The sequence below is a fragment of the Microcoleus sp. EPA2 genome, assembly GCA_020882975.1.
GTDB lineage: Bacteria > Cyanobacteriota > Cyanobacteriia > Cyanobacteriales > Microcoleaceae > Microcoleus.
In genome coordinates, this window is sequence record JAHRFD010000010.1 from 1 (window position 1) to 115,343 (window position 115,343).

The 115,343-nt window shown below is 44.3% G+C and carries 109 protein-coding genes and 1 riboswitch (1 of these 110 running past the window's edge); of the genes, 52 read left to right on the forward strand and 57 right to left on the reverse strand.

Features of this window, described 5'->3' with window-relative positions; all coding sequences use genetic code 11:
- Positions 1-171: 171 nt before the first annotated feature.
- The 7 genes from AAFP14_RS11300 to AAFP14_RS11330 form a co-directional block, all read right to left on the reverse strand.
- Complete coding sequence (locus AAFP14_RS11300; RefSeq protein ID WP_341732361.1) at positions 172-681, reverse strand: GNAT family N-acetyltransferase; 510 nt, start codon at positions 679-681, stop codon at positions 172-174.
- 39 nt (positions 682-720) lie between these two features.
- A complete protein-coding gene (locus AAFP14_RS11305) occupies positions 721-1,785 on the reverse strand; it encodes a tetratricopeptide repeat protein (RefSeq protein ID WP_341732362.1) in 1,065 nt (354 codons plus the stop codon).
- Positions 1,786-1,902: 117 nt separating this feature from the next.
- On the reverse strand, positions 1,903-2,142 hold the full coding sequence (locus AAFP14_RS11310) for a hypothetical protein (protein ID WP_341732363.1): 240 nt from the start codon (positions 2,140-2,142) through the stop codon (positions 1,903-1,905).
- Between the two features lie 73 nt (positions 2,143-2,215).
- Complete coding sequence (locus AAFP14_RS11315) at positions 2,216-2,509, reverse strand: hypothetical protein (RefSeq protein WP_341732364.1); 294 nt, start codon at positions 2,507-2,509, stop codon at positions 2,216-2,218.
- A gap of 458 nt (positions 2,510-2,967) precedes the next feature.
- Positions 2,968-3,834, reverse strand: coding sequence for a class I SAM-dependent methyltransferase (locus AAFP14_RS11320; RefSeq protein WP_341732365.1), 867 nt, complete (start codon positions 3,832-3,834; stop codon positions 2,968-2,970).
- Between the two features lie 357 nt (positions 3,835-4,191).
- Positions 4,192-4,743, reverse strand: coding sequence for a hypothetical protein (locus tag AAFP14_RS11325; RefSeq protein ID WP_341732366.1), 552 nt, complete (start codon positions 4,741-4,743; stop codon positions 4,192-4,194).
- Positions 4,740-5,294 carry a hypothetical protein gene (locus AAFP14_RS11330; RefSeq protein ID WP_341732367.1) on the reverse strand — a complete coding sequence of 185 codons (555 nt, stop codon included), beginning with the start codon at positions 5,292-5,294 and terminating at the stop codon, positions 4,740-4,742. The genes AAFP14_RS11325 and AAFP14_RS11330 overlap by 4 nt, the downstream gene beginning before the upstream one ends.
- 167 nt (positions 5,295-5,461) lie before the next feature.
- Between AAFP14_RS11330 and AAFP14_RS11335 the strand changes: the two genes are divergently transcribed.
- The 3 genes from AAFP14_RS11335 to AAFP14_RS11345 are packed head-to-tail and all read left to right on the forward strand — an operon-like array spanning position 5,462 to position 8,112.
- Entirely contained in the window at positions 5,462-6,442 is a 981-nt protein-coding gene (locus tag AAFP14_RS11335) for a metal ABC transporter substrate-binding protein (RefSeq protein ID WP_341732368.1), read from the forward strand.
- Between the two features lie 36 nt (positions 6,443-6,478).
- Complete coding sequence (locus AAFP14_RS11340) at positions 6,479-7,255, forward strand: metal ABC transporter ATP-binding protein (protein WP_341732369.1); 777 nt, start codon at positions 6,479-6,481, stop codon at positions 7,253-7,255.
- The gene (locus tag AAFP14_RS11345; protein WP_341732370.1) at positions 7,255-8,112 is read left to right on the forward strand and encodes a metal ABC transporter permease; all 858 of its coding nucleotides are present in this window, start codon (positions 7,255-7,257) and stop codon (positions 8,110-8,112) included. The genes AAFP14_RS11340 and AAFP14_RS11345 overlap by 1 nt, the downstream gene beginning before the upstream one ends.
- A 91-nt stretch (positions 8,113-8,203) precedes the next feature.
- On the opposite strand, the gene AAFP14_RS11350 is transcribed toward AAFP14_RS11345, so the two are convergent.
- The 5 genes from AAFP14_RS11350 to AAFP14_RS11370 form a co-directional block, all read right to left on the reverse strand.
- On the reverse strand, positions 8,204-8,782 hold the full coding sequence (locus AAFP14_RS11350; protein WP_341732371.1) for a Uma2 family endonuclease: 579 nt from the start codon (positions 8,780-8,782) through the stop codon (positions 8,204-8,206).
- Between the two features lie 150 nt (positions 8,783-8,932).
- Positions 8,933-10,336 carry an ABC transporter substrate-binding protein gene (locus AAFP14_RS11355; RefSeq protein ID WP_341732372.1) on the reverse strand — a complete coding sequence of 468 codons (1,404 nt, stop codon included), beginning with the start codon at positions 10,334-10,336 and terminating at the stop codon, positions 8,933-8,935.
- Between the two features lie 351 nt (positions 10,337-10,687).
- Entirely contained in the window at positions 10,688-11,488 is an 801-nt protein-coding gene (gene cbiQ, locus AAFP14_RS11360) for a cobalt ECF transporter T component CbiQ (protein ID WP_341732373.1), read from the reverse strand.
- Positions 11,489-11,573: 85 nt separating this feature from the next.
- A complete protein-coding gene (locus AAFP14_RS11365) occupies positions 11,574-11,906 on the reverse strand; it encodes an energy-coupling factor ABC transporter substrate-binding protein (protein ID WP_341732374.1) in 333 nt (110 codons plus the stop codon).
- A gap of 3 nt (positions 11,907-11,909) precedes the next feature.
- Positions 11,910-12,668 (reverse strand): energy-coupling factor ABC transporter permease, encoded by a 759-nt coding sequence (locus AAFP14_RS11370; RefSeq protein ID WP_341732375.1) that lies wholly within the window; start codon positions 12,666-12,668, stop codon positions 11,910-11,912.
- A 22-nt stretch (positions 12,669-12,690) separates the two neighbouring features.
- A riboswitch (cobalamin riboswitch) is annotated at positions 12,691-12,837 on the reverse strand.
- 235 nt (positions 12,838-13,072) lie between these two features.
- Here AAFP14_RS11370 and AAFP14_RS11375 point away from each other — a divergent pair.
- Complete coding sequence (locus AAFP14_RS11375; protein ID WP_341732376.1) at positions 13,073-13,876, forward strand: Uma2 family endonuclease; 804 nt, start codon at positions 13,073-13,075, stop codon at positions 13,874-13,876.
- A gap of 157 nt (positions 13,877-14,033) precedes the next feature.
- Here the strand turns inward: AAFP14_RS11375 and AAFP14_RS11380 are convergent, their stop codons facing one another.
- Together AAFP14_RS11380 and AAFP14_RS11385 are read right to left on the reverse strand one after the other, a co-directional pair.
- Positions 14,034-16,163: a pentapeptide repeat-containing protein gene (locus tag AAFP14_RS11380; RefSeq protein WP_341732377.1), complete on the reverse strand. Its 2,130-nt coding sequence runs from the start codon at positions 16,161-16,163 to the stop codon at positions 14,034-14,036.
- A gap of 15 nt (positions 16,164-16,178) precedes the next feature.
- Entirely contained in the window at positions 16,179-16,505 is a 327-nt protein-coding gene (locus AAFP14_RS11385; RefSeq protein WP_341732378.1) for a hypothetical protein, read from the reverse strand.
- A gap of 156 nt (positions 16,506-16,661) precedes the next feature.
- On the opposite strand from AAFP14_RS11385, the gene AAFP14_RS11390 reads away from it, so the two are divergent.
- Positions 16,662-17,114, forward strand: coding sequence for a hypothetical protein (locus AAFP14_RS11390; protein ID WP_341732379.1), 453 nt, complete (start codon positions 16,662-16,664; stop codon positions 17,112-17,114).
- Positions 17,115-17,200: 86 nt separating this feature from the next.
- Here AAFP14_RS11390 and AAFP14_RS11395 read toward each other — a convergent pair whose 3' ends face one another.
- From AAFP14_RS11395 to folK, 4 genes are all read right to left on the reverse strand, one after another.
- Positions 17,201-17,848, reverse strand: coding sequence for a Uma2 family endonuclease (locus AAFP14_RS11395; RefSeq protein WP_341732380.1), 648 nt, complete (start codon positions 17,846-17,848; stop codon positions 17,201-17,203).
- Positions 17,849-17,946: 98 nt separating this feature from the next.
- On the reverse strand, positions 17,947-19,398 hold the full coding sequence (locus AAFP14_RS11400) for an FAD-binding domain-containing protein (protein ID WP_341732381.1): 1,452 nt from the start codon (positions 19,396-19,398) through the stop codon (positions 17,947-17,949).
- A gap of 82 nt (positions 19,399-19,480) precedes the next feature.
- The gene (locus tag AAFP14_RS11405; protein ID WP_341732501.1) at positions 19,481-20,029 is read right to left on the reverse strand and encodes an NUDIX hydrolase; all 549 of its coding nucleotides are present in this window, start codon (positions 20,027-20,029) and stop codon (positions 19,481-19,483) included.
- 113 nt (positions 20,030-20,142) lie between these two features.
- The gene (gene folK, locus AAFP14_RS11410) at positions 20,143-20,631 is read right to left on the reverse strand and encodes a 2-amino-4-hydroxy-6-hydroxymethyldihydropteridine diphosphokinase (protein WP_341732382.1); all 489 of its coding nucleotides are present in this window, start codon (positions 20,629-20,631) and stop codon (positions 20,143-20,145) included.
- A 173-nt stretch (positions 20,632-20,804) separates the two neighbouring features.
- On the opposite strand from folK, the gene AAFP14_RS11415 reads away from it, so the two are divergent.
- On the forward strand, positions 20,805-21,272 hold the full coding sequence (locus AAFP14_RS11415) for a hypothetical protein (protein ID WP_341732383.1): 468 nt from the start codon (positions 20,805-20,807) through the stop codon (positions 21,270-21,272).
- 158 nt (positions 21,273-21,430) lie between these two features.
- On the forward strand, positions 21,431-23,782 hold the full coding sequence (locus AAFP14_RS11420; protein WP_341732384.1) for a PhoX family protein: 2,352 nt from the start codon (positions 21,431-21,433) through the stop codon (positions 23,780-23,782).
- Positions 23,783-23,999: 217 nt separating this feature from the next.
- Here AAFP14_RS11420 and AAFP14_RS11425 read toward each other — a convergent pair whose 3' ends face one another.
- The 4 genes from AAFP14_RS11425 to AAFP14_RS11440 form a co-directional block, all read right to left on the reverse strand.
- On the reverse strand, positions 24,000-24,560 hold the full coding sequence (locus tag AAFP14_RS11425; protein WP_341732385.1) for a Uma2 family endonuclease: 561 nt from the start codon (positions 24,558-24,560) through the stop codon (positions 24,000-24,002).
- 112 nt (positions 24,561-24,672) lie between these two features.
- Positions 24,673-24,954 (reverse strand): CopG family antitoxin, encoded by a 282-nt coding sequence (locus AAFP14_RS11430; protein ID WP_340524553.1) that lies wholly within the window; start codon positions 24,952-24,954, stop codon positions 24,673-24,675.
- Positions 24,923-25,207 carry a BrnT family toxin gene (locus tag AAFP14_RS11435; protein ID WP_341732386.1) on the reverse strand — a complete coding sequence of 95 codons (285 nt, stop codon included), beginning with the start codon at positions 25,205-25,207 and terminating at the stop codon, positions 24,923-24,925. The genes AAFP14_RS11430 and AAFP14_RS11435 overlap by 32 nt, the downstream gene beginning before the upstream one ends.
- Positions 25,208-25,275: 68 nt before the next feature.
- Positions 25,276-25,521: a hypothetical protein gene (locus tag AAFP14_RS11440; RefSeq protein ID WP_341732387.1), complete on the reverse strand. Its 246-nt coding sequence runs from the start codon at positions 25,519-25,521 to the stop codon at positions 25,276-25,278.
- A 364-nt stretch (positions 25,522-25,885) separates the two neighbouring features.
- On the opposite strand from AAFP14_RS11440, the gene AAFP14_RS11445 reads away from it, so the two are divergent.
- Together AAFP14_RS11445 and AAFP14_RS11450 are read left to right on the forward strand one after the other, a co-directional pair.
- Positions 25,886-26,233 (forward strand): hypothetical protein, encoded by a 348-nt coding sequence (locus AAFP14_RS11445; protein WP_341732388.1) that lies wholly within the window; start codon positions 25,886-25,888, stop codon positions 26,231-26,233.
- Positions 26,230-26,556, forward strand: coding sequence for a hypothetical protein (locus AAFP14_RS11450; protein ID WP_341732389.1), 327 nt, complete (start codon positions 26,230-26,232; stop codon positions 26,554-26,556). Before AAFP14_RS11445 ends, AAFP14_RS11450 begins: the two co-directional genes overlap by 4 nt.
- A 5-nt stretch (positions 26,557-26,561) precedes the next feature.
- Here the strand turns inward: AAFP14_RS11450 and AAFP14_RS11455 are convergent, their stop codons facing one another.
- On the reverse strand, positions 26,562-27,932 hold the full coding sequence (locus AAFP14_RS11455; protein WP_341732390.1) for a helix-turn-helix domain-containing protein: 1,371 nt from the start codon (positions 27,930-27,932) through the stop codon (positions 26,562-26,564).
- Between the two features lie 230 nt (positions 27,933-28,162).
- Between AAFP14_RS11455 and AAFP14_RS11460 the strand changes: the two genes are divergently transcribed.
- From AAFP14_RS11460 to AAFP14_RS11480, 5 genes are all read left to right on the forward strand, one after another.
- On the forward strand, positions 28,163-28,714 hold the full coding sequence (locus tag AAFP14_RS11460; RefSeq protein ID WP_341732391.1) for a COP23 domain-containing protein: 552 nt from the start codon (positions 28,163-28,165) through the stop codon (positions 28,712-28,714).
- Positions 28,715-28,835: 121 nt separating this feature from the next.
- Positions 28,836-30,434: a S1 family peptidase gene (locus AAFP14_RS11465; RefSeq protein WP_341732392.1), complete on the forward strand. Its 1,599-nt coding sequence runs from the start codon at positions 28,836-28,838 to the stop codon at positions 30,432-30,434.
- 77 nt (positions 30,435-30,511) lie between these two features.
- Entirely contained in the window at positions 30,512-31,540 is a 1,029-nt protein-coding gene (locus tag AAFP14_RS11470; RefSeq protein ID WP_341732393.1) for a trypsin-like peptidase domain-containing protein, read from the forward strand.
- A gap of 32 nt (positions 31,541-31,572) precedes the next feature.
- Positions 31,573-32,691, forward strand: coding sequence for a protease inhibitor I42 family protein (locus AAFP14_RS11475; protein ID WP_341732394.1), 1,119 nt, complete (start codon positions 31,573-31,575; stop codon positions 32,689-32,691).
- 123 nt (positions 32,692-32,814) lie between these two features.
- Positions 32,815-33,849 carry a C1 family peptidase gene (locus tag AAFP14_RS11480; RefSeq protein WP_341732395.1) on the forward strand — a complete coding sequence of 345 codons (1,035 nt, stop codon included), beginning with the start codon at positions 32,815-32,817 and terminating at the stop codon, positions 33,847-33,849.
- A 121-nt stretch (positions 33,850-33,970) separates the two neighbouring features.
- On the opposite strand, the gene AAFP14_RS11485 is transcribed toward AAFP14_RS11480, so the two are convergent.
- The 5 genes from AAFP14_RS11485 to AAFP14_RS11505 all read right to left on the reverse strand — a co-directional run bounded on the left by AAFP14_RS11485 (position 33,971) and on the right by AAFP14_RS11505 (position 39,664).
- A complete protein-coding gene (locus tag AAFP14_RS11485; RefSeq protein WP_341732396.1) occupies positions 33,971-34,105 on the reverse strand; it encodes a hypothetical protein in 135 nt (44 codons plus the stop codon).
- A 367-nt stretch (positions 34,106-34,472) separates the two neighbouring features.
- Entirely contained in the window at positions 34,473-36,713 is a 2,241-nt protein-coding gene (locus tag AAFP14_RS11490) for a phosphoketolase family protein (protein ID WP_341732397.1), read from the reverse strand.
- A 472-nt stretch (positions 36,714-37,185) separates the two neighbouring features.
- Positions 37,186-38,406, reverse strand: a complete 1,221-nt coding sequence (locus tag AAFP14_RS11495; protein WP_341732398.1) for a COP23 domain-containing protein — start codon at positions 38,404-38,406, stop codon at positions 37,186-37,188.
- Positions 38,406-39,044 carry a S1 family peptidase gene (locus AAFP14_RS11500; protein ID WP_341732399.1) on the reverse strand — a complete coding sequence of 213 codons (639 nt, stop codon included), beginning with the start codon at positions 39,042-39,044 and terminating at the stop codon, positions 38,406-38,408. The genes AAFP14_RS11495 and AAFP14_RS11500 overlap by 1 nt, the downstream gene beginning before the upstream one ends.
- A gap of 44 nt (positions 39,045-39,088) precedes the next feature.
- The gene (locus tag AAFP14_RS11505) at positions 39,089-39,664 is read right to left on the reverse strand and encodes a COP23 domain-containing protein (protein ID WP_341732400.1); all 576 of its coding nucleotides are present in this window, start codon (positions 39,662-39,664) and stop codon (positions 39,089-39,091) included.
- Between the two features lie 400 nt (positions 39,665-40,064).
- Between AAFP14_RS11505 and AAFP14_RS11510 the strand changes: the two genes are divergently transcribed.
- Both AAFP14_RS11510 and AAFP14_RS11515 read left to right on the forward strand, forming a co-directional pair.
- Positions 40,065-40,673 (forward strand): hypothetical protein, encoded by a 609-nt coding sequence (locus AAFP14_RS11510; RefSeq protein WP_341732401.1) that lies wholly within the window; start codon positions 40,065-40,067, stop codon positions 40,671-40,673.
- A 171-nt stretch (positions 40,674-40,844) separates the two neighbouring features.
- The gene (locus AAFP14_RS11515) at positions 40,845-42,221 is read left to right on the forward strand and encodes a cytochrome P450 (protein ID WP_341732402.1); all 1,377 of its coding nucleotides are present in this window, start codon (positions 40,845-40,847) and stop codon (positions 42,219-42,221) included.
- 690 nt (positions 42,222-42,911) lie between these two features.
- On the opposite strand, the gene AAFP14_RS11520 is transcribed toward AAFP14_RS11515, so the two are convergent.
- The gene (locus AAFP14_RS11520; RefSeq protein WP_341732403.1) at positions 42,912-43,199 is read right to left on the reverse strand and encodes a hypothetical protein; all 288 of its coding nucleotides are present in this window, start codon (positions 43,197-43,199) and stop codon (positions 42,912-42,914) included.
- A gap of 178 nt (positions 43,200-43,377) precedes the next feature.
- Here AAFP14_RS11520 and AAFP14_RS11525 point away from each other — a divergent pair, with 178 nt between their 5' ends.
- The 3 genes from AAFP14_RS11525 (at position 43,378) to AAFP14_RS11535 (ending at position 45,709) form a co-directional block, all read left to right on the forward strand.
- A complete protein-coding gene (locus AAFP14_RS11525; RefSeq protein ID WP_340519089.1) occupies positions 43,378-43,638 on the forward strand; it encodes a MoaD/ThiS family protein in 261 nt (86 codons plus the stop codon).
- A 365-nt stretch (positions 43,639-44,003) separates the two neighbouring features.
- Entirely contained in the window at positions 44,004-45,302 is a 1,299-nt protein-coding gene (gene thrC / locus AAFP14_RS11530; RefSeq protein ID WP_340519090.1) for a threonine synthase, read from the forward strand.
- 131 nt (positions 45,303-45,433) lie between these two features.
- Positions 45,434-45,709, forward strand: a complete 276-nt coding sequence (locus tag AAFP14_RS11535) for a MoaD/ThiS family protein (protein ID WP_341732404.1) — start codon at positions 45,434-45,436, stop codon at positions 45,707-45,709.
- A 193-nt stretch (positions 45,710-45,902) separates the two neighbouring features.
- Here AAFP14_RS11535 and AAFP14_RS11540 read toward each other — a convergent pair whose 3' ends face one another.
- The 3 genes from AAFP14_RS11540 to AAFP14_RS11550 all read right to left on the reverse strand — a co-directional run bounded on the left by AAFP14_RS11540 (position 45,903) and on the right by AAFP14_RS11550 (position 50,082).
- On the reverse strand, positions 45,903-47,768 hold the full coding sequence (locus AAFP14_RS11540; RefSeq protein WP_341732405.1) for a ribonuclease J: 1,866 nt from the start codon (positions 47,766-47,768) through the stop codon (positions 45,903-45,905).
- 261 nt (positions 47,769-48,029) lie between these two features.
- Positions 48,030-48,923: a 4-hydroxy-tetrahydrodipicolinate synthase gene (gene dapA, locus AAFP14_RS11545; protein WP_341732406.1), complete on the reverse strand. Its 894-nt coding sequence runs from the start codon at positions 48,921-48,923 to the stop codon at positions 48,030-48,032.
- A gap of 115 nt (positions 48,924-49,038) precedes the next feature.
- A complete protein-coding gene (locus AAFP14_RS11550; protein WP_341732407.1) occupies positions 49,039-50,082 on the reverse strand; it encodes an aspartate-semialdehyde dehydrogenase in 1,044 nt (347 codons plus the stop codon).
- A gap of 493 nt (positions 50,083-50,575) precedes the next feature.
- Here AAFP14_RS11550 and tig point away from each other — a divergent pair, with 493 nt between their 5' ends.
- From tig to clpX, 3 genes are all read left to right on the forward strand, one after another.
- Positions 50,576-51,991, forward strand: a complete 1,416-nt coding sequence (gene tig / locus AAFP14_RS11555; protein WP_341732408.1) for a trigger factor — start codon at positions 50,576-50,578, stop codon at positions 51,989-51,991.
- A gap of 260 nt (positions 51,992-52,251) precedes the next feature.
- Positions 52,252-52,941, forward strand: coding sequence for an ATP-dependent Clp endopeptidase proteolytic subunit ClpP (gene clpP / locus AAFP14_RS11560; RefSeq protein WP_341732409.1), 690 nt, complete (start codon positions 52,252-52,254; stop codon positions 52,939-52,941).
- Positions 52,942-52,950: 9 nt separating this feature from the next.
- A complete protein-coding gene (gene clpX / locus AAFP14_RS11565; RefSeq protein WP_340519097.1) occupies positions 52,951-54,297 on the forward strand; it encodes an ATP-dependent protease ATP-binding subunit ClpX in 1,347 nt (448 codons plus the stop codon).
- A gap of 118 nt (positions 54,298-54,415) precedes the next feature.
- On the opposite strand, the gene AAFP14_RS11570 is transcribed toward clpX, so the two are convergent.
- A complete protein-coding gene (locus AAFP14_RS11570; RefSeq protein WP_341732410.1) occupies positions 54,416-56,455 on the reverse strand; it encodes a DNA polymerase III subunit gamma/tau in 2,040 nt (679 codons plus the stop codon).
- Between the two features lie 527 nt (positions 56,456-56,982).
- On the opposite strand from AAFP14_RS11570, the gene AAFP14_RS11575 reads away from it, so the two are divergent.
- Entirely contained in the window at positions 56,983-57,879 is an 897-nt protein-coding gene (locus AAFP14_RS11575) for a hypothetical protein (protein ID WP_341732411.1), read from the forward strand.
- A gap of 17 nt (positions 57,880-57,896) precedes the next feature.
- Here the strand turns inward: AAFP14_RS11575 and AAFP14_RS11580 are convergent, their stop codons facing one another.
- A complete protein-coding gene (locus AAFP14_RS11580) occupies positions 57,897-58,634 on the reverse strand; it encodes a phycocyanobilin:ferredoxin oxidoreductase (protein WP_340519100.1) in 738 nt (245 codons plus the stop codon).
- 132 nt (positions 58,635-58,766) lie between these two features.
- Here AAFP14_RS11580 and AAFP14_RS11585 point away from each other — a divergent pair, with 132 nt between their 5' ends.
- The 4 genes from AAFP14_RS11585 to AAFP14_RS11600 all read left to right on the forward strand — a co-directional run bounded on the left by AAFP14_RS11585 (position 58,767) and on the right by AAFP14_RS11600 (position 61,633).
- Complete coding sequence (locus tag AAFP14_RS11585) at positions 58,767-58,970, forward strand: TatA/E family twin arginine-targeting protein translocase (RefSeq protein WP_341732412.1); 204 nt, start codon at positions 58,767-58,769, stop codon at positions 58,968-58,970.
- Positions 58,971-59,274: 304 nt separating this feature from the next.
- Positions 59,275-59,649 carry a hypothetical protein gene (locus AAFP14_RS11590; RefSeq protein ID WP_341732413.1) on the forward strand — a complete coding sequence of 125 codons (375 nt, stop codon included), beginning with the start codon at positions 59,275-59,277 and terminating at the stop codon, positions 59,647-59,649.
- Between the two features lie 424 nt (positions 59,650-60,073).
- Complete coding sequence (locus AAFP14_RS11595) at positions 60,074-61,294, forward strand: hypothetical protein (RefSeq protein WP_341732414.1); 1,221 nt, start codon at positions 60,074-60,076, stop codon at positions 61,292-61,294.
- 105 nt (positions 61,295-61,399) lie between these two features.
- A complete protein-coding gene (locus tag AAFP14_RS11600; protein ID WP_341732415.1) occupies positions 61,400-61,633 on the forward strand; it encodes a hypothetical protein in 234 nt (77 codons plus the stop codon).
- 517 nt (positions 61,634-62,150) lie between these two features.
- On the opposite strand, the gene AAFP14_RS11605 is transcribed toward AAFP14_RS11600, so the two are convergent.
- The 3 genes from AAFP14_RS11605 to AAFP14_RS11615 form a co-directional block, all read right to left on the reverse strand.
- Complete coding sequence (locus AAFP14_RS11605) at positions 62,151-62,486, reverse strand: ribulose bisphosphate carboxylase small subunit (protein ID WP_341732416.1); 336 nt, start codon at positions 62,484-62,486, stop codon at positions 62,151-62,153.
- A 46-nt stretch (positions 62,487-62,532) separates the two neighbouring features.
- Positions 62,533-62,946, reverse strand: a complete 414-nt coding sequence (gene rcbX, locus AAFP14_RS11610; RefSeq protein WP_333271361.1) for a RuBisCO chaperone RbcX — start codon at positions 62,944-62,946, stop codon at positions 62,533-62,535.
- Between the two features lie 137 nt (positions 62,947-63,083).
- Complete coding sequence (locus AAFP14_RS11615; protein ID WP_333271358.1) at positions 63,084-64,514, reverse strand: form I ribulose bisphosphate carboxylase large subunit; 1,431 nt, start codon at positions 64,512-64,514, stop codon at positions 63,084-63,086.
- A gap of 573 nt (positions 64,515-65,087) precedes the next feature.
- Here AAFP14_RS11615 and AAFP14_RS11620 point away from each other — a divergent pair.
- Both AAFP14_RS11620 and AAFP14_RS11625 read left to right on the forward strand, forming a co-directional pair.
- Entirely contained in the window at positions 65,088-66,842 is a 1,755-nt protein-coding gene (locus tag AAFP14_RS11620) for a serine/threonine protein kinase (RefSeq protein WP_341732417.1), read from the forward strand.
- Between the two features lie 309 nt (positions 66,843-67,151).
- On the forward strand, positions 67,152-67,346 hold the full coding sequence (locus AAFP14_RS11625; RefSeq protein ID WP_341732502.1) for a HepT-like ribonuclease domain-containing protein: 195 nt from the start codon (positions 67,152-67,154) through the stop codon (positions 67,344-67,346).
- 76 nt (positions 67,347-67,422) lie between these two features.
- Here the strand turns inward: AAFP14_RS11625 and petN are convergent, their stop codons facing one another.
- Positions 67,423-67,512: a cytochrome b6-f complex subunit PetN gene (gene petN / locus AAFP14_RS11630; protein WP_071883976.1), complete on the reverse strand. Its 90-nt coding sequence runs from the start codon at positions 67,510-67,512 to the stop codon at positions 67,423-67,425.
- Positions 67,513-67,590: 78 nt separating this feature from the next.
- Here petN and AAFP14_RS11635 point away from each other — a divergent pair, with 78 nt between their 5' ends.
- Positions 67,591-68,070 carry a hypothetical protein gene (locus tag AAFP14_RS11635; RefSeq protein WP_341732418.1) on the forward strand — a complete coding sequence of 160 codons (480 nt, stop codon included), beginning with the start codon at positions 67,591-67,593 and terminating at the stop codon, positions 68,068-68,070.
- A 264-nt stretch (positions 68,071-68,334) separates the two neighbouring features.
- Here AAFP14_RS11635 and AAFP14_RS11640 read toward each other — a convergent pair whose 3' ends face one another.
- The gene (locus AAFP14_RS11640) at positions 68,335-69,009 is read right to left on the reverse strand and encodes an SDR family oxidoreductase (RefSeq protein ID WP_341732419.1); all 675 of its coding nucleotides are present in this window, start codon (positions 69,007-69,009) and stop codon (positions 68,335-68,337) included.
- Positions 69,010-69,273: 264 nt separating this feature from the next.
- Between AAFP14_RS11640 and AAFP14_RS11645 the strand changes: the two genes are divergently transcribed.
- Complete coding sequence (locus AAFP14_RS11645; protein ID WP_341732420.1) at positions 69,274-69,567, forward strand: hypothetical protein; 294 nt, start codon at positions 69,274-69,276, stop codon at positions 69,565-69,567.
- Positions 69,568-69,626: 59 nt separating this feature from the next.
- On the opposite strand, the gene AAFP14_RS11650 is transcribed toward AAFP14_RS11645, so the two are convergent.
- Positions 69,627-69,836, reverse strand: a complete 210-nt coding sequence (locus AAFP14_RS11650; RefSeq protein WP_236505802.1) for a hypothetical protein — start codon at positions 69,834-69,836, stop codon at positions 69,627-69,629.
- Between the two features lie 4 nt (positions 69,837-69,840).
- Positions 69,841-70,209 (reverse strand): GIY-YIG nuclease family protein, encoded by a 369-nt coding sequence (locus AAFP14_RS11655; protein ID WP_341732421.1) that lies wholly within the window; start codon positions 70,207-70,209, stop codon positions 69,841-69,843.
- A 20-nt stretch (positions 70,210-70,229) separates the two neighbouring features.
- Here AAFP14_RS11655 and AAFP14_RS11660 point away from each other — a divergent pair, with 20 nt between their 5' ends.
- From AAFP14_RS11660 to AAFP14_RS11710, 12 genes are all read left to right on the forward strand, one after another.
- Positions 70,230-70,373 carry a hypothetical protein gene (locus AAFP14_RS11660; protein WP_341732422.1) on the forward strand — a complete coding sequence of 48 codons (144 nt, stop codon included), beginning with the start codon at positions 70,230-70,232 and terminating at the stop codon, positions 70,371-70,373.
- A gap of 140 nt (positions 70,374-70,513) precedes the next feature.
- Positions 70,514-70,867, forward strand: a complete 354-nt coding sequence (locus AAFP14_RS11665) for an element excision factor XisH family protein (protein WP_341732503.1) — start codon at positions 70,514-70,516, stop codon at positions 70,865-70,867.
- Positions 70,855-71,190, forward strand: a complete 336-nt coding sequence (locus AAFP14_RS11670) for a XisI protein (protein WP_341732423.1) — start codon at positions 70,855-70,857, stop codon at positions 71,188-71,190. The genes AAFP14_RS11665 and AAFP14_RS11670 overlap by 13 nt, the downstream gene beginning before the upstream one ends.
- A 108-nt stretch (positions 71,191-71,298) precedes the next feature.
- Entirely contained in the window at positions 71,299-71,547 is a 249-nt protein-coding gene (locus AAFP14_RS11675) for a DUF4160 domain-containing protein (RefSeq protein ID WP_106332426.1), read from the forward strand.
- 13 nt (positions 71,548-71,560) lie between these two features.
- A complete protein-coding gene (locus AAFP14_RS11680) occupies positions 71,561-71,857 on the forward strand; it encodes a DUF2442 domain-containing protein (RefSeq protein ID WP_341732424.1) in 297 nt (98 codons plus the stop codon).
- 309 nt (positions 71,858-72,166) lie between these two features.
- Positions 72,167-72,388 carry a type II toxin-antitoxin system HicA family toxin gene (locus AAFP14_RS11685; protein WP_341732425.1) on the forward strand — a complete coding sequence of 74 codons (222 nt, stop codon included), beginning with the start codon at positions 72,167-72,169 and terminating at the stop codon, positions 72,386-72,388.
- Positions 72,385-72,603, forward strand: a complete 219-nt coding sequence (locus tag AAFP14_RS11690; RefSeq protein WP_341732426.1) for a type II toxin-antitoxin system HicB family antitoxin — start codon at positions 72,385-72,387, stop codon at positions 72,601-72,603. Before AAFP14_RS11685 ends, AAFP14_RS11690 begins: the two co-directional genes overlap by 4 nt.
- Positions 72,604-72,866: 263 nt before the next feature.
- On the forward strand, positions 72,867-73,247 hold the full coding sequence (locus AAFP14_RS11695) for an endonuclease domain-containing protein (protein WP_341732427.1): 381 nt from the start codon (positions 72,867-72,869) through the stop codon (positions 73,245-73,247).
- 152 nt (positions 73,248-73,399) lie between these two features.
- Positions 73,400-73,687, forward strand: coding sequence for a hypothetical protein (locus AAFP14_RS11700; RefSeq protein WP_341732428.1), 288 nt, complete (start codon positions 73,400-73,402; stop codon positions 73,685-73,687).
- A complete protein-coding gene (locus tag AAFP14_RS26680; protein ID WP_472851044.1) occupies positions 73,687-73,920 on the forward strand; it encodes a type II toxin-antitoxin system PemK/MazF family toxin in 234 nt (77 codons plus the stop codon). Before AAFP14_RS11700 ends, AAFP14_RS26680 begins: the two co-directional genes overlap by 1 nt.
- Before the next feature lie 52 nt (positions 73,921-73,972).
- The gene (locus AAFP14_RS11705; protein WP_341732429.1) at positions 73,973-74,167 is read left to right on the forward strand and encodes a hypothetical protein; all 195 of its coding nucleotides are present in this window, start codon (positions 73,973-73,975) and stop codon (positions 74,165-74,167) included.
- Positions 74,152-74,484, forward strand: coding sequence for a type II toxin-antitoxin system PemK/MazF family toxin (locus tag AAFP14_RS11710; protein WP_341732430.1), 333 nt, complete (start codon positions 74,152-74,154; stop codon positions 74,482-74,484). Before AAFP14_RS11705 ends, AAFP14_RS11710 begins: the two co-directional genes overlap by 16 nt.
- 43 nt (positions 74,485-74,527) lie before the next feature.
- Here AAFP14_RS11710 and AAFP14_RS11715 read toward each other — a convergent pair whose 3' ends face one another.
- Entirely contained in the window at positions 74,528-74,875 is a 348-nt protein-coding gene (locus tag AAFP14_RS11715) for a hypothetical protein (protein WP_341732431.1), read from the reverse strand.
- Between the two features lie 362 nt (positions 74,876-75,237).
- The gene (locus tag AAFP14_RS11720) at positions 75,238-78,708 is read right to left on the reverse strand and encodes an SH3 domain-containing protein (protein ID WP_341732432.1); all 3,471 of its coding nucleotides are present in this window, start codon (positions 78,706-78,708) and stop codon (positions 75,238-75,240) included.
- Positions 78,709-79,581: 873 nt separating this feature from the next.
- Here AAFP14_RS11720 and AAFP14_RS11725 point away from each other — a divergent pair.
- The 4 genes from AAFP14_RS11725 (at position 79,582) to ruvC (ending at position 83,832) form a co-directional block, all read left to right on the forward strand.
- Positions 79,582-80,655, forward strand: coding sequence for a site-2 protease family protein (locus tag AAFP14_RS11725; protein WP_341732433.1), 1,074 nt, complete (start codon positions 79,582-79,584; stop codon positions 80,653-80,655).
- A gap of 70 nt (positions 80,656-80,725) precedes the next feature.
- A complete protein-coding gene (locus AAFP14_RS11730; protein WP_341732434.1) occupies positions 80,726-81,418 on the forward strand; it encodes a PEP-CTERM sorting domain-containing protein in 693 nt (230 codons plus the stop codon).
- 480 nt (positions 81,419-81,898) lie between these two features.
- Positions 81,899-83,029, forward strand: coding sequence for a magnesium chelatase ATPase subunit I (gene bchI / locus AAFP14_RS11735; RefSeq protein ID WP_472851045.1), 1,131 nt, complete (start codon positions 81,899-81,901; stop codon positions 83,027-83,029).
- A 269-nt stretch (positions 83,030-83,298) separates the two neighbouring features.
- Entirely contained in the window at positions 83,299-83,832 is a 534-nt protein-coding gene (gene ruvC, locus AAFP14_RS11740) for a crossover junction endodeoxyribonuclease RuvC (protein WP_341732435.1), read from the forward strand.
- A 70-nt stretch (positions 83,833-83,902) separates the two neighbouring features.
- On the opposite strand, the gene panB is transcribed toward ruvC, so the two are convergent.
- The 7 genes from panB to AAFP14_RS11775 all read right to left on the reverse strand — a co-directional run bounded on the left by panB (position 83,903) and on the right by AAFP14_RS11775 (position 91,783).
- Positions 83,903-84,679, reverse strand: a complete 777-nt coding sequence (gene panB / locus AAFP14_RS11745; protein WP_341732436.1) for a 3-methyl-2-oxobutanoate hydroxymethyltransferase — start codon at positions 84,677-84,679, stop codon at positions 83,903-83,905.
- A 187-nt stretch (positions 84,680-84,866) separates the two neighbouring features.
- Positions 84,867-85,331 carry a hypothetical protein gene (locus AAFP14_RS11750; protein ID WP_341732437.1) on the reverse strand — a complete coding sequence of 155 codons (465 nt, stop codon included), beginning with the start codon at positions 85,329-85,331 and terminating at the stop codon, positions 84,867-84,869.
- A gap of 55 nt (positions 85,332-85,386) precedes the next feature.
- Positions 85,387-86,073: a hypothetical protein gene (locus tag AAFP14_RS11755; protein ID WP_341732438.1), complete on the reverse strand. Its 687-nt coding sequence runs from the start codon at positions 86,071-86,073 to the stop codon at positions 85,387-85,389.
- A gap of 268 nt (positions 86,074-86,341) precedes the next feature.
- A complete protein-coding gene (locus AAFP14_RS11760; protein WP_341732439.1) occupies positions 86,342-86,821 on the reverse strand; it encodes a hypothetical protein in 480 nt (159 codons plus the stop codon).
- Positions 86,822-87,028: 207 nt separating this feature from the next.
- Positions 87,029-87,571 carry a transposase gene (locus tag AAFP14_RS11765; RefSeq protein ID WP_341732440.1) on the reverse strand — a complete coding sequence of 181 codons (543 nt, stop codon included), beginning with the start codon at positions 87,569-87,571 and terminating at the stop codon, positions 87,029-87,031.
- 210 nt (positions 87,572-87,781) lie between these two features.
- Positions 87,782-89,761: a calcium-binding protein gene (locus AAFP14_RS11770; RefSeq protein ID WP_341732441.1), complete on the reverse strand. Its 1,980-nt coding sequence runs from the start codon at positions 89,759-89,761 to the stop codon at positions 87,782-87,784.
- An 888-nt stretch (positions 89,762-90,649) separates the two neighbouring features.
- Entirely contained in the window at positions 90,650-91,783 is a 1,134-nt protein-coding gene (locus AAFP14_RS11775; RefSeq protein ID WP_340523015.1) for a cob(I)yrinic acid a,c-diamide adenosyltransferase, read from the reverse strand.
- A 252-nt stretch (positions 91,784-92,035) separates the two neighbouring features.
- Between AAFP14_RS11775 and fraC the strand changes: the two genes are divergently transcribed.
- From fraC to larE, 5 genes are all read left to right on the forward strand, one after another.
- Positions 92,036-92,554, forward strand: a complete 519-nt coding sequence (gene fraC / locus AAFP14_RS11780) for a filament integrity protein FraC (RefSeq protein WP_341732442.1) — start codon at positions 92,036-92,038, stop codon at positions 92,552-92,554.
- A 242-nt stretch (positions 92,555-92,796) separates the two neighbouring features.
- Complete coding sequence (locus tag AAFP14_RS11785; RefSeq protein WP_341732443.1) at positions 92,797-93,795, forward strand: DUF5357 family protein; 999 nt, start codon at positions 92,797-92,799, stop codon at positions 93,793-93,795.
- Positions 93,796-93,873: 78 nt separating this feature from the next.
- On the forward strand, positions 93,874-94,647 hold the full coding sequence (locus tag AAFP14_RS11790; protein WP_341732444.1) for an ABC transporter permease: 774 nt from the start codon (positions 93,874-93,876) through the stop codon (positions 94,645-94,647).
- 227 nt (positions 94,648-94,874) lie between these two features.
- Entirely contained in the window at positions 94,875-95,717 is an 843-nt protein-coding gene (locus AAFP14_RS11795) for a Uma2 family endonuclease (protein WP_341732505.1), read from the forward strand.
- 99 nt (positions 95,718-95,816) lie between these two features.
- Positions 95,817-96,644: an ATP-dependent sacrificial sulfur transferase LarE gene (gene larE, locus AAFP14_RS11800; protein ID WP_341732445.1), complete on the forward strand. Its 828-nt coding sequence runs from the start codon at positions 95,817-95,819 to the stop codon at positions 96,642-96,644.
- Positions 96,645-97,077: 433 nt separating this feature from the next.
- Here the strand turns inward: larE and AAFP14_RS11805 are convergent, their stop codons facing one another.
- The 7 genes from AAFP14_RS11805 to AAFP14_RS11835 form a co-directional block, all read right to left on the reverse strand.
- Positions 97,078-98,130 (reverse strand): ATP-binding response regulator, encoded by a 1,053-nt coding sequence (locus tag AAFP14_RS11805; protein WP_341732446.1) that lies wholly within the window; start codon positions 98,128-98,130, stop codon positions 97,078-97,080.
- Positions 98,120-104,626, reverse strand: coding sequence for an AAA family ATPase (locus tag AAFP14_RS11810; protein WP_341732447.1), 6,507 nt, complete (start codon positions 104,624-104,626; stop codon positions 98,120-98,122). The genes AAFP14_RS11805 and AAFP14_RS11810 overlap by 11 nt, the downstream gene beginning before the upstream one ends.
- Before the next feature lie 450 nt (positions 104,627-105,076).
- The gene (locus AAFP14_RS11815) at positions 105,077-105,721 is read right to left on the reverse strand and encodes a carbohydrate-binding protein (protein ID WP_341732448.1); all 645 of its coding nucleotides are present in this window, start codon (positions 105,719-105,721) and stop codon (positions 105,077-105,079) included.
- A gap of 62 nt (positions 105,722-105,783) precedes the next feature.
- Positions 105,784-106,146 (reverse strand): hypothetical protein, encoded by a 363-nt coding sequence (locus AAFP14_RS11820; protein WP_341732449.1) that lies wholly within the window; start codon positions 106,144-106,146, stop codon positions 105,784-105,786.
- Between the two features lie 231 nt (positions 106,147-106,377).
- Entirely contained in the window at positions 106,378-110,775 is a 4,398-nt protein-coding gene (locus AAFP14_RS11825; RefSeq protein WP_341732450.1) for an nSTAND1 domain-containing NTPase, read from the reverse strand.
- 140 nt (positions 110,776-110,915) lie between these two features.
- The gene (locus tag AAFP14_RS11830) at positions 110,916-114,506 is read right to left on the reverse strand and encodes a caspase family protein (protein WP_341732451.1); all 3,591 of its coding nucleotides are present in this window, start codon (positions 114,504-114,506) and stop codon (positions 110,916-110,918) included.
- Between the two features lie 73 nt (positions 114,507-114,579).
- Positions 114,580-115,343: the 3' portion of a M15 family metallopeptidase gene (locus AAFP14_RS11835; protein ID WP_341732452.1), read on the reverse strand. Its footprint extends 358 nt past the window's final position; only the last 764 of its 1,122 coding nucleotides appear in the window; its start codon lies beyond the right edge, outside the window; its stop codon occupies positions 114,580-114,582.

The following is a 115,343-nucleotide window of genomic DNA, read 5'->3' on the forward strand; positions in this document are numbered from 1 at the left end:
CTTCAAGTCGGGATAGGGCATTGCCACGACTCTAAATGTACGCAGAGAGAAGGTAAGACCACTTGTGGCACATCTCGATGAAGCGTAAAGAATCCCCGCGCGTTTACGCCGGGGAGTATGTCAAACGGTTCCCATCTCGAAAACGGAAAAGGGTAGATCTAAATGGCTGGGTCAATCGCAAATACTAAATTCCGATCGATACTTCACAGTTGAGCTGCAATTGTCCAAAGCTCCACTTTCTAACTCCAACACCATAAAAGCCTCATCGGGAACGTCATATTCACATCGCAAGTTCTTTCTACTAGCAGGAATGAACCCAAAACGCGAATAGAAATTTGGATTGCCGAGCACAAACACTGCGTGAAATCCCGATCGCACACACTCTTTTAAACCATGCTGGATCAGCAAGGTTCCTATACCTTGGCGCTGATATTTGGGAAGAACTGCCACAGGTCCCAAGCCCAGAATCGACAACTCCCTGGAACATTTCTCTACCAATGTAACCGGACTGAAAAAAACCTGTCCGACAATGCGATCGGATTGCACTGCAACAAAGGAAAAGGTAGATCTAATTCCGCGCAATCGATCTACTAAATTTGCCTCATTTGCTCGCCCGAATGCCATCATGTTAACTTCGCGAACTGCTGTTAAATCTTCTGGTTTTTCAGTCCGAATATCCATAATATCGAGTTTAACTTAAATACGATCGCATCACTCTCCTTATTGTGGCACAAGCTGACCAGAAGACAATCGTTTAATCCCCTCCATTGCTGTAGTTTCTCCTGCTTTATCTCCACCCTCGCGGGCATTTTTCAAAGCTCGCTCATAAGATTCCAAAGCTTTAGCATACTGACCTTGACCTTCATAAATCGCACCCATATTATTCAACAAACGTCCCACACTTGTCTTGTCACCGATGGCTTCTAGCATAATCATTGCTTGCTGAAAATAGATCAGAGCTTGACTATCTTTACCAAGTTTCCGAGAAGTAAGTGCCATGTTATTGAGCAAGCGACCGACACCAGCCCTATCTGCTATTTCCCGGCGAATTGCCAAAGCTTGCTGGTAAAATTCCATCGCTCTGTTGAAGTCGCCGATGTTGTAATAGACTCCACCCATGTTATTGAGGGTACGCCCTAAATCTCGTCGATCGCCCTTAGCGGTGCGAATGGTTCGGGCTTGCTGATAAAATTCGATCGCCTTGGCATAATTTCCCTGTTCTCCATACACAGCCCCAATATTGTGAAAAGATTCTCCAATTTCAATTTCATCCTCAGCAGTTTTCGCTAATTCCAAAGCTTCTTGATGCAGTTTCATCGCTTCGGAAAAATTGTCCGCAGCCCGGTTGACAAAACCCAAGAGATTGAGGGTTCGCGCCGTGCTACTCCTAGCGCCGATGTCTCTGTTGATGAGTAAAGCTTGCTGCAAAACTGCTAAAGCTTTGGGAAGCAAACCGATTTCGCCGTAAACTTCCCCCAAATTGTTGAGGGTTTCTCCGATCCCCGGTTTGTCACCTAATTGCTGGCGAATTGCCAAAGCTTGTTCAAAAGCTTGGATTGCTTCCCGAAACAAACCTTGGCGGTGATCCTTTATGCCTTTTTCCAGGAGTGTGTCTGCTTGTGTTTTGGGGTTTGTTGCTTGGGCGCGATCGGTCCCTGGGAAGCGCCTAGGATTTATCATTGGAGCAGATGCCAAAGCCTCTGAAAGGCCTAAGACTGTCAGCGCAGGCGATAGGACAAGAGTTATAGCTGCGACATAGCTGAAGTGGTAAGAGCGGCTGTACACCGAACAAGTCCTCCAAAAGCCAAATTATCTAACTTTCAAGATAGAGCTATTTTGGCTTACTGGCACATTTGTTCTCAGCTAATATCTTCTGAGCTTGCTTAGGGAAAATTCCTTCTCTCACCAAACAGCCATAATCAGTGGCATATTGTTGAGTGCGGAAATCAGAACAGGGTTTTTACTGAATGGAAGTGATGCTTGTTCTGAACTATGCAAGATGATATCTTTTGTGTCAAGTGTGATCCAGGCAATTCCTGACAATACTTGAACTTCTCGATGAGTTTGAGGCACTCTGTATACCTCGTTTTTCATCAGGATAATGCGATTTGGTGCTACTAACTCGGAAGCTGTTTGAAGCATACTATCTCCTGTGAAATTAAATTGTCACCAACCAAAACATCCGAAAATCAAAAGCAATAATTATGGGAGATGTTTATTGGTAATAATGCCGATCGATCCAAGCGCGCATTTCATCATCCGTCGCGGCCCACGTAGAGCTACCAGTCAAGGGATCGAAACAGTGCCACCAACTATTACCATCGCGATCGGCAGTCTGCCAAATTCTCAGTTTATCCCCGCCCACAGCGGCGACTAGCAAAAACTGTCCAATTTGATTCATAGCTGAAAAGAGCCATTGCCCTTGCGGTTTTTTAGCGGATAAAGCTCGAAGGTCAATCCCAAAAAATCTCGATATTTGGGATTTTTGCACTTTTTTATAAGTAGACATAGCCAACACCTAAGTAGTGTTAAATTTCACAAAATTTACAGGCTATATTGGCAAATATTACTATTTTTTACTGCCAAATATAGACAACACAATTTTATGAAAATCAATCTGTTACCTCATGAATTAACCTTAACTCTTTGGTAATTGACAATCAAATCATTGTTTGCATAGATTGTATGAATAAAATCGATACTTCGATTTAGTTAGCTCAAGTTAAGGGAAAAAACTCCCGCTAATGCTGGCTTTGGGGGAGGGGAGACGTTAGCGATCGAGGCGATGGGGGGGAGTTTTCCCTAGTATCAGGATAGATAAGGGGTAGGCACGGGGGCACTACCCCTACAAATTTTGCGAATCATTGAGGATTGCTATGTGTTTAGGAATAAATACCCACAGGCTCTCCCTCCCATGGCTGATTACGAGTTCTCAATTCCCAATTGCTACTTTCCCTAATGTTTGTGTCAGCGTTCATCGGATTTTGATAACTGCCAAAGTTGGATTTCATAACACAAATGCTGGTCAAAAAGTTGGCCTGCTGCCAATCCTTCAACTACCAATTTTTTGAACCAGCGACGAAATATCCAGCGCAAGAGTTTGTGTATGGGCGGAACGGCGATCGCAATTAAGTCTGCAACATAAATCATCGTGTTCAGTCCATACCTGCGGAAAGTATCGACATACAAATCGATGGTGGGCAAAATATGGGCGGAAATATCCTCGGTTTTTACTAAACTAAATCCAGCCTGTTTTAAGGCTCCATGAAGTTCTGTAACAACATGACAATTAGAGAACATTCCCTCTTTATAATTAGCATCAGAGCGCAGCATATCGGCAAGCAACACGTAGCCACCAGGATTGAGGATTTTGGCCGCGCCGTTAGCAATATCAACGGCGGACATATATTGGCTACTTTCGCTAAAGAGGATTAGATCGTAGGATGTGGTTGCTTGAAAGTTTTCAAAGGTTGTGAGGTGGAAGATGGTGCGATCGCCTGTACACTTGAGAAAGCGCTGTTGTTGAAATGGATCGGGTGCGAGCCCTTCGACGGCAAAACCGCGATCGAGCAAATAAGCCGCATTTCCCCCAATCCCACAGCCCACATCCAGGATGCTATGAGTGCCTTGGGGAATGAAATCCAACAGTTTTACAGTATAAGCTTGCTGAGCGATACGTAATCGCGGGAGTGTTAGTTCATCCGCCGGCACAGGTAGAGTTTCCCAATAGCCATAGTGAAGATAGGGGGATTCTGTCAAGCCCAAATAGTAATTAAGCGCTGCATTTTGGTAGCGAGTTACGTTAGAAATTTCGATGGATTTTGGCTGGGACATTGGAAAAATTCCGTAATTTTTATGGTTTCGGGCAGGGTTGAAATTCTTCCCAGCGGTTGCATACTTGTTCATAGCACTCAACCGGCTAAATTGCCAAATTTTGCAACAAATTGATATCTATGTGATTATTGGCAAGCAGTATAAAAATAATTGCTGTTTCAGGTTGGTAGCTAGCAATGATTTGACTCAGAGATGTAATAATTTGATTACAGTTGGGGGAGGGTATCGGAGTCGTACCGAACTTTCCCCCTTACGTCTGATGTGTGTTTGTCATTTCTAGGCGATCGATATACGGGGATATTACCACTATTTTGAATATTTGACAAAAATAGCTCTTAAAAATTCAGCAGGCGGGCTTCATACAGCATTTGCTGTTTCACGTACAGATCGAAGAAAATGAACGATCTCTTGCATAACTGAAGACAATTGTAGAATCTCAATATCTTTATTAGTCAATCGATCGATAATTTCTGAGGGATTGTGAATTATTTCCGATTGAGAAATCAATTCTTCTAAAGTTTCTTTAGGTTTGAGCGCGGCGCGAGCGAGTATATCTTGATGCGGTATGTATCCTAGCAACCGCGAAAGCAAAGACACATCTTTAAAAAAAATAATTTCCATTTCAGGAACTGCCATAACTACTTTGAATGGCGTATTGATAGAGACGCTTTCAACTGTTTCTTCAATATCTTTGCGGCGTTGTTCAACTAACTCCGATACCACTGAATCTGCATCCACTACAATAACAACTGGTACTCGCCGACGCACTACTAAAGAACGAGCTAGTGACTCGACAGCAGATACTCCACCAGCAGCAACAACTCCCACATCAGTGAGTAAATTTGCTGGTAGCACAGTTTGAAGTATTTGTGCATCTAAATGACCTTCACAAACAATGTAAGTAATCATGGGATATCTCGCTCTATAACGTTGTAATCAGGCAGTCCATCTTCAATATATGCACGATATTTTAGAATTAATAATTGACAGATATTTTCATTGTCTAACGCATATTTTATTTCTTCTCCATTCCACAGTAAGATTGCTTGTGGTGACGAAAAACAAGAGAGATTGCGGGCTGGAAGTGTAAAGCCAGTCCGACTAAAAACCAATCCAACTACACCAGAAGGACGGCGTAAAAGCTGATTACGGAGCTTAGCAATAGGAGCAATATTAACTTTTGTTTCGTCGGCAAAGTCTTTGCTTTCAACTAAACAAGAAAGTCCTAAACAATGGACAGCGCCATCAATTTGTTCAACTTCCTCATCAAAAAGTTTCACGCTGTAAGGCCACCTTACCTGTGCGCCATCAAGTTGAAATGCTCGTAAAACTAGGTACTCAAAGGCTTGGCCCGCGTCCCATCCTGGGGTGCTACGATTCTCGATATTGTCCCATAGATTTCGTAACTCATCCCATTGGAGCGATTGAATCATCCTTTCATAGTCTTTTGACGCAACCAAGTCTAATACTCCAAACAACTACACGCTTCTAATATTGTATGTCACTACACTATCACATCTTGCTGTAGGCATAGCCCGATCGCCAATATCTCCTCATTTTCATAATCTTTTCATTTTTACTGGTTTTATGCTAAATTAAAACAATGAAAGAATTATGAAAAATCAGAATGAATCATCAAGCGTTCTGCCGTAAAACCTATCAAATTGGTATAGTCGGGCTATTACTAGGAGTTTGGCTCAGCGGGTGCAGCAGTCCGACAACAGGGCCTCAAACCAAGCAAAATGGCGATTCTAGCGCCACTGCTAGCGATTCGACCAAAAAAGATAAAAAAGTAATTCTTACCACCTTTACCGTCCTGGCAGACATGGCTCAGAACGTTGCGGGGGATAAGGCGATTGTTCAATCCATCACCAAGCCTGGGGCGGAAATTCACGGCTATGAAGTTACACCTAGCGACTTAAAACGCGGGCAAAATGCTAATTTGATTTTGGAAAACGGACTCAACTTAGAGCGCTGGGCAACCCGATTTTACAACAGTCTCCCTAAAGTTTCTCACATTACTCTAAGTGAGGGAGTCTCACCAGTAAATATTGCAGAAGATGCCTATCGTGGCAAACCTAATCCCCACGCTTGGATGTCTCCTAAAAATGCTTTAATTTATGTCGAAAATATTCGCAAGACATTAGGAAATCTCGATCCGGCTAACGCTGCAATCTACGACGCAAATGCAGCAAAATACAGCCAGCAAATAAAGGCGATCGATGCCAAACTCAAACAAGCTATTTCAGCCATTCCCCCTGACAAACGTTACATAGTAACCTGCGAAGGAGCTTTTTCCTACATCGCCCGCGATTACGGCTTAAAAGAAGTTTATCTGTGGCCGGTTAACGCCGAACAACAAGCCACACCAAAACAAGTGGAACGGGTGATTAATACAGTCAAAGCTAACCAAATACCGGCTGTATTTTGCGAGAGTACCGTCAACAATGAAGCACAGCTTCAGGTAGCAAAGGAAACAGGCGCAAAATTTGCCGGGGTGTTTTATGTCGATTCCCTGTCTCCCCCCGATGGGCCCGCATCAACCTATCTTAAGTTACTTGAATACAACATCAATACTCTGATAAAAGGGTTACAGGGGAATAGGTAATGGGGAATGGGGAATTGATAATAAGGAGAAAATCAGATGAATGAAATCGGCATTGATATTGAGAATGTGACAGTTGCCTATCATGGCAAAGTAGCCTTGCACAGCGCCTCGCTGCAACTTAAAGCAGGGACGATTTGCGGTTTGGTGGGGATGAATGGCGCGGGAAAATCGACGCTGTTTAAGGCGATTATGGGGTTTGTGAAGCCAAACACGGGACGAATTTTAATTAATGGGTTGCCGATTAGTCAAGTGCAAAAACGCAATCTGGTTGCCTATGTCCCTCAGTCGGAAGAGGTAGATTGGCATTTTCCGGTGAATGTTTATGATGTGGTAATGATGGGACGCTATGGGTATATGAATCTGCTGCGGATTCCTGGGGCGATCGACAAACAAGCTGTGCGAGAAAGTTTGGAAAGGGTGGAAATGTGGCCGCTGCGCGATCGGCAAATCGGAGAGTTATCGGGTGGACAAAAAAAACGCACCTTTTTTGCGCGGGCTTTGGCGCAACAGGGTACGGTTTTACTGTTAGATGAACCCTTTGCCGGAGTCGATATCAAAACTGAGAAGATGATGATTAACCTGTTGATGGAACTGCGTCAAACAGGACATACAATTCTGGTTTCAACTCATGATTTAGAATCTATTACCACATTTTGCGACCAAGTAGTATTAATTAATCGCAGCATTCTCGCCTATGGTAACACCTCTGAAGTGTTTACAGAGGAAAATATTTCCCGCACTTTTGGGGGTGCTGTGGGGAGTTTTTCGTTTGCCAAAAATCGGTTAATTAAAGTCAATCGGGAGGAAAAATAATGGATTTAATTCAGTGGTTTGCAGCACCTTTGCAGTATGAATTCATGGTGAAGGCGATTTTAGTCAGCGCTTTAGTAGGGCTGGTTTGTTCTGCGCTTTCTTGTTACATGACTTTGAAAGGATGGGCTTTGATGGGCGATGCGGTTTCTCATGCGGTGATGCCGGGAGTTGTGATTGCTTATGTGTTGAATATTCCTTTGGCGGTGGGGGCTTTTTTGTTTGGGGTGGGTTCGGTAATGGCGATCGGCTTTATCAAAGCCCAAACTCGCGTTAAAGAAGATACGGTAATCGGTTTAGTGTTTACGGGATTTTTTGCCTTTGGTTTGGTTTTAATTTCTAAAGTCAGAAGTTCGATAGATTTAACCCATATTTTGTTTGGCAATGTTTTGGGTATTTCGGATGCTGATATTACTCAGACTGTAATTATTAGTGTCATCACTTTAGTAACTTTGGTAATTTTACGCAAAGATTTAGTGTTGTTTTGTTTTGACTCTACTCACGCGCGATCGATCGGTTTAAATATCACTTTTTTGTATTACGTGTTGCTGTCTTTGCTATCCCTGACTGCGGTGGCGGGACTTCAGACTGTAGGGATTATTTTAGTGGTAGCAATGTTGGTGACTCCGGGGGCGACGGCGTATTTATTGAGTGATAATTTTGACCATATGACGTTAATTGCGATCGCCACTGGTGTCTTTTCTAGCGTCATGGGAACTTACATCAGCTACTATATTGATGGTTCCACAGGCGGATGTATTGTGGTGCTGCAAACGCTACTGTTTGTGTTGGCGATGATTTTTGCTCCCAAACACGGTTTGTTAGTTAAAGCTCGGAATTCCCAAACCATGAGCGAATAAAGCAGGAATTAATTATGTTTATTTCTTAGTCCGCGGAGGCGGACATTGTTTGTGTAGCAGCGGTTTCAACCGCCGATCGATGGAGAGGAAACTATTCACTAAACTCAATATTTTCATACAAATCTGCCAGTGAAACCTCCACAGAAATAGAGTTTAACATCAGCCGATCGCCAATAACACCATATTCCGAAAAAATCCACTTATTCGCATCAGTTTTCGAGTATTGTTCAACCTTTAGCCGATATTGGTCGATTAATAAATACTCCTGAAAACTGGGAATACTGCGATAGGCGGCAAACTTTTCATCTCGATCGTAAGCTCTAGTACCCTTAGATAGTACCTCAGCAATGAACACAGGATTGGTAATTGTATCTGTCCGTCCCGATTGCAACTCGACTGGTTTCGCCACCACCATCACATCTGGATAAGTGTAATTATTAAGGTGGGGAATCCAAAGTCGCTGATCCGATGCAAAAATACTATAAGGTTTACCCTTAAGGCTCACCCTCAAAATAGCGTTTAAGATGCTCGTAATTTCATTGTGATTGGGTGTGCCACCAGCCATCAAAACAATCTCCCCATTGATAAATTCATGCCTATCTAGAGAATTGACTTCAGCTTGTAGATATTCTTCTGCCGTGTAGGTTTTGGTTTCAACTTGCGCGATCATATACAAGGTTATCCTTTAATCTACTCATTTCAGTTTATCTTAAAAATCAGGTTAATTCAATCTAAAACTCGATTTATTCATATCATTACTTTGTGGAACAAGCCGGAAAGCCTGTTCCACAAACAATGAGTCCGATCGCACTTCACAAACTTAGCGCAACGGCACAAAGTTATAGCCAGAGCTTCCTCCGAGTTTAACTTGTACTAAAATGGGCTTACCCGCCCGATCGCCTGTTGACAAAAACTTCACTTCTTCGCTTGCTCCCATTGCCGAGAAATTCGGATTTTTGAGTGCTTGTTGCAACCCTTCCCGCGTATTACTTTGCTTCAATCCCGCGATAACAGCTTGAGTCGCGTCAAAACTGGTTGCGGTTCGCCAATTTACTACTCCTCCCCACATCTGGCTGGCATTTTTGGGGAAAGTGCTACCTGGATTAGTGTCAGGATGCCAGGGAACAGGCAAAACCAGCCCGTCAACGCTCTTTTGCCCATCTTTTAAAGTTTGAAAGGTATACATTGTCGTGCTGCCGTAGAGTGGCAATTTGCCTTGATTGGTGCGAGCCAAAGAAATCGCGCGATCGATGCGATCGATGTGGGGTGCTAACATCAATCCTTGTGCGCCTTTGCTGACAGCATCGGCGATCGCACTTTCGGGATTAAAAGAAGGGACTGAAAAGTCGCAAACAGTAGGAACTAATTTACCTCCAGCCGCAGTCAGAGCAGCCACAAATTCATCTTTAAATGATATGTTATCCGGTGCTTGGGAGTCATAACAAATAGCAATATTAGTTTTGCCTGTTTTGACTGCATATTCTGCTAAGGGAGCCGCCATGATGCTAATATTGGGGACTGTCCGAAAGATGTAACTGCCAAATCCTGATAGGTTATTAGCAAAGCTAGTCGGTGTCACCATTACCAATTTTTCTTGCTGATATATCGGAGCAGCTTCGAGAGATGCATTGCTAGCATTGTGTCCAATTACTGCTAGTATACTCGCATCTTGTGTCAAGGTCTTGGCAACATCTCTGACAACTTCTTGACTATTGTCATCGTTGACAATTTTTACTTGCAGTTGTGCGCCATTTATGCCACCGCTAGTATTGATTTGCTCCTGAGCTTGGGCTACACCTCGGAGGATTTCTTGGGCGACGTTAGGGTTGCTACCAATGGGGACGCTGACAGCAATTTTTAAGGCAGAACCATTGCTGGCTTTGGCATTATTTAAATAGATTACCGTTTCTGGATCGTTGCGATTTTGTTGCAGCGAAGCCTGAAATTTTTGCACAGCTTCTTTGTACTCTCCTTTGGCAAAAGCTGTAACGCCTGCTTGTTTGTCTGGTGTGGTTTGGGATGTCACCAATATCTGATTTCCTAAACTAATGCGAGTGGCGATCGCACCCGATGGACTCGCACCCGATTTAGATGTAGGTGTATCTGAACTTTTGGAAGCGAATAAACTTGGAAGGAATTTGGATGCGCCAAATCCAATTAAGCCTAAAATAATGATAAAAACAATGGGCGGCGGACTTTTTCTTTGGTTAGTATCTTGATACATAATTTATTCTCCTTATTGTTTAATTAATTTCCCATATATTCGGATATTGGGAGAAGCAAGGGAAGCGAGAGGAGTAGCGAATATTGTTAACATAATCAAACCAGCGGTATAAGTCAATTCATATAATTCATTACTTGATTTCATAAAAGTCATAATAAATGCTAGGCTGATGATGGCACTACAAGTAAGTGCGATCGACTTTGGTAAATTCATGTAGTTTCCTTGAGCTATTCGTGTCATTAATCATCCGAGGACTTTAGCTATGAGCCAGGGAATTCATTCCCTGGCGGACTGGCGGACTAATAGGCAGAACCTAGAAACCATTATATTCAGGTATCTAGCAGCATAAATTTACCGTATAAATAACACACTTAACAAAGTTAAAATCGTGCATCCAAACACCGCTTCAAATGTATATCTTCGCGAAGGTTTGTAAGGGGAAGAATGCCAGACGCGCAGTTCTCCATTAAAGCCGCGCGAGGCTAAACTCAAGGAAACTTGACGGTAGTTTACCAAAGTTCGCTGAAGTAATTGGCCGATTAAAATGCCTAAACTGCGCATTCCTAGTTTCCAAGTGCGGTAGCCACAGCGAGAGTTTTGGGCTACCCAAAGTTCCTCGGCGATCGCCCATAAGCTAAAAATAAACCGATACATCAACAACAGCAATTCTGTCAGCAAGGGCGGAAACCGCAATTGTCGGAGAATTTGCAAGGTTTCTGTGAATGGCACCGTCAGCAGGATGAAATACATACAGCTTGTCGATGCCAAAGTGCGCGGCAATAACAGGCTCACTTGGTATAATCCAGTGTTGCTCACATACAGATAAAAATTGCCGATGCTAATCCCCCAACCTTGCCAAATATCCGCGTGTATTGCCTGGATTTGATTTAACTGAATTGCACCAATAACAAACGCAGGCAAACTTGTGAGTAAAAACATCAACGGTAGCGACAGCAACCGCAGGTAAAGTTTCCCTGGAATGCCCGCATAGATGACGATCCAGACTGCTAACCAAAGGGCGATCGACAATTGGACGATCGCCCCAGAAACCAGAGACAGAATCAAAAGGGCGATCGCAAAGGATAATTTGTGAGTTGGCGGCAACCCGCGCAAACGATTAGTGTAAGCCAGACTATCAATCTGATGATTCATGCCAAAGTCTTCCAGTCCGCGCAGGCGGACTTTGTTTGTGTAGAAGCGAATTCTATTCGCCGTTTATTCACCGTTTATTCGCGATTCATTCCAACGGCGATTTATCATCAGATTTCTGAGATTCCGTGCGCCCTTTATAAAGCCCGATCGCATATCCGATCGCACCAGCCCCCAGTGCAGCTTGAGTTGCAAATAATAGACTAGCAATTTCGCCACTAGCAGGCTCAAACAAATGATTGAACCAAGGTTTATAATCCGGTTGAATTTCCGTAATTGCTTTCTGAGCCTCCCCATCAGCGCCGCCATATTCACCCCGTACAAAAACTAGAGGAATAACAGTAAGGCCAATAACACCAATTACTAACAGCCAATTTTGTTGTGAAGTAGCTGGCTGATTTTTCGTCGGTTTTTGATTCATCACTTAAGACTCCTGTTTCAATAATTTCAGAATTTCCAACTCCGGTTGCCCGTAAGAATGCAGCCAATTCCACACCAATAAAGTCAGCAATCCCTCACTAATAGCCAGGGGTACTTGAGTAATCGCAAAGATGCCAGCAAACTTGATAAACGAAGCCAAGAAACCACCATTCGCCGCCGGAAAAGCTAACGCCAACTGCATCGAAGTCACCACATAAGTCAGCAAATCAGCCAAAGCTGCGCCACAAAAAATTGCCACCCGTTGCCTACCAGTTCTCATCAGCAACTGATAGATAAAATACGCAGCAAACGGGCCAACAATCGCCATCGAAAACATATTAGCTCCCAGCGTTGTCAGCCCGCCGTGGGCCAACAAAACCGCCTGAAAAAGTAACACTAAAGCACCCAGTACCGCCATTACAGAAGGGCCAAACAAAATCGCACCCAAACCCGTACCCGTTGGGTGAGAACAACTCCCCGTTACCGAAGGAATCTTCAAAGCAGAAAGCACAAAAGTAAACGCGCCCGATAAAGCTAATAATAGTTTAAGTTCCGGGTGTTTTGTGGTAATTCGGGCGATCGCCCGCAAACCTACCACAAAAAAAGGCAACGCCACAATCCACCAAAACGCAGCCCATTGCACAGGCAAAAAACCTTCTGAAATGTGCATAGCAGCGGCCGGTGTCGCCGAACCCAAAACCAGATAACAACTCAAGCCAGCCATCAATCCCAGACTGACAACTTTGCGACTTTGCGCCTTCATCAAGTACCTCGCAGATGAGACTAATTAAACCAACGCATCGGCGGGCATCCTGACTCAAAAAGCTAGAGGGCTTTCATTACAGTTGCGGGACAGCGTTGGACTTCCACCAAACTTTCCCCATTACCTCCAATGGCTGCTCCCCATTAGAACCGACTTGTTAGATTGAGTATAGTCGATCGCGCAAATCTGGACTGATATTTTACAAAAATTATTCAACTTCAGTAGATCAAAATTACCTATCATCGCTCTATTCTCTTTTCTTCTCTGCTTCTCCTTCGCGTCCTTAGCGTCTTCGCGGTTCGTTTAATAAATAATAATTACCAATTACCAATTACCCATTACCAGGTAAATATCACCAAACAGAGAAAGGCTATAATCTTAAGTAAGTTTGGAGGAAAGCCCCAATGTTAAAGTACAACTTGCCGAGGAACTTGCCCTCAGCCGACGAACTACCAGACTCCGATGAAACACCTGTGGATAACGAACTGCAAGAACTAATACCAGGGTTACTAAAAGCAATCCTGCTCATACTTTGGTCAGAACGAATGGACTGGTTTTTTGGCATAGATATGGGTATTTATCATCACCCAGACGAACCAGCCATTGTCCCTGATGCTTTCTTAAGTTTAGGAGTAGAAAGGTTTTACGACGAAGAATTGCGTCCCAGTTACGTGCTGTGGGATGAAAATGTCATGCCACTTTTCGTGCTAGAAGTTGTTTCCCCAACATATCGCAAGGAATACAGCACTAAATTAGACTTTTATCAAGATTTAGGCGTACTTTATTACGTCATTTATTCTTCCCGTCGCCGTCGCAAACCTCATTTGGAAGTACACAAGTTAGTCAACGGGAAGTACGAGTTACAGCTAGGAAATCCTGTTTGGATGCCAGAAATAGGCCTGGGAATTGGTTGTGAAAGGGGAAACTATTCTGGGGTGACAAGAGAGTGGTTGTATTGGTATGATGCTGATGGCACACGCTATCTGACACCTGAAGAACAAGTGAAACAATCAGCGCAACTTCTTCAACAGGAAGCTCAGCGCGCCCAACAGGAAGCTCAGCGTGCCCAACAAGAAGCTCAGCGTGCCCAACAGGAATCCCAGCGTGCCCAACAGGAATCCCAGCGTGCTGAACAATTAGCTCAACGTTCCGAACAATTAGCTCAACGATTGCGAGAGTTGGGAGTCGATCCTGATAATCTCAATTAATTGCAAAACTTCGTTCTTAGAACCCCGACTTCTTCAAGAAGTTGGGGTTTTATAGCAATCCTAAATCATTCATGAGGATTTGTAGGGGTAGTGCCCCTGTGCCCACCCCAGCATAAGCGGGGGCAACCACGGGGCCAAGAGCCCCTACTCTATTTTGTTATTTCTGCGGGCATTTCGGATGAAGGCCACCCTGCAAACAAATATAAGCAATTTGACTTTGCTCTAAATTTTTAGCATCACCAAAATCAACTCCTTGCAATCTACCCGATTTAGCACCCCCAGGACTTTGAATAAATTGATCCGAAGTATCTTTCCCTATAAACACCGCACCTTTAAAATTCGCTCCGGCTACATTCGCGCCCCTAAAATCAGCCAAACTCACGTCCGCATTCCGCAAGTTAGCATTTTGCAATCTTGTATCTTTTAAATTAGCGTTTGTGAGTTTAGTTGAACTCAAATCAGCTTTTTGCAAGTTGGCACCGTTCAAATCTGCACCGGATAAATTAGCACCTTGCCATTCTGATTTTTCTAAATTGGTCAAGGACAATTGAGCGCCTTGAGCCTTAACTTTCCCCAAACGCGCACCTGATAAATTCGCTCCATAAAAATTCGCACTCCCGATATCTGCACCAGTAAAACTAGCATCTTTTAACATAGCTTGCTGCAAATTTGTCCCGATTAAAATAGCACTGCTAAAATTAGCTGAATTCAAATTGCCATTGGAAAAATTAGCTTTGTTCAAGACAGCGCGCACAAAGCTAGTGCGATTCATTACAGCACTATTCAAAAATGCTCCGGTCAAATTTGCCCCTTCAAAATTGGCTCCACTCAAGTCAGAAATCCAATCGTCAAATGTACCTGGTCGCCTGTCTTCTCCGGTGCCATAGAAGCGAGTTCCCTGCAAGCTGGCATTGGTTAGACTAGCATTTTTTAGCTTAATTCCAGACAAGTCAACTTTGTCTAATACTAATGTAAATTGACCAGGACCGGCCGCACTTTGGCTTAAATCAGTGCGACTCAAATCTACGCCGTTGAGCTGGCTGCTATACACTGTGAGAATTTTGCCGATCGCCCTTTGTACTGTGCGCTGACGGACTGCGGCTAACTCCCGTTCCTGGGTCTTACCGCCGTAGCGGAGGGAATCGAGGTCGTTGCTAAAAGCTTGGTTTAACCGCTGCAAGTAAGGCAAAGATGAAGGTCCGGTACTGACTAAAGCTTGCTGGATCGCATCTAGCATAGTGCGATTGTCTTCTTGAGCTAGTAAATCGGTTAGCAGCGGTACGGCGCGGGAGTCTTCCACTGTTCCCAAGGCTAAAATTGCCGATCGCCGCCCGGAGGTCCCGTTACCAGAATTAGGAGATAATTTATTAACTAAAGCTAAAAATATTTCGTCATTTCGCTGCCGAGAATCTCGTAAATTTGCTTGACTTTGAATATAGACTTGAGTGCCAATAAACAGAGTGAAAATCAATCCCGCAGTACCAATGGTAGCAATCACTAAAGTCGCCCCCGGATGTTGGCGAATCCAGTGCCACAAACTGTCATTTTCTGTGGTCTGTGTTTCGGGAGTCAAGACCAAAGCGGCAATCTGGGCATCTTCCTCAGTCCAATCTTGACTTTTCACCGGAGTGATAGATGATTCGTTGGATTGAGCATTGACGACCAAAGTATTCGCGAGGCGATCGTGTCCAGTTTTTCCGTGGTGGCGAAAAGCAAAAGCCCCATCTACCAGTATTGCCAAGCCACCAAGCCCCCCTAAAATGATCAAATCTGGAAAAGCACCACTCAAGCGCCACAAGCCGTAAGCGACACCCAGAGGCACTCCCCAGCGTCCCAAACTTTCCCGAATCAGGACTCGCACCAAACCCGGAGGAGTACCCGAAGCTGTGACAACTTTCACCCCAAACCAGCGTTTAGGCAGAGTTTGACCGGTTCTGGCGAGTAAAAACAGTTCCCAGGCTGCCAGAACCGCTGGTGCCATCAGCGCCGCGGACCAGAATAGATTAGTCAGGGGTGCGACTCTGGGGTTGCGATCGCGCACAGGAATCCCTAAAGTACGGGAAACTGTCTCAGAGGCTGCTGCTATTGAGGAGTTGAGTGGCACTGTTTGAGCATCCCGATTCACCAAGGCCCCGATACTGAAGGGAACTAGGGCACTAGCTGCGACTAAGGAAATTTCAACTACCCAAGCGCCACACCTGCGCACCAGCAGTGGCATTTGCTTGGATTGTGAGGGCCAAGACGGATCGGGTTGATTAATGCCACTGGGGGCGGTGGGGCTAGCCATATTCAAAATTTCCTATTAATTGTCGTTAGTATTTGAGGAATCTGGAGTAATTATCAATTTATACGCTATGTAGACTAGCACTCCCAGAAGGGCAAGGGTCATCAGGGCAGAAATTAGCTGTACAACTGTATTGAAGACTGTCAGGAGAATTATCGCCCCTACGCCAAAGACTGCTACTTGACCTAGTTTGGGGAGGCTTTGAAATTTATGGAGAAACTGATTGTAGTAGGTTTGGACGGCGGGGTAGTTGTCTAAATTAATTTTAATTAGTGGCGATCGGTCTAGTCTAGCTTTTAGTTCTCCGAATGCTTGCTGCCAGTTGAAATTATTTTGATAATTCATAAAAAAAAATTGGGGAGTTACTTTAACTGTACCTTTGTCATTCTAGTACGGTCACATTGATAACAGTCACAAGAGCGTGTTCGGAATCGCCGATCGTCCTCTACCCTCAAAGAAGTGGAAACTTCCGCTATTGTGTTGGGATCAATAAGGATAAATATGAAGATACACTATCCGTGCGATCGCGCCAGACCGAGGTTAAGGTCGATCGCCACTTTAACCTTGGCAATGATTTTAGCTGCTGCCGGCACTGTGAGGAGCCAACCGTTACAAATTGCTCCGGGATTTCCCGAACCGCTGAATATGTCTGGAGTTTCCGGTGGCCCCAACAATAGTGGCGATTGCGGTTTTGTCACCCCAGGGCCAAACCACGTCATCGAAGTAACCCAAGATTTACCTCACTGGCAGATTGCAGTTCAAACCGCAGGAGCTCCGAGTTTGATAATTCAAGGGCCCAGGGGGCGTTTCTGCGTCCTACCGGCCAATGCGGCTGCGACAACGGTAGAATTTTCCGGTTATGGGGATAAGGGAACCTATACTATTTTTGTGGGCGATCGGGCTCAAGGTCAACACCCCTATTCTCTCTCTATTTCTCAGAAAAAACGAAACTAAAAAAAACAACTGGACTTTAGATCAATATTTGTAATTGGGCATAGGGCATCGAGAAACAGTCAGGTTTGTAGTCATAACTTAAGTCCTCAATGCATGATTTGTTCCCTCACCCACTTACGAAACAATCTGAGAGTTTGACTCGTACCCACCGTTTGACTTTGTTCGCAATATTGAGAAATAGCTTCAACTATTGGCAAATTGGGAAATATTAAACTAATTTCAGATCCCACATATTTCCCATCTTCAAGCACATTAATTTCAAGCTGATTATTTTCATACCGCCAAATCTCCGGTACTCCCAGCGCCTCGTAAGCATCTAATTGAGTCTTGGAAGTTAGATCCACTTCAATTGCCAAATCCGGTGGCGGATCGATAGTTAAATCAACGCGCTTTTTACCAATCATTCGAGCATAATTCTGAATATAAAAACAGTTGTCAGGCTCAATTCCCTGCAACATACTCTTGCGCTTGAAAGTAGTCGAACCAAAACATTCTCGATCGAGTTCGAGTTCTTCGAGTAGAATCTTGACCATATCGCCAATAATTTCTTTATTAAATTCGTGTTCTGGTAGTGGCATCCTAATCTCCAAACTTCCTTGACTGTAAGCTATTCTAGAGGCACGGTGTTCTCCCAACTCATCTAAAATTGCTTCAAATTCCTGCCAGTTGATATCATGGAACAAGACTCTATGTCCAGGGGGTATACTAATTTGTCTTAATTGCAGAGTTACCATTTCAACCTCCGATTTATTTAAGTTTATGATAACTTGTTTGTAATGGGAATTGGGAAGCGGGCCTGGTTGACTTTTAACCCCTAACCAACAACCAATAACTATTCAACTATTTTTTGCTGTTGATAAAGTTGCTTAAACTTCCGCTGCTGCTCATTATGATCTACGATGCGATCGGGATAAGGAAGAAATTTGCGTTCTAAGGGCAAAATATTTCCGCTTAGCAAAAGTTTCGTATCTACTCTGCGCAATTCAGGAACCCAGTGCCGAATATATTCACCTTCCCGGTCAAATTTTTGAGCTTGACTCGCGGGATTAAATATGCGTAAAGGCTTCGGGTCCATACCACTCGATGCACTCCACTGCCAGCCACCATTATTAGCAGAAAGGTCGCCATCTATCAATTTTTGCATAAAGTATTTTTCCCCCCACTGCCAGTTAATAATTAAATCTTTAGTGAGGAAACTAGCGACTATCATCCGGCACCGATTGTGCATCCAACCAGTCTGATTCAACTGCCGCATTGCCGCATCTACAATCGGATAGCCAGTTTTGCCTCTACACCAGGCTTGAAAAAGTTTTTCATCATTTTCCCAAGGAAAGTCTTTGAAGGGTTGACGGTAGGGCCCATCTGCTAATTCAGGAAAATTATACATCGCGTGTTGATAAAATTCTCGCCACGCTAATTCCTGTTGCCAAGTGCGGATATTTTTCTGCCCTTCTTCGTTGGGGCAATTATCCATTAATCTCTGGGTAGCTTGCCAAACTGTGCGAATGCCGATGGCACCAAATTTGAGAGCAGGGCTGAGTTGGGATGTGCCATTAATTATGGGAAAATTACGTTGGTCTTGATATTCGTAAATTGCCAAATCACAAAATTCTTCCAATTTTTCTTGCGCTGCATTTTCTCCAGGTTCTATTAACAATGGATTTTCCCAAATAAAGCCCAAATCTCTGGCGCTGGGCAATATTTCCATTGCACCGGCTTGGCGTGCAATTTCTGCTTCTGCTGCGGTTAATCCTGTCATTTCTTCTAAAGAAATGATGGGCAGTGTCTCTACTGGTTGGGTTTTGGGTAGGCTGTTCCATTTTTTCCAAAATGGTGTATAAACAGTATAGGGATTTCCCGTGCCTGTACGAAGTTCCTCCGGGGCGTGCAGTAGTTGATCCCAAAAATTTTTGACTTGAATTCCTATTTGTGCTAGGGCATTTGATACTGCCAAATCACGTTTTTTTGCATAGGGTTCCACATCCCAGTTCCAAAATACTGCTTTGGCATTTATAGCTGTGGCTAATCTGGGGATGGCTTCACTAGGTTGATCTTGAATTATCAGTAATTGACTGCCAGATTCGGCGTAACTTTGCTGAAGTTTTTGTAAACATCCCATCATGTATGTGACTCTGGCGGGCGCTACGTCATCTAGATTGAGGAGATGGCGATCTAGACAGAAGAGACCTACTACTTTCGGGCTTTGTTGCCTTGCTGCTGCTAGTCCGATGTTATCACAAATACGCAAATCTCGGCGATGCCAAAATAAAATTAGATCAGACATTCGATTTTAGATTTTAGATTTTAGATTTTAGGTGTGAGAACAACCTCCACGGCTCAATCCGGGAGATTGTCAGCAAATCATTTTAATTTAAAAAAGGACGGGCTAGGAAGAAGCTAGAAATAGATTTTGCATCAATTGGTTCCCCAGATAAAATCGCTTTTTCTAATTCTTCAGGAGTGAATAAAACGGTTTCCATGTCTTCATCATCGTCTTGTGCTGGTGGCTTGTCCAGTTTTTTCAAATCTAGGGCTAAAAAAGCATAAATGATTTCATCTGAATAACCGGGGGCTAGCAAAAATTCCCCTAATTTTTGCCATTTACCCGCGCGATATCCTGTTTCTTCTTCGATTTCGCGTTTAATGGTTTCGGCGGGGTTTTCATTAATTTCTATGGTACCAGCGGGAAATTCTAAAATTCGCCCTTGAGCCGCAAAACGATATTGTCGCACCAAGACAAGTTTACCTTCGGGGGTTACTGGTACTGCTAGGGCTCCGCCTGGGTGGCGAATACATTCCCATTCGCCTTCGGCACCGTTGGGAAGCCGGAGAGTGGCTACGTCAAAATTAAATTTGCGTCCTTGGTAAAACAGGCGTTGTTTCAGGATTTTGGGTAGTTCTCGATCGCTCGACATAAGCAACAAATGAATAGTTTGAGAGTACACTGATTTATGACATCATATCAAATCCGGTTGCATGGGCATGGGAAATTGGGAATTGAGAAGTGATAATTAGTTTTGTGTGTTTTCTAGACTATCATTTTTTCTATTCCCGAAAAATCTGCCGTTTTGACCATTTGTCCGATCGCACTTCCTGTCACCGGATGCACCCAATCCGGGGCAATTTCTGCCAAAGGCACTAATACAAATGCTCTTTCGGTCATTCGGGGGTGAGGCAGAGTCAGCGTGGGAGTTTCTAGGACTAAATTATCATATAACAGCAAATCCAGATCGAGGGTTCTGGGTCCCCATTTTTCTTGGCGAATTCGATTAAATTTTATTTCTATTTCTAGTAACTTGGCTAGCAGTTGTTGTGGTTCTAGGGTAACTTCTAGGATGGCACAGGCGTTGATGTAATCGGGTTGTGGTGGCCCGACAGGGGCTGTTTGATACCAGCTTGAATGAGATTTTACTTCTATTTCTGGGGTGTTGTTTAGAGTTTCGATCGCGCTTTTGAGAATTGTCAGGGAGTCCCCTAGGTTGCTACCGAGGGCGATGGCACATTTTGTTGATTGCATTGGAAGTTGAATTGGAATATTTTAACCGCAGAGAACACAGAGAACGCAGAGGGAGATAAGAGAGATGAATAAGTCTCGATGGTTCGGTCACAAATTGTTTTAATTTTAGCTTAATTTATGCTTAATGTTTGTTGATTATACTTGATAAGTATCAGTGTTTAATTTTGAAATTAATGAGTTGTTACCGTCTCCTTTTGTCTGCCTTGATTCTAGTCACTATTAATTTGACATCAAGTACATCGATCGCCTTTGGTGAAACTAAGGAGAGCTATCTTACCGTAAATTCCGATGATAGTCAATCTTTTGCCAATTTAGTGCAGCAGGCGGAAGATTTAGCGAAGGAGTCCATCGCCCAAGAATTTCAAAACAATCCCGGATTGACACAGGTGACGATTATAGTTACAGCGGATCGCAGCAGACGAATGGTTCCTGTTTTGCGATCGAGAGTATCTCGCAACCAGTGGCAGAAAGATTCCAGAATCGAACAGTGGACTAGATATTTTGCTGATGCTAAATACCTCTTGGGATTTAGAGAGGGCAATATCTCATCCTCAAATTCTGGGCCTTCGCAAACTATTAACGTACCTGCACCCAGCCGACCGGCCGACCGACAAAACGATCCAGGCTTTCGAGATGACTAATACGACATTGGGCATGGGTAACAAATAAGAAATAACCAATCATTAACCAAAACATAATTTTACTTTAATTAACCTTCAGGTTAACTGTCCTTAATATAACCGCGATAAAATCTCCTACAGAATCATCAGATTAGGGATGTTGGGTTGAACAGGAATTTATGTCTAAAATAACTCGCCGACAACTGCTAATTTTTTTTGGTAGCAGTGCAGCTACTACTGTCCTTGCACCTCAACTAACTGACACACTATTCGGCATCAATTCCACTTCGGCCGAAGCTGCATTCAGTCCGCTATCTTTCACTCCGGTAAGACTTCCTCACCCGCTGCCAGTTTATCAAGAATTGTCCAGTTTTATGCCGACCGGCTTAAACGGACAAGGAACTGTGATGGCTGCTTCGCAGGATACTAAATTAAGGAGTTACAGTGTTGTTGACGATGTGGTTGTGCCACCAGAATACGAACGATATGTGATTCTCCGCTGGGGCGATCGCGTTTTTCCCGATTCATCAGACTATTTTGGTTACAACAACGACTATACCGGTTTTGTAGGCCTTCGCGGTAGCAATGACGACGGCTATCTCTGGGTTAATCACGAGTATGTAGGTTTTCCGATGTCGAAAGTGGCGCCGGATACTCCCTCAGATGTGGCATCATTTCCCGCAACCGATCGCGCCGTCATCGGTATAGACTTATCGGTAAAGAATCGCGCTACCCTGGGCGAATTTTTGTACAATATGGGTGGTTCGATCGTCCGCATTACCAAACAAGCTAACGGCAGATTTCAGGCGATCGCCCGCGACCCCCTCAACCGACGTATCCACGGACTTTCCGGCCTCGGAATCAACAGCCAGCGTGCCGACCAATACAAAGATGTCACATCCTGGGGAACCAGACAAGGCGACAACAACTATCTTACAGGTACCGGCCCGGCAGCCACCCAAGTTTTCGCCCAAGTCAACAGCGACGGGCTGGGAAACCGGATCATCGGTACAGCCTACAACTGTTCCGGCGGCACAACCCCTTGGGGTACAATCCTCTCCGCCGAAGAAAATTTCCAAGGTAGCGAAGCATTTTTCGTCGGAGTTCAGGAAAACGTCAAACCCAACGGTAGCCAAACTGGCTACGCCAAGGGGACTACGGGCGAGGAATTCGGCTTAGTCGGCGAAAAATACGGCTGGATGGTAGAAGTCGATCCCCTAGATCCGAATTTCCGTCCCCGCAAACACACCTGGTTAGGCCGTTTCCGCCACGAAAACGTCGCAATTCGCGCCGAAGCAGGCCGCAAGTTAGTAGTGTACATGGGAGACGATCGCCGCGGCGGACACACCTGGAAATTTGTCAGCAACGGTACTGTCACCAATCCCGCAGATAAAAACAACAGCCGCTTGTTTGAAGACGGCACTTTATACGTCGCCCAATACAATCGCAACGGTGCGGGAAGATGGCTGCCGCTGACAATCAATTCCCAAACCAATCCAGTAAGTCCCAAAAAAATGGGCGAAGCCGAATTAGCAAGTTTTGGCAAAGCTCAAAGAGATGCCAATACTCGTTTACCCAAACGTGCCGGAATTGCCGGTCAAACCGAGGACGGCGGTTCTTTTGTAGTCGATACAACTAATGAAGCAACCGCACTTCCCGGCTACAAAAATAAAACTTTGGCTAATTTCTACACCAGCCAAGGTGCGGTTTTAGTTGATGCTTTTTTAGCAGCTAATTTGATTGGTGGTACTCCGACAGCGCGGCCTGAAGATTTGGAAATTCATCCTACTACTAAGGAAGTTTTCATTGCTTATACTGATGGCGCACCCGGAAGCGATGGTTATCCAGATTCCCGCATTTTTAATGTTGCGAAATACACTGCCGCCCTCAACAGCGGTCAGCAATCGGGAGGAATTTACAAGATAATTGAAGATAGTTCCGACGGTGCGGGTTCGACATTCCGCTGGCAGCGTTTTGCTCAAGGTGGAGAAGCGGGTGCCCAAGCTGGCGCAGGATTTGCTAGTGTAGACAATTTGGATTTTGACACTCAAGGCAACATTTGGGGTGTCACTGATATGTCTACTAGCACACACAACGGTTTTGATGTTGGCGCTGCTGGAAAACCCGCTGCGATCGACCACAAGAAGACTGGTAATACATCAGAATTTACTGGTGTTTTCGGCAACAATTGGCTGTTTTACATTCCAACGAACGGCCCGAATGCAGGAAGTGTAATTCCCTTTGCTTACGGACCGAACCGATGCGAAATCACTGGACCAACTTTTATCGGAGATACGCTGGTAGTTGCGGTGCAGCATCCAGGGGAAGATTGCCCGATCGATGATGGTACTGTACTCAGCCGACAAATTGAAATGTTGGATTTGAACGGTGCTGTTTTCAATCAGACTCGCACTGTTTCTCGCGGCAGTTTGTGGCCGAGTAATATCTCCAATGATTCGCGTCGTTCCCCCATGCCCTCGGTGATTGGAATTCGTCGCCTGCGATCGACTACAACTGGTCAGTTTGTTTAAATAGGACTGACGATAAAGGCTCAGAAACCGGGTTGTTTACGAATCTGGAGTAAGATTAAATCAACCGCGAGGCACGCGAAGGAAGAACCCCCCTGCCCCCAAGGGGGGAAAGAAGAAGGTACTGTTCTTTCTTCGCGCTCTTCGCGTCTTCGCGGTTCGTTCAAATAATGAAAACTCCCTAGGACAATTAATATCAAATCCCTTGGGCTTTAAATTATTAAGAAAATTGTACTTGGCGATATAAATCGGCGATCGCAATTTCTAAATTCACCGATTCAAGTTGCAAGGAATCGCCCAAACCATACTCAGAGAGAACCCATTGCCCCTGTTGATTGCGCCGAAACATCTCTACTCCTGGCTGTTCAACTTGCACCAAGACATACTCTTGCAGTGTTGAAAATTGGCGATATTTCGCAAATTTAATACCGCGATCTACTGCTTCGGTGGAAGGCGATAAAACTTCGATAATCAAGGAAGGAAATTGCACTAATTGTGGATCGTTATCGCGATCGTCGCAAGTTACCACAACATCAGGATAAAAATATTTTTGCCCTAGTTCTGCCTGTAGTTTCACAGCTAAGATGTAAATCTCGTAGGGGAGATTCAGGCGATCGTCTAATAGCTTGAAGAAGTTGATGCAAATCCGATTATGATTGCGGGTTTCGCCTCCTATCGCGACAACTTCGCCATCCCAATATTCGTAACGTTCCTCTTGGGTGGGTTCCCAAGCCAGGTATTCTTCTGGGCTCATCGATAGGCGATCGGGTAAGGCAACCATAATGCGATCGAGAATGAAGTATGTTTCTAGAATAGCTTGAAGAAAAGGGCGATCTGATTTTGGATTTTAGATTTTAGATTTTAGATTTTGGTTACAACTCATTGTTGTCCCTTCACGCTATTTCTTTGCTAAGTTTCTCCTGCACCCACAAATTTAAAAGCGTTTCTGGAGAAACACCTTGACGTTTAGCAATGGAACGAATTTGCTCTGATAAAGTTACTTCAACACGATAATATATGATCTCAGATTGAAGATTTACTGAAAACTCAGCAGCATCAGTTTCCTCCCAATAATCTGCCAGATCGCGATCGTCCCAAAACTCACCTATTTGCTGATAAGATTCAGCTTCTGAGATAGCACTTTTACGTTTTCTGGTATTTTCTTCGTTCAGCATTTGTCATGTCCCGTGCAGATAAAATTAATGCTTGCCTATCTTCTTTATAAACAAAGAAAACAATCAAGTAGCGTCCGGCATCAGTTTGTCCCAAAGCAGCGTAAACATTTTCACCCGGACGATGCCCTTTTTCGACAAAGCGGAAAACTGCAAAGTTCTCAAAGACTTCTCTAACTTCTTGTGGGCTAACAGAATGTTTTCGAGCTAGTTTTTCAACGATATCCTCTAGCCAGATAAAGCCCGTGATTTCCACTTGATTTATATGTCCTTATCACTGCTCAGTCCTAGTGTAGCATAGAATGCACGCAATGGTTGTATCAATTACATCAAGGCGATCGCATATTGCTTCAACACAGGCGGCACAGTGTAACTACTTCCTTGTTGTTCTATCCAGCAGCGCCGCGATAGAGATTGCAGCGCATTTACCAAATCTGAAGCCGGAATTATGTCATTTTCAAGTAATTTTATGCGATCGACTGGCTGGCTTTCTTTGGCCAACAAGGAAATTACTTGTTTTTCTAGTTCCGAAAGGCGATCGAACTTAGGTTTTGTAATTTGTTTGGGCATGCCCAATAGGTTATGATATGTTTGTTTGCAGTTCAGTTTTGATCCGGTAATACCAATTTTTTATGAGGCTGCATAGAATCCGATCCCCCCTAGCCAAGAGGGCGGGCACGGGGGCACCGCCCCTACTAAGGGGGGGACAAGATTCTTCTCAAAGTCCCCCTTCTTAAGGGGGATTTAGGGGGATCGGGATCTGATTGGAGAGTTTGAAAACACGCCCTAGCCCCCCTTAATAAGGGGGGGACAAGATTCTTCTCAAAGTCCCCCTTCTTAAGAGGGATTTAGGGGGATCGAGATATATGCAACAACCCATTAAATTGGTATAAGGTTAAAGTTGATTTTTGATGAAGGTAGGCAATTAGAGGTTGTGCAGGCAATTGAGCGGGTGAGAGACGGAATTCTCTGGAAACCTGGAAAAGCAATGTCTCATTTACTCAAAAGGATTAATTTAGGCCATTTAGAGCCGGACGCGACCCTTGAAGAATATAATGGAGTTATCAGTTTTATTGTTAGGGATGCTGACGCTAAAGTTTATATGTACGTCTACGGAAAAACGTTTTATCCCACAGTTACCAGCAGTTTAAACAACACCATATGGCTGGTAATGATGGGCTTGGATGGAGTTTTAGAAACGGCTTTTCCTCCAAAGGAACCGGAAAGCTACCTGGCTAATTCAATGTTTATTTATGTAGGTTTAATTAAGGATTTGTTATGAATATTTTGGTAAAAAACTATTGTGTAATGGTTGAATTTCCTGATGTGAGTGGGGCTGAACATTTAGAAATGTTGCAACTTAGAGATGAGTTGGCAAAAGTGGAATCTCAACTGAGTGACGAAGAGAAGGGTTTATTGGCAAATGCCGATCGACGGTTAGTTGAACAAGCAAGGGAGTTTTATGAGGAGTTGTCGAGATTTGTGGATTTAACCCAGAAGCGCAAATTTGAGGAGATTACACCTCAGCGTTGGTGGTGGTATTTGGATGTTTTGGCATTGTTGCCGAATTTGATGAAACAAGAGTTGACAAGCGGTGTTGTTTGAAAAGTTTATTCATTGTCGATCTTTGTTAAGTGCGATAATCGAGTTTTAATATATTGCTTCATTATAGGTGACAAAGTGTAAAAGTTTTCTTGTTTTTCAATCCAGCAGCGCCGCGATAGAGATTGCAGCGCATTTGCCAAATCTGACACCGGAATTATGTCATTTTCAAGTAATTTTGCCCGATCGACCGGCTGGCTTTCTTTCGCCAACAAGCAGATTACTTGTTTTTCTAGTTCCGATAGGCGATCGAACTGCTGGTGTAAAACATCTTTCAAATCTTCCGGCAACAATATGGTATCATTTGGTAATAAATCTGTCACACCTCCTCCCAATTCTTGAATCAGACTCGCCACGCTTTTTAACCATAACGGATTGCCTTGGTAGCGATGAATGAGTGTTTCACTGTTGTCGCTTTCTGCTAACCCATAATCTCTGAGTATTTCCCGTCCGGCTGCGATGTCTAAACCTTTGAGTTGTAAAGTACGAATGGGAGTATTTTGGTTTTTAACTTGAGTCACTTCTCTGGGTTGTTCCCAACCGATTAGCAGCAAGCAACTTTGATGGGATAATTTTTCTATTTGTTTGAATAAAGAGCGATATTCTTCGCATTCAGGTTTATACTTTCCTGCAAATTCGCCGCTACTGAAAAGATTGTGAACGTCATCTAAGATTATTAAAGAGCGGTATTTTTGTAAATATTTAATTAGCGGTAAGCGTTTCTGGTTGGTTGGGGAGAAATCTGGTTTTTCTGGATTGGAAAAAAGCTGTATTAGGTTAGATTGAAATTTATCTATAGTGGGAAATTCGTCTAGGGTGTACCAAGCTGCGTACTCAAACTCGTCTTTGATTTGTTGTACGAGTTGTACTGCTAGGGATGTTTTGCCGATGCCGCTGATGCCGGTGAGGGTGATGAGGCGGCTGTGTTGTTGTAGAATCCAGGTTGTGAGGGTTTGGAGTTGGGAAGTGCGATCGTAAAAAGCACCTAATTCTGGCATCTCGCTTAAATCTTGATGTGGAGTTTCTTTATTTGGTGGGTGTGTTGGCGGGTGTCTAGGTTCTCCACAGATGTTAAAATTACCGATGGCTACAACGTCTTGCGCAAAGTTTGAAACATTAGAGATTTGGAACCTCTTAATTGCCGCTCGAAAATTTGTTTTATTAACATCTTCTCCCAACTCGTTTGAAATAATCTGCCATAATTGCGAACCAACTTGCCGAACATAACTCTCGTTACAGTGAATTTCCTGGGCAATTTTGGTGTATTTCTCACCTTGCATGGTTCCTTGCAGAATTGCCTCTTGTAAGTTATCGAGATGCTGACCGGTTTTGGCAAACACCATCTCGTCAGCCATTTTTAACACTTCTTTAAGATTCATGCAGCATCGTGGATGTTGGAATTTTTCGTATTATACCTAACATTTTCCAACATTATCTGGCATTTTTCAACATTTTATATTTTTTTAACACAAGGTGAGTTGGAATAGCCAACAAAATTACCAACAAAATTAAACATTTTAGCCTAGACAAAAGAGCGGTTTGAGTATAATACTTTTATCAAGGTAATTAAATAGCAGAATCAACTATCACATACAGAAAATAAAAAAGCATGAAAAGCCCGTTATTTCAAAAGTCTATTGCCATCGTCCTACTAGCAGTTGGTACTGTAACTACCCTTACTCCACCCAGTCGCGCCCAAAATAACACCGGAGTTGGCTTCTACTGCGGTACAAGCAATGGTGAACCAGCTACAATTGTGAAGACAGCTACAAAAGGAGAAGTTCCGCTAATTGTCTGGGTTTATCCCGGTTTTGGTTCAGAATTTACACCAGAAAAGCGCTGTCAGATAGTTTCTCAAAGGTTCCAGCAATACTACGAGGACGGAACTCTAGATTTCATCACTACTGAGCGAATCAGAGGCTACGATACTGTTTGCGCTGCTCCTACTCAAGGTGGCACTTGCGAAGGTCGGGTATTATTCACGCTCCCACCTCGTCGAAATGCCAACGATGCGATTGAGCAAATATTTAACTTTTCAGGTCCTTATCGGAATAATTGCGGTGTCTCCGAAGCTTCAAGAAACGCTGGAAAAGTGTATATTGACGTAAAAAGTTTCATTCAAAATCGGTCAAATCCTAACTGTCAGAAAAAAGCAAGTTAACCTCTGGCGGGTCGGCTTCCAGTCGGCCCTCTACAAACGAGAGACAAAATTACAATGCCTAATAAAATAGCTATTAGGCTAACTTAAAGTCAACTTTATCTAAGCGGCAATTATTAATTTTATGAACTTTTACTCATGTAAAACTTTTGCCAGCCTTAGCATTTTTTTTATAGCCTTACAAATACAGCTACCAAGCTGTAGCGACAGTCTTGCTAAATCTGTTTCTTCAGGTAATTTAACACAACACCAGCCAACTCTGCAAAGAAACAGGTTGTGTGAGATAGCACGTTCCATAACAGTGGTGATTTTATCAGCCGATAGGAAGCCGCTAGGCTCAGGATTTTTAATCCACAAGAAGCCAGCCGATAACAAACAAGGCTTTGTTTATAAAGTTGTTACTAACGGTCACGTTATCCCTCAAGGTTCATCCTATGAAATTAAGACTGCTGACGGAGCCATCTATAAAGCCAGATTAATCGCTAGATTTGATGAGCCAAAAACAGGCGACGATATAGGAATATTACAGTTTTTAAGTAAGAATGACAACTACGAAATTGCTAAACTAGCGCCTGGTTTAGCTTTATCTGCTCAAAAGAAAGATCGAGTTTTAGCTGCCGGATTTCCGGTGACAACAGGCATACCTAAACCGCCAGAATTTGTCTGTACTGATACAGGAGAAATTTCGCTTGTAATTGAGAAACCGATGAGGCGTGGCTATCGTATAGGTTACTTTCTAGACATTCGCAAAGGTATGAGCGGAGGGCCACTGCTCAACCTTGAAGGCCAAGTAGTTGGGGTTAATGGCAAGAACAGTAACCCGATCGCCGGTGGAAACATTTTGTATACGGGCAAAGATGGTTCCCTCGTTCGCGAATTTAGAGAATCGCGAGATTTAGTCATTCGTTCTAGTTGGGCAATCCCGATAGAAGCAGTTGTGCCATTAGCGCGATCGCAAGGCATCAACATTGCCACCTTAACTACCCCCCGATCGGAAATTGAGGATCAACGACCGCAACAAACGGCTACTACTTCTGATCCGAATATTGTTCCAGACAATTCCTCTAGACCTCTTGCTTCCCAAGAGCCAATATCAAGGTTAGAAGAGCTAGCTCGACAAATTACAGTCAGAGTGCTAATAGGAGATTCCCAAAAATCAGGAGTTTTAATTCGCAGAGAATCTGAAAAGAAAGGGCAAATTTATAGTGTTTTGACTTATGAGCGAACTTTGGAGTCAAACTCCTATCAAATTCAGACCAATGACAATCAAATCTATAATGCCGAACGGTCTAGGAGATTAGTAGGAACCGATGGTAACAGATTAGTAGAACTAGAGTTTTTTAGCAATAATAACTATCAAGTCGCCTCTCTTGGAGATTCATCTTCTTTGATTGAAGAGAAAGAAGTTTTCGCCGCTGGATATCTTTGGGAACCAGATTTGTCTCGGACACGAGATAAATTTAAATTCACCAATGGTCAAATCAAAGTTTTAGGCAATGCTGCTAGTGGAGTTAGACACCTAGGATTAACTAGCCAGATTCAAGAGGGAATGATTGGTGGACCACTACTGAACAGTCAAGGAAAAATTGTAGGAGTTAATAGCAGGCACAACTACATCAATAGTGGATGGAGCATTGATTCCGACACAAATCCAGAATACCAATATAGCTGGGCAATCCCCATTGAATTTTACACTAAATTAAATCGTAACAAAGCACTTTAAAATAAGTGTATTAATCACAGGATAGTAATTGAATGAACAGGTATATAATCAAATTTGTATTACTTTTATTTATAAGCATGATGGGTGTAGTTATTTCGCCTTTAATGGGGACTACTATGCCGAGGAGTGAAATTGAAAATATTGCTAGAGAAGTAACAGTTTTAATTAAGACTCCCGATCCTTTAAAGCACGGAAAATTCCTTAAATCTGGAACGGGAGTAATTGTAGGTAAAAAAACTAAAGAGGCTAACACTTACTATATCTTAACAGCCAAGCACATTGCAACATCTAGCAAGAAATACAAAATAGTCACTCCTGATGGTATTGAGCGGGATATAACCAATGCTGAAGTAATCGAAATGAATAGTACAGATTTAGCTTTGCTAACGTTGCGTACAACACAAAATTATAAAATACCTAGTTGGGGTGATTCTGATAAATTGACCGCAAAAGATACTATTTACATTTACGGTTGGCCTAGTTCAAAATCATTACCTCACTTCACTGCTGGTAAATTTGTAGATAATAGACTCCTATTATCAAATGAAGGTTACGGCTTAGTCTATAGAGATGCTCAAGTTGAAAATGGTATGAGTGGTGCTCCAATTTTTGACTACAATGGTAAATTAGTTGGAATTCATGGAATTGAAAGGGGAGGGTTTGGTGTAGAAAGGCTCAGCTTATATCAGAGAGGAGTTTCCATAAATTCGTTTTTAAATGATATGCTACTTTTAGGTTTAACAGCCCCCAGCGTTACTTATCTAGAATTATGTAATCAACAAAATTCAAAAAAAGAAGTACAGTTTGTATTTGCTAAAAATTCAGGAAATAATGGATGGGTTACAAGGGGATGGTTTTCAATTAAACCTGACTCATGTCGAACTGTTGCCATAGGAGAGGAATATCAGGGTATAGTTTACTTTTATGCAGAAGATAGTGATGGTAATTGGGGTAAGGGACAACAATATTTTTGTGTAAATAATCAAGCATTTTCCATGATAAACAGTGATACAGTTACTTGTAATGGTAGTAACCAAAGACGAGTCAATATGTTGGAGATAAAAGTATCTCCGGGAAAACCAACCACTCAAAACCTTACAGGTTAATAGATGCGGTATATTAATTGAGGCATTTAGTCATGAAAGAGCTATCTTTTTTGCTCGGAATTATTTCTATTACCACTAGCTTAGGATTAGCATTAAATTCGACTGACTACTCTTGGCAAGCTAATCAGATAGTTGCTGCTGAATCTAATACAAATACAGTCTGTGATTCTAGCTTAAATACCTCTAGTAGCGTCACTATGACCGATGAAAATAACGGTCAAATAGTAACTTTGAAACAAAGTCAGATGCTATTTGTTCGGTTAGCTAGCAATCCAGGCACGGGTTACGGTTGGCAGTTAGCTGAAAGTAATAAAAACCAACTTAAGCTACTGGGAAATCCTGTTTTAGAACCTGCAATAAAACCGCAGCCAAATAGTACAATTTATCAAGTATTTCACTTCCAGGTAAAGTCTGCTGGCTCCAGTGTACTAGAGCTTCATAATCAGCCTAGAGGGCAAAATAATACCCCCTCTAACAAAACCTATCGGCTGAATGTACAAATGTCCAGCAGTCCTGTAAGTGTTGGTGTGAATGATTCAGACAATAACAAGGAGGTGAACTTAAATTCAGGTGACATCTTGGTAGTTCGTTTAGCTACTAATCCTGCTACAGGTTATAGTTGGAAATTACCAGTAAACAGTCAAAATAAGCTTAAACTTTTGGAAAGTTCTGTCGAAAAATCAACGGATTCAAAGCCTGGAAGTACAGCTTATCAAATATTACGTTTTCAGGTAAACTCTCCGGGTTCTAGTTTGCTGGAACTTCAATACAGACCTCAAAGATTAAACAATAGTCTTCCAGAAAAAAACTATCGCATTTATGTACAAACGAACACAAGGAATGGACTTATTAGGCTAACTGACTCAGACAATAATAGTCAAGTTAGAGCAACAGTCGGCAATACTTTAATTGTTCGATTAGCACTCGCTCCAGGGAATAACTATACTTGGCAAGTAGTTAAGAATAATTCTGAAAAACTTGCATCCTTGGGGAACCCAGTCTTAGAACAGACTGGGAATCAATACAAGGTTTTCTGTTTTCAGGGACAATCTCTGGGTTCCAGCCTTTTAGAGTTCCATTACAACCGTCCTTGGGAAAAGGAGCAACCTCCTTTAAATACCTATAAACTCAATGTACAAATTCTTAACTAGGGTGTTATGAAACGCAACCAAAAATTTCTTCTCCTCTTCCTTGCAGTGTTAATGATTTTGGGTACTTGGCAATTTTCCTCTATTGCTAATTGGTCTCTTGATCGTTCTAATTTGGATAATAAAATGTCTCAGGTTAGTCAATCGCGACTGCAACAAGAACTAAACAAAATGCGTTCTAGAGGTATAAATCCTACCTTTACAGTAGGTAATAATCCCGCTTCAAATCGACCTCTTAATCAATTAGCAGCAACGAGACCTCCGCAAAACTGGCTAGGGCGAGCACGTCAGCAAAATCTGTCATCTTCACGCCTCCTGCGCTCACTTCCCCGTAGCCCTGGCCAAAGATCGTCTGTTTGTTCTGCCAATGCTAGTGCTTTTGACTGGCGCAGCTTAGATAAAGTTACTCCGGTCCGCAATCAAGGGGCTTGCGGTAGTTGCTGGGCTTTTGCGGCTGTTTCAGCTTTTGAGTCGAGTGCGCTGTTCCACAATAATGTAACTTATCAGCAGGTACAGAACATTGCAGATGGCTCAGAACAGCAAGTTCTCAATTGTAGCAAACCCGGAAGTTATGGTTGTGGAGGGGGATGGTATCACTCTGCGTTTGAACTTATGACTAAAGAAGGTTTGGCACTTGAACAATCGATACCCTACCAAGGAAGTGATTTACCTTGTCCATCTATTGGTAACAATTTAAAATTTCAAGCTGAAACTTGGAATGTGGTACGAGATGATACAGAGATTCCGAGCGTCTCGAATCTAAAACAGGCTGTGTGCGAACATGGTTCTTTAGCTGTAGCGGTAACTGTGACTGAGTTGTTTACAAACTACACAGGTGGAGTTTTTAATGAAAACGTATCACAGAATGTTAACCATGCTGTCACCCTAGTTGGGTGGGATGATAACAAAAAGGCGTGGTTGATCAAAAATTCCTGGGGTCCTGGTTGGGGTGAGAATGGCTATATGTGGATTGCCTACAATAGTAATAATATTGGATATGGGGCTGCGTGGGTAGATTCGAGAAAGTATTTGTCATCGGAAAATCAACCCGATCGCCAATACAATCGACCCTCACCAAATCCACAACCAACTATACAACCTCGTCCGCAACCAACTCAACGACCTATGTGTCCTCCCGGAACACCTCCCTGGAAGTGCTGAGTTTAAGAGCGAAGGCTGCTCTTGCATAGATTGGGTGTCCTCCGTCAACCTAAGATTTATCGGCTGTTAATGTGACTTTAGTGAAGCGCGATCGCTCTACCAAAAATCATAGCGATCGCCCCTAATTTTTCCGAAAACCAGGAGAGTCTGCCATCAAAGATTCGATCGCCTCAAATTGCTCCCAACTATAATAACCGGGGAGAAGTAATCGCTGTTCCCCAAGCGTACCTATTTCTTCTAAAACTTTTGCAGTCACAGGTATCACCATCCTATTTTAAATATTACTAGCCCGTGTCTTCTTGCTTTTCTAATTAGATTTAGATCCCCCTAAATCCCCCTTAAAAAGGGGGACTTTGATGCTCATTCTCCCCCCTTTTTAAGGGGGGCCGGGGGGCAGGGCTGTTTCATTCTCTTGTAGGGGCCGCCCCCCGTGGCTGCCCCAATCTCTGAAACACTTACAAAATCGTGGACGGGGAGGGCGGGCACGGGGGCACCGCCCCTACAAAACGATGATTTACCTGAGAATGAAACAGCCCTGGGTCGGGGGGGATCTCCGGGTTTAAAAACACGCAATAGACCCTACCTAGCAAAAACCAGGCAGGGGCATTCTCTCAGATTCTAGCTTAATCAACTAATGCGATCGCCCTTTTAGTCAAAGCATCAGCAGTCAACCCATTAAACGCCATCAACTCACCAGCACTAGCAGTCGTTTCCCCGCGCTTCCAAGCGAAAGTATCGCGCGGACAATTGCTGCGGAGCATCACAGGCTCCAACATCCCAGAAGCGCCGCCTATGACACCAATCAAGGCATCTCCGCCAAACATTTCGGCAAATTTGTCATCGCTCAAAAAGCCGCCGTCAGGAGCCGAACAAGTATCCCAAGCAACATCAGTTGGACGATACAAACGCCGAGGATTAATAATAGAAACAATCCGCGAACCAACACCTGATTTTTCCAAAGATGCCGCTGCTTCAAACACCGGAATCAAACTCATATCGCCAATGACAGCAAATACAACTTTCTTACCCCCCCCTTGATTAAGGGGGGTTTGGGGGGGTTCGATTTCTTGCAACACAATAGCACCATCTTCCAAACCTTGGCGAGTCTGGGCAAAAGTAGTCCGAATTGGTAGCGGCGACTTGCTAGCAGTAATCACAATTCCCTTATTCTTCGCAGTCAAAGCCCAATCGTAACAAGCTTGAATACTGTTAGCATCTGGTGGAAACAAAGGAAACACATTCCCATTCCGCATCATGGCGGCAAAATAAGCCTCAATTTCCGGGCGTTGGTGCGTCCAACCATTGCGGCCTTGTTCTAAAGCACCTGCTGTAAATAAGGTGACAGTAGCTGGAGTTGGACGACGCAATTCGGCCATTGCTTGAGTAACAGTTTGCCAAATTGGTAAACCGTTGATAGCAAAAGATTCGTAAGAACACCACAAACTCCGCGCGCCGAATAGCGACAAACCTACGGCTAAACCTGCACAAGCATCTTCGCTCAAAGGTTCGTAAACTTGTCCCTTTGGCCCTTGATTGTAGAGGTCATCTGTGGTTGGGTGAATGATTTTCAGGGCTTGGTTGATGTTGGCAATTCCAGATGCTTCGTTGCCATCTGCATTGGTGACAACAAAAGTGCGATCGCGCTCGCCGACTTTCCCTACCAAACGTCCCATGGCAGTTGTCGAAACCTTCGCTTCTCCACCCACAGCAAATTCCTCTAAAGGCAATTCACCTAAATCTGCCAATGGTAATTCAAACTCTGTTACCACAGTTTTTGCTGCTGGCCCGCCACCGGCGCGTTCAGCATTTGTCCGCACCAATTGCCAAGCTTCTACACTCAAAGCCCGCTCTTTTAAAGCACTGACAATATGCGGTGCATCTAGGGTATCTTTGGGATAAAGGTTGTGAGATTTGGAGCCGCGGGCGTGCACGCCGGCACCTTTCAACTGTTTGATGATAAACACAGTTAGTTTGCCACCGAGAGCAGATTTTGCAGCTTTGTCAACTCCTTGCAAAACAGCTTTGGTAAATGCCATGCGCTGTTCTAGGGAAAAAGCAGTGCTGTCAACATAATCTTCCGGTTGATTTTTATCGTCAAATTCCTTAGCGTCAATTAAGATGATTTCTTCAAAACCATTTCCTTGCCAATAAGCAATCATTTCCGCATTGGTTTTAGTCGAAACCATGCTATGATGTTCTTGAGAATATCCGTTCCAAACTAATACTGGTAAAAAGTTAGTAGCCTGTGGATACGCAGTGTGAAAATGTCCCATGCTGCTCATCGGATAGGGTTCCCCCATGCCACCGTCGCCCATGGTAAAAGCAAACAGTTTGTCGGGGTGCAAAAGTGCTCCTGACATGGCAAAATGCTGTCCTTGTCCGAGGGGACCTGCTGGTGCTAAAAGACCTGGAATAAAGCCGGAAAGATGTCCTAACAAACCGTCTTTTTCTCGGAATTTGTCGCGCATTTGCTGCACGTTGACAATTTCCATGTCTTCTAAAGAGCGATCGAGAAACATGGCACTGTAAAAGCCGGGGGCGTGATGCCCGACTTCGGTGACAATATTCTTGTGTCCCAGCATCACCAATGCCGCGTAGGCCTCGGCTTGGCTAGCAAATCCCCCCGGATGTCCCGATGCCTTGCTGGCTGTTACTTGCAGCGTCAGGTAGCGCAATGCGTCAGCAGCGAGCATCGTTTGAAAGACGGCGGCGGGATCTGCTGCATCGGCGATCGACTTGCTTCCGGTGGCGATCGCAGGTGCTTTCCCATAAGTCTCAAAACCAGCCACCGTCTCGGAAAAATATTGAATGCCTTCGCAAAAAGCTGGCGTTGCTGACGTTGGTTTCGGGCTAGTTGCTGTCATGCTTGATACCTGAAAAATTTGAATTAGATTGATGTAACAGTAATTTTATAGCTTCCGTGTTCCAAAAAATCATCAGTTCTATTATATCTATCATAAATAACTTAAATTTATCCCATCTCAAATTAAATTTAGCAAGTATTTAAATAATATAAGGCTCCCCAAAAATACTGTAAAATAATTCAATTTGAGAAAATTTAGATTAAATTATCAGGCGAATTTGGTCAACTCATATCATTTCCGGTTACACCGTCAGGTGATGTTGACAGTTGACGGTTGACAGTGAACAGTGAACAGTGAAATCGAATTTACTATTCCGATGCTAACAAATTTGATATTATATAAAATCCTCTCTTCATCGTCCTGTATTAAACTCTCTCTTCTCTTGCTTCGCGTACTTCGCGCCTTCGCGGTTAAATCACCTGACGATACCACCGGAATTGATATCACGGATATTTAATTAAGGTTCCCTAGTCTATTCCAGCCGTTCTTTAAGATCAATATAAGGTATAGTCCCGCTTTCAAAAATAGAAGGCTGAGCTTTTTGATTCGCCAACCACACAAAGAAACTGCTTAGGGCAGGAATCGGATCTTGATCGCGACGTAGGGTGTAGATCAAACCTTCGCAAGGTCCATTAACGCGGCTACTGGTGCAAATCGCCTTCTGGTTATTTACCATACCTACAGTCACATAATTTAGCTGTTGGTTGCGACTGTAATTTTCTAGGCGCTGAGTCACTTGTCGGCAACGAGTTAGAGGATCGTAGCCAGAATTAGCAAAAAAATTAGAATTCCACCGAATCCAAGTCTCCCTAATCCCTGCGGGATTTTGATACACTGTCATCGGTTCTCCTGTCGATGTATCACACAAAAATCCCCCCGGCCTCATGTTCGGTTGGTTTTGGTTAGAAACCCGGTTCATAGAAAGACTGCTGAGAATATCCAAGCTGTTACGCTTATTTTGTGATAGTAACCCCAGAAAAATATCGATCGGAATTGCTGAATTTAATCCCGTTTTTATCTCTTCACTCTGACCGTTCCACGGGCTAGTCACAGTACCCACAGTATCTCCTTGACCGTGAATTCCCACAATTTTGCCATCAACATCAAATACAGGCCCTCCACTCATGCCTCGCCTAGTCACCGCTTGATAGCGCAGTCTGTAACCCGATGATGCGCGATCGAGCCGAGAAGAGATAATACCAGCAGTAAACTCCAGTTTTTTTTCTACTCCAGAGGCAATGGGTAGCGGATAGCCAGCCACATAAATAGGAGAACCGACAACTGCACTTCGTGACTCTCCCATGGGTGCTACAGGATACTGTTCTTGGCTCTGAAATTGTAGCAGCGCTAAGTCTATATCTCTGTCATTTTTCGGTAGCCTTTGTATTCGGATGACAGCATAATCTTTCTCCAAATGAGTGCGAATACTGTATTTTTGGGCCTGGCTTGCTACCACATGATTAGCTGTCAAAACAGTGTAAATATTACCCTGTTTCGCAATAATTACTCCTGAGCCACTACCCGCAAAACCCATGGTGTTGTTGACTTCCACAGTTGTCAACATCGCTAACTGGGCAATTTCTTGGGATGTTTTGGCGCTGGCAGCATATTGTTGGATCACCACCTGTGCAACTGTAAATGCACCAGTCAAGATGATTGTCAGTGCGTCAAACCGCAAACTCCACACATTCATCAGTAACTCCCTAGATGAAACGAGGCTAACTGCAAATATATACTGATGGGAATTCCCCAACTAGATTTAACCATTTTCTCCAATAATTCCGGCGTTGGTTCGCTTCCATCTTCAAAAGCATAGACACCAAAATTTGGATCTCGATACTTGCCCCGACCGTTAATCCCAACTAACAAACCTTTGGCATTAAAAATCGGACCACCACTCATACCAATTTTAACCTCATTTGTATAACCCAAGCTATAGCCTTGGGGCAAAGATTTCGGTAGTACCAGCGAAACGACTCCCCGTGTCATCACCCAAGCATCAACCTCCGAATCCCCAGGAAACCCTGCTGCTAGCACAGTTTCTGAGACCGCTGCTGGCTCAGGGCTGATTGGTGCTAATTTATACTCTTTATGACTGCGAAACTGAACGATCGCCAGATCCGTATTACCAAGTCTCTGGACTGTTGAGAGCAAAGGTTTGTGGAGGATGCCATCCCAGGTCACTATGGTGCGATCGCCCCGATCGAAGGCGACAACGTGCCAGCTAGTGAGCACCGTGTAAATTTGCCCACTCGATCGGACGATCGCCCCAGAACCCGAAAATTTCCCCGTCTTAATGCGTACCGTTGTTTGACGCGCCAACTTTTCCACATCCACCCCCGGAAGGGACGATGGAACTGAAAATTGCCCCAATCTTAAGGGAGAAGCGACTCTGGGGAAAAAGGGGGCCGTTGTACTATCTTATTAGTATTTTCTCCTAGTTTTTCCGTCACATCTATGTAAGGAATTATACTAGATTCGTCCAAAGAGGGCATTCCGACTTGTCCTTGACGCCAAGCCAACAAGTTATACAAAGAGCCGATCGGATCTTGACCGGGCTTGAGAGTATAAATCAAATTTTGGCAGATGCCATTCATTTGGTTAGCGGTGCAAATGACGTTTTGACCATTCATGACACCCACAGTAATGTACTTGAGCTGCTGGTTACGGCGATAGGTTTCGAGGCGCTGGCTGACTAATTGACACCGAGTTTCCGGGTCATAGCCAGAACCAGAAAAGTAATCTGAAGTCCACTCAATCCAAGGCTCGATCGCACCTTGAGGGTTTTGATAAACGGTAACAGGCTGACTGTTAGAGGTGCTGCACCAAAATCTACCTTCCCCTTGGATCGGCTGTGAAGGTCTGCTGTGACTGGGTTGACACAAAACGGTCATGCTGATGATGGGGATCACAGTTGTTATCCCCAGTTTTGTCAATAATTGGTATTTCATGATGATCTCACCCTGGTTAATAAAAATTGTCAAAAGAATTGCCAACTAATGATTTAGGGCCGCAGCTCCTATCAAATTCGCTGGTATCGAGATTGTGTTTTTCAGGACTTATGTATCGCCTGAAACGTGACATCACACTACCGACAAAGTATTGGATATCACTTGCTACTCGAGCTACAAGCTTTATCAGCTCGTCTTTTGTCAGGGTAACACCCGTGATGGGTGTCACCCTTTATACTCTACATCAAACAAAGGAAATTAACCAGTTTTTTCACTTTATTTTCATTTACGTACTACGCACGCCCAAAATATTTTTAACTATGTAAAATTACGTATAAAATGCTTGCTACTACTAACTCTCTCTCTCAATAGACAGATTGCTTGTTGAGTATTAAAAACGATGAACAATATCTATCAAAACTTCCGGTATTTAGTCGCTGGGTTAATTTTGCTCAGTGCCAGCAGTTGTTCTAGCTCCGATGCAGCTAACTCAGGAGAAAATCAGGATCTAACCGCAACCACTCAACCTCAGTTCGGACACATACAACTAACGCCAAATCAAATTAACCCTAAATTTAGCCAAGTGTCCCAGCAATTTAGTCCTGTGGAGCCAGTTTTAGCCACTGGAACCACAGAATTAGACAGCACTGTCACAGTAACGGTCTATAAAGTAGACAATAATTGTAAAAGTCTCCACCCGGAAACAGTTACAGGACAAGACAACCAGCTAATGTCATCTGCTGTGAATGAAGTGTTAAAACAGCAGGTGTTTACGAGTCTAGGTTTGGTGGGTTATCGACTTAGAATCGATCGCACTCTGGGCATCGCCACCGTAGATTTACGAACATCAGGGAACGACCGACAAAAATTGCAAAATTTGTCTAGTTGTCAAATGTTAAGTTTGTTCGGTGGCGTGCGCCAAACCTTAACCAGTTATGCTCCTTGGCAAATTAAAACTGTTCGTTTTACAGAGCTTGGAGAGGATATTTTGAGCACAGTTAGAGAATAAGCCCGCGCCCGCCCCCCAACTATCACCAAGTGTAGTTGGGGCTTCTCAGCAAAATAATAATTAAAAAGGTCTTATTCCCGCTCCTAACCACAAGCCCGGCTATCCATCTGAGTCGCTTAATATAAAATATAAAATATAAAAATTCAGACGACCAACCCCCTGGTAATTCCCATGACACTACCTAACGGCCCAAAAACTCTGCCCTTTATACAGCTAATTCAATGGATTGCCGATCCATTAACATACATGGATAAATGTGCTAAGGAATACGGCGACATTTTCACAACTCAATGGGGAGATATGGAACCATTTGTGATGGTCAGTCACCCGGAAGCGGTGCAGTTCATGCTCAACAGTAGCGCTTTAGAAGCTCCAGGGAGCATGAACAGCATCCTAAAACCCTTACTGGGAGAACAATCCATGATTATCCTCTCAGGTATGAGGCACAAACGCGAGCGTCAATTATTGATGCCCCCGTTTCATGGGGAACGGATGCGGAACTACGGCCAGCAAATTTGCGATATTGCTTTAGATGTTGCCAGCAAATGGTCGGTGGAGAAACCTTTTTTCGCCCGCAGCGCCATGCAGGAAGTCACCATGCGGGTAATCTTACAGGCGGTTTTTGGGTTGGATGACGGCCCACGATTGCAACAAATCAGGCCCTTACTTGCCTCAATTCTGGATATGACTGGTTCTCCCCTGCGATCGAGTATGCTATTTTTCAACTGGATGCAGCAAGATTGGGGTCCCTGGAGTCCTTGGGGACGAATGAAACAGCGCCAACGACAAATCAACGAACTAATCTATGCTGAAATAGCCGAACGCAGAGACAAACCAGATGCCAACCGTACCGACATTCTCAGCTTAATGATGGCCGCCCGCGACGAAAATGGGCAACCGATGACCGATGAAGAATTGCGCGACGAGTTGATGACACTGCTGTTTGCCGGCCACGAAACCACCGCCACAGCCCTAGCTTGGGCATTTTACTGGATTCACAGTTTGCCATCGGTGCGCCACAAACTGCTGCAAGAATTAGACAGTTTGGGGGAAAATCCCGACCCGATGGATATTTTCCGCTTGCCCTACCTGAGTGCAGTTTGTCAAGAGACGCTGCGGATTTATCCCGTGGGAATGCTCACCTTTCCGCGAGTAGTCAAGTCCCCCGTGGAACTGATGGGATATCAACTAGAGCCTGGTACGGTTCTGGTCGGCTCGATTTATTTAACCCACCGTCGCGAAGATTTGTATCCAGAACCGCTGCAATTTAAACCAGAACGGTTTTTGGAGAGGCAATTCTCCCCTTACGAGTATGTCCCCTTTGGAGGGGGAAGCAGGCGCTGCATCGGCATGGCCCTGGCGCAGTTGGAGATGAAACTGGTGTTAGCACAAATTTTGCGGAATTTCGACCTAGTATTGGCCCAGAACCAGCCTGTGCAACCAAAGCGTCGAGGGGTGACTTTAGGCCCAGCCGGCGGTGTGCCGATGGTGATGACTGGGCCGCGGCAGCGACAGCAGATGCCTGAACCTGTTGTCAGCGGGGTTTGAAACTATAAATTAATTTCGAGACTAAACTATCCATAACTTACTGTTTGGGTGGTTTTTTTTTTGCCCCAGGTTCCATCGCATCACCCTCGACTATTACACCTAATGCTTGTGGTTTTTTGTTCTAACCATTGAATAGCTGTTTCCGTCAAATTAAAATTTCCAGTTTAAAATAGTTTCAGCCTTGTAAAGACAGGATCAAAGCAAAAGTGGGCGATTGCAATAGCCCTCTTGATCGATCGAAAACCTCACTGCCATAATTTAAAAACATATGCATACCCTGTTATTCAGCAAGGGCGGAAGCGTGTGGGCATTGCCTGCTATCTTTCGCCCTCTTTATTTTTGAGAACGCAGAAGGAAGAAGGTCCTTCGACCCTTTGACCCTTCGACTGCGTTTATGCTGAGCGAAACGGCACTCTGAGTGATGAAGTGGCCGTAGGCGCGTGGGTAGTCGAAGGGCTTGGCGTTGCTTCGCGGGCCCAAGCGAGTCAGGAAGAAGGAAGATTCTCCCCATTTTTCCCATTTGCAATTCTGCAAAAAACAATTAATCTATTCTTAAACTAACTCTTTATAAGTAAGTCCGCCTAATTAAATGCAAGATCCAAATCGCTCAAAAGCTTACTGGCTTGCTATTCTTCACATCGATCCTCTTCCTTCTTCACATCGATCTTCTTCCTTCTACTTATCACTCACTTAATCTTCTGTTTTGAGAAATTCTGATACGGAAACTGACTTCGGCAGATTCTCTATATCTTGAATTTCGCTCTCGTGGGCAAAAAACTCTACTTCTTTATCGTCAATCTCGATCTGATAGCTAGCGGTAGCAGTGACAATGCGTCGCTTTTTTTTATCTTCTACTAACACCCAACACACAACAGGTCTTACCCACCTCTCGACGTGCTGGCTTTGCTTGGTACTCCCAAAGGCATACCAACCCTTTGCTTCAATAATTTGAAGCACTTTAAAATCATGATTTGCCATAAATATCTCGATCGCCTTAACTTCACTATTACTGCTGTCTAAAACCTATGTAAACTTATCTAAAGCTCTGTTTAGATAATTAGTGTTTACTTCCTAGGCTTTTGGGTAGTTGGCTATCCCAAGATAAGATTGTATTGTGTATTTGAGCCTTGGCTAAAATTTCTAGATTTTAATTATCGTGTCTAACTCTTCGATTACCATCACCGTTAAATTTTTTGCAGCCTTTAGTGAAGCCTACAGTGTTTCTGAACAAACATGGGAATTTCCCATCCTTACCCCAGTCTCTCAAGTGCTCGATCGCGCGATCGCCCAACATCCCCAATTAGAACCCTGGCGCGATCGTACCCGCTTCGGGATTAACCTGGAATTCGTCTCCCCTGACACCATCCTTCAAGAGGGCGACGAAGTTGTACTGATTCCCCCTGTCAGTGGTGGATAGCGGATGGGGCATGGGGCAACCCCCCTGTCAGTGGTGGGTAGCGGATGGGGCATTGGAATGAACACCAATAACCAATAACCAACAACCAATATTAAGTTTTGTAACAAATTGCTCGTCAAATCATCCTGGAACTCGATCGGCCAACAGACAAAACCCACCGCTGCGGATTTCCAGGCAGAGGCAGAAAACGAGTATAAGCCTTGTGGAGTCTTGCACCTAGCCCACCCAACGATGCAAGTTAAACAACCACCATCTCACTCAAAAATCAATCCCGACTAAAAAAATCGGGTATGGTTGACGCACTAATTTCACCGTGGTATTCTGCGAAAAGAGTTAACAACATTGCAAAACTGGAGAGTTTAGCTATGACCCAGGCGACCAGAACCCAATCGACAGCAGCAACCTTCACAGCCCTCAAGTGCAAAGAATGCGGCGAAGAATACGAACTTCAAGCCAAACACGTCTGCGATTGCTGTTTCGGGCCGCTCGAAGTCAAATACGATTACGACGCTATCCGCCGCACCGTTACCAGACAAACCATCGAAGCCGGACCAAACTCGATTTGGCGTTACCGCGCATTTCTGCCAGTCGCCACAGATAACGTAATCGATGTCGGCACCGGCATGACTCCTCTATTAAAATCGCACCGCCTAGCTCGTCGCCTGGGTCTAAAAAATCTTTATATTAAAAACGATGCCGTCAATATGCCCACTCTCAGCTTCAAAGATAGAGTGGTGTCCGTTGCCCTCAGCAGAGCCAGAGAATTAGGTTTTACAACAGTATCCTGTGCCAGCACTGGTAATTTAGCTAACTCTACAGCGGCGATCGCAGCCCACGCCGGACTCGACTGTGTAGTCTTCATCCCCTCCGACTTAGAAGCAGGTAAAGTCCTCGGCACCCTAATTTACAATCCAACCGTGATGGCAGTTCACGGCAACTACGACCAAGTTAACCGCCTCTGCTGCGAAGTAGCCAATACACATGGCTGGGGATTTGTCAACATCAACTTGCGACCCTACTATTCCGAAGGCTCGAAAACCCTAGGCTACGAAGTGATCGAACAACTAGGTTGGAAATTGCCCGATCACGTAGTTGCTCCCCTGGCTTCCGGTTCTTTGTTCACCAAAATTTACAAAGGCTTTAACGAATTCACCGAAGTCGGCTTAGTTGAAGGCAAAAAAGTCCGCTTCAGCGGTGCCCAAGCTGACGGCTGTTCCCCCATCGCCCAAGCCTTCCGTGAAGGCCGCGATTTTGTTAAACCAGTGAAACCTAATACAATTGCTAAGTCGATCGCGATCGGCAATCCAGCAGACGGGATGTACGCCCTCGACATCGCCCGCAAAACAGGTGGCAACATCGAATCCGTCAGCGACAGCGAAATCATCGAAGGCATGAAACTGCTAGCCGAAACCGAAGGCATCTTCACCGAAACCGCAGGCGGCACTACCATCGCCGTCTTGAAGAAACTCGTAGAAGCAGGTAAAATCAACCCCGATGAAACCACCGTCGCCTACATCACCGGCAATGGCTTAAAAACCCAAGAAGCTGTCCAAGGCTACATCGGCGAACCCATCACCCTCGAACCAAAACTAGAAGCTTTCGAGCGCGCCCTAGAACGGGCTCGGACACTCGAACGCCTAGAATGGCAGCAAGTTTCAGTTTAATAGTCATTAGTCATTAGTCATTGGTCATTAGTCATTAGTTATCAAGCTGTTGACTGCTGACTGTTGACTGCTGACTGTTGACTGTTGACTAAGGACTACTGACTAAGGACTACTGACTAAGGACTAAAAAAATGAGTGTTAAAGTTTTAATTCCCACACCACTGCAAAAATTCACCAACAATCAAGCCACAATAGAATGCGGTGGGGCAAATATTTCGGAACTGATTGAAGCGTTAGAAACAAATTGCCCCGGCATCAAAAAAAGCCTGTGCGACGAACAAGGAACACCTCGTAGATTTTTGAATTTCTACGTCAATGCTGAAGACATCCGGTTTTTAGACGGTACTGAAACTGCTCTTAAAGATGGTGATGAAGTGAGTATTGTGCCGGCAGTGGCTGGCGGTTGATTTGTTCACCGCCAAGAGATGAATACCCGATTTGTTTAACAAGTCGGGTATTCATCTCTCTCTTCTCTTCCTTCGCGTCATAAGCGCCTTCGCGGTTAAATCATTCCGATACAACCGGAATTGATATCAGGATTTGATAGAAACAAAACAGAAAGCCACAGGATACAACCTGTGGCTTTCTGTTTATATCAATCTAAGAAACTACAGAGGCTACTTTTGCCGCAGTCCGAGGACGCCGACGACCTGTTACTTTATTTACAGGGGCTGGTACTGGCGATGGTACTGAGGATGCTAGTTTAGGTGCTTCAATGGAAAGCTGTTTTTGCACAGTTTCCGATCGCACTGCTTCTTCAGGAATTTGCATCAGGAATACCAGCATGGGATTACTTTGCAATTCCCGTCGCAGCACTCGCCCAATGGCTTTTTCTATTTGTGTTTGCACTCCTACCCAGTCCACATCAACTTGTGAGTCAGCATTCGTAGCCGGTTTCACAAATTCTGACCAACGATCGCTCAAAATTGTTTCAATGGTTTGAGTGATGAGTCGGATTACCTCGGTGCGATCGGCTGATGTCACTACACCTTTCAAGTGTACTTCCGGCTTGGCCACTAATTTGCCTTCCCAATTCAAAGCCGCCGCTACTGTTACCGCCCCATCTCCGGCTAACTGTTGGCGTTCCTTAAGGACGTTTTCTTTGACTACTCCCGATCGCGAAGAGTCTACCAATTCAATTCCTGAAGGCACTTTACCACCCACTCGCATCGAATTTTCGGTCAATTCTACAACATCGCCGTTGTCAATAATCACCATATTGCTAGCGGGAATGCCCATGCTTTGAGCTGTTTTGGAGTGCTGCACCAGCATCCGGTGTTCCCCGTGCACGGGTAAGAAGAATTTGGGACGAGTCATGTTAATCATTAACTTTTGGTCTTCTTGACAACCGTGTCCCGAAACGTGAATTCCCTTGTCGCGCCCGTAAACTACATTTGCGCCCAGCATCATCAATTTGTCGATCGTATTTACCACTGCGATCGTATTTCCCGGAATCGGGTTAGCTGAGAAGATGATGGTATCGCCCTTTCTGATTTTTAATTCGTGATGTTCCCCGTTAGCAATCCGAGTCATCGCCGCCATTGGTTCGCCTTGGGAACCTGTGGTTAAAATCAGTACCTTGTCATCTGGTAAATTGCGAATTTCTTTCAGGGGTTTGAAGATATTATCTTCGCATTTGATGTAGCCTAGATTCCGGCAGTGAGCGATGACATTCAACATCGATCGACCTACCACTCCTACATACCGATTGTTTTTCTTAGCTAGTTCTAAAACTATTTGCAATCGGTGTACTGAAGAAGCAAACGTCGTCACCATTACTCGTCCCGTTGCTTGAGCGATAATTCTGTCTAAATTCGGATAAACAGAACGTTCTGAAGCCGTAAAACCGGGAACTTCCGAGTTAGTGGAATCGCTAATCAAGCACAGCACGCCTTTTTCGCCATACTCCGCCAGTTTTTGGAAGTCAAAATGCTCGCCGTCTACAGGAGTGTGGTCAATTTTAAAGTCTCCTGTGTGGATCAAAATTCCCACTGGGGTGTGAATCGCCACGGTGAAACTGTCGGCCATCGAGTGAGTGTTGCGAATATATTCGACTAAGAAATTCTTGCCAATTCTCACCATATCGCGAGGCTTAACTGTCCTCAATTCTGTGCGGTGAGACACTCCGGCTTCCTCTAGTTTTCCGGCTAGCAAAGCCATAGCCAAACGCGGCCCGTAAATCACCGGAATTTCAAATTGTTTGAGGTGATAAGGGATACCGCCGATGTGGTCTTCGTGACCGTGAGTCACGATCATACCTTTAATTTTGTGGCTGTTTTCCCGCAGGTAAGTCATGTCTGGTAGGACAATATTTACCCCGTGCATTCCATCTGTCGGGAATGCTAAACCTGCATCCAAAAGAATTATTTCATCTCCGTACTCGAATACACAAGTATTTTTACCGATTTCGTGGAGCCCGCCGAGGGGAATAACTTTTAGAGCCTGTCCAGTTGTATTTTTGATCATGCGTATCCTTGGTTAGTTTTTTGTTATTTGTCTGTTGACTGTTGTCTTGTGTTTTTTTTCTGCTGTTTGTTGATGTGGGATATTTTTTCCATGATATTTTTGGAAAAATCTCCAGGGGTTTTGACTCTCCCTTACAGTCAGTTGTCTTGGGTCTTCAATCACCACTTCTTAGTTTTCAGCTAATAACTCATAGCTAATCACTAATGATTAATGACTAATCACAACCAATATTTAGTTTTCAGAAAACTCGTTCTCGCCTCTCTAGCTAGCTGATATCTGTGCTAACTGACTCAGTGCGTCCTTTAATTTTTGAGTCACCTCAACGGGCGGATCGCACAGGGGCGGACGGGTGGAACCTACATCCCAGCCTTGAAGTTTAAGAGCTGTCTTGACTGGAATCGGATTTGTGGTGAGAAAAAGAGCTTTAAACAAGTCAAATAGTTGCAAGTGAATCTGGGTAGCGACTTGAACTTGGCCCTTCTCAAAAGCTTCGATCATCTGTTGTAGTTGCTCTCCTACCAGGTGGCTGGCTACGCTAACTACACCAGATCCTCCTACCGCCAGCATCGGCAAAGTTAGGGAATCATCTCCAGAATAGATGGCAAATTCAGGGGATGTCAAGCGTCTAATTTGGCTGGCTTGATCTAAGTTGCCACTTGCTTCTTTTACTGCTACAATGTTCGGAATTTCTGCCAATTGAGCCACTGTTTCCGGCAACATATTTTGGCCAGTGCGACCGGGGATGTTATATAACATTATAGGCAATTCTGGAGCAGATTGGGCGATCGCCCGAAAATGGTTGTACAAACCTTCTTGTGGTGGCTTGTTGTAATAGGGCACCACCTGCAAGCAACCGTCTAAACCCAGTTTAGCTGCTTTTTGTGTAGCTTCGATCGCCTCGCGAGTTGAATTCGATCCCGCTCCTGCTATGACTTTTGCTTTACCTGCTACTGCTTGCTGCACCACCTGAAATAACTCGTACTCCTCATCCCAAGTCATCGTGGGAGATTCGCCCGTTGTTCCGCACAGTACCAAGCTATCCGTACCGCGATCGGCTAAATACACCGCCAACTGCTCTGCTACCGCATAGTTAACGCTGCCGTCTTCCTTAAACGGCGTAATCATTGCAGTCAGAACCCGTCCAAACTTTACCACACTTTCTCCGATTTTAGACTTGTGATTTTTGATTTTAAATTTTTGATTTTAGATGAAACGTTAATCTAAAATCCCTGCTGCTGCAAAACCTCATTACCTGTGGGGATGGTTCCCGCTACTTATAAACAGCCGCCCCCTGGGTTTGCAGTAATTTTTTTGTGGCGAGCAACTCGGCTATCTGCACTGCATTTAAAGCCGCCCCTTTGCGAATTTGATCGCCACTTAGCCACATTTCCAACCCGCAGGGGTGAGAAATATCTTGGCGTATCCTGCCTACCAACACCTCATCCTTACCGCTAGCCTCTGCGGGCATCGGGAAATAATTCGCTTGCCAGTCTTCTACCAGCTTAACCCCTTTTGCCTGCTTTAAAATGTCTCTGGCCTCGATCGCACTAAAAGGCTCTGCAAATTCTAGATTAATCGCTTCCGAATGCGCCCGGAGTACGGGAACCCGAATACAAGTTGCAGAAATTTTGATTTCTTCAGTCCCAAATATTTTCCTAGTTTCGTTCACCATTTTCATCTCTTCCTCACAGTACCCCAACTCGTTAATCGCGGTGTTGTGCGGAAACAAATTAAATGCTAATGGGTAGGGAAATATCTCCGTTTTGGGTGTTTCTCCCGCCAAAATTGCTCTAGCTTGAGCTTTCATTTCCTCCATTGCCCTGGCCCCTGCCCCGCTGGCAGACTGGTAAGTAGCTACCACTATGCGCTTGACTGGTCTGACTTGGTGAAGAGGCCAAACGGCCACTGCCATCAAAATCGTGGTGCAGTTGGGATTAGCAATGATACCTCGGTGAGACGCCACTGCTTCGGGATTAACTTCGGGAACCACTAGCGGCACCGTCGCATCCATACGGAAAGCGCTGGAATTGTCTATTACCACTGCTCCGGCTGCTACTGCTTTCGGAGCCCAATATTTGGAAGTAGACCCACCAGCCGAAGCCAGCACTAGATCTACATTATCAAAGGAGCGATCGGAGACTGCCTCCACCGATAGCATGGAGCTACCAAAGGGCAATTTTGCACCCGCAGAACGTTCCGAAGCCAGCAGCTTCAAATCTGCCAACGGAAAACTGCGACTGTGCAAGAGTTCTAGCAACTCCGCACCGACAGCACCCGTAGCACCTAAAATGGCAACTCGATAGGATTGAGACAAATTAGTTTCCTCCACAAATTAGATTGTAAGCGATCGAAATCTGGAATTTTAATAACCGCAATACTCAATATAAAACTTAATTAATGTTGGGCGACATCAGAATCGGTTAGGATGGCAAGGGCGCAGTTAACCGGACTTGCCACTCCAGCCTAGCGGCTGCGATCGAATCGTACCCATCGCTAGTTTAGCAAGGAATGAACTCCCCTGTGGCATAACCACAAACAAATAGCCTATTCTTGACTTTGAGACGCTTTTGTGGGGTAGCATTGACGTCTGAAGGCGATACGTGCTATTGTGCTTCGGCAATTAGTGTGTTGAACCTCCACAAAGCGTTCTGCTCCGCAAAACCTATGCACAACAATGATTGGCAGCCTCGTCAGGTATAGGTGTTTGTAGTTGTGCCAGTACGATTAAAAGCGTACAAACTTAAAATGCAGGCAAAGTCAGATTTGTATGTATTTTATATCACTATTGTTAAATATCAAAGAAGCCGATGAAAGTAACCCAGGAAAAACTTCCAGCTAGCCAAATTGGTCTGGAAATCGAAGTACCATCAGAAAAGTCAAAACAAGCCTACGAGCAAGTAATTAAACAATTTGCTCGCGAGATTAACATTCCTGGGTTCCGCAAAGGCAAAGTTCCCCGCCAAGTTTTGCTACAGCGCCTAGGTCAAACTCGATTGAAAGCAACGGCTTTAGAAAACTTGATTAATGACTCCCTACAAAAAGCCCTGGAACAAGAAAAAATTGCAGCCATTGGCACTTTTGAACTCAGCACCGAGTTTGAAGAGTTACTGTCTAAGTTTGACCCGGAACAGCCATTGACATTCTCAGCTAAGGTTGACGTAGAACCAGAAGTCAAAATGGGTCAGTACACAGGCTTGCAACTTCAAGCAGAAGAAGCTAAGTACGATGAGACTCAAGTAGATGAGGTATTAGCCAAATATCGATCGGACAAAGCTGCTTTAATCCCCATAGAAGGCAGACCAGCTCAATTAGGAGATATGGCTTTAGTTGATTTCTCCGGCAGATTTGCAGACGCACCAGAAGGCGAAACTCCCGCAGAAATTCCCGGCGGTCAAGCAGAAGACTTTCAAGTAGAATTATCGGAAAATCAGTTTGTACCTGGTTTCATCCAAGGCATGATCGGAATGAATCCGGGAGAAACCAGAGAAGTTTCTGTACAGTTTCCTGACGAGTATAGCAGTGAAGAATTAGCCGGAAAACCAGCAGTCTTTACGATTACTCTCAAAGAACTTAAGGAAAAAGAATTGCCGGAGTTGGACGACGATTTCGCCCAAGAAGTGAGCGAGTTTGAAACCTTGGCAGAACTGCGCGAATCCCTAGAAACTCGCTTTAAAGGAGACCAAGAGCGCAAAACGTCAGGGAACAAAGAAAAAGCAATATTAGAAGCCCTAGTGCAGCTAATAGAAGTGGAAATTCCCGAAACAATGCTAGAACGCGAAATCGATTTCTTGCTGAACCAACAAGCAGCCCAATTGAAAAATTACGGCATAGATATCAACCAACTGTTTACTGAAGAAAACATGGGACCGATGCGGGAACGCTCCCGTCCAGAAGCCATCAATCGCATCAAGCAGTCTCTAGCTCTAGCAGAAATAGCCAAGCTGGAATCTTTGTCTGTAGAACCAGCAGAAGTAGCAGCAGAAGTAGCTAGCGTCAGAAAGCAGTTTCCGAAAGGAGATTTTGACCCCGAAAGGTTGCAGCAATTTGTCCGAGAAGACTTGCTCAAACAAAAAACCATCAAATGGTTGGAAGAAAAGGGAACAATCGAACTCCTACCAGAAGGTTCTCTGACTCCGGCAGTAGATGAAGATGAGGATGCAGAGGATGCAGAAACTTCAGAAGCATCCACAACCGTTGAAGTAGAAGTGGTAGGAGAAGACTAGCACTCGCAGTTACTTACGCGATCGAGTCCGGCTAAATATTCATCGTACTTTGGCTGGACAACGCCCCATCTAAGAGCGAGAGTGCCACTTGTCGGCGCAGCATCCTAGCGCCAGAGAACCCCCCTGCGCTAGGAAATTCCCAATTCCCAATTCCCAATTCCCCCATCTCACTCTAGAAAGGGCATAATAGTTAAAAGCTGGCGGCTTAATTTCAAGCTTTCATCAGCCGTAAATAGTCTATAATCCTTGACTGGTGTCTTATGGTTGTATCTCAATCTTCCAACTACCTAATTACAAGCTCTAACAATTTTGAGGTCAGCGACCACCCCAGCAACGTAGTGCCAATGGTACTCGAACAGTCGGGGATGGGCGAGCGAGCCTTTGACATTTACTCGCGCTTGCTGCGGGAGCGCATTGTGTTTTTAGGAACCCCTGTAACTGACGAAGTGGCAGATTCCATAGTGGCTCAGCTACTGTTTCTAGACGCCGAAGACCCAGAAAAAGACATTCAAATGTACATAAATTCCCCTGGTGGTTCGGTGACGGCCGGCATGGCAATTTATGACACAATGCAACAAATCCGCCCCGATGTCGTGACAATTTGTTACGGTTTAGCAGCAAGTATGGGTGCATTTCTGTTGACTGCGGGAGCCGCGGGCAAACGGATGTCTCTGCCGAGTTCGAGAATTATGATTCACCAGCCCCTGGGCGGTGCCCAAGGTCAAGCAGTAGATATTGAGATTCAAGCCAAAGAAATCCTTTATCATAAGCGTAAGCTGAATGAACTGTTAGCACACCACACAGGTCAACCGATCGATAAATTAGAGGCCGATACCGATCGCGACTTTTTCATGTCAGCGGCAGAAGCCAAAGATTACGGATTGGTCGATAAAGTCATAGCTAAGGAAAACCTTCCGGCCGCGGGAGAGAATGTCACTGCACTGAAATAAGAGGCTGTTATGTCTAAATACGACTCCCATCTAAAATGTTCCTTTTGTGGCAAGTCTCAAGAGCAGGTACGCAAGTTGATCGCAGGCCCAGCAGTATATATCTGCGATGAATGTGTTGACTTGTGCAATGAAATTTTAGATGAGGAGTTGTTTGACTCCACCGCCGTGCCGGCCGCGACGGCAGTACCTCCAAAGCCGGAAACCAGCCAAAAGCGCCGCACTACTTCCGGCAAAAGCCTGTCTCTGAGCCAAATTCCCAAGCCGAGGGAAATTAAAAATTACCTCGATGAAAATGTGATCGGCCAAGATGAGGCGAAAAAGGTGTTGTCGGTGGCAGTTTATAACCACTACAAGCGCCTCAGTTTTATTCATAGCAAAAATAGTGGCAAGCACCCACCGGAAGAAGTAGAACTGCAAAAGTCAAATATTCTGTTAATCGGGCCCACGGGCTGTGGCAAAACGCTGCTGGCTCAAACTTTGGCAGATATGCTGGATGTACCCTTTGCAGTGGCTGATGCCACGACGCTGACGGAAGCGGGCTACGTTGGGGAAGATGTGGAGAATATTTTGTTGCGCTTGCTGCAAGTGGCAGATATGGATGTGGAAGAGGCGCAGCGCGGCATCATTTATATTGATGAAATTGACAAAATTGCCCGGAAGAGCGAAAATCCTTCGATTACGCGGGATGTGTCGGGGGAAGGCGTGCAGCAGGCGCTGTTGAAAATGCTGGAAGGGACGATCGCCAATGTACCACCTCAAGGCGGGCGCAAGCATCCCTATCAAGACTGCATCCAAATTGATACCAGCAATATCATGTTTATTTGCGGTGGCGCTTTTGTCGGTTTGGATAAAGTGGTAGAGCAGAGAACGGGCAAAAAGTCCATGGGTTTTATTCAGCCGGGAGAAGCTGTGCCGAAGGAAAAGCGGGCCGCTGATGTCCTCAAGCAACTGGAACCCGATGATTTGGTGAAATTTGGGATGATTCCTGAGTTTATTGGCAGGGTACCGGTGGCGGCCGTTGTCGATCCTTTGGATGAGGAGACGCTGATGGCGATTTTGACGGAACCGCGCAATGCTTTGGTTAAGCAGTATCAAAAGCTGCTAAAGATGGATAATGTACAGTTGGAGTTTAAGGCGGATGCTGTGCGGGCGATCGCCCAGGAAGCATACCGACGCAAAACTGGGGCGCGGGCACTCAGAGGAATTGTCGAAGAGTTGATGTTGGATGTGATGTATGAGTTGCCGTCGCGCAAGGATGTGACGCGCTGTATGATTACTAAGGAAATGGTGGAGAAGCGATCGACTGCTGAGTTGTTGATACTTCCCTCTTCGCTACCTAAGCCGGAGTCGGCTTAAAAGTTTTTGTATTGTCAATCAGCTTTTGATCGGCGGGCTTTCCGGCCTATTCCACCATAAACTTAATCTATGGTGAAACAGGCCGGAGAGCCTGTTGATTCCCAATCCCCATTCCCAACTACCAATCAATTAAATCATCCTCATCTGACTCAGAAGACAACGCAGGTAAGTCCGGTTCAGATTCCCATGTAAAAGTTTCCGACTCCCAAACCTCCAAGCCATCGGAGAAATCAACTACTTCCCCATCAAACATCTGAGCCCACACCCCAGCAGCATTGACTACATCTTGGGCATCAGCCCGCACCGCCACAGCTTGAGCATTTAAATCATTCCCAGAGGCGATCGACCCCTTACTCTCCCCCCCCACTGGTTCCGAAGCATTTGACAGCTTGGCGCTAGTATTTTCAGGGGCTGGCGAGTGTTTTTGTGCTTCTCCCCTATTCCTGGAAAAATCCTCTAAAATTTCCGGTTTTTGTACCTGTTGATTCCCATCATCCACCGGAGTATAATTCCGAGAATTTCCCCCCATACGTCCGTTAGAAGTGGGGAAATTCTTGGGTTCTAAACTATTAGTTTCAGTGGAATTTTTTAATCCCAATTGGACCGTGACTCGACGGTTAAAAATTTGCAAAAAAGCTTCTTCAATATTAGTTACTTTGTCTTTAACCATCTTGAGCAACTGTGGCGAATTAATTTTAATAACCGCCGCATCATTGCTAAAACTCACCAGATGTCCGTGTTGGCGAAGCAAAGATTGAGTACCGTGGGGGCGCACGCGATTCAGTACCTGTTCCCACACTTGATTTAGATCGATTTCGCTAGTGGAATTAGTTGGTGGATAATTTGTGGTGTCAGCAGTCGGTATAGATTCTCGAATCGGTGCGGTGAATGTGTTTTCTGTGGGATTAGCCATAGGTGGCGGAGTCGTCGGAGGAGGTTGCACATTTGGCATTGCAGATTCTGCAATATGAGATATCTGACTCCCTCCCACTGGGGTTTGGGGGGGCTGAATTTGTGCTGGATTAGTATTTTGTGCTGGTTGATTTACTGGTTGTGGCTGAGTTCTAATGGCTGAGGGTAATAATCCCAATAATGTTACTTCTAGCCACAAACGTGGCTGAGTAGTGTTTTTAATTTGTACTTCGTGGGTTTGCAAGTGTTTCTGACCCGCTAAAATTAATTCTGCCTCCCAATGAGTTGCAAACTTGACAAGTTTATCCCAAGTGGCTGAGGTTAAAGCTACTAAATCTGAGCGTGTTGGTGCTGCTTTTGCTATCAGCAAATCTCGGTAAAAACTGGCTAGATTCTGAAGAACTATCAGTGGTTCTCGACCGCGATTCATCAGGTGACGGGTCATGTCTACTAAGGCTGTGGCATTGTCTTTGTCAATAGCTTCTAGGAGTTCCATTAAGTCGTTTTCTGGGACTGCACCGACTAAATCCCAAACTTTTTCGACGGTGACTTCACCGGGAAATAAACTGAGTTGGTCTAGCAGACTTTCGGCATCTCGCAGTCCTCCTTGGGCGAGTTGAGCAACCATATATACTGCGTCGCTGGCTATGTTGATATTTTCTAATTTGGCAATTTTCTGTAAGTGGGCGGTCATTGCATCGAGGGCTATGCGGCGAAAGTCGAATCTTTGACAGCGGGAAATAATTGTTGGTAAGACTCTTTGAGGGTCTGTGGTTGCGAGGACGAATACTACGTTGTCTGGTGGTTCTTCTAGGGTTTTTAATAAGGCGTTAAATGCCTGGTTACTGAGCATATGAACTTCGTCAATTACATATACTTTGTAGCGGCATTGTACGGGGGCAAATTGAGCGCGTTCGATCAAATCCCGGATGTTATCGACTCCTGTGTTGCTGGCGGCATCAATTTCGATTACGTCTAGTGTGGAACCTCTGGCTATTTCTTGGCAAACGTTGCATTTGCCGCATGGTGTGGGGGTTGGGGCACCCGTAGAAATACAGTTGAGGGATTTGGCAAAAATTCGAGCACTAGAGGTTTTACCGGTGCCTCTGGGGCCTGTGAATAGATATGCTGGTGCTATGCGATTTTGCAGGATGGCGCTAGTGAGGGTTTGGGCGATCGCCTCTTGGCCTACTAATTCGGCAAAAGTCTGGGGGCGATATTTGTGGTGGAGGGGTTCGTAGGTCACGATCGAATATGGGTGTTATGTTAACTAAGGAGATGTGGTTCGATCGCACCATAGCTCAACTTTCAAAGCAAGTTCTCTGGAGGCGAACTGAGTGGAACGAAGAACTCGTAGCAATTAGTACCTAAGTCTTTTGGGCGCTACGATCGTCCGGGCGATCGATTGTGGTCCTCAAGATTTTTTAAGAGCGATCGGAGAATTACTATTAATCTATGTAAATTCACTGATATTTGCGAGAAACTGCTCTGCTGAAAAAACATTTTTCCTGCGGGTATTGGTATAATATATCACACATTATTTACCATCGCTTTTTGCCAGTACAAGGGTGCAATTTTCCGAGATTTCGCGAACCTGCTTGCAGTTAAAGATAAAGTATTAATTAGAGGGTGCCCGTTCGAGTTGTAGAAATCCAATTGTAGAAAGATTGTGGTAGAAAGAAGTCAAGGTGGCTCGAACCAGCGAGTTGCAATGTCATCTCCACTCAGGGGCATTCTATAAATATAACGTCAAATTTTACCCTTTAAAAGCCCATGTCAACCAAAATAATCCTTGTAGAACCAAGGTTGGCAGTAGCCTCTCCCAAGCCCAAACAGGCTAAGCCAGGAGGTTTACCCTCGGATCAAATCTTGATGGGAGCATCGGGATTACTGTTGTTATTACTTGTCGGTTTAGCGGTGTTTAGCAAAATTAAACTGGATGGTTTGAGCAAGAAGCTCACTTTTGAGGAATTTAGAAATCGAGAACTCCAGAAAAAATATAAAATGGCTCTGGAAACGATGTCAAAAATGGAAAAAAATCCCGACCTCATCCACTCACGAGACTTTAATTTAGACTACCTGAGAATGCGGATGGCGGAAGAAGTTTTTCACTTTGCCATTGTGACTCAAATTAAGGTAAAAGTCAAAGAAAAAATTAGTATTGCCCTGCGTCCAACTCAGGGTAGTGTAGGAGATAAAAGTGGGAACGCCGGCACTGGCAGACAAGTGGATTCGATGTTTGATATCGAATACGAAACTGGCGATCCGGCGGTAAAAATCGAAAAGCGAGTGCTGTTTCGGATTCAAATTAAGTTGATGAAACTCCCGACTCAGGCAACATCGGCGACAATTAATCAAATTATTGACTGTTTGGAAACTTACCTAAGTCCTTCCGACGACCACGACAGTTGGCAGCCGACAATTCAAGGTCGCATCGTTCACATTGAATGGGACCAAAAGGCGAAACCGACGCCGATGTTGGTGCTGGAACAGTCGAATGAAGGAGTGAATGTCACTTTCAGAACTACTAGAGCTGCCGCTGGCAGACCTGCAAATGCCAATGACAGTCAGTTAGCCGGTGCTAAGGGTGCAAAAGGTAAGAGTGCAAGTAAAAGTGCATCCAAGAGTTCTACAAAAACAGGTACTAAGCGTCCGACTTCCCGCAAGTAATTGTCAACATATTTTAGCTATTTAGGGAAATCAAAAAGCACCTCGGTCATGTAATGTTCTGCCCAATCTTGACCGAAAGCTTTTTCCAATACGCGACGGGTTTTGTCGTTTTGTTGCTGCTGGGTGCAGTAGTAAATTTGAGCATCGAGAATTTTTGATGCTTCGGCGACAGAAACTGGTTCTGAGGCTACTGCCAGTTTGCAGTGAATTTCCATGTAGGATTCAACTATGTCCAGAAATCGACTTTCTTCTTCTGGGGAATCTGGGCGCACAAATAGGCAAAATTCTGAAAAAATATCGCCCCATTCGGGAATTTGGCGGGGACAGGAAAACTGGTTGACGGGCAGAGTTTGCAGTGGAGTGCGGTAGGTTTCGGACAAAGTGCGATCGGCATTGAGGGGAGAAAGGTCGGCGATCGCAGCGCTAATTTGGCCTTTACCTGCTACGATATCCGTACCGAACATGGGCAAAGCGTAATTCGGTCTGGGAAACATCACGCAGTGCAGGATATCGAGCAAGGGGCCGACTTTGGCGAGTTCTAGGTGTATTTTACGGAATTGGGGAGTTTGATAGCAGCGGTTTTCGATGATCAGTTTTTCTCCTTCCAAACGCCCTTCCACATATCCCAACTCAGCAGGCAGGTGGTAGGGTTCCAGGTCGAGGTACCGACGCCATACTGATTCTATCCGATCGGCTAGTTCGCGGATGAGGTAGTGTTGTTGGTCTCGTAGAGAAGGCTTGGATATTTCTAACATTCTGATTTATGGGGCGATCGGCTTAACAAAACTTTATTCAACTGTTGCAGGATGCAGGAACAAAGGTAGATACTTTTAAGGATATCAGTAAGATCGACGGGCGAGCGAGCAAGTTTTACAGGAGATGAATCTATGTTTGGTCTAGGATTGCCCGAAATGGGCATTATTGCGGTAGTAGCTATTCTAATTTTCGGTCCTAAGAAAATTCCTGAGTTGGGCAATGCTTTGGGAAAAACCTTGCGGAGTTTTAAGGAAGGGGTGAGTCAAGCTGAGGATGAATCTCCCGTCAAGGAGAAGGAGAAGGAGAAAGAGGAAGAGACTCAACCGAAAGTGTAAATTAGTGTGGTAGTGAAGATTTTAGTCCTGATATTTAAGGACTAAAGTTCTCGCTTGCTATCTCTGGGGAAAATTTGTGCTGAAACATGAGTACAACTTCCACCAGAGACTGAATTTGTTAGTTGTGGGGTGGGGACGGGAGCCCGGTGATTAATCAAGCCCCCCCATTACCAAATTAACTATTTGTGGAACTGGTCGAAGAACCCGTTGCTAAGAAGGATACAAATCCCAACCCAAAAAAATGCTATAATATCGACTTTGAATCCTAAGATTGTCCAATAAATAGAGAAAATAGTAACATAATATGGTCGTTATTACATCCCAAGAAATTGCCTTATTTCGCTCAGAATTAGCAGCCTATTCCCAAGCATTGAAGGCCCTCGATGAAATCGAAGATTGCGAGGGAAATATCGAAGATGCAGCGATATCTCTGGCAATTCAAGCCGGACAAGAACCGAATATTTCTGAAAATTGGCTAGACGGATTAGCTAAAAGATGCCGCGTTGCTATCTGCAAATCTGAGATTAAAGAAGAGTTGATAAATGGACGTTTGAATGCAGCCTTCGGAGATTTGTTAGCCGCGAAAGTTTGCCCGGATATTTTGATAACTGCGGTGATTATTTATGTGTTTAAAACTGGGGTGAATGAGTTTTGTGAGCCTCTTGAATATAAACTTTAAAGCTATATTAGTCGGTGGCGAGAAACCGGGTTTTTACGAACATACTTAGTTACACCACCCAAAAATCACAAAAAACCAGATTTCTGAGATTCTCTGGGTGGCGAGAAACCGGGTTTTTACGAACATACTTAGTTACACCACCCAAAAATCACAAAAAACCCGGTTTCTGAGATTCCCGGTTTCTGAGATTCTCTGGGTGGCGAGAAACCGGGTTTTTATCCACCTACTTTGTCATATTGTTTCCGGTTACATCGGAATGATTTAACCGCAGAGAACACAGAGGACACAGAGGGAGAGAATAGAGTTCTGAATAATTCTGATGAAGAGAGGATTTGATATCACACCACCCAAAAATCACCAAAAACCGGGTTTCTGAGGTTCTGCGGTTTTTGAGTCCATGAGTAGTTAAACGAGAATATATAAAATGCAGATCGGCATATTTTTAGGAAATCTCGGAAATCCCCTAATCTATTATCCCAAGTTAGCGAAGATTACTGGGGGTGTCTCGGCTAGTATTTTGCTATGTCAATTATTTCAATGGCAATCTCAACTAAAAAAAACAGAATGGCTAACAACTAATTGCGATGAGATTGAAGCAGTCACTGGGTTAAATTCGGAAGAACAAGAATTAGCCATAAATCAACTCAAAAGTCGTTCGCTCCTCAAAGCCAAATCAATTAATTATCACATATATACCTGGGAACTATGGGCTGACATTGATGTTTTTGAGGAAATACTCAATAATTACTTCACCGGAATTTCTGATGATAGCATAACACAAACTCTCCCGAAAAGTCTCAATTATCCTGTAGAAATAGTGGCTGATAATTCTTCATCAAATCCCAACATTAAAACCGACAAATTCTTCGGTCAACCCCGTAAACCCATAGCCGTTGCTGTCACCCCAAATTACCAATTTAGCGGCCCTTGGAACTCCCAAGAACAACTCCATAATTTTCAACGAGCTTTAGAAGCCTATGCTAGAAAATGCAACTTGGGTTTTGGCAATCCTTCGGGCTGGGCTTTCAAAATTATTGACAGTATCACTAAGGGCTTAGCTTCGACTTTTTGGGATGAATTTATCGCGGGCATTCCTTTAGGAGAAAGTCAGAAGGTGCAGCGAGATTGGGAAATTGCACCAGAAGTGCCTTATCCGGCCTTTGAAGAGGAGCGAATTCAGTATTATGTCCACAAAGGTGAACCGCTGGAAGCAGCGGTTTCTAAGGCTCGTGCTGATTTGAGAAACCCGGTTTTGGGTAAGGATTTGTGGGAGGGTTTTTTACGAAAGTGCGATCGCCTTGCGGAGGATGCTTTCCAAGCAAAACAGCGGGGGGTTGAGACACCATATCTGCCGTCTTCCTTCAACGAAAAACCGCAAATCACTAAGGATAGTGTGATGCGGAAATTAGGGGCGATCGCACCGCAATTTGCCCTGAATCAAGCCACATCTGAACCGACACCAGAACCGCCAAAACTTGCAGAAACAGCATCGCTAATCCCCGCTGAAACTCCCAGTATTTCCGCTTTGCAAAAAGCTTACAATACTCCTCTCGGTCGCAGTATAATTGAAAAACAGATTGCTGCGAATCCTGATTGGGGCTACGAAATAGTTGACGGGGAAATAGTGGAATCAATTCCTTTTTAATAACATTCCTAGACGGAACCGGCGCAATTAGTAGGGTGCGTCAGTTGGTAAAACCTATTTTTTATACTAAACTCAAGACTGACGCACCATACCAACTAAGCAGATATGAAGCGAATTAGCGAGATCAATCCGCTGGGGGAAGAGCGGGCAAATCCTTCGGAGCAAACTAGGGAAAATCTGCGGCGGGAAAGGTTGCAGCGACAAAGAGATGAGGGATATCAAATGTTAGTTGAACTCTGCGATATGGGCGAATATGACATGGCAGAGCAGTTGGCAATTCGCAACTCTAATTGGGGTTATGAAATAGTTGATGGGATTGTGATGGAAAGGATGGATTAGATTTGTAGTAAATAGGCACCAATGTCAATAACCCTGTAGGGGCGGGTTCGCCAATAATATCTAACTCTCGCTAACAATCTATATAAACCCGCCCCCCACCACTCATAAACCACATCAACCTTAAATTTGCATTAAATGCTAAGATGTAGGCGCTGATTTTTCCTTGGGTGGGGGCGGGTTTGAGAGATGGTAAATTCTCGGCAATTATTGTTTGTAAAACCCGCCCCTACGAGCCAATTATACAAGCCCAAAAAGATGTGGGTGGGGGCGGGTTTGAGAGATGGTAAATTCTCGGCAATTATTGTTTGTAAAACCCGCCCCTACGAGCCAATTATACAAGCCCAAAAAGATGTGGGTGGGGGCGGGTTTGAGAGATGGTAAATTCTCGGCAATTATTGTTTGTAAAACCCGCCCCTACTAGCAAATTATACAAGAAAAAAAAGAGGCAGGGAATATTCCCCGCCTCCAATCAGCAATGACTGTTAACCTAAAAATTAGATTAGCCAGCCAATCCTTTTTAGTAGCCTCTGGTGTTTGGCTTGTGGACGATGAAGCTGAGCACTTGGCATTGCTTCACGTTGTCAAAACCCATGACGCGGATGTAGCAACCAGGGTTTTCTTGACGGCAAGCGTTGATTTCTGTCATGATTTCTTGGACGCTGCGAGCGTGGAACAAAGGCAACTTCCAAAGAGTCCAATAGCGCATTTCAGCGGCGGAGGTTTCGTTGAATTCTACGCCGGGAATGTAGCCTTGATCCAAGATGTATTGCAGTTGCTTGGCAATTTGTGCGTCTGTCAGCGGGGGCAAATAGGACAGAGTTTCGTAACGACGCTCTTTAGGTAAAGTTTTCATTTTTCTATCTCTAAGGTGTGTGTTCGATTCGCACTCGTGCGATCGATTAACTCGACAAATTATCTAGATTCGCTTCCGAATCTATGGAGGATGTTTCAGGATTGCTGCTAGCCACAGACCAATTAAGCTGCGTAATTCGCTCCAAATGCTGGCGTCTGTGTTCCATATTCGCCTGTTGAATGCCAGTACAAACCATTTCCGGCAAAAATTCTGTCACATCGTGGGCCAGATATTCTCGCACCGTCATGATCCGAAATCCTAAATCTTGATTTTCCCTCAGCAATTCTTGAATGTATGCTTCTCCATCTTGGATTTTGCCCTTGGTGGAAAAGTCGTTCAACCAGATTGCTAGAGGAGGATTGGTTTCGCTCAATTGAGTGACCACAATCCGCACGGATTGATAGGTTAGGTAACTTGCCAGCACCTTAGCGGTGTCTTTCGCAACTTGTTTGAGATCCATTTTTGACCCCAGCCCTTAAGAGTTTTAGATTGTTGATTTTAGATTTTGGATGCAAACTTACTTGTAAATCTTCTTCTAAGATAAAGACATAACAGCAAGTTTGCTACCTAAAACCTAAAATCTCAAACCCAAAATCATCAAACGGTATCCATTGCCTCGAATTCAAACTTGATTTCTTTCCAGAGTTCGCAAGCAACAGCCAATTCAGGGCTCCATTTGCAAGCTTCGCGAATGATGTCTCCGCCTTCGCGCATCAAGTTGCGGCCTTCGTTACGTGCTTGGACGCAAGCTTCCAAAGCAACGCGGTTAGCTGTTGCACCAGGTGCGTTACCCCAAGGGTGGCCCAAGGTGCCGCCGCCGAACTGCAAGCAGGAGTCGTCGCCGAAGATTTCCACCAAGGCTGGCATATGCCAGATGTGGATACCGCCGGATGCAACTGGCATGACACCAGGCATGGAGGCCCAATCTTGGGTGAAGTAGATACCGCGAGCGCGGTCTTGTTCGATGTGGTCTTCGCGCATCAAGTCTACGAAGCCCATGGTGATGCCTTTTTCGCCTTCGAGTTTGCCCACAACTGTACCGGAGTGCAGGTGGTCGCCGCCGGACATCCGCAAGCACTTGGCAAGCACGCGGAAGTGGATACCGTGGTTTTTCTGACGGTCGATAACGGCGTGCATGGCGCGGTGAATGTGCAACAGGATTCCGTTGCGACGGCACCATTTGGCCAAGGTGGTGTTTGCAGTGAAACCACCGGTCAGGTAGTCGTGCATGATGATGGGGGTTTTGATTTCTTTGGCGAATTCAGCCCGTTCCATCATTTCTTCGCAGGTGGGGGCGGTGACGTTGAGGTAGTGACCTTTGACTTCGCCGGTTTCTGCTTGAGCTTTTTCAATAGCTTCTTGAACGAACAAGAAACGATCGCGCCAACGCATGAATGGTTGGGAGTTGATGTTTTCGTCGTCTTTGGTGAAATCCAAACCGCCGCGTAGAACTTCGTAAACGGCACGGCCGTAGTTCTTAGCAGACAGACCCAATTTGGGCTTAATTGTACAACCGAGCAAAGGACGGCCGTACTTGTTCAATTTGTCGCGCTCAACGGTGATACCGTGAGGAGGACCTTGGAAGGTTTTGAGGTAAGCAATGGGAATCCGCAGGTCTTCCAACCGCAGAGCACGTAGGGCTTTGAAACCGAACACGTTACCAACCAAAGAGGTGAGCAAGTTGGTGACGGAACCTTCTTCAAACAAATCCAAAGGATAAGCGATGAAGCAAATGTATTGGTTGTCTTCGCCGGGGACTGGCTCGATGTCGTAGCAACGGCCTTTGTAGCGATCGAGGTCGGTGAGGAGGTCAGTCCACACAGTTGTCCAAGTACCGGTGGAAGATTCAGCAGCCACAGCAGCGCCGGCTTCTTCTGGTGGTACTCCAGGTTGTGGAGTTACACGGAAAGCCGCCAAAATATCTGTATCTTTCGGGGTGTAGTCCGGTGTGTAATACGTTAGTTTATAGTCTTGAACTCCGGCTTTATACCCAGCCTTGGATTGAGTTTGGGTTTGCGCGTAAGCCATATCTCGCTTCCTAGTATTCGCTTAATTTTGGGGCCTGATGGCAGGCTCTTAGAAATATATCAAGAAAGTGGCGCTCTAAAATTTTAATATTCTTTTAATCATCATAAGTATTGTTTATTTCCCTTTACATTAAGAAATTATTTGTAACATCTCTTATTAAACAAAAGGTACGAATAATGCTTGGGGATCGCAACAGAAGGGAGAGGGAACAAGATAGAGGGAATTAAAAAAAAAGGTTGGTTATCTAGGAGAGAAAGAATAAAGAAAGGGAATGGAGAGTTAGTTAGAAATACCTAAAATTATAGTTGATAGTTGAGTTCGATCGCGCGATCGAACTCAATCGAACTCAACGGCTATCCAAAAATCTCAAACCGCAAATTTTCAATCTATAACTACTGTCTTCCACCGTCAAAAATCCAAACCATAGCACATAATATGGACAGGACTTGCGCGATGCCAAGTTTCTTAAATTCAAAAATCTCCTTACAGCAATTGAACCGGAATGTCAACCCGGTTGCTGGGATAGCTGCTCGTAAGTCTTAATGGATATTTAGCCCCATTTCTACTCTGGTTGTGCCACACCCCCATTCAAAATCTGTCCACTGCATTAATCCAGATTGCCCAAAGCCGTACCCTCAGACTTGGGGCAACAATTTTTGTCAGAGTTGCGGAGGGCCGCTGCGACTGAAAAATCGCTATGTGCCGCTACAAGTTTTGGGTAAAGGCGGTTTTGCCGCTATCTACACGGTTTGGGATACAGAATCTGAAACCGAGCGCGTGCTCAAAGTATTGCTGGAAACTTCGCCGAAAGCGGTGAAACTATTCGAGCAAGAAGCTTGGGTGTTAGCAATTTTGCGCAATCCCGGTGTCCCCAGAGTCGAGGCTGAGGGTTATTTTCATGTGCAAATGCAAAACTTGGCAGGGGAGGGAAATGCTGCGGCGCGCAGGCTTCCTTGTTTGGTAATGGAGAAGATTCACGGTAAAACTTTGGAAGATATTCTGGATGAGCACCCCCAAGGTTGTCCGCCAGAATGGGTTTTTAGTTGGCTTAGTCAAGCTGTGGAAATTTTAGAGGAGTTGCATAGATGTCAGATTATTCACCGCGATATTAAACCGAGCAATTTGATGCTGCGGATGCCACAATCGCCACAACTTTTGCTGGCTAACGGTTTGGGTGGATTGCAGTTGGTGACGATCGACTTTGGCGGTGTTAAACAGATGGGTGGTGTCGCACCGGTGGGGAAAGATGCTCCAAGTTCGACGCGGTTAATTTCTCCTGGCTATAGCCCGCCGGAACAAATTGTTGGGGGCGGTGTGGGCCCGGCGACGGATTTTTATGCCTTGGGGCGGACTTGTATTCACTTGCTGACGGGGAAGTATCCGGCGGATATTGAAGATCCGATGACTGGGGAGTTGCGATGGCGGCATATTTCGCCGATCGCCCCGGCTTTTGCTAATTTGTTGGATGATATGGTGCGATCGGATGTGCAGCAGCGTCCGGCGACGGCTGGGGAGGTTCGCCAACGTTTGAGGCAGATTTCTACTCGGCATCAGGGACGAATGGCGATCGCGCCTAGCAGTCAAGCTATGCTGAAATTCTGTAGGCAAGTATTGGTGGTGGGGGCGCAAAAAACTGTCAGCCTGACTGGTTTTGTGTTTGGGGCGATCGCCCAAATTGTGGTAGCTTCTCTGGATACGGGCTGGGAAATGGTGCTCGGTGGGATTGGGGGAAGTGCGGGGGCGATCGGCGGTTTAGTTTTGGGCTATGCTTCGCCTATTGGCCCGGAAATTGCGAATTTTTTGAATGAGGGTTTGCATCAATTAATTCCTAATATGACTTTCGCTGTGGGGCCGGAGGTGCTACTGTTTGGATTTGCGGGATTGGGAACTGCGATCGGGTTGACGGATGCGGGCAGTTTTCGCCAACAAAAACAGTATTGGTTATCGGGATTGATGGGTGTTCAAGGTTATTTGTTAGCTGGTTTGTGTTGGTTGGAGTCGAGTGCTTCTAGTGGGGTGCAGGGGATTATTTTGGGTGCTTTTGCGATCGCATCTTTGACTGTGGGAATGGGTTTGCGGAGTCACCAATTGGTGCACGCTTTGGTGGTGGCTGTGTGTTCTACTGGGGTGTTTTTGTTTCTGAATGCTTTGAGCATTTTTCCTGGGAGTTTCTTGGAGAGTTTTGCCTCGTCTAACGCTACACTGGGCTTGTGGGAAGTTTGGGGGGCTGTGGCGTTTTTTGGTTTGTTGGGAAGTGCGATCGGGCTTTGTTTGGGAGTCAGTCATTATTTGGTTGTGCCTTTGTTAAGGTGGTTGGGTTGGAAGTAAGCCCTGGGGCGGGGCGGGTTTATGAGCTCTTTTGTTTGAGTCAATTATAGTTGGTGAAACCCGCCCCTACATTGATGGTGCAATCTGTAGGGGCGGGTTCACTGATGAATTTTGCCACCTACAAACCATCTTGAAAAACCCGCCCCCACCCAACCCATAACCCCGATTTACCATCGTCACCCCATCATTACAATCAACTAATTATGAATTTTTGGGTTGAGATTGGGCGGGTTTATGAGATTGTTAGTTTTTGGCAATTATGGTTGCTGAACCCGCCCCTACATTGTGATGGGAGAAGCTGTTAAGTGACTGTCAGCAGAATTTCGGAACCAGTATTCTGAAGTTCCCTGGCGAGAGATTGCTGGAATGAGAGACATTCTTACCCATCATTCTGATAGACTCAATTTCGATACCCTATGGGATGTTATTCAAGCTGATATCCCAGAACTCCTAGGATTGCTTGAACCATTACTACCTAATCCCGATGAAATGGACAATGAATAGTTGTGAAGTGCCCTGACTAAAGCTTTGCTATAGTTGGGGTACTTCACAATGTCTGTTTCGCAAGCTATTGTGAAACCTAGAAACCGTTGCGTCCCCAAATGACCATTGAAATTGAGAACGAGAACAGAACTAGCACCGAAACCCAACCGAGTGACAAAATATCCATAGCTATTTAACAAACTGTACAAAATGACTCCAAACCTTATGATAAGTCAATTTGAGCCATTTTTGAAATGAGGGCGCTGTGAAGGATTTGTCTAATTTTAGTGCTGCTGAACGGGTGGAATCTTTGAAAGCAGGCGCTGTTGCTGCTTTTGGGATGTTTTGGGGTTTTGGGGCGATCGCTCTTGTTAATACCTGGATTCTAGTCCCTAGGTTTGATTTTCTGGCTGGATTGCAGGTAGGGGCGATCGACCTAAATTTTGCTTTTAAAGGGTCGATCGCCCTTTTGGCCGGTTTTCTCTTTGGTGTCACTTACCGCTATGCTATTCGCACCGATACCAACGCGCAGCTAAAATCCGGCGTGGTGTTGGCTTTTGGGCTGGTACGGGCTTGTGGACAGTTGGATGCGGGATGGTTTTTTGAGGCTGGGAAAATACCTGTGGTACAGGAGTTATTGCCCTTTGTGGTTGCGAGTGTGGAGAGTGTGGTATTATTTGCGATCGCCGGTTTTGTGTTAGATTGGGCGATGGGGCGATCGTACATTAAGTGTTTTGATTCTTGAGAGGACACGGCAATGCCCATAGGTGTCAACTTAAGGTTCATTTCACAGTCCGGCAAGGGTTGAAACCCCTGCCTCAAAGCGCAAGTCCTCTCAAAGAGGACTGATGATTTCTTGAGTCCTGTTTGAGAGGACTGTCTTCTATTAGAAAGGGGTTTCAACCCCGGTTGGACTCCTGGAATGACTAACAGACTTGGCGGGTTGACAGCTTAAGTTGACACGCTTTGGGCACTGCCGTCTCCTCCTACAATTAAGCCGTGTCAGCCCTTAAAAATTTAACACTTCAAATTCGGGACTACCATAAACCATTTGTTTATCTACAGCCGACAAAACCCGATTATTAGCAACATCAGAAACTAGACATTGACAAACTAACTGCGCTACATCAGCGCGATGGATATTGCCAGCAACTCGACAATCTTGTGTTAAAACACCATTGCCCGTTGCAGGTTCCGATTTCAGTCCGCCCGGACGAATCACAGTATAAATCATCCCACTTGCTATCAAGTGATTTTCGGCTTTTTCCTTATCAATTAACACTGGGCCCAAGGTTTCTAAAGCTTGGGGTGGCAAAGCGCCCGCAGTATTACCACTACCGATGGAGGAAACTAAAATAAACTTTTTTACTCCGGCTTTGACAGCCGCATCAATCAAGTTTTTGTTGCCTAAATAATCTGCTCTTTGTCCATCTTTTGGCAAGCCTCCGATGGTGCTGATTACGGCATCAATTGGTGCGCTACCAGTCATGGCTGCATCCACAGCCTCCGAGTCCAAAGCATCGCCCAGATTGACTTTGATGCCCATTGCTGCTAATTCTGGGCTGGTTTCGGGCGATCGCAAAAATGCAGTTACTTGAACATTTTGTGCTGTCAAACATTTGGCAATTTCTTTACCGACACCCCGACTAGCACCGGCTAAAAAAATGTGGAGTGAATCTGTCATAGGAATTTTGTTTGAATTTGTTGTGGACGATTCGCTGTTGTGGGCGATCGACTGTTGTGGGCGATCGACCTCAAGCTCTCAAATGGGTTCCATAAAGCATACCTTAAAAAAGGGGGTAAAAGAAGCAACGAGAGTTGAATGGGTGGCCCGATGCGATCGTCGCCCTTTTTGACTTATTCCAAAAGGGCGATCGCAGATCGAACTCAACTGGAAGCTAATAGTTGTATAATAGACAAGCTAGGCAAGCGCAAACAGTGAAAACCTATGTCACAAGCAATCCTCAACCAAATTGTCAATCAGCTTGAAATGCTTGATTTTTTTGAGTTACAGGAACTAGAACGCGCGATCGAGAAATATCTGGCTGATAAACAGCAAGCTACTCAACAAAAACCAACTCAAAAATTTGTTAATAAAAAGCAATTATTTCAAGAATGGGATGCCATTTCTGATGAGGAAGCTGCGGTACTAAAAGCTGAGTTTACCACAGATTATGTATCAAGATTACAGGTAGCATTGCAGTATACATTGCAAATGGATGAATTCGAGAATGTAGAATAATATAAATAGCGATCGCCCTTTGTGACTTGTTCCAAAAGGGCGATCGCCTTCCATAATCGTTAGTCGATTTTGGGCTTGCAATCGACAAAGGATAAAGCCTCTTCATCGAGATAGCCGGCGATCGCCATTTCAATTACTGCCCAAACAGGATAGTTCATGGTTTTAGCGCGCAGGGATAGTGCTTCACGAATGGTTTTGGGTAATCCTTCTAGGAATATTTGTGCTAATTCCGGTGACAGATGTTCGGTGGTAATAGGCTGAGTTTGCATAGAATTAGTCCCTCGCTGGAATTTTCACGTTATAAGGTGGGTTAACAGCTTGAATGATGAGGCTTTCTAATTCTGATGATAGCTGAATCCATTGAGTAAAATCTAGCTGGTAAAAGGCGATGCGGATGTCTGTGGCTTTCAATCCTTCAATGAATGCCCAAAGTAAAGCTTTGTGGCCACCGCGAAAGCGATCGCGCAGTGTTCTAGTTTTGCCAATGTAGAGGATTCCAATGGTGCGATGTTTGACAGCGTAGATAGCAGCCCTCATGGGAAGTTCGCGAAATTCTTTGGAAAGGGTAATACAATCCTGAAAGGGAGTGGATGCAAGAATATTTAGTATGGCTTGGGCTTCTTGCTGGATGGATTCAGGCATAGCAGTGGGAGAGTTTGCAGTTGTTTCATCCTACAGCACGATCGCCCCTCTCCATCCACAAGACCGATCGCCCTTTCCATATAGTCAAAAATAGCCAAAAAGCGATCGCACGTTTTGATTTATTCCAAAGGGGCGATCGCCTTTTATTTCCGCTTCCGAAATAAAGGGCGATGGCGAGATATTCAGTTTGTATTGCACTATTGCACCAGTGTATACTAGATTATAGGGGTGTTTTGAGCTAGCTTATGCCACAGATATCTACCATAATGTCGTTAAAGCTGCTCTCGTTAAAGACGGCTGGACAATTACTCACGATCCTTTCACTATTAGATTTGAAGACTTGACTGTTTACGCGGATCTAGGAGCCGAAAAATTAATTGCCGCCGAGAGGAGTGAGCGAAAAATTGCTGTTGAGGTGAAGGTATTTATCAGTCCTTCCCCAGTGACCGATCTCGAACGAGCCGTTGGACAATACTATCTGTATTCTAGTTTTATGGCGCGGCTGGAGCCCGATCGTAATCTATACCTTGCCATTCCAAAACGCACTTATGAAAACTTTTTTCAGCGTCCGTCGATTCAGGAATTTGTTAAAGAACGACAATTCCCTTTGATTGTTTTCAATCCTGACTTAGAGGAGATTGTACTATGGAAAAGTTGACTCAGTATCGATCGATCGCGCGAGAAGTAATCGACGAATATGCCCGCTACAAACCTAGTTACGGGCAGAGTGATATGTCGGCGGTTTACGATCTCGATCGCGATCATTATTTGCTGGTTAGTTTTGGATGGAATGGCGATCGGCGAGTTTACAGCACTATCCTGCATCTGCGAATTTTTGAGGGTAAACTCTGGATAGAACGAGATGAAACTGAGGAGGGCGTGACTCAGGATTTGCTGGATCGAGGGGTTTTTCAAAAAGATATTGTGCTGGCTTTTTACCATTATGAAGACCGGAAGTTGACTGATTTTGCAATTGCTTGAGATAAAAGGGCGATCGCCCTTTTTGACTTATTCCAAAAGGGCGATCGACTGTCATTGTGTCATTAGCTCGGCTATAATAGTCCTCGTATCATTGTTTAAAGAAGCTTTATGCCAGAAGTTGCACGATTTTACGGAATAATCATCAAAATTTTCTTTGGGGATCACCCACCTCCTCATTTTCACGCAGTTTACGGTGAGTACAATGCTTTGATCGGCATTGAGTCTTTAGAAATTATTGAAGGAGATTTACCGAATCGGGCTCAAAAGTTGGTAATTGAATGGGCTACGTTGTACCAGAAAGAACTGCTGGATATGTGGAATAGCCAAGAATTTAGTAAACTTCCACCATTAAAATAACTGGGATTTTTTTATGAAACCTGAGCGCATTGTTTCTGCTAAAGCTATGGACGATCGCACCTTGATGGTAAAGTTTACCAATCTAGAAGTTAAAAAATACCACATCTCTAAGTTATTGGACAATCCGATGTTTGCGACATTACGCAATCCTGGGTTTTTCAGAAGTTTTACAATTGAACCTGGTGGTTATGCACTGGTTTGGAATGACGAGATAGATATCAGTGAATATGAACTTTGGCAGAATGGAATCAGTTGCACGGATGAGGAAATTGAGCGATATGTTGAATCTATTCATCAGGTTGCTCATTGAGAAATAATACCTGACTATTCTGAGCGATCGCACTTTTTGATTTATTGCAAAAGGGCGATCGCAGGTTTGGCATCTGGTATAAATGAAGGGCGATCGCTCTTCCCTGCAAAAACATTCATAACCAAAAGGGCGATCGGGCTGACATTGCCAAGCATGGCGATACGGCTGACGCTACGCTTCGCGCTTGACCTTTACATTGCCAAGCATGGATCTTGCATTTATCCATTCCCATTTATGCGGTATCAATGCTAAATTAGAACTTGGAGAAATTCAGTTAATATTTTTTATGCAAATGAAGTAAAAGCATATATGCCACGGAAAATTCGGGAATATAAAGCAGAATTGATTGCGTTGGGGTTCGCGCAGCGGCGGGGAAAGGGGAGCCATCAGAACTGGAAGCATCCACAACTACAACTATTGATTACCATTGCTTTCAAAGATGGCGAGGATACACCATTGTATTTGGATAAATTGTTAAAAAAAGCGATTCAAGAGTTAGAAACAATAGCAGCAGAGGAATCAGAGGAATGAATTACCCCTATAGTTTATTAATTCAATGGTCACAAGAGGATGGATTGTATTTGGTAACGCTGCCAGAGTTTGCAACAATTGCAATGCAGCCCTGTACTTATGGGAAAACTTATGAAGAAGCGATCGTCAATGCTAAAGAAGCGATCGCCAGCTACCTTGAGTATTGCCAAGAAGAAGGTTTAGTGCCTCCCAGTCCGGCAATCGTGGCAGCTTAAATAAAAGTCGAGGGCACTTTTTGACTCATAACAAAAGAGCGATCGACCTAGTTGTCAAGTAGGCATGATTTGAGATAAACTATTTCTGAAACTATTCCCTAAATATCGCCCCTCCGCCGACAATTTCAATGAACATCTTGTCCCCCCGTTCTTAAGGGGGGCTAGGGGGGATCAATCCAAGACTAAGCAACTAAACCTAGAATTTCAACTAACATCTTGTCCCCCCCTTCTTAAGGGGGGTTAGGGGGGATCGTACCGCGATCATGCCAAAACTAAACGACTCAAACTTCCACCTACCATACAACCCAAAACTCATCCCCATCGCCAAACAACTGCGGAAAAATCCAACTCCATCCGAAAAAAAACTGTGGCAGGATTTTCTCAGAAATTTCCCCTTTCGAGTTCTGAGGCAGCGCCCCATCGACAATTTTATCGTAGATTTTTATTGTGCGGCTTTACTGTTAGTAATTGAGATTGATGGAGAGAGTCATTTTACGGAACAAGGGAAACTATATGATGCAGAAAGAACCGGGATTTTAGAGGGGTATGGATTGAAGGTTGTCAGGTTTACGAATGTTGAGGTGTTGCAGAGTTTTGAGGGGGTTTGTGGGGAGTTGTTGGGTTTGATTGAGGGTGATTTTTGAGGCCAGATCCCCCCTAGCCCCCCTTAAGAAGGGGGGGACATGAGGGGAGGGGAGTTGAATGGGTGGCTGGATGCGATCGAGGCGATCGCACTCAACTGGACGCTAATAGTTGTATAATAGATAAGCTAGGCAAGCACAAAAAGTGAAAACCTATGTCACAAGCAATCCTCAAGCAAATTGTCAATCAGCTTGAAATGCTGGAATTTTTCGAGTTACAGGAACTCGATCGCGCGATCGGGAAATATCTAGCCCAGAAACAGCAAGCCACTCAACAAAATCAAAAATTGGCTAAAAAAAAGCAATTATTTCGAGAATGGGATGACATTTCTGATGAGGAAGCTGCGGTACTAAAAGCTGAGTTTTCCGCCGAGGATTTAGCTTTTGCAGAAGTCGTCTTAAGTGATTATCTACCCCAACTTCAGCAACAGGATAAAATCTGATGCTAGGAGATATTTATTTGGCAGATTTGAATCCTTCTAGAGGGTCAGAACAAGCAGGAATTAGACCAGTCATTATTGTACAGCGAGATACATTAGACCGCTTTACTACGACGGTGGTAGTAATTCCGGTAAAAGGAAGGCAATCCTGCTATAATTGGCTGAAGTTCGTCATATTGAGGCACAGAAGGCAGAGGAACCTACGCGATGAGCTGCTAATCTCAACGATGCTATAATAGATAAGAGTTACCCATGACCTCAATTAGTATATTTTGATAGGTAAATGAGATGAACGCTAAAGAATTACTGCTTAAGGAAGTAGAGAATATTCCAGAATTTATATTAGAAGAAGTTTGGAATTTCCTGCAAATCCTCAAATTAAAATACAATAAAGATAAGTTAGAAGCAAGCCTGCTCAGTGAATCTTCTTTAGAAAAAGACTGGTTAAAGTTAGAAGAGGATGAAGCGTGGCAGAATTTGTAAAAGGTGATGTGGTAGTTGTTCCATTCCCATTTTCCGATTTAACACAAGCCAAGCGCCGACCCGCTCTAGTAGTAGCAACTTTGGCAGGAGACGATCTAATTCTTTGTCAGATTACTAGCCAGAGAATTGCCGATCGCTATGCTATCACCCTTCAAAGTAGTGATTTTCGTGAGGGTGGACTTAACCAAACTAGCAACATTAGACCTAATCGCTTGTTTACCGCAGATCGAGAAATTATACTTTATAAAGCCGGTCAGATTAAAACTGAGAAGTTAAACGAGGCGATCGCTAAGATTGTTGAAATTATTCAGCAGTAATTCTCTATTGTCAAGCTTTCCCTCTGCTCAAAATGCTGTTTAACTAGATTGTGTTGTGCGATCGACCTTTCCATACCAAAAAGGCGATCGCACGTTTTGACTTATTCCAAAGGGGCGATCGCAGGTTTGGCATCTGGTATAGATGAAGGGCGATCGCTCTTTCCTGCAAAAATATTCGTAACCAAAAGAGCGATCGGACGGATGTTGAGTTGAGGAGATAGATCGCCCTTTTTTGAGAAAGAGGAGGAAAGGGCGATCGCACGTTTTGACTAATTCCAAAAAGTCGATCGCCCTTAGTTGAGAAAAAGCAAGAAAGGCCGAGATCGATTTGCTGTTGAGTTTTCGCTGGAATGGCGATCGCAACAACACCGCAAGCATAATGTAGTTGCACCCTGGTCTACCAAAACATTATCTAGGGTGATGGAGCGTATTTGCTCAGTGGGAATGAATCCTCGTGCAGCAGCAGACTGGTCGGCACGATTGGTAACAGTCAGTGTTGTTAAAACTTTACCGATTGATTTGTCGGAAGTTGCGTACATTGCGATCGAGCCTCCGAGTCCGCCTGGGGGTTCAGAAACCGGGTTTTTGCACAAGATATCAGTTAAGAGGGAAAGGTTATCTAAAAACCCCGGTTTCTTTTGTTTTGGAAAAGGGTGATCGCGTGGAGTGAGAAACCGGGTTTTTGCACAAGATATCGGTTGAGAGGCAAAGGTTATCTGAAAAACCCGGTTTCTTTTGTTTGGACAAAACTCATTACCCTATGTACTCAAAGTAGGAAGGAGTGTTTTGACCAAATCCATCTGCTGCACTGGTGTTTTTGGAATTGTATCGCCCCGCTTGGGCAATGCGAACATTTGAGCCAGAGCTACCAGGTATAACAATGGCAATGTGTCCTAGGTTAGGACGAGAAGAAGCAACAACGACACGACCATTGTTAGCCCGCGCAACTGCTTCTGAAGCAGTTACTCGCTGCCATTTACCGCCACCGCCACTATTAAAGAAGTCGTAGAGTAAATCGGCTCGTTTAGGTTTTGCAGGAGGGTTGTTGCGATAAATCGGATGATTGGGAAAATAGGCTCCTGCACTTGGATCGCGAGGAATAGGAACTCTCAACTGATCTAACACATCTGCAACAAACCAATTACAGAACGTCAAGTTACCCGGTTGGTAATACTGGTGATCGGGATTGACTTTATTCACTGCATCTGTGATACGTTGTCCATTGCCGATTGGAGTTGGAGTCGGTGTTGGAGTTGGTGTCGCATTGCCTACTGATAAGTAAGCACCAGCAATGTAGGCTGTTTTGCCATTAACTATAACTTCATACCAGTCTGTACGACCGTTATCGTAAGAACTACCAGTCACCTTCTTCACCACTTGTACAGTAGTTCCGTTATTCAGTGTCGTAATAGCAGCTTGGGCTGTAGATGCTGATGGACGGACATTGACATATCCGACTGGAGAACTCACTTTCCCTGTTTGACTTGGAGTTGGTGTTGGTATTGGTGTTGGTGTCGGTGTCACATTGCCTACTGATAAGTAAGCACCAGCAATGTAGGCTGTTTTGCCATTGACTATGACTTCATACCAGTCTGTACGACCGTTATCGTAAGAACTACCAGTCACCTTCTTCACCACTTGTACAGTAGTTCCGTTATTCAGTGTCGTAATAGCAGCTTGGACCGTAGATGCTGATGGACGGACATTGACATATCCTACTGGAGAACTAACTTTACCTGTCTGATTTGACGCTAGTGTTACCGGAGTCCCTGTCCCAGTTTGAGAACTCACTGGCAGATAAACTGATTGACCAACTCGTAACTGTTGCGCTTCGGCCGCAGTAAAAGTCCCACCAGTCGGAGTTTTCACAATCTCACCCCAGCGGTTAGCATTCCCCAGTTCGCGTTGTGCAATGCCTGACAAAGTATCACCAGAACGCACAATGTACTGCCGCTGCTTACCAGGTGTTGCAGGAGGTGCATTATAGGAATTTGTCTGAGCATTTTCCAGTCGGACAAACGACACTCCAGCATATTGAGCCGGCGTCAGAATTCGTTCCTTAATTCCACTACCTGTCGGCCAATTTGCCTCAGTAATCCGAACCCTTCCATCGGGATAAACCTCTTCCAAAAAGGCAACATGACCCCATTGTCGAGTTCCTTGAGTATAAGGAGGCCAAACTACGAGTCCTCGGGCCCCAGCAGTTGGTGTAGAAGTAACGGGCAAACCTACCTTCAAAGCGTCATTCTTCCACGCTTCAGCATTGCCCCGAAACAAAGCATTATTCTTGATAGCTGCGGGTAGCAAGCCAGTTTCCAGCATCCGTCCGTAAGCATACCAGGTGCATTGCCCTTGCCAGCGGTAGGCAAATGGATTAACTGCCCCATTCCGGTAGTTAGCTGAATTAGAACTAATCGGAACTTGAGGAATAGGTTTGGGAGCTGGTGCTGGCGCAGGTGTAGGAGTTGGTGTTGGTTTGGGTGCTGGCGCAGGTGTAGGAGTTGGTGTTGGTTTGGGAGCTGGTGCAGGTGTAGGAGTTGGTGTTGGTTTGGGTGCTGGTGCAGGTGTAGGAGTTGGTGTGGGTTTCGGAGCTGGTGCTGGTGTGGGAGCTGGTTTGGGTGCTGGTATTGAGCCAACATTCTGAATGTACAATGCCGACATATACCCGCTACCATTAGCCAGACGATACCAAGTGCTGCTGCTACCAAGTCCACTTGTATCCGTAACCATTCCACCTTGAACGGGCTGATCTAAGAATTCTAGTTGAGTACCAGGAGTTATTTTGGCAACTTCCGCCGAGCTAGTATTAGGCTGAAAACGTATTCTCAACGACCCTGTCACCTTGACATCACCAACATTATTGATTCTTCCGTTGAAATTAACTGCTCTTTCACTAGGCGTTACCTTCCCTTCTCCACTCCAAGTATCAGGAACTACTGTTGCTGGAATTTCGTACACTTCCGGCGTCGTCTTCTTCGCCAAATCCACCGCCGCCAACGTATTCAAAAACCCAAAACCCGTCTCATCATCCCATCCAACCGGCCCCAAATCCCTCGCCGTAGACTTCAAAATCTCCATCACTTGGCGATAATTCAAAGCAGGATTTGCCGCCCAAACCAAAGAAGCCGCCCCCGCAACTTTCGCAGTCGCTACCGAAGTCCCCGCCATCGTCCCCAAATCATTTCCCGCAGTCGATAAAGCCGGATGTTCACTCGTGCCGCCATCCGCCACAATATCCAAACCGCGACCATAACTAGAATAGTTCGATCGCCCGTTAATATCCCCAGCCCCAACCGTAAAAATATTGTCAAATTCCTGAGAAGCTTGACCCAAAACCGACATCACACCGCCGTCATTACCCGCCGCCGCTACCAGCATTACCCCATTTTGCCGCGCATATTCGATCGCACTTCTTTCTGCGGTCGTCAACTCATAGCGCGTCGTCACACTCCCGTCAGCATTCTTCTGAGTCAAATCCAAACTGAGATTGGCGATCGCATTTTTCTGTCCAGAAGCCTTCGCAGCATCCACAAACTCTACCAAAGAATCCGCCCATCTCCCAGAATCGATCGCCCTTCCCACCCACTTCGGCGCAGTCTTATTAATCGCATCAATAATCCCCAACATAAAAGTACCGTGCTCGCTACCTTCCCCAGCTTTCAGCAACGGATTGTCATCCCCGCCCACATAATCGCGGCCCTTCTTAATATTCGCGTAATTCAAATAAGGACTATCCGCACTCACACCCGTATCAATACTCCCCACCAACGGCTGAGAAGCCAAGGGAAAATTGAGCAATTGACGGATTGCATTGGGATTGCTAGGATTCGGCGAATGCGGATCGACTGGAATCAAAGCAATCGGCAAAGTCTCAAACGCACCCCCCGGATTGTAAGGAGTTTGAGTGGCAATCCCATCATGGTACAGACCCAGCGGGTCAAAATCAATCAGCGGTGGTAAATTATTGGTTGGTGCAGAAGGGTCGATCGGGCAAACACCGCTATCAGCCAAGAAATTAGGCAAATGTAAATCAGGAAGCGACAAAGAACCCAATAACTGATGTAAGTGGTCAAACTCGTGCTGCCAATCTCCAATACTCGCACTCGGAGTCACAATTTTTTCTAAGATAAAACTTTTCGGTCGTTTCCGACTCTTTGTTTTACTCGCATCCCCAAAACCTTGAGCCCGATCGCGTTTTTTCCCACCAAAATTTAGCCAACCCATAACTTTTGCACCCTGTATTAATATGAAGTCGATCGCACGAACTTAATTAAATGTCTTCAGACACTCAACCAAAATCCTTTTTCGATAAATATTTTAATTTATCGTCAAAAGTTTCTGTTTATTTGAGAAATTACGCAAATTCAACAAATTTTCTGCATTGGCGATCGGCAAAAACTTTGTTACTGCTTAATTCCTAGGATTTCTTGCTTCTTCACAGGGTCATTGTATACCAAAAATATTTAGGCGATCGTAAAGTTTTTGTAAAGTTTCGGGGAGAGCAATCCCCTCATTAATCTGAAGTATTTACCACACAAGGAGTCCATCTAATTACAACTTAAAAAATGTAAAAAGAATTTAACTATTTCAGAATTAACACTTGCTTTTTTTCTGATTTCTGATAACATGAACACCAAGGTGAAACTTGGATTAAAGTCTAAAGCCTAAACAAATATCACCACAGCTTCTTCACAAAATGTTTCAATACTTCCCTGCTTCATTGAAACGGGGTGAAATTCTCATTTAGAAATACCCTGTTCACAGAAATTTAGGGTTGATCGAAATACTCAAAAACCTAGCGGAGAAAACTGAAAAATATAAATTTGCGATCGATTCAAGACAATTAAATAAAAACATCCACTTTGAGTGACTTCTCTTGTTCCCCCCTTATTAAGGGGGGTTAGGGGGGATCGAGTTTCAGCCTAAAACCCACTGTCTCTGTGCTCGCTCCGAAAGTCTAGAGCCTCCTCGCATCCCCCTTAAGAAGAGGGACTTGGAGTGAAATCTGTTGTTCTCCCGGATGTTTTAGGAGACGAGTGACTTCTCTTGTCCGCCCCTTCTTAAGGGGGGTTAGGGGGGATCGAGTTTCCGCCTAAAATGCGTAATTCCCTCTTCCATCTTCCATCTTCCTTCTCCCAAACCATGCAACTCAAATCAGCGGTGCAGTGGATACCTCATCCCGACGGTTATTGGATACTTCGCAATCCCGAAGACATTACCTGTCTGCAAATTGACGACTTTGACAAACAGGTAATTTTGCTACTAAATCAACAGCCACTAACTAACATTCTCGCCGAATACGACCTAGATTTAAAAGATGTGCAAAATCTCTTAAAAGACTTAGCACAAGCAGGAATGCTAGAAGGAACCAAGCCGCCCAAAGCCAAATTTAATCTGCTATCCTTCACAATTCCTGTAGTCAATCCAGATGTTTGGCTGTCGCGGCACATCGACAAATTCCGCTGGATTTGGACCTGGCAATTTGGCTTTTTTCTGTGCGCTTTCATCTCTTCTTCAGTAGCAGTGTGGTTTGCTTCCTCTAACGAAGTCGCTACTTCCCATCAACAGTTATTGACAGGCGAAAAATTTGAAAATATAATCCAAGTTTCCTTGCTGACAATGCTAGTAATAGCATTCCATGAACTCGGTCATGCTTTCACCCTCAAACACTACGGTGGCATAGTTAAAGAAATTGGATTGTTGTTTATGTGTCTCATCCCCGGATGCTATACAGATACAACCGATCAATACAGTTTAGTCCGGCGGAAACAGCGAGTTTTAGTAGTAGGGGCAGGAGTATTGATTCAAGTAACAATTTGGGCAATTGCTGTTTGGATGTGGCTGTTTTCTCATTCCAATCCAGTTTGGCATCAAATTAGTTATTTGTTGATGGTGGCGGCATTGCTGACAGTAGCAATTAACTTGAATCCCTTGAATAGATTTGACGGTTATTATTTGTTAGTGGCTGCAACAGGGATTAACAATCTGCGACAAAGGTCTTTTGATTTTTATGTAGATTTGTTGCGGAGGGAGGAGATTGAGGAAGCAGTAGAAACCCGATGGGTTTTGGCGACCTATGCACCTTTGAGTATAGTTTATACTGTTTGGGCTTTTAGTTACTTAATGTCTTTGATTGGAAATTGGGCTTTGTTAAATGTTCCGAGTTTTTAACCGCAGATTAATCACAGGCGGGAGGTCCTTGCCACAAACTGCAACTTTATTATTTTAGGGGTTTATCGAAATGAATGTTTGTCAAAAGTTGGGAATTGTTGGTGGAAGTTTGAGTTTTGCACTTGTTAGTCAATGTTTTTCTGCACAAGCTGCTACTCTGACTCAAACTTATACTGTAGATCTGGGTTCGCAGCCCTTAAATAGCAGCACGAATGTGGTTTTGCCCAAGTTTAATTCAATGTTGGGAACGCTATTAAAAGCTTATGTTACGGTTAAGTCTACTGTTAATAATAGTGTGACTATTACTCCTTTGACTGGAAATTTTACAGGGACGGCGACGACGAATGCAAGCATTGCTGTGAATATTCCGCTGCTCAAAGTTGACCCTATTTTGAGTTTGAGTGTGTTAGCAAGTCCGCCGGAAACTAAGATTGCTAATCGGGGTACGGGAACTGTTAGTGGTTCGGCTTCAGGTTATGTGTCGAAAAGTTATGATTCCCAGCAGTCTTTGAGTGCTTTAAGTGGATGTGATGGTGATACTTTTATCGCTGGTTTAATGACTACGGGTTTGACTAAGATTCAGGGGAATCCTGTTATAGGTAGTTTTGGAGGTTTGGTGTCGGCTAATACTACACTCACTGGAGTTTATGAGTATGAACCTCATGCTAATGCTGCTGTACCGGAACCGATGACTGCTGTTGGTACGTTTCTGGCTGCTGGCATGGGTTTGTGGTGGAAGAGAAGGGCTTCAAAAAAGATATAAGCTCGTGTCTGGCATACTTGTTCTTAAGGCAAAACATCAAGTCTTGCAGGCGATTATCAGAATTGGTAAGGTGCGTCAGATATCGAAACAGTTAATAATCGTTTGAGAAAATCCTAAGACGCACCTTAGCAATTGAGTTTAGTGTACCAGTTTCCTCATTTCTAACATATTTGTGACGCACTCTACAGCTTGTTGAGCTTTTTATGCAGATTCTGGGGTATTGTTACATAAGTTTATATTTGAGTTGCCCGATCGCCCTTCCCGTGCCATCTACAGCCAGTTAACAGAGGTGGCGATTTTGCTGAAAACTGTTGTGGGGTGGGCACTCCTAGCCCGCCCACAGATGCTATGTCAATGCAGAAAATCTCAGTAGCGCTGGGCTATTGAAGAGGCTACAACCCCGATCGCCACAATCCATCGCCCCAGACAATCCCTTATCCCTTACAATAAACAGGCAATTATTATATTTTGAGTTATCCTGTGAGTCCTACTGCCGAAGTCAGCAATACCCTGAATGCGGGTGCTCTGCCAACTGTTACCGCCCCCCGCCGCGCTGTTTTTCCCTTTACTGCCATTGTCGGCCAAGAGGAGATGAAACTAGCACTGCTGTTGAATGTCATCGATCCGAAAATTGGTGGGGTGATGATCATGGGCGATCGCGGTACTGGCAAATCTACCACAATCCGCGCCCTCGCGGACTTGCTGCCGGAAATTGAGGTGGTAGCAGACGATCCTTTTAATAGTCATCCCAGCGATCCAGATTTGATGAGTGACGAGGTGCGCGATTCCCTATGGGATAGCTCCGCTTCACGCACTTTATCTCAAGCTGACATTAAAATCGCCCGTAAAAAAGTCCAAATGGTAGATTTACCTTTGGGCGCGACCGAAGACCGAGTTTGCGGTACGATCGACATAGAAAAAGCTCTCTCCGAAGGAGTGAAAGCTTTTGAACCAGGACTTTTAGCTAAAGCCAACCGTGGCATCCTCTACGTCGATGAAGTCAATTTGCTCGACGATCATTTAGTCGATGTTTTGCTTGACTCCGCCGCTAGCGGTTGGAATACTGTAGAAAGAGAAGGCATTTCGATTCGCCACCCAGCTAAGTTTATTCTAATTGGTTCCGGCAACCCAGAAGAAGGAGAATTGCGGCCGCAGTTGCTCGATAGATTCGGGATGCACGCCGAAATTCGGACTGTAAAAGACCCGAATTTAAGAGTAGAAATTGTCGAACAGCGATCGAGTTTTGACCAAAATCCAGCGGAGTTTCTCTCTCAATATCAACACCAACAAGATGATATGCAACAGAAGTTGGTGGAAGCCCAAGAAAGGTTGAAGTCGGTAAAGCTCGATCGGGATTTGCGAGTAAAAATCTCCCAAGTTTGCGCCGAATTGGACGTAGACGGACTGCGAGGCGATTTGGTCACAAACCGCGCCGCCAAAGCTTTGACTGCCTTAGAATGCCGCACAGAGGTCACAGTGGACGATATTCGCCGGGTGATGACCCTGTGTTTGCGCCACCGATTGCGGAAAGATCCACTAGAATCAATTGATTCGGGTTCTAAAGTGACCAAAGTGTTCGATCGAGTATTCGGCCTAGAAACCAACTCATAATCAAGACTTCAGCCCTAAAATTAGAACAACATCTTAGTCCGCGAAGGCGGACTTTGTTTGTCTAGCCCCGAATTATATTCGGTGGGGTCAATCGATTTTAGATTGTAGATTTTAGATCAAATCCGTTGACATCGGAATTATTAATCTCTCTCTTCTCTTCCTTCGCGTCCTTTGCGCCTTCGTGGTTAAATCATTCCGATACAACCGGAATTGATATTAGATTCCAGAATGCGACCCCACTGATAAATACGGGAGTTTATGATGAGGATATGGAAACACGAATTTTAGGATTAGACCCGGGCTTAGCCAACCTCGGCTACGGCGCAATTTCTTGTCACATAGTTCCCGGAAAACAAGATGAAAACATCGTTTCTCTGATAGACTGCGGCGTAATTCAAACAACGCCAAAACAGGAAATGGGACAGCGCCTCAAAACAATTTACGAAGATTTGCACTCCGTAATTGAACAGGTAAAACCAGATGTAGCCATAGCCGAAAAACTCTTCTTTTACAAAATGGGAAATACCATACTTGTAGCCCAAGCGCGGGGAGTATTGACCCTAGTATTAGCCCAGTCTGGAGTACCACTGTTCGAGTTTACCCCAGCCCAAATTAAAAAAGCCTTAACTGGGCGCGGGAATGCTGATAAATCGGAGGTGCAAGAAGCCGTAGCGCGGGAGTTAGAATTAGGTTATATTCCGAAACCAGATGATGCGGCGGATGCTTTAGCTGTAGCTTTAACTGGTTGGTTTGATGATGATATTTGTCCGAAAAAAATAGCATTAGAAACTGCCACAAACTAATCTCATCTTCCGTCTGTACTGACTCTGACACGACTTACGCACTTTCGAGACTAAAGTCCTGACTAAGAAGTTATTGGGGAAATTTGCCTTCTCTAACTTCTAGGGAATAATCTTTCACAGCTTGAGTAATTGTCGATCGCAAATTGGTATAAGCTTTAGCAAAAGGTGGCTGTTTTTCCGAAAGTCCTAACAAATCGGAAGTAACTAACACTTGTCCGTCGCAGTGTGGCCCCGCCCCGATACCAATGGTGGGAATAGTTAATTTTTGAGTAATGCGATCGCCTAAATCAGCGGGAATATGCTCTAATACTATGGCAAAAGCACCTGCTTCTTGAAGCGCGATCGACTCTTGCACAATTCTCTCTCCTGCTTCCACAGTTTTCCCCTGTTTTTTGTAGCCTAGTTGGTGTACAGACTGCGGGGTTAAACCGACGTGTCCCATCACCGGAATTCCCGCTGATGTCAGTTGCGAAACTGTGGCCACCATCGCTGGATATCCGCCTTCTAATTTTACAGCTTGAGCACCAGTTTCTTTCAAGGCTCTTCCTGCCGAGTGCATGGCTTGCTGGACACTTTCTTGATAAGTTAAAAATGGCAAATCCACCACAATTAAGGCTTCTGTCACACCGCGACGCACTGCTTTTGCGTGGTGTAGCATTTCATCGAGAGTTAGGGGCAAGGTTGTTTCGTACCCTAATATAGGCATTGCGAGGGAATCGCCCACGAGGATGATATCTACACCGGCTCGATCTATGAGTTGGGCGATCGCATAATCATAGGCTGTCAGCGCCACAATTGACCGCTTTTGTTGTTTCCATTGAATTAATTGATGAGTAGTAACTGACATTTTATTGCAAAAATATAAGAGATCCGATGATTACTTATGATATCAAATCACTGTTATTTAACTTCTCTAGCAACTCTAAATCATTTGTAAAATTTAGCTGTTACCCCCTGAGTAGGGGCGGTGCCAAGAGTGCCCGCCCTCTCGGTTAGGGGAGATCGGATTCTATGCAGCTTAAAAATATTGCCGATTAATAGCAAAAATGCTCTCTAAATATTGATTGTCTCAGCTTCTTCCATTCTTGTTTAGAAATATCGGCACGAGTTTTGTCACCGGATGGATCGCGGATAGTCCAAATGGTATCTGCAACCCGATCAAGCGATCGCCCATGATAACGATAGTCGAAATCCCAGAAAGCATCACCGACACAATCTCCTGGTGTACTAATCATTTCGCCATCAACTGTACGACGAATAGCATTCCATTCGCGGATGTAGATAGGAAAATCATCCGATCGCAATTTGCGGCCTTCTAATTGAGGATTAACCTGGTAAAAAAACCAATCCGTCAACCGATCCACCGCCACAGTTCGTGATTCTAAATCCCGCGCTGTAGCACTGTCTATATTTCCCTTACTGAGAATAAGGATAAAACCCAATATACACACCGCTGACAACTTCGAGACACACTTAATTGAGGGCAATCTAATCAGCATGATGAAACTTCATAAATGTTTATCCATTCGCGACAACCAGGCGATAAATCTTGTCTCACCCTGGGTTTGACCCTTTGTATAACCATCCGTTTTTAGAACAAGAAGCTATTTGTCCTTTGGGTAACATTGTAGATAAACACCAATAATTTTTACCATCAAACACCACCCCTTTTTTAATATATTGTAACTCAGCGATGGGTTGCCAAGGTCGATCGATGTCCGACTCGTCATAATATCGATAGCGTCCTCCCTTCACTTCTAAACCCTGACCTGTACCACCTAGCCAATAACGACCCTGTTCAATTATATTGGATGACGCTCTTTGTGGATTACTATCCGTCTTTTTCTCAATCCACCAATTTCTAACGAAACGTTTTGTATTTTCCGCTCCCATAGTCGTAGCAACTACCACTAACAGTTCTTGTTTTTTATTAATAAACTCAAACCGACAAGGCCCCTCACCAGTGCCAGAGCAATCCTTAATCTCTTCATATCCCAAATCAAATAGCTCCTTCACAGAACGATTTCTCAGGTTACGGGGTGTACCCTGTAAGTATGGTTGCCACCCTTTTTTGATGATGATTTGACGGGCATTTTCGTAGGGCATACCTGTTTTCAGAGCTAGTCCTTCAGGGGAGTTGGCATAATTGTCAACACTGAATTGCTGTGGTTTTTGGCTAGTTTCTAAAGCTTTCGCAGCAGATGCCGTACAGATTGCTAGTAAGGTTAGTAGTAATACCATTTGTCTAAAATTGTGCAAAATTCTTCGACCCCCCCTAGCCCCCCCTTGGCAAGGGGGGGGACAAGAATACTGTTGCATTCTTTTTTTTAATTGGGATAACATTGCTATACTTTTTTTATTCATATAAATTTATCCTACCTAAGTGCTTTGCTGCGATTTAGTAATGCTAAATTATTTGGGAACTGATTACTCCCTCCCCGCGAGTTCGGGGAGGGTTGGGGTGGGGTAAAAAAATTACAAATCATCGAGATTGCTATAGCACCGTATTTCATATTCCACAATTAGAAATATACATATAGTATCGAATTGCAGACCATTCACTGATGCTGATTTTATCGTCTTTGGGAATTGGCTGTCCAGTCCGTTGAGGATGGCGACTATAAAAAATTGTATCTGCAAGTAAATCGTAGGTTTGTTCGTAGGTTTGGCCGTTAATTGTGGTGAATTCCCATCCAGTCTCTCCTGGTGTCACTCCAGTGCAGACTTCTTGTACCGATTTGACTCGCGGATCGATCGCCTCGCGTAATTTTTGCCATTGACGGATATATTCGCGATCGCCCGTTTGCAGTTTCCGATTGTTTAACTGAGGATTAACCTTGTAGAATAGGAAATCTGTTAGTCGATCGACTGCTTGCTCTCGCGATTCAGCTTTGGCTAAATTGGGGCTGATGAGGAGAAGGGCGATCGCCAGAGCACAAACCATGGAAAATCTGGACACAAGTTTAATCGACAGCAACTTGATTAGCATAGTGATTTGGCATTCATTCCTAAATCTATCCCAACCATCTTAACCAGCACTTACGAAAGAGTTATAGCATGGGCCAGGGCGGGTTTACGAGATAGTTAGTTTTCCACAGAGATGGCTGGTAAAACCCGCCCCTACCACTAAAATCAGACAATAACAAAATTTCTTAATTTCCACCGCCGTTTCAAATGTAGATACTGTCTTGATCTGTCAAGGGGTAGCAGTCAAATAATTAGGATCGAAAGGCTTTTGGGACTTTAAAATCCCAAAAGCCAAATGCACCAACTTCCTCATCAGCGCACCAATTACCTGCATTTTGACCTTTCCACGTCCCAATAATCGGTCACTCATAGCTTTCAGCAAAGGATTGTGACGCATCGCCACCACAGCAGGCAAATACAACGCTTTTCGCAGTCGGACATTGCCGGTACAAGACAAACGAGTTTTGCCTTTAACTGAAGTCCCAGAACTCCGTTCACAGGGTGTTAAGCCTGCATAAGCTGCTAATTGACGGGCATTATCGTAATCAGAAACATCACCAATTTCAGCTAATAATATAGAAGCTGTTAAATCGCCAAGGCCCGGAGCTGTTACAGAACCATTTGTACGAAACTTTCCTTGTTTCTTTAGATTCGCTTTGCTTAGAGGTACGATCGACTCGTTGTCGGCTCGATCGCCTGATTGTCGGCTCGATCGCCTGATTGTCGGTATGATTAAATCTATGACGTGGCGATCGACTCTTTTAAGATACAAGGGGCGGGTTCACCAACCATAATTGCCAAAAACCAACAATCTCATAAACCCGCCCCCGCCCCATGCCCCATGCCCTAATTCCTAATGGCAATAAAAAAGCCAGGGATGGATATCCCCAGCTCGAAACATAACAGATTAAGTTTTGAGAATTCGTGGGTCGCTCTTTTCAGAATCCTACTCAGAATCCTACCGTGCCCACTCCTAGCCCAATTAAATCAGGGTAATATCCGAAGCCGATAGACCCGGTTTGTTGTTCAGGATGGCCAGCGTCACCCCTGGGTTAGCACCAGCAGTACCATCAGGGTCATATCCTAGTCGTCCGTCTTCAGCTTGATAGAAGAGGAATCCTTGATTGGTAGCAGCCCCTGCTGGACCAAAACTGCTACTGTAAGCCCCAGTCTCAAGCACCAACAAAGACCCAGAAGAAAGTCGATTGGTGTCAGGAAATGGGTTCAAGGCGCTGAAGCCTGTCTGCTGGAACACCAACTTGTCTTGACCGGACACAAAGTCACCAATTTGGTCTGGGTTGCTACCGGTAGGTAGGAAGTTGGGTGCGCCACCAATAGGGACACCCTCGCCGAAGTTGTTGTAGTAGAAGCTGTCATTACCAGTTCCACCAATCAGGGTGTCAGCACCAGGCCCGCCACCGAGAGAGTCGTCGCCATCGCCTCCGAGCAAATAGTCGTTACCAAAGCCGCCAAGCAACACGTCGTTGCCACCACCGGCATTCAAGGTATCGTCTCCATCAATTCCTGGGGTGATTAGATTGGCTGGGCCGCCGAACAGGGTGTCATTCCCACTACCGGTAGTAATGACATCAGTACCATTGGCACCAAAGATGAGGTTGCTACCCTGGTTGTCGGTAATCCTGTTGACAGTTGTACGACCGGTAAAGTTAACACTGCTGGCGTAGGAGATGAAGTCGTTGCCGGCAGAGTCACCGACCAGAGTATCGCTGGCGTTGCCAAAAATCACCGTATCATTCCCCGCGCCGCCGTTCATGACGTGGGTGGTGGTGAAACTCGTACTGACATTAGTATTGCCAATTAACAGATCGTTGCCGATGCCGCCGTCAAGAGTAATCCTTCCATTGACATTGGAAAGAGAGGCATTGATCGTATCGTCGCCGTCTGCACCGGAGGCATTAGTAAAGATACCGCTCAAGCTGTCGCTACCGTCGCCGCCAATCATGGTATCAGTGGAGAAAGCAGCGACGATCGTGTCATTGCCAGTCCCGCCATCAAGGAAGTTCCGACCGGCAAAGCCTGGAAGGGAACTCTGGGCACCACCGCTCGAAAGTGCTGTCACCGTCGCAGACACGATGAAGTCGTCGCCTGCACCTCCGATGGCGGTATCCTGGGTAGAAAAAACCCTAATCGTGTCATTGCCATCGCCGGCATCTAATAAGTTTCTGCCACCGCCAAATTCGCCGATCGAACCTTGTAGAGAATCATTTCCAGCACCACCTAGCAAGGTAGTTCTCTCAATGCCAATAGTAATGAAGCCGGAAGCAAATGGGCTTGTTTGGGTAGTATTGGCAACGAATAAAGTATCCTGGTCCTCACCGCCCTCTAGGTAGCTGCTGCTGCCAGCACCGCGCAGAGTGTCATTGCCTTTACCGCCGAAAAGGCTGTCTCTGATGTTGATACCTGCAACCAAGTCGTCACCAGAGTCGCCCCGCAAGAAGTTGCTTCCTTCATTGCCAGCGAAACCAACGCCCGATAAGGGAAGACCCAGGTTGTTGCCTCCGCCGGCGATGAAGAAGCCAACGGCGTCATTGCCCTTGCCACCGTAGATGGTGTCTCTTCTCTGGGCCCCTCCCAGGATCGTATCTGAACCCTGATTACCATATATGACGTTAGCTTCGACAGTACCTTGGAGGAAGTCGTCTCCTTCACCGCCCTGCATCGTAGCGCGGGCTTCAGCGATTATGGTGTCCGAGCCTCCGTCGCCAAACAGCAAGGCGGGAGTACGCTGAGATCTAATAGAGTCTTCGTCGGCGCCGCCGTAGATAGTATCGTTCGGGCCCACGGAAATCAGAGTATCATTATCGCCTTGGCCAAATATTAAGCTGCCGCCCAGGGTAGAAGTTCTGACGAAATCAGCCCCACCTCCGGCGAAGATTGTATCCGGTCCCAGTCCCGGAAGGTTTAAATCTATTACATTAGTATCGTCATTTAGCGTTGTCATTACAGATTCACTCCTCTACTTAATTTGTCATCGCTGTTGCGACTACAGAGACTGCCTAGAACACCGAATGTTTGGATGCCGTTGTAGTTTAACTTGTTTGCTCGTCGCAAGTCTAGTCTAGTTGTGTTAACTCTGTCTAGACTTTCTAGACTGGCTATTTTTTCGTTGTAAGCTTTTATTTTCAATTTCTTCACCTTTTTAATGATCCTAATTGGACGCTCGGAGGTGCTTACGCTCTCGAAGACGCGGTTGATATTCTGAATGTTCCATGCTGGATCAGCGAGCTGGGATCGCGTCTAAACAGGGAAATTTCAAATTACAGCAGATTGCCGGTTTATGAGGTACTATCAATATCCCCGTAGGGACACTCCAAGAGCCCATAGGTGTCAACAACCAGGTCAAACCCAGCCAGAGACTGCTGGAAAGACCATTAAATCTAGATCCCCCCTAGCCCCCCTTAAGAAGGGGGGGACAGGAGTCTTTTCTCTCGTCCCCCTTCTTAAGGGGGGGACAGGAGCAGGGCTGTTTCATTCTCTTGTAGGGGCGGTGCCAAGAGTGCCCGCCCAGAGGTCTGAAACACATACAAAATCGTGGACGAAGAGGGTAGGCACGGGGGCACTACCCCTACAAAATGATGATTTGTCTGAGAATGAAACAGCCCTGGGGACAGGAGTCTTTTCAAAGTCCCCCTTCTTAAGGGGGGGACAGGAGTCCGATCAAAGTCCCCCTTCTTAAGGGGGATTTAGGGGGATCTAGACTCTGGTAAAACCGAGAGATACCAATAGTTTCAGGCTTAAGTTGACACGCTTTGGGTTCTGGGAGTGTCCCTACAAGAGCTATGTACCTGAAAAGTGCTGTAAGAATCAAAAAAGGGTTCCGATCTAGGCATTAAAAGTCTACGCCGCGCTTGAGTTCTACCCCCCGATCGCCGTAGTGTTTGTGACAGTATACCTCTGAATGTACACTTGCCAAATCAAAATAAGCGTGGGGTTTATGACAGCGGCCGGTGATAATGATTTCTGTATCGCGGGGCTTGCGTAGCAAGGCTTCCACGATCGGCTCTACCGGCAGCAATTCTAAGTCTACTGTGGGATTGAGTTCATCGAGAATTATTGTTTTATACCAACCGCTGGCGATCGCCGCTTTGGCTATTTCCCAACCCCGTTCAGCTTCCGTGCAGTCCAACTCTTGCTGTTGCCCGCGCCAAACTATAGCATCCCGCCCGCACCGCTGGTGATCCACTAGCTGCGGGTAACTTTGGCGCAAAGCTGCTATTGCCGCGTCTTCCGTATAACCGGTACCTCCTTTAAGCCACTGCACGATTAACACCCGGTGAGATTGGTCTAAACTAATACCTCTGCCGATCGCCTGCAAAGCTTTGCCCAGAGCACTGGTAGACTTTCCTTTCCCCGCACCTGTGTATATTTCAATACCAGAAATATTGTGTTCGGCTGCTGCGGGGTGGTGGTGGGGCTTCATTTCTGAATGCAAGTCAGCAATATCGAGCAAAGCTTGGGGGGTAGCCCTCCCTGTGGCGATTACTTCTAGATATTCTGGTTTGTGTTTGAGGGTTTGGACTACTTCATCTACTGGGAGCAAACCTAGGTCCAAAACGGGGTTTAATTCGTCTAGTACCACTACAGAATATAGCTCTGAGGCGATCGCCCCTTTGGCGATATCCCAACCCCGCTGGGCTTCGGTGCGATCGAACCTGGTGATAGCTTCTGGCCCAAAATATTCAGCCCTGCCCGTCCGAACTTGGTCGATTAAGTGGGGAAATGCCCGCTGCAAGGCTTCTATGGCCCCGTCTTCGTCGTAGGAGCGGCCAGGTCCCTTGAGAAAGCGCAGCAGTAAGACTCGCGTGGGGGAGTCTGAATTGATACCCAGCCCGATCGAGCGCAAAACTACCCCTAAAGCAGCCTGAGACTTGCCCTTGCTAGCGCCATCATAGACGTGAATCTGACCGGCCGCGCGTTCCGATCGGGATGATGCTGTCCGAATACCAATGCCATTCCTTACCATAATCAATTATTTTAGTCTGTCTTGGGGTCGGTAGCTGAGGAAATTTAATGTTTTAATGTTTCCATCCTGTTAATGGATCTCGACATATTATACTATAAACAAGCTGATAATCTGCTACCATGCCATGTCCGACAGATTGGGGAAAATGTCCAGGCTGAAAATATCAAGAGGGCAAATTAGCTCGATCGTTGTCGTCCTGTTTGTACCCGGTGGCGGAATAGATTCTACCCAGCCGTTATAGTTGTAAACTTTATGATTGCCAGTGTTTTTCCATTTCCGACTGTTTTGCTGCAAATTTTAATTTTGTTTGTGGCGATCGCGATCGAATCGTGGTTCCTACAAAAACTACTTAAACTAGGCCCCAAAACCAGCGTTCAATATACAACCATCCTCAATTTATCTTGCGCCTGTCTAGGTTGGTTTCTTTTCTTCGGCCTTGAAAGTGTACTGCCAAAAGACCTGCGAGAACAGCTAATAGATTACATGATATTAGGAGGAGGTCGCGATATTTACCCAGCCATAACTCTGATTGCTGTATTACTTTTAGCCATCACTTTTTTTGCCAAGTGGGAAGGATTAGAATTCCTCCAAAATTTGGTAGCTGGTACTAAAAGAACTTCCAAACCTCAGTTCACAGGCCCGCCCACCCTCACCAAGCGTCCTCCCCAAAAAACTTTCCAAGTAACCACTGTTTTTGGTGCAATGTTAATAGCCCATACAGTTAGCAATTGTGTGATTCTAACCTTGTTATTTCTGCAAGCATCTAATTAAAAAAAAATCGAGCTGTTTTCTTAGGGATTAAGCTTAATCCCCGAAAGTATGACCTAGGGTTAGGGTGCATCTGTGATTGGCAAATATATTGGTATAGGCTATACCATGACCGCTGTAAATCTCTGGTTATCACTAACAAATTGTCTTCGGTCATGGGAAAGCCCTTACAAAATCGGGATTCTCCCTAGGGTTCTATCTTCCATCTTCCTTCTTCCATCTTCCTTCTTCCATCTTCCTTCTATATGATGAAGCAATTTCTAGATATCACCCAGCAACTGACGAAGCTGACAAACAACCTTTTGGAAGTCAATAAAAAAGTCCAAAAGCAGCTACTTCCGCCTAAAGTAGTCCACTGGAAAACACCTTTACTGATTAGCATATTGTTGGCATTACTGTCCGTGGCAGCCATCACAGACGGGCCAACCAGAACAACCATTGCTGATTTGAGTTGGTTATCTTTTATAATCTCAATGGGTCTGTTGACCAGTCAGCCACCTTTTGTGATTTACGGAGTGAGTATTAGCCCGTGGGTGACAAGTGTCTTGGTGGGCCTGTGGCTATTAGTCAGATTGCCGCCAGATAATCGCCCCATAGCATGGATAGCAGGACCGCTGATCGCAGTAGTAGTTCTAGCGGCCATAGAAATTTGGAATAGTGAATCCAAATGGGACAAAATTAAGTCGCTAATTCAACCGGAATTTTTAATTTTGACGCTGATCCATGTGATGATTTCTTGTTGGTTTGGCTTCCACTTTTTGATTCAAGGTTGGCTGCAAGATTATCCAAGTGTTTTGTCACAAAACTTAAAAGAAAGTCATTATTTGGTGACATTTCAAGGCCCAACAATTAATCGTTCTAGAGGTGTAATTATCCTCAATGAAATGGAAAAATATCTCAAAAATCAAGCAGCAACTAAACCTTGGCCGCAGATAGAACAAATGCTGATAGATATTGACAACGAGCGATTTTTCCTCAAAAATGAAGCGTTGAAAAAAATTCAAATAGTTCCAGAAGATGGGAGTTGGGATGTGAAAACTTCCATCGTCCAAGGAGAGTCTCGTTATCAGTTAGAGATGCAAGCTACTTGGCTGGGGCTGGTTTTTAGACCGGAAATATATTCCTTTACGCAGTCTTGCGAAGTGATAAATATTGGCAATGCTGCGACGGTAGACTGTGGGGCTATCAAACGCTCTAAGCCGGGGCTAAAAAAGAATGGAAGTGGAGGAGATAGTCAAGTTTGAGGTGGCTGCTAAATACGAATAACCCTGACTCTCCAGAAGTTGTCGGGGTTCTCAAACCAATTACCAATTAGCTAGTAAATGAATCTCAGAAGAATCTGGACAGTTGCCATTAATGTATTTTGGGAAGTAATTCGCGATCGCATTCTTTACTTAATCGTTATTTTTGCTCTGTTGATGGCAGTAATCGTGCGGTTAATCCCGGAATTGGCGGCAACAACAGAGCAAAAAATTATCTTAGATACTGGTTTGGCTGCTATTAGTATTTTCGGTCTAATTGTCACAGTCTTTGTTGCTACTGGATTGGTAAACAAAGAAATTGAAAAACGCACTGTTTACCTGTTAATTGCCAAGCCGATAAGTCGCGCTGAATTAATTGTTGGTAAACACTTAGGGCTGTCGGCGGTACTAGCTGTCCTTGTGGCAGCCATGACTGTTATTTATCTGGCAATTCTGAGTTTTAGTCGCATTAATTACCCTGTGCCAAGCATTTTAATAGCTTCACTATTCATCTGGTTTGAACTGTGTTTGGTCGCGGCCGTGGGGATTTTATTGGGAGTTTTTAGTAGTTCTTTGCTCGCAAGTTTACTGACATTTGGTGTCTATTTAGTGGGAAACTCAACGCGGGATTTAGTGGCTTTGGGTAAGTTAACTAAGAATCCTGGTATTGAACAATTGATGATGGGACTTTATCTGATTTTGCCAGATTTGGCTAGATTTAATTTGAGAAATGATGCTGTGTACGGACAAGTTCCTTACTTAGCGGCTATGATTACAAATGTCGGCTATGGTTTGTTGTATGGGGTGCTACTGCTGTCAATTTCAGTTGCTATATTTTCTCGTAGAGAGTTTTAACCATCATCTTCTATAGCAATCCTCGCATCATTTGTGAATTTCTTACTCCCTCCCCTTGCTAAGGGGAGGGCTGGGGTGGGGTAAAAAAAATTACGACTCCTGCAAGGATTGCTATATACCTTCAGCGGGTGCAGTAAAATTGAATGGGCAAGCTAGAATATAGAAAAGATTATCGATCGCCAATCTCGACTAAAATTCAAACTTTTATTGGTAAAATGAGGTGTCCTATGACTGCTGTAATTCACAAACCAATATCACAGCTAAAAATTACCTGGCCGCTGCTACCCGATGATTTTATTCTACCAGATGACCCCGTGGAAAATATAGAACATCCTTTAATCGCGAATGGTTTACGCCAGTCTGTAGTGGATTGCCCGGAACTAATACAAGACGCACTGATAGTTTCTAATTTTGCATTGTGTGCGGCGGTGGACGATCGCACTATTTGCAAAGGCCCAGATTGGATGTACGTGCGCCCCGTGCAACCTTGGCCTCACAACTATCCCCGTCGTAGTTACACGCCTCATACCGAAGGAACAGTGCCTTCTGTCGTGATGGAATTTCTCTCAGCTACTTACGGTGATGAATACTCTGTCGAACATACAGAAGAAATCGGTAAGTGGTTTTTTTACGAACAAGTAATCAAAGTTCCTCGCTATGTGATTTTTCGACCGCATACGGGCAGAATAGAAGTCTATGCCCTGGAATCGGAGCGATACAACAATCAAAAACCCGATGAAAATGGGCGTTATTTAATACCTGGATTGGATCTGTTTTTGGGAGTTTGGGTGGGTACTCGCGAAGGTAGAACCGGAAATTGGCTGCGCTGGTGGAATATGGCTGGGGAGTTGCTGTTGTGGCCAGAAGAACGGGCAGAAGCTGAACGCCAGCGCGCAGAAGCCGAACGCCAGCGCGCAGAAGCCGAACGCCAGCGGGCCGAAGCCGAACGCCAGCGCGCAGAAGCCCAAAGCCAAGAAAAAGAGTTAGCCCAGACTATGCTGGAACAGGAAAGACAGCGCAATCAAGAGCTTTTGGCTAGATTAGCCGCCCTTGGCATCGATCCAGAATAAGTAAACTTACTTAAAAAACCAAACACTCAGAACCCTGACTTCTTCTGGAAGTCGGGGCTCTAATATCGATCGCATTTTACAGTAATCAAAATTGAAATCATGTTAGTCGAAAAATTCGCAAAATTAAAAACTATCTTCGCAGAAATGGATCGGGCGCTGATTGCCTACTCTGGCGGTATTGACAGCACTTTGGTGGCCAAAATTGCTTTTGATGTCTTGGGCGATCGCGCTTTGGCAGTGACAGCAGTTTCCCCATCTTTATTGCCAGAAGATTTAGAAGATGCGCGGATTCAAGCAGCAGAAATTGGGATAGCCCACCAAGAGGTGGAAACTCAAGAAATGGCAAATCCTAATTACACTTCTAACCCAGTTAATCGCTGCTATTTTTGCAAAAGCGAACTGCACGATACTTTGAAACCGCTAGCACTCGCTAAGGGTTATCCTTATGTGGTGGATGGGGTTAATGCTGATGATTTAAAGGATTATCGTCCGGGAATTGTGGCGGCGAAGGAACGGGGGGCTCGATCGCCTTTGGCAGAAGTCGGCATGGCTAAATTTGAAGTGCGACAATTGGCAAAAGAATTAAATTTGCCTTGGTGGGACAAACCAGCTCAACCTTGTCTGAGTTCGCGCTTTCCCTACGGTGAAGAAATCACCGCGGCCAAGTTGCAAAGAGTTGGGCGCGCTGAACGGTATTTGCGGCAGTTGGGACTGAAAAATCTGCGAGTGCGATCGGACCAAGATACGGCGCGCATTGAGTTACCAGCCGAGGAGATCAAGGAATTTGTGTTAAAGCAAGATTTGTCTGCATTGGTAGCCGTGTTTCAAGAGTTTGGTTTTGTTTACGCGACTTTGGATTTGGAGGGATTTCGCAGCGGCAAATTAAATCAGGTTTTGCAGCCGGAGTTGTTGGAGAAAAAAGGTTGATTAGTTTTGCATAGAATTAGCTCCCCCTACCCCCCCCACCCGCCCCAAGGGGGGGTGGGGGATCGAGATAGGTGCAAATTCACATTAAATTGGTATAATCTAAAAATTTGCCTGCATCCTGATGGCTGGTTCAACCAATAGCACAAACTGAAGTAGCAGCAAGCTAAAAGAAGTTTTATGAAAGTTAAATTTAGGTTAATTTCAGTCTATTTAGCCTTAGTTTGTATTTAGATCCCCTTTCGAGTGCTAGCTAATCCCCAAGGGTCGGGAGATACTGTCAGCTCGGCACTGTGGTGGCAAATGGCCGTGTACAATCAGGTACAGCAAATTAAAGTGTTATTAAATATTTTAAAATCTCCCCTATAAACCGCAGATTCCGCAGCCCCTAAAGGGCCTGGATTTGGTATGAGGAGTTTTATTCCTCCTACATTTGCTAACAGTCTGTTCCCACCGCCTCCTCCCTATTTATTGAGATTATCACTTCGGTTCCCTCTCCTGGCTGGCTGTGGACAGTTAGCTGTGCATTAATGCGATCGCATCGTTCTCTGATTCCTAAAAAACCAAATCCGGTATCACAAAAATTACTTTCTATATCAAATCCTTGTCCGTTGTCTTTGACTTGCAACATCAACAGACTTGTTTCATAAACTAATTCGATTTTAATCACACTTGCTTTCGCATATTTAACAGCATTAGTTAATGCTTCTTGTCCGATGCGTAGCAGGTTATTTTCTACTTCTGGTGGCAGGGAATATACCGCACCGACGACTTCACAAACAATGCGGGTATCTGTATGCGAGGACATTTGTATAGCAAGGCGATCGAAAGCGCTACACAAATCGCCATCTTCTAACAATTGTGGGCGCAGTCCTTGCACCGATCGTCTCGCTTCAGCAAGTCCTAGTCGTGCCAATTCCTTGACGGTTTTCAGGTGTGTCTGCACCTGTTGTGGATTGATAGCGATCGCCCGTTGGGCCGATCCTAAATGCACGATAATACCTGTAAAAGCTTGCGCTAAAGTATCGTGAATTTCTCGCGCCATACGCCTGCGCTCTTCCAAAATACTTTGCTCTATGACTTGTTTAGACAGCTTGACAATTCGCAATTGATTTTCAATTCTCGCTAAAACTTCTGGCTGTTGAAAAGGTTTGGTGATGTAGTCTGCACCGCCCAGAGAAAATGCTTTAACTTTATCAAATACATCGTCCAAAGCACTGATAAAAATTACGGGAATATCTTTAGTTCGTTCAGATGCTTTTAGTTGTTCGCAGATTTGATATCCATCCATTTGAGGCATCATAATATCCAGTAAAATTAAATCTGGTAAGTGGGACTGGATAAACTTGAGAGCTAATTTGCCACTTGGTGCTAGATGGACTTTATACCCAGCCCCGGATAAAATTCCGCTTAAAAGATGTAAATTCTCAGGGCTGTCATCAACAATTAAAATAGTTTCTTGATTGGTGGGATTTGGATTAGTATTCATGATTCATGCCCAAGGATGTTATTAAATCTAGTAATTGTTCGTATTGGAATTTTTGAACACCCAGGGCGATCGCCTCAGCTAAAGGTTGATTTATTTCCCTAATTTGAGCGATCGCTCTTTGCACCATTGCCAAATCGAGATTGCTAATCCCTTGCTCCAGGTTAGCTACTAACTCCCAAGGCAAATCACATAAAGCCTGTTTTGTCAATATATTGCCATCGGTTTCTTTCAAATTAGACGCAGTATTGAGTTGTTCAAAAACTAACTTCACTCCCATATGCTTGTGCAGCGTATCAAAGATATGTTGCTCTGTAAAAGGTTTGCGAAGAAAATCATCGCAGCCGATCGCCATAATCCCAGCTTTTTCTTCTTCAAAGCTGCTAGCTGTTACGGCAATAATTGCTGTCGATCGAAATTCGATCCCCCCCCCGCCCCCCTTAAGAAGGGGGGAGCTAGATGATAGTTTGTCTTCCGTTTCTCTGGCTTTAATTAGTTTGGTGGCTTCATACCCATCCATCACCGGCATTCGCAGATCCATAAAGATTAAATGCGGTGAATTTTTCTGCCAACTTTCTATAGCTTCAATTCCGTTAGTAGCTTGGTAAATTTCAACGCCAAAAGGCAAAAGCAGTTTCACTAACAGTTGCCGACTCTCGAAAGCATCATCGGCAATTAAAATTCGATATTTTGGCTGATTCGGTGCGATCGCAATTACTCGACGAGTTGGCTGTTGGCTAGTAAGTTCGACATTTGTAACTGGATTAACTTTAATATCAAATTTGACAACAGTACCGCGTCCCACAGCAGAACTTACGCTAATTTCACCACCCATCAACTGCACAAAAGAGCGGGCTATAGTTAAACCCAATCCGGTTCCCTGTTGGGATTGTTGACCGGTTCTTGTTTGCACAAAAGCTTCAAACAAAGTTTCTAACTCATCCGCCTCAATTCCCGGCCCCGTGTCTTCTACTTCAAATTGGATTATTCCGGGTTCTCCTTCAGTTTTTATTCTGACACAAATGCCTCCTTTTGTGGTAAATTTAACCGCATTTGCCAACAGGTTAATTAATACTTGGCGCAATTTAATCTCGTCAGTTTGTACGTATTGGGGAACCTTTACCTGTCGCTCAAATAATAAATGTAATCCCTTACTTTTGGTCTCTAGTTGAAACATATATTCTAGATCGTTCAGCAGTCGGTGCAGGTCAAAATTTGTCTGGTTAATAGTTGCTCGTCCCGCTTCTATTTTGGACAAATCTAATACTTGATTAATCAGTGCGAGCAAATGTTCGCCACTGCGGGAAATAATACCCAAATGTTCTTGCTGTTCGGCTAATAAATTAGAACTGCGATTCATCAATTCGCAAAAACCGAGAATTGCATTGAGGGGAGTCCGCAATTCATGGCTCATATTTGCGAGGAAGGTGCTTTTAGCTAGATTGGCTGCTTGTGCGGCATCTTCGGCGCGTTTTCTATCGATGATTTCTCGCTGGAGTTCGAGAGTGCGATCGCTCACTTGCTGTTCTAAGGTACGATTGTAATTTGCTAAAATATTTTCGGCTTGTTTGCGATCGGTGATATCGGCAAAAGTGGCGATCGCATAATTAATCTTACCCGTTTCATCCACAATTGGCGTGCTGGAAACTTCCAAGGAAACAATCTTATCGCTTCCGTGCAGTTCCATATCGTCTACTTTGACAGTTTCACCCGCCAAAGAACGCACTATCGGCATTTGCGCGGTGGGATATAATTCGTTAGTTCCTGCTAAATAAACTTGACCAATTTCTGCAAATTGAGCCACATTTAATTCTGGTATATAATTAATACCGCTGAGTTGGGAAGCTGTGGGATTTGCGTAGGAAATTTGTCCGCTACTGTCAATCACTGTAACCCCAATCGGCATCGCATTGATAAATTGAGTCAGTCGGTTTTCGCGTTCTTTTACTTCTGTGTATAGTTTAGCGTTAGTAAGGGCGATCGCCGCTTGTCCCGATAACAATTTTAATACTTCCAGGCGATCGGGAGTAAAAGCTTGGGGGGTGAGGTTATTTTCGAGATAAACAATCGCAGCCAGTTGACCTTGATTCATCAAAGCCGCACACAAAATAGACTTGGGCTGACGCGATATGATGTAAGAATCCTTCGTAAAGTTGCCTGCACGAGTGGCATCATTCAACACCACGTTTTCCTTAGTTCTGGCCACATAATTAATAATATTTTCGGAAATTTCCTGGCAATTTTGAACAGGCTCAGATTGCAACACTGTTATCCGTTCCTCGTTCATTACACCTTCAGCTTCAATCAGCAATTTTCCCTGATTTTCTAAAATCAAGTATCCTTTTTGAGCACCGACATTTTCGATCAAAATTTTCATCAATCTAGATAGTAATTTCTCCCTAACAATTTCGCCAGAAATAGCCTCGGAAGCTTTCATCACGGTATCGATATCCAAGGAAGAACTAGAATGGTTGTCTGTGGTTGATGTCGTGGTTAAAATATTTTTAGTTATCGCTCTATCGATGACAAATAATTGCGGATATCGCATTTCTAAATCTTTAACTTTAGCCACCGCACCCCAGAGTTGATAGCAGTAACGAGCTTCCTGCATATAAGCTTTAGCTGTTAATTCTTTTGCCTTGGATAAATAGAACTTGGCGGCGAGTTCGTAAGCAATGGCTGCTTCATGGATGTACTCGTTTTCTTTGGCGAGGGAAATCGCGCGATCGTAATAATCCATTGCTTCCAAAAATTGACCCAAAACTCGTGCTTTTTCAGCCTCTACCAAATATACTTTATGTAAGTAATTCATGGGAGCGTGTTCCGCCCATTTACACATCTTTTTTTGGTTGATATTCACTCGCTTAAGCCAATTATTTCTCTCTTCAATAGCTGTTTCTTTACTCAAAAGTTTTAAACAAACTAAAGAATCATAAAAGTGAAATATGGGAACAGTAACTACTCCTATTTCACCAGTAATATACTGTTTTGCTAGGTCGGCATTGTTCGCCGCTAAATAATAATTTTCAAATAACAACCCTAAAATCAGTTTATTTAAATAAAGCAATAACAACCCGTGATTGTCATTATTTAATAGATAGATAGGTATTGATTTATCTTCATTGAAAGCACCTCCTATCAACTGAATAGTATTGCTTGACTTAGATTGTAAATTATAAACTACCTCTAAAAGCATAGAAATGTAATTTAAACCACTGGTTTGTCTAAAATTGCTAATAATTTGTCTGTAATTTATGATTTCCTGTTCTAGTTTAGCAAGTTCAAAACCCATTGCATAATAATTAAGAGGTAGCTCGAATAAAACATAGCCAATAAATTCCAAGTCTCCTGTGTCAACCGCACTTTGATAAGCTTCTAATAATATCCCTCTACTTTCCTTTAAATGCTTTTTCCAATGTATAATATGATTGCCAATAGCATCTAAAACTTTAGCTTTGACTTCGCGAGCATTCAAGCGTTCTACTAGCTTTAAGGCCAATTGGGAAAACTGATAACCTAACTCAATATCTAAAACATTCGCACACAACACAACGCCGTAAGTCGCATAAGCAAAAGCAGACAAACTAGAATTTCCATATTTGATCGATAAATTGACATTAGCTAAAACAATTAATGTCATTAAATTGGGATTAGCTATATAGGTAGTCCCTATTAGTCTTGATAAAATAAACAAAGCGGCTAGAGGTTCAGGTTGTCTCATTTCAGGCAAGTGAAGTAAGTCCTCAACTTTCCAGCCAGCTAGAAGAGACTTGGTTTCTTCAAATCCTGTTTCAACATCCTTCAAATCAGGATTTTCTGGTAAACTTATACCTAATAAATTTAAAAAAAATAAACCTATTTTTATGCCTTCTTGAAAGTTACTCTGAGAAAGCGTACTTTGAATTTTTAAATCGTAAATTTTGGCTTTATCTAGGGTTATTTTAGATTCTTTTAGCACGATATCAGCTAAACTTTCCATCTGCTCGAAATTCCCTAAAAGGTAAGCGACTTCTGCGGCTTCTTGATGCAGTTGTAAGCTGAGGTTATATTGCACCACCCAACAGTTTTTTGCCAGCAAGTTTATGCCTGTTTGCAGGTAGTTGAAAGCTGACTGATATGCCGCTGATGCCTTGGCTTTATTGCCCGCAATCAAATTTAACTGGGCTACTTCATCTTTTTCTGACTGCTGGGTAATTAATGATGTGGCAAAATTCAGTTGATTAACAATGTCAAATATTTTTTGTTCTCGCTTATCCACAGGATTTTTTTGCAACAAAATTTGCCCAATTTGCCTGTGGACAATTGGCCGCTCCTGTTCATCAATCAGGGAATAAGCAGCTTGCTGAATTCTGTCATGGACAAACTTGTATTCGAGGAATTGAGACTTTGGTAATTTCCCGGCAATTTCTAATTCCACATCTCCCATATTCCCCAGCAATACGACTAAATTTTCAGCAACTGCTGCGTACAAATTATCCGCAGTTTGTCCCAGAGATTTTTCGCCAAGTGAGGCTAGAGTTTGCAGATCGAATTGATTGCCAATGCAGGCTGCTATCTTTAACGTTTCCTGCGTCTTCTCTGACAGTTGTTGAATTTTGCCAGCCATTAATTCGACAACATTATCAGTGAAATTTCTCGCTTTAATTTCTTCTAAATTCCACTGCCAACCCCCCTGTATCCCCAGGGCGGTTTCATTCTGTTGTAGGGGCAAACCCCTGGTAGTTGCCCCGATATCTGAAACAGCCCTGGAGGTAAAGTCAAATTGTAACAGTCCTTCTGTATAAAGCGATTTGAGAAATTCATTCATAAAGAAAGGATTCCCGCCGGTTTTAAAAAAGACTAACTCGGCAAGGGATTTGACTCTTGCTTCCGGGCAATTCAGGGCATCGGCAATCATTTGAGTAACAGAGGCTAAATCCAAAGGTGACAGGAATATGCGATCGACTTTTACCCCTGTTTCGACAATTTCTGCAATTGTTAACATTAATGGATGGGCCACAGAAACTTCATTATCCCGATAAGCCCCAATTAAAAACAGTCCGGCTGGCGAAGCATTCATCAGCAGTTGCATTAGTTTCAGAGATGCCCCGTCAGCCCACTGCAAATCGTCGATAAAGATTGTCAAGGGATGTTCGGGTTTGGTAAAGACTTTAATAAAGTTTTGAAATACAAAATTAAAGCGATTTTCGGCTTCACTAGCTCCTAATTCTGGCGGCGCGGGTTGCTGGCCGATAATTAATTCAATTTCAGGAATTACGTCAATAATAACTTGGGCGTTGATTCCCAATGCTGCTAATAGATTTTCGCGCCATTGATTGAGATGAGCTTCGCTTTCTGTTAACAGTTGTTTGGCTAAATCCTGAAAAGCGCTGACAATGGCGCTGTAGGGAATGTTGCGCTGGTATTGGTCAAATTTACCAGAAATAAAATAACCGCGCTGTTGAGTAATCGGTTTGTACAATTCTTGCACTAAAGCTGATTTGCCGATACCGGAATATCCCGAAATCAGCATTATTGAACTGGTGGCACAGCCATCTTGCCCCTGTCCGCTGACTCTTTCAAAAGCTGTTAGCAAACTATCAATTTCTCGCTCTCTGCCGTAAAGTTTTTGGGGAATTTGAAAGCGTTCGGAAATATCTTGACAACCGAGCGCAAATACTGATATATTGTTAGTAGTTTGCATTTGATTCAAACATTCTTCTAAATCTAGTTTAATACCAATAGCACTTTGATAGCGCTCCTCAGCATTCTTCCCCATCAACTTCATCACAATATCGTCAATAATTTGGGGTATTTCTGGATTTATATGGGAGGGATACAAGGGCTGTTTAGCGAGATGACTGTGTACTAATTCCAGCACATCATGAGTCTCAAAAGGCAATTTGTTTGTCAGCAGTTCGTAAAAGGTAGCGCCCAGGGAATAAAAATCAGTACGGTAATCGAGACTGCGGTTCATTCTGCCTGTTTGTTCCGGCGACATATAAGCCAGAGTTCCTTCGAGAATGTTGGGATTTTTGATGGTGTAATTTTCCCGCGTCAACTGCGTGGAAATGCCAAAATCGATGATTTTGAGTTCTCCGCTAGCTGGATTGAAGACAATATTTGAAGGGTTAATGTCTTTGTGGATGATGTTGGCGCTGTGAATTTGCTGTAAACTTTCTGTAGTGGCGATCGCAATTTTGAGAAACTCTGCAATACTAAATTGTTGCTGCTGCATCCAAATTTGCAAAGATTCCCCGCCAAAATCCTCTAAAAACATCACCAGCGTGTTTTGATATTGCTGTAAATCGTAAGCTTTGATACAGCCACTCATGTTAAGAGATTGTGTAATTTTATATTCTGTGCGGTAGCGGGCGAGTTCTTGGGGTGTGGGATAATTTTCTTTAAGGATTTTGACTACAATGGGTTGATTTTTCTGCTGGAGTATCCCTCTGTAAACAAGGGAGTTTGCGCTTTCATAGATGAGAGCAGTAACTGTAACGCCTATTCTGGTAAGCATTTTCCCCTATTCTCCTGAAAAGTAAGAAGGCAAATTAAGATAAATCAGTCTTCAGGTAGATGTCATGGGCGATATCTTAACTGTGTTGCTGGTTCGCAACATCGTTAAGATAAGTGTTCTACCTATTCGGCCGAACATAACATAAATTTGCCTTTTCAGGAAGAGGGGGATGCAGCCTCGGCTAAGCCAATAGAAGTTTTCCAGTCAATAGAGCTTGTTCGATAATATCAGTCGCTTTCTTAGCTGGGCGCGATGGGTGGATTGGAGATTTTAGATTGGACTCCATAGGTTAGATTTGAGAAGCCAAGACAGGTTTTCCAGTCAATACAGCTTGTTCGATAATATCAGCCGCTTTTTTGACACCGCCCGATCGCGCGATCGCCCCTTGTATCTCGATCGCCCTTTTTCGATAAGACTCTCCTCAACCCAACCTAAAAGATTAGCGCTATGCTATTTAAGAGGGATTGATTCCCACAACGCAGGAGTATTCGGTGGAATCCAGTTGTCTGCATAAACCGTATGTGACTGTCTGCATCTGTATTTTTGATTCTGAAATGCTATTTCCTCGCCTAAATTATAGTGCGCATTCAGCGCCCAAAGTTTCAGTTTAGGTTTTGCCGAGCGATTAACTTTTTGACCAAAAGACCCATTGATATAAACTTCAGCTTGTTCTTTACTCCATTCTTGAAATCGTGGAGCATTAGCAATATTTGTTTTGTTATCTAACAGGCTTTTTTCAATAGACATCTCCAAAAAAGAATCTGAAACCATTGCCGTGTCTAGATAATAATCTAGTTGCTGGAGAGGTCTAACAGCTATTATTGAACCCTTGTTATTGCTTGCTTTAATTCCATACTCCTGTTTGACTTCTTCTAGTTTTTGTTTGAGAATTGATTCAGAGACCTTACAGATAGCTGATAGTACAGGCAAACTGCTGGCAAGTGCAGCTATTACACCAAACACCAAGGAAGCTGCTTCTGCTTGATTGTCTTCGGAGGAATCTATTAAAGAAGGAATTGCCAAGCCAATGCCAGCGCTGACAGATATTGTCAGAAACTTGCGTCTTTTAACTGAAAAACCATTGTTATTTGCCATAAATGAAATAGCTCCTGTTACAAAAATTCAATAAAAAAGATACAAAGAGTTCGTAGATATTGCTACTCAATTAAATCATGTTCCTGGCCATTTACTTCTAGTTTGTATTCAAAACTTGTCCATTTTAATGGATTGACATTAACAGTGACAATAATTATTAAGCTATTTTGGGAAGAGTAATCTGTGCCAACCCCTTTTAGTTTGTAAGTACCCAGAGGAATCTTCTCTTTTTTGATACAGGAGTTATTGACCAGCAATTCAAGTTCAAAAAAGCCTTCTCGAAAAAGAACTAGAATGTCAGGATTAAACAAAAGAGGCGATAAATTCACCTCAATTAAATTTGAACCAACCTGAGCATATTTTCTGTCTTTCAGTAATCCCATCAAACCTCCAATCTCAACTTGGAAATTATCTCTTCTCTGCACAACTTATATCCTAGGAGAATCCTCTTAAAAAAATACTCTCTTTTGGTTTAGTTTTCCTTTATCCAAATAGTTAGTTGGTAACTAATACTCGGTTGGGGTAAAAACCTATACTTTTGGCTAGGTGTCGCGCTAAACTACTTGCTGCCAAACGCTTCTCTCATTGTGGTATTTTTCCAGCAATGAGCGCTCGCTTAGTTCTTACAGAAAATGTTTCACCCTAACAAATCAAATCTACTGCGGAGAATTGCCGATACCATCGCACAACTTGCGATCGTCTTCACTGAGATTGTTATGAGGATGGTTTAGATAATCTTTTACCCAATCGCAACCTCGCTTTCTGAGATCGTCTAATGATTCTTCAATCTGCCACAACTTAGGATTGCCATAAGATCCCGCAGTAGCCAACAGCTTGCCATCAGGGCTAAAACTGGCGATCGAGATTTTGCTGGTTTTCCAGGTTGCCAAAGGTTCGGCTTTCAAAGTTGCCAAAGAGTCGCCCTGCAAGTTCCACAAGCTGACAGTACCGTATTTTCCGCTAGTAACTACTTGCTTGCTATTGTGGTTAAATTGGATGAATTCGATCGCGCCTTGTTGCGCAGACCATTGCGTTACCTGCTTGAGAATTACGCCATTTTGCCTGTTCGACTTCTGATCCTGCAAGTCCCACAGGCGGACAGTGCTGTCTTGTGTGGCGATCGCCAATAGTTTACCATCTGGGCTGCAACTGAAGCTCTCGATCCCGCTTAGATAACCGGATGCCGTTTCTGCCACATACTTGCCCTTTAAGTCGTGCAAATAGGCTTTGTCACCTTCTATCTTAATATCTAGCTGACCGTAAAGTTTGCAACTTTCCCCTGTGGGGGGTTGCTTTTCTTTGCTGGGTTTCAAAAGTTGACCCTGCAAGTTCCACCAGCGTACAGTGCCTTTATTTTCTTGAGCAACCACTCGCTGACTGTCAGCACTAAAACTGATACTTTTGAGATGACCTTGATGCCCTTTCAATTCTGTCAGCGATCGATCCTCCAAGTCCCACAAACTAACAGTATCGTTTTGTCCGGCGATCGCTAATAGCTGATTTTTTGGATGAAAAGAAACGGTACTGACCGGCCATTGCTTTGTTGTCAACTTTAGCAATAATTCGCCTTGCAAGTTCCACAAGAGGACATTCCCGCCGTCACCTCCGGCAGTAATCAGTCGCTGTCCGTCCGGGCTAAAACTGACTTTTAAGGTATTAAAGAGTGTTAGTTCTTTTAAAAGCTTACCCTCTAAGTCACGCCAGCGAACATTATCATTACCTCCTGCGATCGCGAGGATTTTTCCATCTGGGCTAAAACTGACACTCCTGAGCGTGTCTCTGTGCTTGGGAAATTCTTTCAACAACTTACCCTGCACGTTCCACAAGCGCGCGATACCGTCAACTCCGGCGCTAGCGAGTTGCTCTCCATCCGGGCTAAAACTGACGTTCCAGATCCAATTATTTTCAGGTTCTGGCAATTTTTTCGACTTACCATCCTGCAAGTTCCACAGGAGAGTACCTTTCAATCCTGCGATCGCCAATAGCTGACGTTTAGGACTAAAATTAATACTCCTAATCCAACCTATGCCTGGATTCCATTCTTGTAATAATTTACCCTGCAAATCCCAAAGACGGACAATACCTTCTTGTCCCGCAGTAGCGAATTGTTGACCGTCGGGACTAAAACTGATACTCCAGATTTGACTTCGATCTTCCTGGCATTTTTTCAACAACTTACCCTGCAAGTTCCACAAGCATATCGTGCCGTCACTTCCAGCAGAAACTAAAATATCGCCCTTCGGACTAAAACTGGCTACGATGTTAGCAACTTGGTCTGAATGTCCTATGAGACGGTTGCGTTCTTTCGCTGTATAAACTGCATTTTGTAATGTTAATTTTACTTGAGTTTGGAGTTCTGACTCTGAATTTAATTGAAAAAATGGGTCCTGTAAAGACTTTACTGCTCGCAAACTATCGATCAAGGCATTGATATCTTCGTTCGCTCTCAAGTTGACTTGTGAGGATTGTCTATCAACATCGATTTTAGCCTTTTGTGCCTTTCGATTGGCGTTCCGTGCATTTAGATTACCTTTCTGTGCTTTTTGATAAGAGATTGCAGCCCCAACACTCAACACGCTGAATATTGCAATAAGGGCGATCGCACCACTCCACCACACACGACGATTGCGGTGTTTGCGATCGACGCTGTGGTGCACAAACTCAGCTTCTAGCTTGTTAAACCAAATTTCATCAGAATTGACTTGCTCTTCCAATAAATCCAGCCGAGGATTTGTATGCCAAAGAAACTCTTCTCTTTTTTTTTGTGAATTCTTTTTCCCGCCCTGTTTTTGCTGCCAGATTCTGACCAACTTACCAATAACTTTGCTACGCAATTCTTCGGAAAACTCTAAAGTGCGATCGCACCAATCAAACAGAATTTCAATGTTTGCTTGAAAACCGATCGGCTGAGCTTCCTCTTTATCCTTCCATTCTTCGGCAGCATCTGTTAGCTTCCGCAGCAAGATTAACTTTCCCTCTTTTTCATGTTTCCACTCCTGAAGCTTCGGCCATTGTCGCACTAGAATATCGTGAGCAGGTTCAGTATATGTATTGCCGTTGATATCTGTTCCTCTCACCAGCAGTCTCGCTTCACAAAATTGCTTAATTACCTCTTGAACTCGCGCATTTTCTTCGGGATCTGGATACTCTAATTCAGTATCTAGCACTTGTCTGCGAGCCAACTCACTCCCGCCGATCGCCACCATCCGCAGCATAACATTGCGAATTGTTTGAGAGTAGGCATTATTGTTATCTACTAATTTAGTATATTCATCATTTGCTTTTTTGGTAAGACTTTTTGCTACTCCTCCCAACTCATGATAATCTGCTTTAGTCATTACTCTATTATTTGTTTTCCCTTGTGCCACACCTTTGATATATTTAAGATAAAGCTCGCTGAGGGTGAAAGAAAGTAAAGGTAGACCTCCCGGCATTTGCATCACTTCATCAATTAACTTATCTACTAAACTCTGTTCAAAATCTATTACCTTAGCTGTTGCAGGTTCGACAATAATTTCCCGCAATTCCTCCCGTGTCATCCTCGTTTTTGACAGCCGATCGAATTTTGCAGCTTCCCAATATTTTTCTAAAGCCGTCTTACTGAATCGATATTCAAAATCCTCTCGCAGCGTAACCACAACTCGCAAGCTATCTGGAAAATTTTGAAGCATTCTCGCTAATCCATCCAAAAACATTTCTCGTTCTTGTTCATCGAGATTGCCCGTCACTAATTCTTCAAACTGGTCAATTATTAGTAGTAGTTTGGAGCCAGGATTGTTTTTTACCCATGCCGTCAAGTTTTTAGATAAATTTTCTACGAATTGTTCGTACCACAAGGTATTGTGGTTCTCTTTGCTTGTGCCTTTTGAAGTCGCAGAATCAATCTGACATACCATCTCTAGAGTAGGAAAATTTTCTTGTCTTAGGGCATCGTTTAAAGCGTAGAATGGAGATTTTTTAGTCCGAATCGGAGGCAAAATCCGCCAATTTTGACTTTTCTTAACTTGCGGAACCAATCCAGCTTTCACTAAACTAGATTTTCCCAAACCCGAAGCGCCCAAAACGACAGTTAACTTATGTGTTTCGACAAACTTAACTAGCTTTTCTGTCAAAGCTTTTCTGCCGAAAAACTTGTCGCTATCTGCTTCGTCAAATGAATCTAAGCCTTTGTAGGGATTAGTGTTTTCAGTGAGAATCGGGGCTGTTGGCAATCGCTCGCGATCGAAATTCGGCAGGGGAAAAATATACTGTCCTTTGTCGTGACGCCCGAAGTCAAAAATCGCAGGAGTTTGTTTGGCATTTTTTTTGGATAATTCGCCTTCTACATAAAGACAGAGTTCTGTGGCAGTGATCGCACCATCTTTGATAATATCGGCTTCTCCGTTTAGCCCCTTAAATAAAAGTTCTGCAAAGGGAGAATGACCTGCTATTTCGCGATCGAACTTTCTAAAATTATGGGCAGAATCGGCTGCTTGTTCATCGTGGGCGGCTGAGGTAATTGCTTGCAGGGCAACACCGGAGGTGTAGCGATCGTACCTTTCTCGGTATAGTTTTTCAGATTTTACTGCCTCTCGCTTGCCTGTGGCGAAGCGAAAAGTCCCTGCTTTGCAGCAGTCTAGGATAATCAACAGATGGCGGCAAGGCAGTTTAATCAGGGAATCGTGGAGTCGCTGCATTCGCAGCCAAGTTTGGGGATCGCCCTGCTGCCCATCTTGGGGTATTAAGTAACCTGCTGGCCCCTCGGAGGTGTCCAAATCGTCCGGGGCCTCGCCGTGTCCAGCAAAATAGAATAAGAGGCGATCGTCTTCTTCAACTTTCACTTTTTTTCCATCAGGAAAAGGCAGTGTTTTTTGTTCAAAACCAGTCAACAAGTCATCGAAATGAGAGAGAGTTGCATCTGAATTCAATAACAGCAGAACTTCGTATTTATATTTTTTTGTCAATAGATCAGCCAGTTGTTTCGCATCATTAACGGCATTTTTGAGGGGTGGAATGCCATTAATATATTTGTCGATGCCGACAATTACCGCTAGAGAACGTTTCAACTCAGGCATAAATGAACTTCCTCGACTAAAATTCCTAGCTTTGTTTGATAGCCATCAGAACTCCTGCTACCAGGAAAGATACAAATCCCAGAAGCAATAAGTTAATAACAGCAATTCCTGGGACAGCCATCAAAACATTAGGAAAATATTTAAACCAATATGTTACTATCTGAGCTTGGAAAAAGTGCCAGTGCTAGTGCATTTAACCCAGCTTTATCTGTAAAATAGGTAAGATGATTGCAAGCCGCATCTGGCAGCAATATTCTGGGTTGAGGAGTGCGATCGCAACTAACACTTTTGATACTAGCCATAGTAACGGCAATATCGTTAGGTTCACTAAAAAATGTCCAATCTACAACTCGGTCTACACTCTTGCCAAACACCTTTTGCACGAGTCGCTGTATTGCACTAGATTGCTTGTCTGGATCGACTTCTATTACTTTAGAAACCAGAGAGCGATCGCCTGCAATAATTGTATACAGCACCCCCGGATCGGGATTATTAGCAAGTTCTTTAAGCAACGGAGAATCTGGCTGCATTTGGTCTAGTGCGTAGTCATTTTCTTCGAGATATTCCAGCAATTGAGCTACTATTTTCGTAGGCAAAACAATTTCGGAAAGTTGATTTAAGGCAATGCCCAGAAGCATGAAAACTAAGTCTTGTACCGCTGGCCAAGGAGAACCACCATTCGGCGTACCTAACATAATTAAATGCTGCACGACTTGATTTCCGCCTTCTCGTTCGATAAACCACCGCGACACCAAACCCCCCATAGAATGAGCCACAATCTGCAACTCTTTGCCGTGATTTGCTCCCAAACCTACTTCTTGCAGCCGCTTGCCTAAAAGCCGCCCATTCTCCTCAATTGTCGTGTGGATATTCTCGTAGTCAAAGGTCAAAACTAAGTCATAGATTTCTTTAATGGGACGCTGCTGACCATCCACTTCTACCAAAGCTTTATTAACGCTAGGAACCAGACTTTCTGTGTCACCAATAATCCCGTGAATGTACAGGATAATTCGCTGGGCTGCTGCTACTCTTGATTTAACTTTTTCCTGATTTCTTTCGTAAATTACCTTGTCATTTTTGCCAAAGTCAGCTACAGCTAAAATTGGATATTCAAAAGGTCGTCCCAGTTTTTTATGGGCTACTTTTTCCATGAAAATCCGAATTGAACCTTTCAAGCTGCGACTGCTAACTATTGGTTGTGGCAAACGTTCTAGTATAATCTCCGTCTGGTCATTTCCATTTTTTTTACCCATTCCTAATGGCAAGAAAAATTCACCGTCATAGGCAAAAGGCAAAAGATGTTCGTTATCCGCTAATTCTGTATTAACTAACAACTTGAGCGGTGATTCTGATGTGACAACTGTATAATCTTCTACCTCACTTAACTCGAAAGCACTTAAACCAGGGTCAGTACCTCGGCTAGTTGTAAAATAGAAAGATTCAGTAATGCAGGGCTGTTGCCGCAAAATGGAAGGTAAAATTAAATTGCCTAAATCTCTACTAGCTTGCGGTACAGTTGTGAGATTTACTTTTGCTTTCAAAGTCGGATGAGGTTGCACTTCAACAGCACCATTTTGCAAGAAAGTGCTGCGATTAGGTGTAATTGATTTAGCATCCATGGGTCGCACAATTGTAATCGCGACTTCCTTCGTCATCCAATTATCGTAAGTGCCTTTAGCCTTGACTGCTTCGCGGGTATGGACTCCCTGCATTAAACGATCGAGTGTTCCTTGACTGGGCGCGATCGCACGATTTGCGGGCGGAGGATTTAATCCATCTTGTTCTAGAGAACTTGCATCAAATTCGGCGCTACTGACAATTAATTTTAAGATATCTTTGTACTCAGTAGTACCTCGGTCAAAAAATCTGTCCGGTACTTGAAAATTCATGGGATCGCTGAAGATTTCTGTGCAAATTTCACTTCCTTTTGGTTGCAGGAGAATGCTGCTTGTGGAATCAAAGAACGGTACTTCGATCGCAAAACTTTCTGAAAGGTCGAGGACATTAAAATAAAGCTTTTTATTGCTGTGATTCGTCACTTTAATTTGTAGAGTTGGCGCTTGCCATTCGCCATTTTCATAAGTGTACTCTACACGCATTTCTGATGATGGGATCTCTCCATATTCTGCCTCTGATGAAGCTTCTTGTTGCCCTGAGAGGAAGATAATTTCCATTTCCACATCATCGCTGTTAATGCTACTGTTAGCGGGACTGGAAAGATTCAGAATATTACGCCAGCGGGCTATATGTTCTAAACGAACGATCGCTTCAAAAGCATTTAGATCGGTGTAACTTGCATTTACTTCAATCTCTTCGGGGATTGGGGCGACTAAAGGGCGATCGTCTTCAGGCTGGAGAATCCAATATTGACCGTTTTTAGCTAATAGATGATAATCGGCTAATTTTGCTGACTCTACTTGACGTAGGTAAAGTGAAGGCTGGTTGTCTGCTGTCGCTGTTAGTAGTCTTTGCTGCGCTAATTCTACACCTGCGATTTCACTTCGATCGCCTTTTAGAAAAATTTTTAAATGTGGCAAAGGTAAGTTGGTGACTACTGCCCAATAGCTTTCTGTTTTTGATAGTTTATCATTGCTAGCAATAATTTGTACCTTGCTGCATTGCTGCTGTACTTGAGTTATTTTTGCTTCACCTAATGCTGCTGAAAGTTGCCGCAATTGTTCGGGAGTGCTGCCTGCGGGAAAGAAGGCTAATAATGTATCTCCGGCATCCGATGGTTTAGGAATAGCCTGGAGAGCCCCTCCATCAATTACCCAACTATTCTGATTTTGGTCGTGAGTTAAAGTGAAGTAATAAGGACGTTCTTTAATTACACCGCCCAAAAAAGGTTTGTTTAACTCTTTTGGGTTAGTTGCTTCAACTTGTGGCGACTGTTCTTTGACTTTACCGCACACGAGGGCGTTAATATTTCTTGCTAAATCTCGATAGGTTATATTGCCATTTGTCCGCTGTAATGCTTGCAGCAGGAAGTAAGAAAAAGCTCCTCTGTACAGGCCCTCTTCTACTTGATACTCTTTGGCCCGTTCGTAGTCTCTACAGGCAGAAAACATGATGTGTTTTCCTTTTGGTAATACTAGGCCTGTTGTCTTTTTTTCCCGATTTACAGGAGAAGTTAACAGTTCTTTTAATGCTGTTTCGTCCTTAGCAAAAAGAAAACTGCTTAATGGGCGATCGCGCGTGTCTACAGGCGATCGTCGCACTCCTATTTCTGGTGATAAATCTCTAGTTCCCGCACCGGAGTGACAGCAGTCTAAAATAACCAGAACCTGGGGATTTTTTTCGGCGACTTGGGAGATGAGGTAAGCTAATTCTTTGTCTGCTAAATCGCGACTGCCATCCGTGCGACTGTCGTAACAAACTAATGTTTCATTGAGATGGTCTGGTTCTAATTCCCAAAATTCTGCTGGTGCTTTTTCTTGAGCGCCATGACCGGAATAGTAAAATAATACAATATCATTGTTATCTGCGTTGCACAAATGTTGCTGGAAGCCGTTGATAATTGCCTGACGAGTGGCATCTTCATTTAATAGTATCCATGGTAGATTTGGGGGTTGTCTGAGTTGCCAATCGCTATAATTGACAAGTCGCTCTCGCAGATATGTTTCTACAGCTTTAATGTCATTAACGCAACCTTTTAAGGAAGGAATGTGGGTATCGGAATTGGGATGGTAGTTGTCAATGCCGACCAAGAGTGCGTAGATGTTTTTAGCCATGATTTTATTTTTTGGTGATGGTGTTGGTATTTGCAGGCGATTGAGGTGGACTCTATTCTTAAATCTCAACTATTCAAAAACCCTCTACAGGCGATTTGTTGAGTTTTTCTTCAGTGACAGGCCCAAATGCACCATCCTCGTCAATTTGTTCGTTGGGATTGTGTCGATTCCACAGTCGCTGAAAGGCTAGTACAGCAGTACCTATAATGTCCTGCTTGTCGCTTCCTTGATACTCAAAGTGCCAGGGGTCATTACCATATGCAGGCCAATACCAGCCGTAATTTTCTAGAAACGAACTCCAGCCTTCTGGGTCTTGGATATCCATGGCTAGACCACTTTCATGCTGGCTATAGCCTGGTTGTGCAACGCGATCGTAACCGCAATCGGAGCCACGAGTAAATAGGAATTGCTGTTGTGCAATGGTTCGGTAAGCTGAGTTTATTGTCAGTTTTTGACCCCGATCGCTAATAGCACGAGCGAGAGCTTTTTGTGCAGGTAACTGAAGAAATGGATGAACGCCTTCACCCATGTCTACGTTGAGTTCGGCAAAACTTATGAGGCAATTTGGCTCTATTTTGTTCATCTCTTCGATGAGCTGTTTGTCAAGCAAACGGACTACAGCCGTGGAACATCCTGGAGCGTCCTGAAGTGTGAAAGTACCGCGAGTGCCTACTTCTTCTAATGCTCGTCGCTGAGCAGGGTCATTATCTATTTGATTGATCAGACTGCACGGTTCAATAACTAGCTTTTGTTTCCAAATTTCGCAAATTGTTTCCGCCGTTGCGGAGGAAATGGTTTTGATAATTAGGCTAGCAACGATCGCAGCAATGGGGAGTG

Coding starts and splice junctions, on each gene's coding strand:
- AAFP14_RS11300 (WP_341732361.1), bottom strand. CDS start 681: ATGGATATTCGGACTGAAAAACCAGAAGATTTAACAGCAGTTCGCGAA.
- AAFP14_RS11310 (WP_341732363.1), bottom strand. CDS start 2,142: ATGCTTCAAACAGCTTCCGAGTTAGTAGCACCAAATCGCATTATCCTG.
- AAFP14_RS11315 (WP_341732364.1), bottom strand. CDS start 2,509: ATGTCTACTTATAAAAAAGTGCAAAAATCCCAAATATCGAGATTTTTT.
- AAFP14_RS11320 (WP_341732365.1), bottom strand. CDS start 3,834: ATGTCCCAGCCAAAATCCATCGAAATTTCTAACGTAACTCGCTACCAA.
- AAFP14_RS11325 (WP_341732366.1), bottom strand. CDS start 4,743: ATGATTACTTACATTGTTTGTGAAGGTCATTTAGATGCACAAATACTT.
- AAFP14_RS11335 (WP_341732368.1), top strand. CDS start 5,462: ATGAATCATCAAGCGTTCTGCCGTAAAACCTATCAAATTGGTATAGTC.
- AAFP14_RS11340 (WP_341732369.1), top strand. CDS start 6,479: ATGAATGAAATCGGCATTGATATTGAGAATGTGACAGTTGCCTATCAT.
- AAFP14_RS11345 (WP_341732370.1), top strand. CDS start 7,255: ATGGATTTAATTCAGTGGTTTGCAGCACCTTTGCAGTATGAATTCATG.
- AAFP14_RS11350 (WP_341732371.1), bottom strand. CDS start 8,782: ATGATCGCGCAAGTTGAAACCAAAACCTACACGGCAGAAGAATATCTA.
- AAFP14_RS11355 (WP_341732372.1), bottom strand. CDS start 10,336: ATGTATCAAGATACTAACCAAAGAAAAAGTCCGCCGCCCATTGTTTTT.
- cbiQ (WP_341732373.1), bottom strand. CDS start 11,488: ATGAATCATCAGATTGATAGTCTGGCTTACACTAATCGTTTGCGCGGG.
- AAFP14_RS11365 (WP_341732374.1), bottom strand. CDS start 11,906: ATGAATCAAAAACCGACGAAAAATCAGCCAGCTACTTCACAACAAAAT.
- AAFP14_RS11370 (WP_341732375.1), bottom strand. CDS start 12,668: ATGAAGGCGCAAAGTCGCAAAGTTGTCAGTCTGGGATTGATGGCTGGC.
- AAFP14_RS11375 (WP_341732376.1), top strand. CDS start 13,073: ATGTTAAAGTACAACTTGCCGAGGAACTTGCCCTCAGCCGACGAACTA.
- AAFP14_RS11380 (WP_341732377.1), bottom strand. CDS start 16,163: ATGGCTAGCCCCACCGCCCCCAGTGGCATTAATCAACCCGATCCGTCT.
- AAFP14_RS11385 (WP_341732378.1), bottom strand. CDS start 16,505: ATGAATTATCAAAATAATTTCAACTGGCAGCAAGCATTCGGAGAACTA.
- AAFP14_RS11390 (WP_341732379.1), top strand. CDS start 16,662: ATGAAGATACACTATCCGTGCGATCGCGCCAGACCGAGGTTAAGGTCG.
- AAFP14_RS11395 (WP_341732380.1), bottom strand. CDS start 17,848: ATGGTAACTCTGCAATTAAGACAAATTAGTATACCCCCTGGACATAGA.
- AAFP14_RS11400 (WP_341732381.1), bottom strand. CDS start 19,398: ATGTCTGATCTAATTTTATTTTGGCATCGCCGAGATTTGCGTATTTGT.
- AAFP14_RS11405 (WP_341732501.1), bottom strand. CDS start 20,029: ATGTCGAGCGATCGAGAACTACCCAAAATCCTGAAACAACGCCTGTTT.
- folK (WP_341732382.1), bottom strand. CDS start 20,631: ATGCAATCAACAAAATGTGCCATCGCCCTCGGTAGCAACCTAGGGGAC.
- AAFP14_RS11415 (WP_341732383.1), top strand. CDS start 20,805: ATGAGTTGTTACCGTCTCCTTTTGTCTGCCTTGATTCTAGTCACTATT.
- AAFP14_RS11420 (WP_341732384.1), top strand. CDS start 21,431: ATGTCTAAAATAACTCGCCGACAACTGCTAATTTTTTTTGGTAGCAGT.
- AAFP14_RS11425 (WP_341732385.1), bottom strand. CDS start 24,560: ATGGTTGCCTTACCCGATCGCCTATCGATGAGCCCAGAAGAATACCTG.
- AAFP14_RS11430 (WP_340524553.1), bottom strand. CDS start 24,954: ATGCTGAACGAAGAAAATACCAGAAAACGTAAAAGTGCTATCTCAGAA.
- AAFP14_RS11440 (WP_341732387.1), bottom strand. CDS start 25,521: ATGCCCAAACAAATTACAAAACCTAAGTTCGATCGCCTTTCGGAACTA.
- AAFP14_RS11450 (WP_341732389.1), top strand. CDS start 26,230: ATGAATATTTTGGTAAAAAACTATTGTGTAATGGTTGAATTTCCTGAT.
- AAFP14_RS11455 (WP_341732390.1), bottom strand. CDS start 27,932: ATGAATCTTAAAGAAGTGTTAAAAATGGCTGACGAGATGGTGTTTGCC.
- AAFP14_RS11460 (WP_341732391.1), top strand. CDS start 28,163: ATGAAAAGCCCGTTATTTCAAAAGTCTATTGCCATCGTCCTACTAGCA.
- AAFP14_RS11465 (WP_341732392.1), top strand. CDS start 28,836: ATGAACTTTTACTCATGTAAAACTTTTGCCAGCCTTAGCATTTTTTTT.
- AAFP14_RS11470 (WP_341732393.1), top strand. CDS start 30,512: ATGATGGGTGTAGTTATTTCGCCTTTAATGGGGACTACTATGCCGAGG.
- AAFP14_RS11475 (WP_341732394.1), top strand. CDS start 31,573: ATGAAAGAGCTATCTTTTTTGCTCGGAATTATTTCTATTACCACTAGC.
- AAFP14_RS11480 (WP_341732395.1), top strand. CDS start 32,815: ATGTCTCAGGTTAGTCAATCGCGACTGCAACAAGAACTAAACAAAATG.
- AAFP14_RS11490 (WP_341732397.1), bottom strand. CDS start 36,713: ATGACAGCAACTAGCCCGAAACCAACGTCAGCAACGCCAGCTTTTTGC.
- AAFP14_RS11495 (WP_341732398.1), bottom strand. CDS start 38,406: ATGAATGTGTGGAGTTTGCGGTTTGACGCACTGACAATCATCTTGACT.
- AAFP14_RS11505 (WP_341732400.1), bottom strand. CDS start 39,664: ATGAAATACCAATTATTGACAAAACTGGGGATAACAACTGTGATCCCC.
- AAFP14_RS11510 (WP_341732401.1), top strand. CDS start 40,065: ATGAACAATATCTATCAAAACTTCCGGTATTTAGTCGCTGGGTTAATT.
- AAFP14_RS11515 (WP_341732402.1), top strand. CDS start 40,845: ATGACACTACCTAACGGCCCAAAAACTCTGCCCTTTATACAGCTAATT.
- AAFP14_RS11520 (WP_341732403.1), bottom strand. CDS start 43,199: ATGGCAAATCATGATTTTAAAGTGCTTCAAATTATTGAAGCAAAGGGT.
- thrC (WP_340519090.1), top strand. CDS start 44,004: ATGACCCAGGCGACCAGAACCCAATCGACAGCAGCAACCTTCACAGCC.
- AAFP14_RS11535 (WP_341732404.1), top strand. CDS start 45,434: ATGAGTGTTAAAGTTTTAATTCCCACACCACTGCAAAAATTCACCAAC.
- AAFP14_RS11540 (WP_341732405.1), bottom strand. CDS start 47,768: ATGATCAAAAATACAACTGGACAGGCTCTAAAAGTTATTCCCCTCGGC.
- tig (WP_341732408.1), top strand. CDS start 50,576: ATGAAAGTAACCCAGGAAAAACTTCCAGCTAGCCAAATTGGTCTGGAA.
- clpP (WP_341732409.1), top strand. CDS start 52,252: ATGGTTGTATCTCAATCTTCCAACTACCTAATTACAAGCTCTAACAAT.
- clpX (WP_340519097.1), top strand. CDS start 52,951: ATGTCTAAATACGACTCCCATCTAAAATGTTCCTTTTGTGGCAAGTCT.
- AAFP14_RS11575 (WP_341732411.1), top strand. CDS start 56,983: ATGTCAACCAAAATAATCCTTGTAGAACCAAGGTTGGCAGTAGCCTCT.
- AAFP14_RS11580 (WP_340519100.1), bottom strand. CDS start 58,634: ATGTTAGAAATATCCAAGCCTTCTCTACGAGACCAACAACACTACCTC.
- AAFP14_RS11585 (WP_341732412.1), top strand. CDS start 58,767: ATGTTTGGTCTAGGATTGCCCGAAATGGGCATTATTGCGGTAGTAGCT.
- AAFP14_RS11590 (WP_341732413.1), top strand. CDS start 59,275: ATGGTCGTTATTACATCCCAAGAAATTGCCTTATTTCGCTCAGAATTA.
- AAFP14_RS11595 (WP_341732414.1), top strand. CDS start 60,074: ATGCAGATCGGCATATTTTTAGGAAATCTCGGAAATCCCCTAATCTAT.
- AAFP14_RS11600 (WP_341732415.1), top strand. CDS start 61,400: ATGAAGCGAATTAGCGAGATCAATCCGCTGGGGGAAGAGCGGGCAAAT.
- AAFP14_RS11605 (WP_341732416.1), bottom strand. CDS start 62,486: ATGAAAACTTTACCTAAAGAGCGTCGTTACGAAACTCTGTCCTATTTG.
- rcbX (WP_333271361.1), bottom strand. CDS start 62,946: ATGGATCTCAAACAAGTTGCGAAAGACACCGCTAAGGTGCTGGCAAGT.
- AAFP14_RS11615 (WP_333271358.1), bottom strand. CDS start 64,514: ATGGCTTACGCGCAAACCCAAACTCAATCCAAGGCTGGGTATAAAGCC.
- petN (WP_071883976.1), bottom strand. CDS start 67,512: ATGGATATTTTGTCACTCGGTTGGGTTTCGGTGCTAGTTCTGTTCTCG.
- AAFP14_RS11640 (WP_341732419.1), bottom strand. CDS start 69,009: ATGACAGATTCACTCCACATTTTTTTAGCCGGTGCTAGTCGGGGTGTC.
- AAFP14_RS11645 (WP_341732420.1), top strand. CDS start 69,274: ATGTCACAAGCAATCCTCAACCAAATTGTCAATCAGCTTGAAATGCTT.
- AAFP14_RS11650 (WP_236505802.1), bottom strand. CDS start 69,836: ATGCAAACTCAGCCTATTACCACCGAACATCTGTCACCGGAATTAGCA.
- AAFP14_RS11655 (WP_341732421.1), bottom strand. CDS start 70,209: ATGCCTGAATCCATCCAGCAAGAAGCCCAAGCCATACTAAATATTCTT.
- AAFP14_RS11670 (WP_341732423.1), top strand. CDS start 70,855: ATGGAAAAGTTGACTCAGTATCGATCGATCGCGCGAGAAGTAATCGAC.
- AAFP14_RS11675 (WP_106332426.1), top strand. CDS start 71,299: ATGCCAGAAGTTGCACGATTTTACGGAATAATCATCAAAATTTTCTTT.
- AAFP14_RS11680 (WP_341732424.1), top strand. CDS start 71,561: ATGAAACCTGAGCGCATTGTTTCTGCTAAAGCTATGGACGATCGCACC.
- AAFP14_RS11685 (WP_341732425.1), top strand. CDS start 72,167: ATGCCACGGAAAATTCGGGAATATAAAGCAGAATTGATTGCGTTGGGG.
- AAFP14_RS11690 (WP_341732426.1), top strand. CDS start 72,385: ATGAATTACCCCTATAGTTTATTAATTCAATGGTCACAAGAGGATGGA.
- AAFP14_RS11695 (WP_341732427.1), top strand. CDS start 72,867: ATGCCAAAACTAAACGACTCAAACTTCCACCTACCATACAACCCAAAA.
- AAFP14_RS11700 (WP_341732428.1), top strand. CDS start 73,400: ATGTCACAAGCAATCCTCAAGCAAATTGTCAATCAGCTTGAAATGCTG.
- AAFP14_RS26680 (WP_472851044.1), top strand. CDS start 73,687: ATGCTAGGAGATATTTATTTGGCAGATTTGAATCCTTCTAGAGGGTCA.
- AAFP14_RS11705 (WP_341732429.1), top strand. CDS start 73,973: ATGAACGCTAAAGAATTACTGCTTAAGGAAGTAGAGAATATTCCAGAA.
- AAFP14_RS11720 (WP_341732432.1), bottom strand. CDS start 78,708: ATGGGTTGGCTAAATTTTGGTGGGAAAAAACGCGATCGGGCTCAAGGT.
- AAFP14_RS11725 (WP_341732433.1), top strand. CDS start 79,582: ATGCGTAATTCCCTCTTCCATCTTCCATCTTCCTTCTCCCAAACCATG.
- AAFP14_RS11730 (WP_341732434.1), top strand. CDS start 80,726: ATGAATGTTTGTCAAAAGTTGGGAATTGTTGGTGGAAGTTTGAGTTTT.
- ruvC (WP_341732435.1), top strand. CDS start 83,299: ATGGAAACACGAATTTTAGGATTAGACCCGGGCTTAGCCAACCTCGGC.
- panB (WP_341732436.1), bottom strand. CDS start 84,679: ATGTCAGTTACTACTCATCAATTAATTCAATGGAAACAACAAAAGCGG.
- AAFP14_RS11750 (WP_341732437.1), bottom strand. CDS start 85,331: ATGCTGATTAGATTGCCCTCAATTAAGTGTGTCTCGAAGTTGTCAGCG.
- AAFP14_RS11755 (WP_341732438.1), bottom strand. CDS start 86,073: ATGGTATTACTACTAACCTTACTAGCAATCTGTACGGCATCTGCTGCG.
- AAFP14_RS11760 (WP_341732439.1), bottom strand. CDS start 86,821: ATGCTAATCAAGTTGCTGTCGATTAAACTTGTGTCCAGATTTTCCATG.
- AAFP14_RS11770 (WP_341732441.1), bottom strand. CDS start 89,761: ATGACAACGCTAAATGACGATACTAATGTAATAGATTTAAACCTTCCG.
- AAFP14_RS11775 (WP_340523015.1), bottom strand. CDS start 91,783: ATGGTAAGGAATGGCATTGGTATTCGGACAGCATCATCCCGATCGGAA.
- fraC (WP_341732442.1), top strand. CDS start 92,036: ATGATTGCCAGTGTTTTTCCATTTCCGACTGTTTTGCTGCAAATTTTA.
- AAFP14_RS11785 (WP_341732443.1), top strand. CDS start 92,797: ATGATGAAGCAATTTCTAGATATCACCCAGCAACTGACGAAGCTGACA.
- AAFP14_RS11790 (WP_341732444.1), top strand. CDS start 93,874: ATGAATCTCAGAAGAATCTGGACAGTTGCCATTAATGTATTTTGGGAA.
- AAFP14_RS11795 (WP_341732505.1), top strand. CDS start 94,875: ATGACTGCTGTAATTCACAAACCAATATCACAGCTAAAAATTACCTGG.
- larE (WP_341732445.1), top strand. CDS start 95,817: ATGTTAGTCGAAAAATTCGCAAAATTAAAAACTATCTTCGCAGAAATG.
- AAFP14_RS11805 (WP_341732446.1), bottom strand. CDS start 98,130: ATGAATACTAATCCAAATCCCACCAATCAAGAAACTATTTTAATTGTT.
- AAFP14_RS11810 (WP_341732447.1), bottom strand. CDS start 104,626: ATGCTTACCAGAATAGGCGTTACAGTTACTGCTCTCATCTATGAAAGC.
- AAFP14_RS11815 (WP_341732448.1), bottom strand. CDS start 105,721: ATGGCAAATAACAATGGTTTTTCAGTTAAAAGACGCAAGTTTCTGACA.
- AAFP14_RS11825 (WP_341732450.1), bottom strand. CDS start 110,775: ATGCCTGAGTTGAAACGTTCTCTAGCGGTAATTGTCGGCATCGACAAA.
- AAFP14_RS11830 (WP_341732451.1), bottom strand. CDS start 114,506: ATGGCTAAAAACATCTACGCACTCTTGGTCGGCATTGACAACTACCAT.